Origin of the sequence: Yinghuangia seranimata, assembly GCF_029953285.1 — a bacterium.
In the GTDB taxonomy this organism is placed as follows: Bacteria; Actinomycetota; Actinomycetes; order Streptomycetales; family Streptomycetaceae; genus Yinghuangia; species Yinghuangia seranimata.
Window position 1 is genome coordinate 57,672 of sequence record NZ_JASAOI010000038.1, and the last position, 115,343, is coordinate 173,014.

Annotated in this window: 101 protein-coding genes, 5 tRNA genes and 2 pseudogenes (2 of these 108 cut by a window edge); 38 read left to right on the forward strand and 70 right to left on the reverse strand. The window is 72.1% G+C overall.

What is annotated here, in order from left to right:
- The 7 genes from QI554_RS24150 to fabF form a co-directional block, all read left to right on the forward strand.
- Window positions 1–56 carry the final stretch of an ABC transporter ATP-binding protein gene (locus QI554_RS24150; RefSeq protein ID WP_281472310.1) on the forward strand. The gene continues 784 nt to the left of window position 1, outside the view, so only the last 56 of its 840 coding nucleotides appear in the window; its start codon lies beyond the left edge, outside the window; the stop codon is at window positions 54–56.
- Window positions 40–1,065 carry an adenosylcobinamide amidohydrolase gene (locus tag QI554_RS24155; protein WP_425528041.1) on the forward strand — a complete coding sequence of 342 codons (1,026 nt, stop codon included), beginning with the start codon at window positions 40–42 and terminating at the stop codon, window positions 1,063–1,065. The genes QI554_RS24150 and QI554_RS24155 overlap by 17 nt, the downstream gene beginning before the upstream one ends.
- A complete protein-coding gene (locus QI554_RS24160; RefSeq protein ID WP_281472311.1) occupies window positions 1,062–2,249 on the forward strand; it encodes a PucR family transcriptional regulator in 1,188 nt (395 codons plus the stop codon). Before QI554_RS24155 ends, QI554_RS24160 begins: the two co-directional genes overlap by 4 nt.
- 101 nt (window positions 2,250–2,350) lie before the next feature.
- A complete protein-coding gene (locus tag QI554_RS24165) occupies window positions 2,351–3,289 on the forward strand; it encodes an ACP S-malonyltransferase (protein WP_281472312.1) in 939 nt (312 codons plus the stop codon).
- Between the two features lie 43 nt (window positions 3,290–3,332).
- Window positions 3,333–4,343, forward strand: coding sequence for a beta-ketoacyl-ACP synthase III (locus QI554_RS24170; protein ID WP_281472313.1), 1,011 nt, complete (start codon window positions 3,333–3,335; stop codon window positions 4,341–4,343).
- A 57-nt stretch (window positions 4,344–4,400) separates the two neighbouring features.
- Window positions 4,401–4,646, forward strand: coding sequence for an acyl carrier protein (locus QI554_RS24175; protein WP_281472314.1), 246 nt, complete (start codon window positions 4,401–4,403; stop codon window positions 4,644–4,646).
- 147 nt (window positions 4,647–4,793) lie between these two features.
- Window positions 4,794–6,092 (forward strand): beta-ketoacyl-ACP synthase II, encoded by a 1,299-nt coding sequence (gene fabF, locus QI554_RS24180; RefSeq protein ID WP_281472315.1) that lies wholly within the window; start codon window positions 4,794–4,796, stop codon window positions 6,090–6,092.
- A 136-nt stretch (window positions 6,093–6,228) separates the two neighbouring features.
- Here the strand turns inward: fabF and QI554_RS24185 are convergent, their stop codons facing one another.
- Window positions 6,229–6,723 carry a DUF3145 domain-containing protein gene (locus QI554_RS24185; RefSeq protein ID WP_281472316.1) on the reverse strand — a complete coding sequence of 165 codons (495 nt, stop codon included), beginning with the start codon at window positions 6,721–6,723 and terminating at the stop codon, window positions 6,229–6,231.
- A gap of 515 nt (window positions 6,724–7,238) precedes the next feature.
- Between QI554_RS24185 and QI554_RS24190 the strand changes: the two genes are divergently transcribed.
- A complete protein-coding gene (locus tag QI554_RS24190; RefSeq protein ID WP_281472317.1) occupies window positions 7,239–8,267 on the forward strand; it encodes an SGNH/GDSL hydrolase family protein in 1,029 nt (342 codons plus the stop codon).
- A gap of 251 nt (window positions 8,268–8,518) precedes the next feature.
- On the opposite strand, the gene QI554_RS24195 is transcribed toward QI554_RS24190, so the two are convergent.
- Window positions 8,519–8,592 (reverse strand) — tRNA-Ile (locus QI554_RS24195).
- A 223-nt stretch (window positions 8,593–8,815) separates the two neighbouring features.
- Window positions 8,816–8,888: transfer RNA gene (locus QI554_RS24200), tRNA-Asn, on the reverse strand.
- A 265-nt stretch (window positions 8,889–9,153) separates the two neighbouring features.
- Between QI554_RS24200 and QI554_RS24205 the strand changes: the two genes are divergently transcribed.
- A complete protein-coding gene (locus tag QI554_RS24205; RefSeq protein WP_281472318.1) occupies window positions 9,154–9,465 on the forward strand; it encodes a YtxH domain-containing protein in 312 nt (103 codons plus the stop codon).
- A gap of 36 nt (window positions 9,466–9,501) precedes the next feature.
- Here the strand turns inward: QI554_RS24205 and QI554_RS24210 are convergent, their stop codons facing one another.
- From QI554_RS24210 to QI554_RS24220, 3 genes are all read right to left on the reverse strand, one after another.
- Window positions 9,502–10,971 (reverse strand): FGGY family carbohydrate kinase, encoded by a 1,470-nt coding sequence (locus QI554_RS24210; protein WP_281472319.1) that lies wholly within the window; start codon window positions 10,969–10,971, stop codon window positions 9,502–9,504.
- Window positions 10,972–11,065: 94 nt separating this feature from the next.
- Window positions 11,066–12,259, reverse strand: a complete 1,194-nt coding sequence (locus QI554_RS24215; protein ID WP_281472320.1) for an RNA polymerase sigma factor — start codon at window positions 12,257–12,259, stop codon at window positions 11,066–11,068.
- Between the two features lie 128 nt (window positions 12,260–12,387).
- Window positions 12,388–13,107 (reverse strand): TetR/AcrR family transcriptional regulator, encoded by a 720-nt coding sequence (locus QI554_RS24220; protein WP_281472321.1) that lies wholly within the window; start codon window positions 13,105–13,107, stop codon window positions 12,388–12,390.
- A 113-nt stretch (window positions 13,108–13,220) separates the two neighbouring features.
- On the opposite strand from QI554_RS24220, the gene QI554_RS24225 reads away from it, so the two are divergent.
- Window positions 13,221–13,880, forward strand: coding sequence for an NADPH-dependent FMN reductase (locus QI554_RS24225; RefSeq protein ID WP_281472322.1), 660 nt, complete (start codon window positions 13,221–13,223; stop codon window positions 13,878–13,880).
- Between the two features lie 144 nt (window positions 13,881–14,024).
- Window positions 14,025–15,596 carry a DHA2 family efflux MFS transporter permease subunit gene (locus tag QI554_RS24230; RefSeq protein ID WP_281472323.1) on the forward strand — a complete coding sequence of 524 codons (1,572 nt, stop codon included), beginning with the start codon at window positions 14,025–14,027 and terminating at the stop codon, window positions 15,594–15,596.
- 79 nt (window positions 15,597–15,675) lie between these two features.
- Here the strand turns inward: QI554_RS24230 and dnaG are convergent, their stop codons facing one another.
- Entirely contained in the window at window positions 15,676–17,601 is a 1,926-nt protein-coding gene (gene dnaG / locus QI554_RS24235) for a DNA primase (protein WP_281472324.1), read from the reverse strand.
- 112 nt (window positions 17,602–17,713) lie between these two features.
- On the opposite strand from dnaG, the gene QI554_RS24240 reads away from it, so the two are divergent.
- On the forward strand, window positions 17,714–18,487 hold the full coding sequence (locus QI554_RS24240; RefSeq protein WP_281472325.1) for a hypothetical protein: 774 nt from the start codon (window positions 17,714–17,716) through the stop codon (window positions 18,485–18,487).
- Here QI554_RS24240 and QI554_RS24245 read toward each other — a convergent pair.
- The 25 genes from QI554_RS24245 to QI554_RS24365 all read right to left on the reverse strand — a co-directional run bounded on the left by QI554_RS24245 (window position 18,478) and on the right by QI554_RS24365 (window position 44,607).
- Complete coding sequence (locus QI554_RS24245; protein WP_281472326.1) at window positions 18,478–18,921, reverse strand: GNAT family N-acetyltransferase; 444 nt, start codon at window positions 18,919–18,921, stop codon at window positions 18,478–18,480. The genes QI554_RS24240 and QI554_RS24245 overlap by 10 nt on opposite strands.
- Window positions 18,922–18,989: 68 nt before the next feature.
- Window positions 18,990–20,267, reverse strand: a complete 1,278-nt coding sequence (locus QI554_RS24250; protein ID WP_281472327.1) for a deoxyguanosinetriphosphate triphosphohydrolase — start codon at window positions 20,265–20,267, stop codon at window positions 18,990–18,992.
- A 61-nt stretch (window positions 20,268–20,328) separates the two neighbouring features.
- Window positions 20,329–21,141: a YdcF family protein gene (locus QI554_RS24255; RefSeq protein WP_281472328.1), complete on the reverse strand. Its 813-nt coding sequence runs from the start codon at window positions 21,139–21,141 to the stop codon at window positions 20,329–20,331.
- Between the two features lie 100 nt (window positions 21,142–21,241).
- Complete coding sequence (gene whiG / locus QI554_RS24260; protein WP_281472329.1) at window positions 21,242–22,084, reverse strand: RNA polymerase sigma factor WhiG; 843 nt, start codon at window positions 22,082–22,084, stop codon at window positions 21,242–21,244.
- Window positions 22,059–23,075 carry a tyrosine recombinase XerC gene (locus QI554_RS24265; protein ID WP_281472330.1) on the reverse strand — a complete coding sequence of 339 codons (1,017 nt, stop codon included), beginning with the start codon at window positions 23,073–23,075 and terminating at the stop codon, window positions 22,059–22,061. Before QI554_RS24265 ends, whiG begins: the two co-directional genes overlap by 26 nt.
- Before the next feature lie 46 nt (window positions 23,076–23,121).
- Window positions 23,122–24,345, reverse strand: a complete 1,224-nt coding sequence (dprA, locus tag QI554_RS24270) for a DNA-processing protein DprA (protein WP_281472331.1) — start codon at window positions 24,343–24,345, stop codon at window positions 23,122–23,124.
- A gap of 309 nt (window positions 24,346–24,654) precedes the next feature.
- Window positions 24,655–26,361, reverse strand: a complete 1,707-nt coding sequence (locus QI554_RS24275; protein ID WP_281472332.1) for a YifB family Mg chelatase-like AAA ATPase — start codon at window positions 26,359–26,361, stop codon at window positions 24,655–24,657.
- A 1-nt stretch (window position 26,362) separates the two neighbouring features.
- Entirely contained in the window at window positions 26,363–26,788 is a 426-nt protein-coding gene (locus QI554_RS24280) for a YraN family protein (RefSeq protein ID WP_281472333.1), read from the reverse strand.
- Between the two features lie 225 nt (window positions 26,789–27,013).
- Complete coding sequence (locus tag QI554_RS24285; protein ID WP_281472506.1) at window positions 27,014–27,340, reverse strand: DUF2469 domain-containing protein; 327 nt, start codon at window positions 27,338–27,340, stop codon at window positions 27,014–27,016.
- Window positions 27,341–27,429: 89 nt separating this feature from the next.
- On the reverse strand, window positions 27,430–28,035 hold the full coding sequence (locus tag QI554_RS24290; RefSeq protein ID WP_281472334.1) for an NUDIX hydrolase: 606 nt from the start codon (window positions 28,033–28,035) through the stop codon (window positions 27,430–27,432).
- Window positions 28,036–28,129: 94 nt separating this feature from the next.
- Entirely contained in the window at window positions 28,130–29,209 is a 1,080-nt protein-coding gene (lepB, locus tag QI554_RS24295; protein WP_281472335.1) for a signal peptidase I, read from the reverse strand.
- Between the two features lie 110 nt (window positions 29,210–29,319).
- A complete protein-coding gene (lepB, locus tag QI554_RS24300; protein ID WP_281472336.1) occupies window positions 29,320–30,333 on the reverse strand; it encodes a signal peptidase I in 1,014 nt (337 codons plus the stop codon).
- 118 nt (window positions 30,334–30,451) lie between these two features.
- A complete protein-coding gene (gene lepB, locus QI554_RS43415; protein WP_425528044.1) occupies window positions 30,452–31,354 on the reverse strand; it encodes a signal peptidase I in 903 nt (300 codons plus the stop codon).
- A 428-nt stretch (window positions 31,355–31,782) separates the two neighbouring features.
- Window positions 31,783–32,151 carry a 50S ribosomal protein L19 gene (gene rplS, locus QI554_RS24310; RefSeq protein WP_281472337.1) on the reverse strand — a complete coding sequence of 123 codons (369 nt, stop codon included), beginning with the start codon at window positions 32,149–32,151 and terminating at the stop codon, window positions 31,783–31,785.
- A gap of 165 nt (window positions 32,152–32,316) precedes the next feature.
- Window positions 32,317–33,126, reverse strand: coding sequence for a tRNA (guanosine(37)-N1)-methyltransferase TrmD (gene trmD / locus QI554_RS24315; RefSeq protein WP_281472338.1), 810 nt, complete (start codon window positions 33,124–33,126; stop codon window positions 32,317–32,319).
- Window positions 33,123–33,728: a ribosome maturation factor RimM gene (gene rimM / locus QI554_RS24320; RefSeq protein WP_281472339.1), complete on the reverse strand. Its 606-nt coding sequence runs from the start codon at window positions 33,726–33,728 to the stop codon at window positions 33,123–33,125. Before rimM ends, trmD begins: the two co-directional genes overlap by 4 nt.
- Before the next feature lie 108 nt (window positions 33,729–33,836).
- Window positions 33,837–34,076 carry an RNA-binding protein gene (locus tag QI554_RS24325; RefSeq protein ID WP_235052715.1) on the reverse strand — a complete coding sequence of 80 codons (240 nt, stop codon included), beginning with the start codon at window positions 34,074–34,076 and terminating at the stop codon, window positions 33,837–33,839.
- 2 nt (window positions 34,077–34,078) lie between these two features.
- Entirely contained in the window at window positions 34,079–34,549 is a 471-nt protein-coding gene (gene rpsP / locus QI554_RS24330) for a 30S ribosomal protein S16 (protein WP_281472340.1), read from the reverse strand.
- Between the two features lie 274 nt (window positions 34,550–34,823).
- On the reverse strand, window positions 34,824–36,236 hold the full coding sequence (proS, locus tag QI554_RS24335) for a proline--tRNA ligase (RefSeq protein WP_281472341.1): 1,413 nt from the start codon (window positions 36,234–36,236) through the stop codon (window positions 34,824–34,826).
- Window positions 36,237–36,280: 44 nt separating this feature from the next.
- Complete coding sequence (locus tag QI554_RS24340; protein WP_281472342.1) at window positions 36,281–38,041, reverse strand: alkyl sulfatase dimerization domain-containing protein; 1,761 nt, start codon at window positions 38,039–38,041, stop codon at window positions 36,281–36,283.
- Between the two features lie 89 nt (window positions 38,042–38,130).
- A complete protein-coding gene (locus tag QI554_RS24345; protein ID WP_281472343.1) occupies window positions 38,131–38,676 on the reverse strand; it encodes a GNAT family N-acetyltransferase in 546 nt (181 codons plus the stop codon).
- 113 nt (window positions 38,677–38,789) lie between these two features.
- Window positions 38,790–40,328: a signal recognition particle protein gene (gene ffh / locus QI554_RS24350; RefSeq protein WP_281472344.1), complete on the reverse strand. Its 1,539-nt coding sequence runs from the start codon at window positions 40,326–40,328 to the stop codon at window positions 38,790–38,792.
- Between the two features lie 75 nt (window positions 40,329–40,403).
- Entirely contained in the window at window positions 40,404–42,803 is a 2,400-nt protein-coding gene (locus QI554_RS24355; protein WP_281472345.1) for a [protein-PII] uridylyltransferase, read from the reverse strand.
- A gap of 119 nt (window positions 42,804–42,922) precedes the next feature.
- Window positions 42,923–43,261, reverse strand: a complete 339-nt coding sequence (locus QI554_RS24360) for a P-II family nitrogen regulator (protein ID WP_281472346.1) — start codon at window positions 43,259–43,261, stop codon at window positions 42,923–42,925.
- Window positions 43,258–44,607, reverse strand: a complete 1,350-nt coding sequence (locus QI554_RS24365; RefSeq protein ID WP_281472347.1) for an ammonium transporter — start codon at window positions 44,605–44,607, stop codon at window positions 43,258–43,260. Before QI554_RS24365 ends, QI554_RS24360 begins: the two co-directional genes overlap by 4 nt.
- A gap of 574 nt (window positions 44,608–45,181) precedes the next feature.
- On the opposite strand from QI554_RS24365, the gene QI554_RS24370 reads away from it, so the two are divergent.
- From QI554_RS24370 to QI554_RS24410, 9 genes are all read left to right on the forward strand, one after another.
- Window positions 45,182–46,150: an ABC transporter permease gene (locus QI554_RS24370; protein WP_281472348.1), complete on the forward strand. Its 969-nt coding sequence runs from the start codon at window positions 45,182–45,184 to the stop codon at window positions 46,148–46,150.
- A complete protein-coding gene (locus tag QI554_RS24375; protein ID WP_281472349.1) occupies window positions 46,147–47,061 on the forward strand; it encodes an ABC transporter permease in 915 nt (304 codons plus the stop codon). Before QI554_RS24370 ends, QI554_RS24375 begins: the two co-directional genes overlap by 4 nt.
- A gap of 39 nt (window positions 47,062–47,100) precedes the next feature.
- Window positions 47,101–48,426, forward strand: coding sequence for an ABC transporter ATP-binding protein (locus QI554_RS24380; protein ID WP_281472350.1), 1,326 nt, complete (start codon window positions 47,101–47,103; stop codon window positions 48,424–48,426).
- On the forward strand, window positions 48,423–49,490 hold the full coding sequence (locus tag QI554_RS24385) for an ABC transporter ATP-binding protein (protein WP_281472351.1): 1,068 nt from the start codon (window positions 48,423–48,425) through the stop codon (window positions 49,488–49,490). The genes QI554_RS24380 and QI554_RS24385 overlap by 4 nt, the downstream gene beginning before the upstream one ends.
- Before the next feature lie 238 nt (window positions 49,491–49,728).
- A complete protein-coding gene (locus QI554_RS24390) occupies window positions 49,729–51,294 on the forward strand; it encodes an ABC transporter substrate-binding protein (protein WP_281472352.1) in 1,566 nt (521 codons plus the stop codon).
- Window positions 51,295–51,638: 344 nt separating this feature from the next.
- On the forward strand, window positions 51,639–53,267 hold the full coding sequence (locus QI554_RS24395) for an ABC transporter substrate-binding protein (protein ID WP_281472353.1): 1,629 nt from the start codon (window positions 51,639–51,641) through the stop codon (window positions 53,265–53,267).
- A gap of 404 nt (window positions 53,268–53,671) precedes the next feature.
- A complete protein-coding gene (locus tag QI554_RS24400) occupies window positions 53,672–55,123 on the forward strand; it encodes an ABC transporter substrate-binding protein (protein ID WP_281472354.1) in 1,452 nt (483 codons plus the stop codon).
- A 265-nt stretch (window positions 55,124–55,388) separates the two neighbouring features.
- Window positions 55,389–56,999 carry an ABC transporter substrate-binding protein gene (locus QI554_RS24405; RefSeq protein WP_281472355.1) on the forward strand — a complete coding sequence of 537 codons (1,611 nt, stop codon included), beginning with the start codon at window positions 55,389–55,391 and terminating at the stop codon, window positions 56,997–56,999.
- A 213-nt stretch (window positions 57,000–57,212) separates the two neighbouring features.
- Window positions 57,213–58,889, forward strand: coding sequence for an ABC transporter substrate-binding protein (locus tag QI554_RS24410; RefSeq protein WP_281472356.1), 1,677 nt, complete (start codon window positions 57,213–57,215; stop codon window positions 58,887–58,889).
- A gap of 75 nt (window positions 58,890–58,964) precedes the next feature.
- Here the strand turns inward: QI554_RS24410 and QI554_RS24415 are convergent, their stop codons facing one another.
- Window positions 58,965–60,401: an NsdA family TPR-like regulatory protein gene (locus QI554_RS24415; protein ID WP_281472508.1), complete on the reverse strand. Its 1,437-nt coding sequence runs from the start codon at window positions 60,399–60,401 to the stop codon at window positions 58,965–58,967.
- Between the two features lie 340 nt (window positions 60,402–60,741).
- Here QI554_RS24415 and QI554_RS24420 point away from each other — a divergent pair, with 340 nt between their 5' ends.
- Window positions 60,742–61,410, forward strand: a complete 669-nt coding sequence (locus QI554_RS24420; protein ID WP_281472357.1) for a bifunctional DNA primase/polymerase — start codon at window positions 60,742–60,744, stop codon at window positions 61,408–61,410.
- Between the two features lie 109 nt (window positions 61,411–61,519).
- Here the strand turns inward: QI554_RS24420 and ftsY are convergent, their stop codons facing one another.
- The gene (gene ftsY / locus QI554_RS24425) at window positions 61,520–62,713 is read right to left on the reverse strand and encodes a signal recognition particle-docking protein FtsY (RefSeq protein ID WP_281472358.1); all 1,194 of its coding nucleotides are present in this window, start codon (window positions 62,711–62,713) and stop codon (window positions 61,520–61,522) included.
- Between the two features lie 194 nt (window positions 62,714–62,907).
- On the opposite strand from ftsY, the gene QI554_RS24430 reads away from it, so the two are divergent.
- Complete coding sequence (locus QI554_RS24430) at window positions 62,908–63,900, forward strand: LLM class flavin-dependent oxidoreductase (protein ID WP_281472359.1); 993 nt, start codon at window positions 62,908–62,910, stop codon at window positions 63,898–63,900.
- Window positions 63,901–64,004: 104 nt separating this feature from the next.
- Here QI554_RS24430 and smc read toward each other — a convergent pair whose 3' ends face one another.
- Window positions 64,005–67,754 (reverse strand): chromosome segregation protein SMC, encoded by a 3,750-nt coding sequence (smc, locus tag QI554_RS24435; RefSeq protein ID WP_281472360.1) that lies wholly within the window; start codon window positions 67,752–67,754, stop codon window positions 64,005–64,007.
- Between the two features lie 246 nt (window positions 67,755–68,000).
- A complete protein-coding gene (locus QI554_RS24440) occupies window positions 68,001–68,195 on the reverse strand; it encodes a hypothetical protein (RefSeq protein WP_281472361.1) in 195 nt (64 codons plus the stop codon).
- Between the two features lie 714 nt (window positions 68,196–68,909).
- On the opposite strand from QI554_RS24440, the gene QI554_RS24445 reads away from it, so the two are divergent.
- A complete protein-coding gene (locus QI554_RS24445) occupies window positions 68,910–69,572 on the forward strand; it encodes a CAP domain-containing protein (protein WP_281472362.1) in 663 nt (220 codons plus the stop codon).
- 54 nt (window positions 69,573–69,626) lie between these two features.
- Here the strand turns inward: QI554_RS24445 and QI554_RS24450 are convergent, their stop codons facing one another.
- The 8 genes from QI554_RS24450 to rsmD all read right to left on the reverse strand — a co-directional run bounded on the left by QI554_RS24450 (window position 69,627) and on the right by rsmD (window position 74,929).
- On the reverse strand, window positions 69,627–70,184 hold the full coding sequence (locus QI554_RS24450; protein WP_281472363.1) for a GNAT family N-acetyltransferase: 558 nt from the start codon (window positions 70,182–70,184) through the stop codon (window positions 69,627–69,629).
- Between the two features lie 38 nt (window positions 70,185–70,222).
- Window positions 70,223–71,095, reverse strand: coding sequence for a bifunctional DNA-formamidopyrimidine glycosylase/DNA-(apurinic or apyrimidinic site) lyase (mutM, locus tag QI554_RS24455; protein WP_281472364.1), 873 nt, complete (start codon window positions 71,093–71,095; stop codon window positions 70,223–70,225).
- A gap of 3 nt (window positions 71,096–71,098) precedes the next feature.
- Entirely contained in the window at window positions 71,099–71,851 is a 753-nt protein-coding gene (gene rnc / locus QI554_RS24460; RefSeq protein ID WP_343230815.1) for a ribonuclease III, read from the reverse strand.
- Window positions 71,852–71,871: 20 nt separating this feature from the next.
- Entirely contained in the window at window positions 71,872–72,045 is a 174-nt protein-coding gene (gene rpmF / locus QI554_RS24465; protein ID WP_281472365.1) for a 50S ribosomal protein L32, read from the reverse strand.
- Between the two features lie 2 nt (window positions 72,046–72,047).
- Window positions 72,048–72,563 (reverse strand): YceD family protein, encoded by a 516-nt coding sequence (locus QI554_RS24470; protein WP_281472510.1) that lies wholly within the window; start codon window positions 72,561–72,563, stop codon window positions 72,048–72,050.
- 277 nt (window positions 72,564–72,840) lie between these two features.
- A complete protein-coding gene (locus tag QI554_RS24475) occupies window positions 72,841–73,737 on the reverse strand; it encodes an ATP synthase subunit B family protein (RefSeq protein ID WP_281472366.1) in 897 nt (298 codons plus the stop codon).
- A gap of 61 nt (window positions 73,738–73,798) precedes the next feature.
- Window positions 73,799–74,281: a pantetheine-phosphate adenylyltransferase gene (gene coaD / locus QI554_RS24480; RefSeq protein WP_281472367.1), complete on the reverse strand. Its 483-nt coding sequence runs from the start codon at window positions 74,279–74,281 to the stop codon at window positions 73,799–73,801.
- Between the two features lie 78 nt (window positions 74,282–74,359).
- Window positions 74,360–74,929, reverse strand: coding sequence for a 16S rRNA (guanine(966)-N(2))-methyltransferase RsmD (gene rsmD / locus QI554_RS24485; protein WP_281472368.1), 570 nt, complete (start codon window positions 74,927–74,929; stop codon window positions 74,360–74,362).
- A gap of 137 nt (window positions 74,930–75,066) precedes the next feature.
- Between rsmD and QI554_RS24490 the strand changes: the two genes are divergently transcribed.
- Together QI554_RS24490 and QI554_RS24495 are read left to right on the forward strand one after the other, a co-directional pair.
- Window positions 75,067–75,489: an SRPBCC family protein gene (locus QI554_RS24490; RefSeq protein ID WP_281472369.1), complete on the forward strand. Its 423-nt coding sequence runs from the start codon at window positions 75,067–75,069 to the stop codon at window positions 75,487–75,489.
- A complete protein-coding gene (locus tag QI554_RS24495) occupies window positions 75,489–75,941 on the forward strand; it encodes a MarR family winged helix-turn-helix transcriptional regulator (RefSeq protein WP_281472370.1) in 453 nt (150 codons plus the stop codon). The genes QI554_RS24490 and QI554_RS24495 overlap by 1 nt, the downstream gene beginning before the upstream one ends.
- A gap of 77 nt (window positions 75,942–76,018) precedes the next feature.
- On the opposite strand, the gene recG is transcribed toward QI554_RS24495, so the two are convergent.
- Together recG and QI554_RS24505 are read right to left on the reverse strand one after the other, a co-directional pair.
- Entirely contained in the window at window positions 76,019–78,286 is a 2,268-nt protein-coding gene (gene recG, locus QI554_RS24500) for an ATP-dependent DNA helicase RecG (RefSeq protein ID WP_281472371.1), read from the reverse strand.
- Between the two features lie 73 nt (window positions 78,287–78,359).
- Window positions 78,360–80,048, reverse strand: a complete 1,689-nt coding sequence (locus QI554_RS24505) for a DAK2 domain-containing protein (protein WP_425528042.1) — start codon at window positions 80,046–80,048, stop codon at window positions 78,360–78,362.
- Window positions 80,049–80,324: 276 nt separating this feature from the next.
- On the opposite strand from QI554_RS24505, the gene rpmB reads away from it, so the two are divergent.
- Window positions 80,325–80,510, forward strand: a complete 186-nt coding sequence (gene rpmB, locus QI554_RS24510) for a 50S ribosomal protein L28 (RefSeq protein ID WP_231778291.1) — start codon at window positions 80,325–80,327, stop codon at window positions 80,508–80,510.
- 137 nt (window positions 80,511–80,647) lie between these two features.
- Here rpmB and thiD read toward each other — a convergent pair whose 3' ends face one another.
- Window positions 80,648–81,442 (reverse strand): bifunctional hydroxymethylpyrimidine kinase/phosphomethylpyrimidine kinase, encoded by a 795-nt coding sequence (gene thiD / locus QI554_RS24515; protein WP_281472373.1) that lies wholly within the window; start codon window positions 81,440–81,442, stop codon window positions 80,648–80,650.
- A 59-nt stretch (window positions 81,443–81,501) separates the two neighbouring features.
- On the reverse strand, window positions 81,502–82,449 hold the full coding sequence (locus QI554_RS24520; RefSeq protein WP_281472375.1) for a thiamine-phosphate kinase: 948 nt from the start codon (window positions 82,447–82,449) through the stop codon (window positions 81,502–81,504).
- Window positions 82,450–82,769: 320 nt separating this feature from the next.
- Between QI554_RS24520 and QI554_RS24525 the strand changes: the two genes are divergently transcribed.
- On the forward strand, window positions 82,770–83,006 hold the full coding sequence (locus tag QI554_RS24525; protein ID WP_281472513.1) for an Lrp/AsnC family transcriptional regulator: 237 nt from the start codon (window positions 82,770–82,772) through the stop codon (window positions 83,004–83,006).
- Window positions 83,007–83,057: 51 nt separating this feature from the next.
- Entirely contained in the window at window positions 83,058–83,702 is a 645-nt protein-coding gene (locus QI554_RS24530; protein ID WP_281472376.1) for a DUF3515 family protein, read from the forward strand.
- 51 nt (window positions 83,703–83,753) lie between these two features.
- Here the strand turns inward: QI554_RS24530 and QI554_RS24535 are convergent, their stop codons facing one another.
- The 3 genes from QI554_RS24535 to QI554_RS24545 all read right to left on the reverse strand — a co-directional run bounded on the left by QI554_RS24535 (window position 83,754) and on the right by QI554_RS24545 (window position 87,078).
- The gene (locus QI554_RS24535; protein ID WP_281472377.1) at window positions 83,754–84,896 is read right to left on the reverse strand and encodes a D-alanine--D-alanine ligase family protein; all 1,143 of its coding nucleotides are present in this window, start codon (window positions 84,894–84,896) and stop codon (window positions 83,754–83,756) included.
- 362 nt (window positions 84,897–85,258) lie between these two features.
- Window positions 85,259–86,269, reverse strand: coding sequence for an NAD(P)H-dependent glycerol-3-phosphate dehydrogenase (locus QI554_RS24540; protein WP_281472379.1), 1,011 nt, complete (start codon window positions 86,267–86,269; stop codon window positions 85,259–85,261).
- Window positions 86,266–87,078, reverse strand: a complete 813-nt coding sequence (locus tag QI554_RS24545) for a lysophospholipid acyltransferase family protein (RefSeq protein WP_281472381.1) — start codon at window positions 87,076–87,078, stop codon at window positions 86,266–86,268. Before QI554_RS24545 ends, QI554_RS24540 begins: the two co-directional genes overlap by 4 nt.
- 290 nt (window positions 87,079–87,368) lie before the next feature.
- On the opposite strand from QI554_RS24545, the gene cofC reads away from it, so the two are divergent.
- Together cofC and QI554_RS24555 are read left to right on the forward strand one after the other, a co-directional pair.
- Window positions 87,369–88,052, forward strand: coding sequence for a 2-phospho-L-lactate guanylyltransferase (cofC, locus tag QI554_RS24550; protein WP_425528043.1), 684 nt, complete (start codon window positions 87,369–87,371; stop codon window positions 88,050–88,052).
- 14 nt (window positions 88,053–88,066) lie between these two features.
- Window positions 88,067–88,300, forward strand: a complete 234-nt coding sequence (locus QI554_RS24555) for a cold-shock protein (RefSeq protein ID WP_281472384.1) — start codon at window positions 88,067–88,069, stop codon at window positions 88,298–88,300.
- A gap of 973 nt (window positions 88,301–89,273) precedes the next feature.
- Here the strand turns inward: QI554_RS24555 and QI554_RS24560 are convergent.
- The 4 genes from QI554_RS24560 to leuC form a co-directional block, all read right to left on the reverse strand.
- The gene (locus tag QI554_RS24560) at window positions 89,274–89,867 is read right to left on the reverse strand and encodes an HU family DNA-binding protein (protein WP_281472386.1); all 594 of its coding nucleotides are present in this window, start codon (window positions 89,865–89,867) and stop codon (window positions 89,274–89,276) included.
- Between the two features lie 78 nt (window positions 89,868–89,945).
- Window positions 89,946–90,263, reverse strand: coding sequence for an SCO5555 family protein (locus QI554_RS24565; RefSeq protein WP_281472388.1), 318 nt, complete (start codon window positions 90,261–90,263; stop codon window positions 89,946–89,948).
- Window positions 90,264–90,413: 150 nt separating this feature from the next.
- Window positions 90,414–91,019, reverse strand: a complete 606-nt coding sequence (leuD, locus tag QI554_RS24570) for a 3-isopropylmalate dehydratase small subunit (RefSeq protein WP_281472389.1) — start codon at window positions 91,017–91,019, stop codon at window positions 90,414–90,416.
- 5 nt (window positions 91,020–91,024) lie between these two features.
- Window positions 91,025–92,449, reverse strand: coding sequence for a 3-isopropylmalate dehydratase large subunit (leuC, locus tag QI554_RS24575; protein WP_281472390.1), 1,425 nt, complete (start codon window positions 92,447–92,449; stop codon window positions 91,025–91,027).
- A 166-nt stretch (window positions 92,450–92,615) separates the two neighbouring features.
- Here leuC and QI554_RS24580 point away from each other — a divergent pair, with 166 nt between their 5' ends.
- The gene (locus QI554_RS24580) at window positions 92,616–93,341 is read left to right on the forward strand and encodes an IclR family transcriptional regulator (RefSeq protein WP_231778302.1); all 726 of its coding nucleotides are present in this window, start codon (window positions 92,616–92,618) and stop codon (window positions 93,339–93,341) included.
- A gap of 156 nt (window positions 93,342–93,497) precedes the next feature.
- Here the strand turns inward: QI554_RS24580 and QI554_RS24585 are convergent, their stop codons facing one another.
- The 5 genes and pseudogenes from QI554_RS24585 to QI554_RS24605 form a co-directional block, all read right to left on the reverse strand.
- Complete coding sequence (locus QI554_RS24585) at window positions 93,498–94,016, reverse strand: hypothetical protein (protein ID WP_281472391.1); 519 nt, start codon at window positions 94,014–94,016, stop codon at window positions 93,498–93,500.
- Between the two features lie 329 nt (window positions 94,017–94,345).
- Window positions 94,346–94,936 (reverse strand): annotated as a pseudogene (locus QI554_RS24590) (GTP-binding protein); the annotation flags it as partial.
- Window positions 94,917–95,243: pseudogene (locus QI554_RS24595) on the reverse strand (DUF742 domain-containing protein); the annotation flags it as partial. The pseudogenes QI554_RS24595 and QI554_RS24590, both read right to left, overlap by 20 nt.
- A gap of 44 nt (window positions 95,244–95,287) precedes the next feature.
- Window positions 95,288–95,710, reverse strand: coding sequence for a roadblock/LC7 domain-containing protein (locus QI554_RS24600; protein ID WP_281472392.1), 423 nt, complete (start codon window positions 95,708–95,710; stop codon window positions 95,288–95,290).
- Window positions 95,707–99,588, reverse strand: coding sequence for a sensor histidine kinase (locus QI554_RS24605; protein WP_281472394.1), 3,882 nt, complete (start codon window positions 99,586–99,588; stop codon window positions 95,707–95,709). The genes QI554_RS24600 and QI554_RS24605 overlap by 4 nt, the downstream gene beginning before the upstream one ends.
- A gap of 555 nt (window positions 99,589–100,143) precedes the next feature.
- Here QI554_RS24605 and QI554_RS24610 point away from each other — a divergent pair.
- The 6 genes from QI554_RS24610 (at window position 100,144) to QI554_RS24635 (ending at window position 103,163) form a co-directional block, all read left to right on the forward strand.
- Window positions 100,144–100,305, forward strand: coding sequence for a hypothetical protein (locus QI554_RS24610; RefSeq protein ID WP_281472396.1), 162 nt, complete (start codon window positions 100,144–100,146; stop codon window positions 100,303–100,305).
- 96 nt (window positions 100,306–100,401) lie between these two features.
- Window positions 100,402–101,184 (forward strand): fumarylacetoacetate hydrolase family protein, encoded by a 783-nt coding sequence (locus QI554_RS24615; RefSeq protein ID WP_281472398.1) that lies wholly within the window; start codon window positions 100,402–100,404, stop codon window positions 101,182–101,184.
- Window positions 101,177–102,676, forward strand: a complete 1,500-nt coding sequence (gene gltX, locus QI554_RS24620; protein ID WP_281472400.1) for a glutamate--tRNA ligase — start codon at window positions 101,177–101,179, stop codon at window positions 102,674–102,676. Before QI554_RS24615 ends, gltX begins: the two co-directional genes overlap by 8 nt.
- A gap of 160 nt (window positions 102,677–102,836) precedes the next feature.
- Window positions 102,837–102,908 (forward strand) — tRNA-Gln (locus tag QI554_RS24625).
- 64 nt (window positions 102,909–102,972) lie between these two features.
- Window positions 102,973–103,045 (forward strand) — tRNA-Glu (locus QI554_RS24630).
- A 45-nt stretch (window positions 103,046–103,090) separates the two neighbouring features.
- A tRNA-Glu gene (locus QI554_RS24635) sits at window positions 103,091–103,163 on the forward strand.
- 207 nt (window positions 103,164–103,370) lie between these two features.
- Here the strand turns inward: QI554_RS24635 and cimA are convergent.
- From cimA to QI554_RS24685, 10 genes are all read right to left on the reverse strand, one after another.
- Entirely contained in the window at window positions 103,371–104,966 is a 1,596-nt protein-coding gene (gene cimA / locus QI554_RS24640) for a citramalate synthase (RefSeq protein ID WP_281472402.1), read from the reverse strand.
- A 335-nt stretch (window positions 104,967–105,301) separates the two neighbouring features.
- Complete coding sequence (locus tag QI554_RS24645) at window positions 105,302–106,402, reverse strand: branched-chain amino acid aminotransferase (RefSeq protein WP_281472405.1); 1,101 nt, start codon at window positions 106,400–106,402, stop codon at window positions 105,302–105,304.
- 272 nt (window positions 106,403–106,674) lie between these two features.
- Window positions 106,675–107,736, reverse strand: a complete 1,062-nt coding sequence (locus QI554_RS24650) for a 3-isopropylmalate dehydrogenase (protein ID WP_281472406.1) — start codon at window positions 107,734–107,736, stop codon at window positions 106,675–106,677.
- Window positions 107,737–108,239: 503 nt separating this feature from the next.
- Entirely contained in the window at window positions 108,240–109,829 is a 1,590-nt protein-coding gene (gene serA / locus QI554_RS24655) for a phosphoglycerate dehydrogenase (RefSeq protein WP_281472407.1), read from the reverse strand.
- A 190-nt stretch (window positions 109,830–110,019) separates the two neighbouring features.
- A complete protein-coding gene (locus QI554_RS24660; RefSeq protein WP_281472408.1) occupies window positions 110,020–110,418 on the reverse strand; it encodes a hypothetical protein in 399 nt (132 codons plus the stop codon).
- A 55-nt stretch (window positions 110,419–110,473) separates the two neighbouring features.
- Window positions 110,474–111,304 carry a hypothetical protein gene (locus QI554_RS24665; RefSeq protein ID WP_281472410.1) on the reverse strand — a complete coding sequence of 277 codons (831 nt, stop codon included), beginning with the start codon at window positions 111,302–111,304 and terminating at the stop codon, window positions 110,474–110,476.
- A gap of 66 nt (window positions 111,305–111,370) precedes the next feature.
- The gene (locus QI554_RS24670; protein WP_281472412.1) at window positions 111,371–112,624 is read right to left on the reverse strand and encodes a PP2C family protein-serine/threonine phosphatase; all 1,254 of its coding nucleotides are present in this window, start codon (window positions 112,622–112,624) and stop codon (window positions 111,371–111,373) included.
- A gap of 317 nt (window positions 112,625–112,941) precedes the next feature.
- Window positions 112,942–113,442: a hypothetical protein gene (locus QI554_RS24675; RefSeq protein ID WP_281472413.1), complete on the reverse strand. Its 501-nt coding sequence runs from the start codon at window positions 113,440–113,442 to the stop codon at window positions 112,942–112,944.
- Between the two features lie 20 nt (window positions 113,443–113,462).
- A complete protein-coding gene (locus QI554_RS24680; protein ID WP_281472414.1) occupies window positions 113,463–114,062 on the reverse strand; it encodes a hypothetical protein in 600 nt (199 codons plus the stop codon).
- Window positions 114,059–115,343, reverse strand: partial view of an alpha/beta hydrolase gene (locus QI554_RS24685; RefSeq protein ID WP_281472415.1) — the 3' portion only. Its footprint extends 413 nt past the window's final position; only the last 1,285 of its 1,698 coding nucleotides appear in the window; the start codon falls outside the window, past its right edge; the stop codon is at window positions 114,059–114,061. The genes QI554_RS24680 and QI554_RS24685 overlap by 4 nt, the downstream gene beginning before the upstream one ends.

The following is a 115,343-nucleotide window of genomic DNA, read 5'->3' on the forward strand; positions in this document are numbered from 1 at the left end:
CGGAACAGGCGGAGGTACCGACGGGAGGGTCGGCCCGCCATGACGCAGACGCCTGACAGCGCAGGCAACGCGCCCGGCGCTGCCGCGAGCGCGGCGGCGGCCGTCGAGTACGCCGATCCGGGCCCGGCCGATCACCGGCGCTCAGGCCCCCTCGACGGAACGGGACCGGCGCCAGGCGCGATCACTCACGACGGCGGGGCGGTCGCACCCGCGGCGGAGGCGAGCGCCGCGCCGACGCGTGCCAGAGGGCGGCACGCGCGGCTCCCCGCACCGGGCAACGCCGACACGGGCGTGCTTGGTGCGGGAATCGCGGGCGAGGCGTTGTCAGGCTCTCCCGATCCGTCCGCCGTGCTCGGGCCTGCCGTCATCGCGCACGAAGGCTGGCCGGCGCTCGTGTGGCGGCTCGGGGGTGGGTGGCGGGCGTTGTCGAGCGCGATCCTCGGCGGGGGCCTCGCGGCGCCCGAGTGGGTGCTCAACGCGCAGGTCAGGCCGGGGTATTCGCGCATGGACCCTGTGGCGCACCTCCATGAGATCGCCGCGCCGCTGGGGCTGGCGGAGCGGCCGGGCGTCGGCATGATGACGGCCGCGCTGGTCGAGGCGTACACGGAGGGGCACGACGGCGGCGTGTCGGCGTGGGTGACGACCGGCATCGGCGTCCCGACGTGGGCGGCGGCTCCCGTCGGGACCGAGCACGGCGACACGCCGACTCAGGCTGTTCCGTCGGGCGCGGTCTCTGCGTATCCGGCTCCGGGGACCATCAACATCCTCGTCGCGGTGCCCGCGCCGTTGGGCGACGCGGCGCTTGTCAATGCGGTCGCGACCGCTACGGAGGCCAAGGTCCAGGCGTTGTTCGAGGCCGGGTACGCGTGTACCGGGACGCCGTCCGATGCCGTCTGTGTGCTGGCTCGTGAGCCTCGGCCGGGCGAGGCCGTCGAGCTGTTCGGGGGGCCTCGGTCGGTGTGGGGTGCGCGGTTGGCCAGGGCGGTCCATACGGCGGTTGTCGCGGGGGCGCGCGACGACCGGGTGCGACGGTCGGCGCGGGAGGGGTCATCATGGTCCCCGTGACCCCCCGATCTTCCGGTTCCGACGCCGCCAAGCGGGCCGCCACCGTCCGCAGGCTCGAGAAGTCCGCCGGAACCCTCGCCGGCGCGGCCGCGACCCGGATGGACGAGACGCTTCCGTGGTACCGCAACATGCCCGCCGACAACCGGTCGTGGATCGGCCTGGTCGCACAGGCCGGCATCGCCGCGTTCACGGAGTGGTTCCGGCACCCCGAGGCCCCGTACGCGGTCAGCGCCGACGTCTTCGGCACCGCGCCGCGCGAGCTGACCCGGGCGATCACGCTGCCGCAGACCGTGGAGCTGGTGCGCGTCACCATCGAGGTGGTCGAGGCCCGCATCGACGAGCTGGCCGTGCCCGGGTACGCGCAGGTGCTGCGCGAGGCGTTGCTGCTGTACTCGCGGGAGATCGCGTTCGCGACCGCGCAGGTGTACGCGCACGCGGCGGAGGCCCGCGGCGCGTGGGACGCCCGTCTGGAGGCGCTGGTCGTGCACTCGCTGCTGCGCGGCGAGGCCGACGAGGGCATCCTGTCGCGCGCCGCCGCGCTGGGCTGGGGCTCGCCGGAGTCCGTCATGGTCGTGGTCGGCAACGCGCCGGACGCGGACACGCAGGCGGTCGTCGACAGCATCCACCGCGCGAGCCGGCACGCCCGCCTGAACGTGCTGACCGGCGTGCAGGGCGACCGCCTGGTCGTGATCCTCGGCGGCGCGGAGGACCCGCTCAAGGCGACGCGTTCGCTCATCGGCCAGTTCGGCCCGGGCCCCGTCGTGGTGGGCCCGAGCGTGCCGGATCTGCTGGCCGCTGTGGGATCCGCACAGTCGGCGACGGCGGGCCACCGGGCGTGCGCGGCATGGCCGGACGCCCCACGACCCGTACTGGCGGACGATCTTCTGCCGGAACGGGCACTCGCGGGCGACGACGAGGCGCGCAGGCAGTTGGTGGAGGAGATCTACATACCGCTGCACGCGGCGGGTTCCGCGCTGCTGGAGACGCTCTCGGTGTACCTGGAGCAGGCGTCGTCGCTCGAGGGAGCCGCGCGGATGCTCTTCGTGCACCCGAACACGGTCCGCTACCGGCTGCGACGTGTCATGGACGTGACCGGTCTGGTGCCCACCGAGGCGCGGTCCGCGTTCACGCTCCAGGTGTCGCTGATCCTGGGCCGGCTGGCCACGGCGGACGGGGCGTTGTAGCGCGATAATCGTCCGCTTGTAGGAATCCCACAAAGTCAACATCTGATCTTCGTCCACGCCGATACGGGGTCTACAACCCCTTCTAGCGAGAGGGTTGATCCGTGCTCGTTATCGTCGCGCCCGGACAGGGTGCCCAGACCCCCGGTTTCCTCACGCCCTGGCTTGAGCTGCCGGGTGTCGCCGACCGCTTGACCTGGTGGTCGGCCGTCACCGGCCTCGACCTCGTCCACTACGGCACCGAGGCCGACGCGGAGACGATCCGCGACACCGCGATCGCCCAGCCGCTGCTGGTCGCCGCGGGCCTGGTGGCGGCGCTCGAGCTGTTCCCGCACCCGTCCGACGCGTACCGCGTCGTGGGCGGCGCGGCGGGCCACAGCGTCGGTGAGCTGACCGCCGCCGCGGGCACCGGGGTCATCACCGCCGAGTCGGCGATGGTGCTGGTGCGCGAGCGCGGCAAGGCCATGGCGGCCGCGGCCGCCGTGACCGAGACCGGCATGTCCGCGGTGCTCGGCGGCGACGCCGACGCGGTCGTCGCCAAGATCACCGAGCACGGCCTCACCCCGGCGAACATGAACGGCGCCGGCCAGATCGTCGCCGCGGGCACGCTGCCGCAGCTGGAGGCGTTCGCCGCCGACCCGCCGGAGAAGGCACGCGTAAGGCCGCTCGCGGTGGCCGGCGCGTTCCACACGCACCACATGGCACCCGCCGTCGACCGGCTCGGCGAGCTGGTCCGCGGCGTGACCGTGCGCGACCCGCGCACGCCCTACATCTCGAACACCGACGGCGCCGTGCTGCGCGACGGCCGCGAGATCGTGAAGCGCCTGGTCAGCCAGGTCTCCAACCCGGTCCGCTGGGACCTGTGCATGGAGACCATGCGCGAGCTGGGCGTCACCGCGATCATCGAGGTCCCGCCGGCCGGCACGCTGACCGGGCTCGCCAAGCGCGCGCTGCCCGGCGTCGAGACGCTCGCCCTCAAGACACCGGACGACCTGGACGCCGCGCGCGCCCTGGTCGAGAAGCACGGCCAGGAATCGGTGTGATCCGCGTGACCAACCCCACCACCATCGCCCGGGAGGACCTCGCGTGACCGCCACCATCCGTCCCGCCGTCGGTGCACCGCACGCCCGTATCTGGGGTGTCGGCGGCTACCGTCCGGTTCGGGTCGTTCCGAACTCCGAGCTGATCGACCGCATCGACTCGTCCGACGAGTGGATCCAGTCCCGCTCCGGCATCAAGACGCGCCGTTGGGCGAACGACGAGGAGACCGTCGCCGAGATGTCGATCGCGGCGGCCGGCAAGGCCCTCGCGCACGCGGGCGTCTCGGCCGACCAGGTCGGCTGCGTCATCGTCTCCACGGTCACGCACCTCAAGCAGACCCCCGCGATCGCCACCGAGATCGCCTACCGGCTCGGCGCCGGCGGCGGCCGCGCGGCGGCGTTCGACGTGTCGGCCGCGTGCGCCGGGTTCTGCTACGGCCTGACCCTCGCCAACGACATGGTGCGCGGCGGCAGCGCCGAGTACGTGCTCGTCATCGGCGTCGAGCGGCTCTCCGACCTCACCAACCTGGACGACCGTTCGACGGCGTTCATCTTCGGCGACGGCGCGGGCGCCGTGGTCGTCGGCCCGTCCGACGTCCCCGGCATCGGCCCGGTCGTGTGGGGCTCGGACGGCGCCAACTCCGGCACCATCACGCAGACCGAGTCGTGGGAGTCGCTCCGCGAGGACCGCGAGGCCGTCTTCCCGACGCTGCGCATGGAGGGCCAGACGGTCTTCCGCTGGGCGGTCTGGGAGATGGCCAAGGTGTGCCAGCAGGCCCTGGACGCCGCGGGCGTGCAGGCGGCCGAGCTGGACGCCTTCATCCCGCACCAGGCCAACATGCGCATCACCGACGCGATGATCAAGGCCCTCAAGCTGCCCGCCGAGGTGCCCGTCGCGCGCGACATCGCCGAGACCGGCAACACCTCCGCGGCGTCCATTCCGCTCGCCATGGAGCGCATGCTCGAGAGCGGCGAGGCACGCAGCGGCGGGACCGCCCTGGTCATGGGCTTCGGGGCCGGTCTCGTGTACGCCGGCCAGGTCATTACGCTTCCCTAGTCGTTCTTCACGTCCCGTTTCACCACACCCGCAGTACGAGCATTCAGAAGGAGCACCATGGCAAGCCAGGAGGAGATCCTCGAGGGTCTCGCGAACATCGTCAACGAGATCGCGGGCACCGACGTCGAGGACGTCCAGCTGGACAAGTCCTTCACCGAGGACCTGGACATCGACTCGCTCTCCATGGTCGAGGTCGTCGTCGCTGCCGAAGAGCAGTTCGACGTCAAGATCCCGGACGACGACGTCAAGGGTCTCCGCACCGTCGGCGACGCTGTCGACTACATCCTCAAGGCACAGGGCTGACACGCCCGGTCGGGCCCCGGCACCCCGGGGCCCGACCGCCTTTCGGCCCCGCTTTCCCCCCGGGGTCCGGCGACCGCCGCCACCGCGGCCCAGCCGCCGACAACGAGAACCACCATTCGTTCCAATCTTCGTGGGAGTGATCTTCCAGTGAGCCCGACCAAGCGCACCGAGACCCCGCGCACCGTGGTCGTCACCGGTCTGGGCGCGACCACGCCGGTCGGCGGCGACGTCGCCTCGACCTGGTCCGCGCTGCTCGCCGGCAAGTCCGGCATCCGCACGCTGACCGAGGACTGGGCTCAGGAGATCCCCGTCCAGTTCGCCGGCCGGGTCGCCGTCGAACCGCTCGAGGTGATGCCGAAGGTCGAGGCCCGCAAGCTCGACCGCTCCGGCCAGTTCGCGATGATCGCGGCCCGCGAGGCCTGGCGCGACGCCGGCTTCGCCGACAAGAACCTGCCCGCCGAGGACGGCACCGGCGTCACCGTCGACCCGCTCCGGCTGGGCGTCGCGATCGCGTCCGGCATCGGCGGCGTCACCACGCTCCTCGACGCGTGGGACATCTTCAAGGAGAAGGGCCCGCGCCGCGTCGGCCCGCTCACCGTGCCGATGCTCATGCCGAACAGCCCGTCCGCGAACGTGGGCATCGAGCTGGGCGCCCGCGCCGGCGTGCACACTCCCGTCAGCGCCTGCGCCTCCGGCGCGGAGGGCGTCGCGTACGGGCTCGAGATGATCCGCTCGGGCCGCGCCGACGTCGTGCTCTGCGGCGGCACCGAGGCCGCGATCCACCCGCTGCCCATGGCGGCGTTCGCCAACATGATGGCGATGTCCAAGCGCAACGACGAGCCGCAGCGCGCCTCGCGCCCCTACGACAAGGCCCGCGACGGCTTCGTCATGGGCGAGGGCGCCGGCTGCCTGGTCCTGGAGAGCGCCGAGCACGCCGCGGCCCGCGGTGCGCGCGTGTACGCCGAGGTCGCCGGGGCCGGCATGACCTCGGACGGCCACCACATCGCGCAGCCCGAGCCGACCGGCCGGGACATCGCGCGCGCGATGGCGCTGGCCATCGAGGACGCGGGCGCCACCCCCGAGCAGATCGTCCACGTCAACGCGCACGGCACCTCGACCCCCGCGGGCGACATCACCGAGCTGAAGGCCATCCGCGCCGTGCTCGGCGAGCCCGCCGCGGACAAGGTGTGCGTCACCTCCACCAAGTCGATGACCGGCCACCTGCTGGGCGGCACGGGCGCGGTGGAGTCGGTCGCGACGGTGCTCGCGGTCTACCACCGCATGGCGCCGCCCACGATCAACGTGGACGACCCGGACGACGAGGTCTGCGTGGACATCGTCCGCAACGACGCGCGTCCGCTGCCCGAGGGCCAGATCGTCGCGCTGAACGACTCGTTCGGCTTCGGCGGCCACAACGTGGTCGTCGCCTTCCGCAGCGTGGGCTGACGCAGCCCGCGGCAGCGGACAGTGCGCACGCGCCTTTGAGAGGCGCGAAGGCACACGGAGACACGGGAAAGGGCCGCCCCTTCGGGGGCGGCCCTTCTCGTTTCAGCTATCTCGGCGTCTTCGCCCGCGAGGGCGGTCACACCACCTGGTGCAGCCACCGGACGGGCGCGCCCTCGCCGGCGTACCGGAAGGGCTCCAGCTCGTCGTCCCACGGCTTGCCGAGCAGCTTCTCGATCTCGTGCTGCAGGTCGACCTCGCCGCGCGCGGCGCGGCCGAGCACGGCGCGCAGCCGGTCCTCGGGGATGAGGATGTCGCCGTGCGCCCCCGTGACCGCGTGGAAGATGCCGAGGTCGGGGGTGTTGCTGTAGCGCTCGCCCTCGGCGCCCGGGGACGGCTCCTCGGTGACCTCGAAGCGCAGCAGGTGCCATCCGCGCAGCGCGGACGCCAGCTTCGCGGCGGTGCCCGGCTGGCCGTGCCAGGACATTTCGGCACGCAGCATCCCCGGAGCGGCCGGTTGGCGGACCCAGTCCAGGCTCAGGCGCGCGCCAAGAACGCCCTGTGCGGCCCACTCGACGTGGGGGCACAGCGCGCGCGGCGCGGAGTGCACGTACAAGACTCCACGTGTCGTCACTGGGACCTCCAGGCTAAGGACGAGGTTCGCCTTCCCCAGCGGCCTCGGTTCCTGCCTTGGTCACCCAAGCGACGGCGGGTGCCGTCGTGCGTCGTCTTCTGCTGTCGCCCTGCTCCTCCGACTGGCCGCCGGACCGATCGTCCGTATGGCCGGGTGTGCTCCTACGAGCGGTTTGCGCCATTCATTGTGCCTCACGCTTCACGGAAGCACCACGCGAAACAATCACTCTCCGTATGCGCAGTAAGGGATGCACCGGATCTGGGCCTTCTAAACGTCACTCACAGTCTCGGAAGTGTGAGCCACTGCACTCACCCTGCCCCGTGTCCGGCGGCCGCACCCCTACGCGCCCCCGCATTCACTCGAAGGGATGACATACCGTCATAAGCGGCTCCGTACCGCAACACCCCCCTGGACGAAGCCACTTCGAGAGTAGGGGGCGCGGCGCGACGGCGCAGGAGGTATAGGCAGGCATTGTGGCGGTCAATCCGCCCGGGGCGGAGACGAAAGGGGAGATCGTGGGCAAGGGGCGGGACGGCGCCGGGCGTTCGCGGCGCGGGATGGGCGGGGCGGCGGCGTTAGCCGCGGCGCTGGTGGCGGTCGCGGGGTGCACGTCGGACTCGGGGACGGGGCCCCGGGCGGTGTCCCAGGCGGCCGCCCAGGAGCAGAACCAGGCGGCGGGGCCCGTGGGGCAGCCGTCCGCGGGCGCGGCCGCGAACGGCGCGGTGCCGGGCGCGCGTCCGACGTCCCGCGCCCCGGCGGGAACGTCGGCGCCGGCGCCGGCGGGCCAACCGTCGGCGAAGCCCACGGGGCCGTTCCCGAAGCCGCACTCGATGGCGGCGCTGGGCGACTCCATCACCCGCGGCTTCGACGCCTGCACGATGCCGCTCAAGGACTGCCCGGAGAAGTCCTGGGCGACCGGCGGCGACGTCGACAGCCAGGCCAAGCGCCTCGGGCTGCCCTCGTCGGCCGTGTTCAACGACGCGCGCACCGGGGCGCGGATGACCGACCTCGCCGACCAGGCCCGCGCCGCGGTCGGGCAGCGCGTCGAGTACGTCACGGTCCTGCTCGGCGCGAACGACGCGTGCCGCGACGACGAGACGACGATGACGTCCGTCTTCGACTACGAGCGGCAGCTGCGGGCCGGGCTGCAGATCCTGCGGGACGGCCTGCCGGGCGTGCACGTGATGGTCGTGAGCGTCCCGGACGTGGGGCGGCTGTGGGAGGTCGCGCACGGCGAGCAGATGGCCCGCCTGGTGTGGTCCGCGGGCGTGTGCCGGTCGATGCTGGCGGACCCCGAGTCCGGCAAGCCGGACGTGATCGCGCGGCGGCAGCGGGTCCGGGACCGGGTGACGGCGTACAACGACGTGCTGCGCCGGGTGTGCGGCGAGTGGACCGGCCAGTGCAAGTACGACGGCGGGGTCCTCAACGCGCACAAGTTCGGCAAGAACGACCTGAGCCGCTGGGACTGGTTCCACCCGAGCGGACAGGGCCAGAACGTGATAGCCGATCTGACGACCCGGGCCGGCTTCCGTTGGCAGGAATAACCGGTGAACAACCGGCACCGGTCCGGAGACGATCATCCCGGATCGAACGCCACCCCAACGCCATAGGCCCGAACGAGTGAAACGCGGCCGATCGAAGCGGACAGGGTTGCTAAGCTCGCGGGCGAAGCGCGACAGTAGCCGGGCAAACACAATCCGTGATCACAGTCGCGCAAAGCACCGCCGCTGGCTTCGGCCGGGCGAGCGGTGCTGGGGAAACGCGTGCCCGCGGGCACGCGACTCGGCTGTGCGAGTAGGGCGGGTGGGACTCGAACCCACGACCGAGGGATTATGAGTCCCTTGCTCTAACCGGCTGAGCTACCGCCCCGTGCCGACCGTCACCGGTATCGGCCCCGGCAGCATAGCCGTTGATCCCCCCGTGGTGCTCGGCGGGATTCCCGTAGCGGGCTTTCCGGCTGCTTTCACGGGTGTTCGCCTGTCCCCCGCAGGTGTGAACATGCCGTCGCCGGGCTCCACACGGGCCGGAAAGACAGGAAGCCCCGCGGCCTTGGGGCCACAGGGCTTGTCGTACTTCCGGTGCTTCAGGGGAGCTCCCCCGACTGGACTCGAACCAGTAACCTGCCGGTTAACAGCCGGCTGCTCTGCCAATTGAGCTACAGGGGATTGCGCTGACCGCTCCGGCTTCGCCTCGGCGCTCGCTGCGTGGAATACATTAGCGCACTCCGAGGGGTGCCTCGTACCGGGTTTGCCGGGCATGATCGCCGGGGCGGTCGGCGGGGCGTCCCGGTCCCCGGCCGCGGCCCTGGCAGACTCACCGACGACCCCGGATCCCCGCAGCCCCGCGCCGCGCCCGGCGGCGGTTGTCCCGCCACCCGGGCGGGTAGTCGTGGCCTACGACACGGGACCGCACCTCACGGAGGGACTCCCCATGGGCACCCGCATCACCTTCGTCGCCGGCCTCGCGGTCGGCTACGTGCTCGGCGCCAAGGCGGGCCGGGACCGGTACGAGCAGCTCCGCAAGGCCGGCCGCAGCTTCGTCGAGAGCGCGCCGGTGCAGAGCGCCGGGCACGCCGCCGCGGGCTTCGGCCGCGACGCGGGCGGCAAGGCCGTCCAGAAGATCGGCGAGCACCTGCCCGAGCGGGTCGGCCGGCACCTGCCGGAGAAGTTCGGCGGCCAGCACAGCCACAACGGCCACAACGGCGCCAGCGCGGCGAACGGGCGGTACGACGAGGGGCTGTGACCCCCCGCCCGCGAGGCGGCGGCGCGGCCGCGCGGGTCAGCCGCGGCGGTGCCGCCCCGTGGTGCCGCCGCTGTCCGGCCGGGGCGCGGCCTCCGGGTGCAGGCGGTCGCGGACCTCGGCGTACTGCTCGCGGACCGCTGTGCCGACCGCCGCGTCCTCGTCGGCGGCCTCGACGAACGGCGCGGTCGGGCGCGGCCAGGCCGGCACGTCCGGCTTGCCGGACAGCGCCCACGCCGCCTGCCGGGCCACCCCGAGCGCGGCGGCGCGGGCCGCCTCCGCCGGGTCGGGCACCGCGACCGGCACCCCGAACAGCATCGGCGCGACCGCGCGCACGGCCGCCGAGCGTGCGCCGACGCCGACGAGGAAGACCCGCTCGACCGCGACGCCGCTGCCGCGCAGCACGTCCAGCGCGTCGGCGAGCCCGCACGCCATGCCCTCCACGGACGCGCGCGCGAACGCCTCGGGCGTCATGCTCTCCCGGTGCAGCCCCGTCAGCGTGCCCGCGGCGTGCGGCAGATGCGGCACCCGCTCGCCGTCGAGGTACGGCAGCATCACCAGCCCGCACGCGCCCGGCGTCGAGCGCATCGCCAGTTCGTCGAACCCGGCGGTGTCGACGCCCAGCATCGCCGCGGTCCCGCGCAGCACCCGCACCGCGTTGAGGGTGCGGACCACCGGCATCGCGCGCCCCGTCGCGTCGGCCAGGCACGCCACGGCCGGGTCGGAAGTCATGCCGTCGTGCACGGCGAACGCCGCGCCGGACGCGCCCACCGCCACCACCACGTCGCCGTGGCCCACCCCGAGCCCGAACGCGAGGGCGGCCTCCGCCCCGGCTCCGGCCGCGATGAGGAGGTTCTCGGGGCTGCGCCCGGCGGCCTCGCCCGGCGCGACGAGGCGCGGCAGCCGTACCGCACGACCAAACGCCTGCTCGGCGAGGTCCTCGCGCCACGCGCCCGTCGTGGGCGACCAGTAGCCGGTCGTCGACGCGTCCGAGCGGTCGGTGGTCAACTCGGCGGGGCAGCCCAGAAGTTGCCAGGTCAGCCAGTCGTGCGGCAGGGCCGCGGCGACGACCCGCTCGGCCTCGTCGGGCTCGAACCGGGTGAGCCTGCGCAGGTGCGAGACCGCCGTCGCCGCGGTGGGCACCGAGCCGGTCGCCGCCAGCCACTCGTGCGGGCCGCCGAGTTCGTCGACGAGTTCGGCGGCCGCGCCCGACGCGCTGATGTCGTCGTGCGCCAGCGGCGGCGCGACCACGACGCCGTTCGCGTCGAGGGCTATCAGCCCGTGCCCCTGCGCCGTGACGCCGATCGCCTCGACGCCGTCGAGCGTCCCGCCGCCGGCCGCCTCTCCGAACGCCCGCAGCCACGACACCGGATCGCCGTGCGCGCCGTCCGCGAAACGCACCACCGTCTGCCGCAACACGTCGCCGGTGTCACCGTCGCACACGACGATCCGGGCGGCCCGGTGCGAGCAGTGGACCCCGGCGACGAGACGACCGCGCATGCTGACCATGGCCGCAGTGTAGGAGCACGCGCCGGGCGCATGGCGGCCCGTGCCGCGCGAAGCGTCGCGACGGCGGAGCTCGGGCCGCCGCGACGCCTGGTGGTCACGTGTCGAGGTAGCCGCGGAGCTGGTCGGCGTAGGAACGGTCGCGCAGTTTGGACAGTGTGCGGGACTCGATCTGCCGTATGCGCTCGCGCGTGACGCCGAAGCGACGGCCGATCTCCTCCAGGGTGTGCGGCTGGCCGTCGGCCAGGCCGTAACGGAGTCGGACGACGGACTTCTCGCGGTCGCCGAGCGTGGAGAGCACCGCTTCGAGGTGCTCGCGGAGCATCAGGTAGGCGGCGGACTCGGCCGGGGACATGGCGTCGGCGTCCTCGACGATGTCGCCGAGCAGCACCTCGTCCTCGCCGACCGGGGTGTGCAGCGAGACCGGGTCCTGCGCGAGCCGCAGGATGTCGACGACGCGGGCGGGATCGAGGTCGAGGACGGCGGCCAGGTCCTCGGGGGTCGGCTCCTCGCCGCGCTCCTGGAGCAGTCGGCGCTGCACGCGGACGACGCGGTTGATGAGCTCGACGACGTGCACCGGGACGCGGATGGTGCGGGCCTGGTCGGCGAGCGCGCGGCTCATCGCCTGGCGGATCCACCACGTCGCGTACGTCGAGAACTTGTAGCCGCGGGTGTAGTCGAACTTCTCGACGGCGCGGATGAGTCCGAGGTTGCCCTCCTGGACGAGGTCGAGCAGGCTCAGGCCGCGGCCGATGTACCGCTTGGCGACCGACACCACCAGGCGCAGGTTGGACTCGATGAGGCGGCGCTTGGCGGCGCGGCCGTCCGCGACGAGGCGTTCGAGGTCGGCGCGCATCCCGGGGTCGAGGGAGTCGGGGGCGCGCGCGAGCTTCTCCTCGGCGAACAGCCCGGCCTCGACGCAGCGGGCGAGCTCGACCTCGTCGACGGCGGTGAGCAGCGGGATCCTGCCGATCTCACGCAGGTACTGGCGCAGGAGGTCGGCCGACGGGCTGTGGGAGTCGTCGAGCGGGTCGGGGGGATCCGGGGTGTCGGGGGCGTCGGGGGCGTCGGGGGTGTCGGCGTCCGAGGTGTCGTCGGTGTCCGCGCCGTCGGCCGGATCGGGTGCCGTATCCGTAGGGTCGGGCGCCGCGACGGTCCGCGGAGGGGGCGGCGGGTCGGGGACGTCCGACATCGTCTCGGGAGCCGTGGCCGGGTCGGGTGCGTCCGTCCCCGCATCCGGCGGAGGCGGCCGGCCGGGCGCCTCCGCACGCCGGGTGGTGTGCTGCTGCACGCTCACCAGTCTGGGGCACAGAGCACCGGTAAGCCGAGAGTACGAACCGTGCCGAGATGACGAAATTGTCCGTGTGGGACGGGAGATGGGACGGGAGACGGCCCGCGGGGGCCGGGTTCGGGCGCCGGTCAGCCGCCGACGCGGGCCGCGACGCCGTCGAGCACGCAGTCCAGACCGAACTCGAACCGCCACTCGTGGTCGTCCTTGCGCCGGGCCTTGGACACGTAGCGCTGGTAGGCCGGGTAGTTCCCGGTGCCCATCATCCAGTTCATCGCCGGGCCGTACGCGTCGCGCAAGTCGTCGCCGCCGGACCAGTTCTGGCGCTTCATCAGCTCGCGCTGCGCGACCTCGGCGGCGACCGCGCCGCGCACGTACGACGTGACGGCGTGGTGCACGGCCATCGCGGTGTCGACGTCGAGTCCGAGGCCCTCGAGCGTGGCCAGGTCGCGTTCGATCGCGGCGACGACGTTCGGGGTGATGACGACCACCTGGCGCGCGGCGAGTTCGCCGAGCCAGGGGTGGCGCAGCGCGATCTCGCGCGCCTGGCGGGCGTGGGCGCGCATGGCGTCGCGCCAGTCCGCGGGCGCGGTGGCGGGCGCTGAGCGTTCCGCGAACGCGGCGTCGATCATCAGCTCGAACAGCTCGTCCTTGCTGGTGACGTACCGGTAGAGCGCCATCGTCGTGACGCCGAGGTAGCCGGCGAGCTTGCGCATCGAGACGGCGTCCAGGCCCTCGCTGTCGGCCATCTCCAGGGCGGCCGCGGCGATCGCGGCGTGGGTGAGTGTCGTGCGCGGGGCCTTGGCCGGGCGGGCGAGCCGCTCCCACATGGACTCCTGGTCGTCTGCCATGACCGCTCCTCCGCTCGGTGATGCGTACACCGTATCAGTGGCTGTACAGCGTACACAGCTGTGTGTACGGTGTACGCGAACGATAACGGTGTACACAGAACCGGGAGACCGCCATGCCTGCCACCACCACCCCTGCCACAGCCGCGTCCGTCGCCGCCGACGCCGCTGCTTTCGACGCGTCCGACGCCGCCGAAGCCCCCGTCAAGCTCGCCGTCGTCGTCGGCAGCACCCGCGGCGGCCGGTTCGGCCCCACCGTCGCCGCCTGGTTCGCCGGACACGCCGCACGGCACGGCGGCTTCGACGTCGACGTGGTCGACCTCGTCGACACCCCGCTTCCCGCCGCGATGCCGGGCTTCGACGGGCCGTCGGCCGACGACGCCGCGCTGCTCGCCGAGGTGTCCCCGCGGCTGGCCGCCGCGGACGCGTTCGTCGTCGTCACGCCCGAGTACAACCACAGCTTCCCTGCCGCCCTGAAGCACCTCATCGACCTGCACTTCACCGAATGGCAGGCCAAGCCGGTCGGGTTCGTCGCGTACGGCGGCATGGCCGCCGGGCTGCGCGCCGTCGAGCAGCTGCGGCAGGTCTTCGCCGAACTGCACGCCGTCACCGTGCGGGACACCGTGAGCTTCCACGGCGCGGCCGGCGCCTTCGACGGCCCGGACCCGCGCGACCCCGCGGGCTGCTCCGCCGCCGCGACGACGATGCTCGACCAACTGCAGTGGTGGGCCCGCGCGCTGCGCACCGCCAAGGCCGCGCAGCCGTACGGCTCGTGACGCGGCCCGGACACGGACTCCGACACGGATTCGGACTCGGACTCGGACTCAGGGGGACTTCTGATGCGCTTTCCGACGACGGCCCGCGCCGCCAGGCCGGGCGGACCGGGTGAAGCGGGTGGACCGGGTGGACCGGGTGATGGTGTGGTCGGCGCTCCGTCCGACATGGCGGTGGACACCGCCCGCGGCGCCGCACGGACCGACGCACCGGCCGACGCAGCGGACGGCGTCCTGCCGGGTGACGTCGGCGCGCAGGCCGCCGCCCGGGAGGTCACCGCGGCAGCAAGCCCACCAGGGCCCGCCGGCTCCCCGGGTTCCCCGGGTTCTCCCGACAACGCGCCGCTGAGCCGCGAACTCCTGCTCACCGCGCTGGTCGTGGTCCTCGGCTCGGCGATGGCGGGCCTCGACACCACCGCCGTCACCGTCTCCCTCGACCGGCTGTCCCAGGACTTCGGGACACCGCTCACCACCGTGCAGTGGGTGGCCACGGGCTACACGCTCGCCCTCGCCGCGGTCATCCCGGTGACCGCGTGGGCGATCGCGCGGTTCGGCACGCGCCGCGTGTACGCGGCGTCCGTCGGCCTGTTCCTGGCCGGGTCGGTGCTCGCCGGCCTGGCCTGGTCGGTCGAGTCGCTCATCGTGTTCCGCGTCGTCCAGGGGCTCGGCGGCGGCATGATCATGCCGACCGGCATGACGATCCTCGGCCGCCGCGCGGGCGAGCGCACGCCGCGCGTCATGGCGATCGTCGGCATCCCGATGCAGCTCGCGCCGATGTCCGGGCCGCTGCTCGGCGGCTGGCTCGTCGACGCGGCGTCCTGGCGCTGGATCTTCTACCTCAACCTGCCGCTCGGCATAGCGGCCCTGGTGGTCGCCGCGCGCGTCCTCGGGCGGGACGAACCGGGGCCGTACCAACCACTGGACCGCGTCGGGCTGGTGCTCCTGTCCCCCGGCCTGGCCGCGCTCGTCTACGGGCTGACCACCGGCGCGCACCGCGGCGACTTCACGGCGCCCGGCGCGGCCGTGCCCGCCGCCACGGGACTGCTGCTCGTCGCGGCGTTCGTCGCACACGCGTTGAACCACGACGCGCCGCTCATCGACCTACGGCTGCTGCGCCGCCGCGCGGTCGGCGCGGCCGCCGCGGCACTGGCGTTGTTCATCAGCGCGTTCTTCGGGGTGATGCTGCTCGCGCCGCTGTACTTCCAGACCGTGCGCGGCGAGTCGGCGGCCGCGACCGGTGCGCTGCTGCTGCCGTCGGGGCTCGGCGCGATGGTGACGATGCCCGTCGGGGCGCGGCTGCTCGGCCGGTTCGGGCCGCGGAACATCGTTCTCACCGGGCTGGGACTGTCCGCTGCCGGACTGACGGGCTTCGCGGCGCAGATCGGCGCGCACCCGTCCTACCCGGGGCTCTGCGCGGCCCTCTTCGTGAGCGGGGCCGGCATGGGCATGACGATGATGCCGACCATGTCGTCGGCCATGTCCGTGCTGGAACTGTCCGAAGTGCCGGTCGCGAGCACCCTGCTCAACATCGTGCAGCAGGTCGGCGCGGCGGCGGGAACGGCGTTCATGTCCCTGGTGCTCAGCTCCGCGCTGGCCGAGCGCGACCCTGCGGACGCGGCCGGCGCCTTCCAGCACAGCTACGTGTGGGGCGTCGCTTTGCTGGCGGCGGCCTTCCTGCCGGCGGCGCTGCTGTCGCGGGCGCCGCTCGGACGGCGCTGAACGCCTCCGCGTCCGCGCCTGCGTCAGCGCGTCAGCGCGTCAGCGCGTCAGCGCGTCAGCGCGTCAGCGCGTCAGCGCGTCACAACGCTCCGGCGCCGCCGTCGATCAGGGAACGCCGGTACTTCTCCAGGTCGAACAGCTCCTGGAAGGTCGCCGCGTACTCCTCGGCGGCGTGCGCCGGATCGAGGCGCTGCAACCGCGACTTCACGTCCGCGATGCGGCGGTCGGCGGAGAACGTGCGCAGGCGGACCAGGCACTCGCCGCCGTACAGCTCGTCCGGGTTGCCCGGTGTGCGTACCGACTCGACGGCCAGCTCCGTGACCAGGCCGCGCACCCCGTCGTCGGCGGCGCTCTCCCGCACCGCGCGGATCCAGTCGCCGTGCACCGCGGGGCCGTTCACCCCGCCCGCGTCGGTGATCGCGGTGCGGACCGCGGCGTACGGCGGCACCGTGAACTCGTCCGGCCCGAAGCTGTCGAACACCCGCGCCACCAGCGCCGGGAACTGCAACGCCAGCTTCAGCACCTCGCGCTGCACCATCTGGCGCGGGTCGCGCGGATCCGGCCGGAACGCGTCCCGTGTCGGCGCCGCCGGATTCCCGCCCGGCGCGCCGTGCGGGCGCTGCTGCTCCGGGCCGGAGGCACCGGCCGCCCCGCCGCGGGCCCCCCGCTCACGCTTCCAGCGCGCGAGCTGTCCCACCCGGCCGACGACGAACCGCTCGTCCAGGAAGCCCAGCCACGAGTCGAGCCGCACCGCGTACGTGTGGCGCAGCGCCTGGTCCTTGATGTCCGCCACGATCGGCGCCGCCGCGTCCAGCGCCGCGACCCGGCCCTCCGCGGTCGTCAGGTCATGGCCCTCGATCCGACTGCGGATCGCGAACTCGAACAACGGCACCCGGGAGTCCACCAGATCCCGCACCGCCTGGTCGCCGCGCGCCTGCCGCAGGTCGCACGGGTCCATGCCGTTGGGCTCGACCGCGACGAACGTCCGCGTGACGAACCGCTGGTCCTCCTCGAACGCCCGCAACGCGGCCTTCTGGCCCGCGGCGTCACCGTCGAACGTGTAGATGACCTCGCCGCGGAACTCGCCGCTGTCCATCAGCAGGCGGCGCAGGATCTTGATGTGGTCCTCGCCGAACGCCGTGCCGCACGTCGCGATCGCGCCGGTCACGCCCGCCAGATGGCACGCCATCACGTCGGTATAGCCCTCGACGACCACGGCCCGGCCGCTGCGGGCGATGTCCTTCTTCGCGAGGTCCAGGCCGTACAGCACCTGGGACTTGCGGTAGATCGGGGTCTCGGGCGTGTTCAGGTACTTGGGCCCGTTGTCGTCCTCGCGCAACCGCCGCGCGCCGAACCCGATCACCTCGCCGCCGATGTCGCGGATCGGCCACATCAACCGCCCCCGGAACCGGTCCATCGGACCCCGTCGGCCCTCACTCGCCAGGCCGCTGGTCAGCAGCTCCTCGGCGGTGAAGCCCCGACCGCGCAGGAACCGCACCAGGTGCTCCCACCCGGCCGGGGCGTACCCGATCCCGAAGTGCTCCGCGTCGGCCTGCGTGAACCCGCGGTCCGCCAGGAACTGGCGCGCGACCATCGCCTCGGCCGACCCGAGCTGCTCGGTGTAGAACGCGGCCGCGACCTTGTGCGCCTCGACGAGCCGGGTCCGCTGGCCCTGCTGGCGGCCGGGCGTGTAGCCGCCCTCCTCATACCGCAGCTCGATGTTGTACTGCGCGGCGAGCCGCTCGACCGTCTCGGAGAACGTGAGGTGCTCGACCTTCTGCACGAAGTCGAGAACGTCGCCGCCCTCCTGGCAGCCGAAGCAGTGGTAGAAACCCTTCGCCGGGGAGACGTTGAACGACGGGGACTTCTCGTCGTGGAACGGGCACAGGCCCTTGAGGTTGCCCCCGCCGGCGTTGCGGAGCTGGAGGTGCTCCCCGACCACGTCCTCGATGCGGGCCGCCTCGCGGACCCGCTTCACATCGTCGTCCCGAATCCGGCCCGCCATGCGGTCGAGTTTACGTGGCCGGACCGACGCCGAAGGAGGACGGGCCCGGGGCCGGTGGTAGCGTCGCGATCTTCGCCCGGCGACGGTCAGGCGGAGTCATCGTGGAGCCGATATGGCCTACTCCCCCTCGCCCGAGCTGACGGCGGCCGTTGCCGAGGTCGAGCGCGTCTTCGCCGGTGCGCCTGTGGACGTCCGGCGCCCCGGCGGGTTCCCGTTCCGGTTCGACGAGGCCGATCTGGAGCTGCTGAGCACGCCCGACGCCGCGCTGCCGAGCAACCTCGCCGAGTCGGCGGCGGCCTCGTGGTGGTACTGGGACGACCGGTTGCCAGACGTCATCCGGCGCGTCCTGCCCGACGTCGCGCGGATGCTCCCGCACGACAAGCTCTTCTACCCGGCCCGGATGTTCCGCGGCGTCGCCCACGCCGTTTGGCAGCAGTGGCCCGAGGACGAGGCCGCGGCGGTGCTCCGACTCCTCGACGCGTGGTGGGCAGACACTTTGCGCAGGCCGTTCCGGGACGTCGAGGTGGCGGATGTGCTGGACGCCTGCGCGGTCGCCACCGGCTCGTTCGGCCGGTGGCTCGACGCCTGGGACCGGGAGCGGACCTGGGCGGCGGACCTGCACCTCGCGAGCGTCGCCCTGTGCTGGACTCACGAGTCGACGATCGACCTCGACGCCTGCTGGGCGGACGGCCGGGAGGAGCTCGACCGGTGGCTCGCGGGGGCGGCGCGGGAGCGGATGGCGGGCGTCGGGGCTCATCCGCAGTTGGTGTGGCGGCTCGGGCTGTACGCACTGCCGGAGGCCGAGCGGGGCAGCGACGCGGTGTCCGCGCTGTACTCGGAGCTGCCGTACCTCGACGAGTGGGGTGGGAGGTGGGGTCAGGCCTGAGTCTGGACGTCCACCGTGAACACGTAGTGCGGGATCTTCGTGTCGGCGGTCAGGAACTCGTCGCCGCGGGCCGTGAAGCCGAGGCGCTCGTAGAAGTTGCGGGCCGAGGTGCGGCCGTTGCACCAGGCCAGGGTGCCGCCCTCCTTGGCGCACTCGGCGAGGGCCGCCGTCAGGAGGTCCGCGCCGAGGCCCTTGCCACGGAGGGCTTCGACGGTGCCCATGCCGCGGAAGCGGTACGCGGGGCGGCCGTCGTAGTCCTCCGGGAAGAACGTCACGCAGCTGACGACCGTGTCGGTGTCGTCGTACATCGCCATGTGGAAGCAGCCCGGGACGGCGTCCGTCGGGTACTCGGCGGCCTCGCGCGGCCAGCCCGGGCGCAGGACGTCCCAACGCAGCTGGAAGATCTCGGACAGGTCGACACGTTCGATGCGCAAGGCGGTCTCCGGCGGAGGTACTGGACGGTGTGCCGTGATCATCTTTTCAGCACGGTGTCCCGGGCCGGTCACCGGTCGAGGGCGCGGTGCAGGATCACGGCGGCGTCGTCGGTGAGCGACGCGACCTGGTCCACGACGACGCGGAGGCGGGCGGCGTCGGTGTCGGCGGCGAGGTAGTCGGGGCGCAGCGCGGGGTCGAGGGCGTCGGGGGCGCCGGCGGCCAGCATGGCCACGAGGTCGGTGACGATCGCGCGCTGCCGGGTCCGGAGGTCCTCGAGGTCGGCGCGGCCCATGACGTAGTGCGCGGTGAGGGCCTTGAGGACGGCGCATTCGAGGCGTGCGGCGCGGGGCACCAGGAGGTCGGCGGCGTAGCGGACGCCCGGGGTCGGGCCGAAGAAGGCGGCGGTCTCCCGTTCGGCGGCCAGGCACAGGCGGCCGATGAGCCCGCTGGTGGTGTTCTTGAGGCGGGCCTGGGCGCGGCGTGACGCGTCGAAGCCCTTGGGCCAGAACTCGGTGGCGAGGAGGCGGTCGAGGGCCTCGCCGAGTTCGCCCTCGGGGGCGAGGGCGTAGCGGTCGGCGGCGAGGGCCAGGACGGCGGCCCGTTCGCCGGGGGCGCCGAGCCGGTCGAGGTCGATACGGCCCGAGTACACGGCGTCCTCGAAGTCGTGGACGCTGTAGGCGACGTCGTCGGACCAGTCCATGACCTGGGCTTCGAGGCTGCGGCGGCCTTCGGGGGCGTCGCGGCGCACCCACGCGAAAACCTCCAGGTCCTCCTCGTACACGCCGTAGGTGCGCACGCCTTCGTGGCGCGGCCACGGGTACTTCAGCACCGCGTCGAGGCCTGCGCGGGTGAGGTTGAGGCCGACGCTGCGGCCGGCCAGGGGGCCGGTCTCGGCGAACGTCTTGGGCTCGAGGCGGGACAGCAGGCGCAGGCTCTGCGCGTTGCCCTCGAAGCCGCCGCACGGCTGCGCGGCCCGGTCGAGGGCGAGTTCGCCGTTGTGGCCGAACGGCGGGTGGCCGAGGTCGTGCGCGAGGCAGGCGGCCTCGACCAGGTCGGGGTCGCAGCCGAGCGCCTGGCCGAGCTCGCGGCCGATCTGGCCGCACTCGAGCGAGTGGGTGAGCCGGGTGCGCGGCACCTGGCGGCCGTCGGGCGGGCTCTCGCCGGGCTCGACGACCTGGGTCTTCCCGGCGAGCCGGCGCAGCGCGGCGGAGTGCAGGACGCGCGCGCGGTCGCGTTCGAAGGCGGTGCGCCCGACCCGTTTCCCGGTCTCGGGCACCCAGCGCTCACGGTCGGCATCGTCGTACGCCGCCTGGGCGTGGGCGGGCATCCTTATCCGGTCGGCCATGCCTCCACAGTAGGGAGCGGGGCGGACATCCCGGGGCAGACCACGCCGTAGGCGGGCGCGGTCAGACGACGCCGTAGCCGAAGCCGGAGCTGCGGCGGAAGATCCACCAGTGCAGGTACGCGGCGGTCTCGCGGGCGACGTACTTGGCCTGGGTGCTGCGGGAGGCCACCGCGGGGCCCTCGCGGACCGGGGAGGTCGAGGCGTTCAGGCCGGCGGCGCGGGCGATGGAGCGGGAACGCAGGGCGTGCCACGGGTCGGTGACGATGACGGTGCTGTGCCAGTGGTTGCGACGCATGACGGCGGCGACGGCGCGGACGCTCTGCAGCGTGTCGCGGCCTTCCGGGACGGAGAGCACGTTGGCGTCGGCGACCTCGCGGCCGACCAGCCAGCGTTTGCCGGTGCCGGCCTCGGTGAACCGGTCGCCGGGCTGGTTGCCGCCGACGGTGATGATGCGCGGCGCGACGCCGTCGAGGTAGAGGTCGAGGGCGTGTTCGAGGCGGGCGAGCAGTACGGGCGACGGGCGGCCGTCGTACTGGCTCGCGCCGAGGACGAGGATCGCGTCCACGGTGGGTCGCGCGTCGTGCCGGGCGACCCACCACACGCGGCCGGCCGTGGTGAGGACGACGCCGAGTGCGGCGCACAGCGTCCAGAACGCGATCCGGCGGGCGCGGCGCAGCAGCACGCGGCCGCGCGACCGGGGCTTCGGCGGGGCGGTGTTCGGGCGCTGCGCCGGGTCGCCGCCACGGGGCGAGCGGCGGGCGGCGACCGGGTCGGCGGGGGTGCCCGACCTGCCGCGCCGGTGCCAGCGGGTGGCGCGCCGTGCCCGCGCCGCGGCGTGCCGGGGGCCGGGGAGGCGGTGGTCGGTGCGCTGCATCGTCGAACACCCTATGCCCTCAAAGTGACCGAATCACAACGCTGTGTGATGATCTACCCGGCGATGTGACTCTGGGTAGGCACTCTCCCCGGCCGCGGACTCACCGTATGTCGGCGAGTTTTCCGCGGAGTTGCAGCACGGCCTTGGTGTGGATCTGGCAGGTGCGGCTCTCGGTGACGCCGAGCACGTGCCCGATCTCGGAGAGCGTGAGGCCCTCGAAGTAGTACAGCGTGACGACCGTTTTCTCGCGCTCGGGGAGCGCGTTGACGGCGCGCGCGAGCAAGTGCCGCATCTCGCGGGCCTCGGCGACCTCGACGGGGTCGTCGGCGGTGGTGTCCTCCAGCGTGTCGACGAGGCTGAGCCGGTCGCCCGTCTCCGATCCGGCGTGCAGCAGTTCGTCGAGGGCCATGACGTTGACGAGGGACAACTGGCTGAAGATCGCGTGCAGATCGTCCAGCGCGATGCCCATCTCGGCGGCGACCTCGGTGTCGGTGGGGGTGCGGGTGAGCCGGCCCTCGAGCGTCGCGTACGCCTGTTCGACGTTGCGCGCCTTCTGCCGCACCGAGCGCGGGATCCAGTCCAGCGCCCGCAGTTCGTCGATGATCGCGCCGCGGATGCGGCTGATCGCGTACGTCTCGAACTTGATGGCCCGGTCGAGGTCGAACTTCTCGATCGCGTCGATGAGCCCGAAGATCCCGTACGACACGAAGTCGGCCTGGTCGACGTTCGCGGGCAGGCCGACGCCGACGCGGCCCGCGACGTACTTCACCAGCGGTGAGTAGTGCAGGATGAGGCGCTCCCGCAGCCGAGGGTCCCCGGACAGCTTGAACTCGCGCCAGAGGGCGTCCAGCGCGCGGTTCGGGTCACCACCGCGCGCTCCGGCCGCTGCGGGCTCGGACACGGTCGTGGTGGTGCCGTCACGCCCTGGGATGTGCTTGGGCATACGTGGCCTTGAGTCGTTCCACCGAAACGTGCGTATAGATCTGCGTGGTCGCGAGCGTAGCGTGACCGAGCAGTTCCTGAACGCTACGAAGGTCCGCGCCTCCTTCGATCAGGTGGGTCGCGGCGGTGTGCCGCAACCCGTGCGGGCCGAGATCGGGCGCGCCCGGGACCTCGGCGAGGCGCGCGTGGACGAGTGCGCGCACCGCCCGTTGGTCGAGCCTGCGCCCGCGCACGCCGAGCCACAGCGCGGCACCGCTGCGCTCCCCGCGCAGAGCCGGACGGCCCTTGTCCAGCCAGGCCTCGACGGCCCGCACCGCGGGCAGGCCGAGCGGGACCGTGCGCTCCTTTCCGCCTTTGCCGAGGACGCGTATCACGCGTCGTTCCAGGTCGAGGTCGTCGATGTCGAGGCCGACCAGTTCGCCGACCCGCACGCCCGTGGCGTACAGGACTTCGAGCAGCGCGCGATCGCGCAGCCCGACGGGCGTGTCGGAATCGGGGGCGGGCGTGGGTTCTTCGGCGGCGGTCCCGGCCGGTGCGTCACCCGTGGGGGTGGCCGGACGGTCGGGCGTGTCGCCGGACGGTCCTTCGACCAGGGCCCGCGCCTGGTCCTGGCGCAGCACCGCGGGCAGCGTGCGGTGTGCCTTCGGGGTGGCCAGCAGCGCACCCGCGTCGGCCTCGACGACGCCGTTCGCGACCAGCCAGCGGGTGAACGCCCGTGCGGCGGCGGCCCGCCGCGCCACCGTCGTCCGCGCGCTGCCGGTGCTGGTCAGCCGGGCGAGCCAACTGCGAAGGACGCCAAGGTCGATGCCGCGCGGCGAGGTCACGCCCATGCGGCGGGCATGCTCCAGCAGCGCCGCGACGTCCCCCGCGTACGCCCGCACGGAATGCGCGGACAACCCCCTTTCGGCACGAAGATGCCGGGTGAAGCGCTCAGCGGCGTCGGCCAGTTCGGCGGGCAGTGCGGCGGTGCCAGGACGGTCAGGGAGCGTCATCCCCTAACGGTGATCAGTCGGCCGCGCCCGGTCAAGCACCGCCACGTCACGTGGGCGCGGCCCGTGCACGCACCTGCGCGGGGCCCGCACGCCCGAGCGCGCCGGAGGCCCGGACGGCCTCGCCGTCCTCCGGCGGGAGCGGCGGGGCGGACGCGCGGCGCCAGGACCGTGCGGCACCCGCATCGGACTCCGGTTCGACGAGGCCCAGTTCGCGGAGCGCCGCGAGATGCGCCGCCACCGGGCCCGGACCGACGCCTGCGGCCCGCGCGATGTGCGGCTCGCTGGCGGACCGCCCCGGCGGCACCGCCTCCAGCACCCGCATCGCCTCGGCGTCGAGCCGGTCCCACAACCGCGCCGGGCCGACGGGCGGCGGCGCGAGGTCGACACCGATGCGGCCCACGCACTCGACCACCTCCGCGGCGCCGGTGACCAGCACCGTCTCCTCGTCGCGCAGCAGTTGGTGCACGCCGGCCGACTGCGGCGCGGTCACCGGGCCCGGAACACCTATCACCACCCGGCCCAGGCGCTGGGCGCGCCGCGCGGTGACCAGGGCGCCGCTGCGGACGGCCGCCTCCACCACGACCGTGCCGCGGGTCAACGCGGCGATGACGCGGTTGCGTTCGACGAACCGCACCCGGCTCGGCGGACACCCCGGCGGTAGTTCGCTGACCACCGTGCCGACCTCCGCGATCCGGGCCAGCAACCGGTCATGGCCGCGCGGATAGGCGACGTCGATCCCGCAGGCGAGCACCGCGACGGTCGGACCGCCGCCGGCCAACGCCCCGCGGTGCGCGGCCCCGTCAATGCCGTACGCCCCGCCGGACACCACCGTCCAGCGCGCCTCCGCGAGCCCGACCGCCAGCTCCCCGGTGACGTAGTCGCCGTAGTCGGTACTGGCGCGCGACCCGACGACCGCGACGGACTCCAACGCCGCCAACCGCGCGGGCCGCGGCCCGCGCTCCCACAGCCCGATCGGCCGCGCGTCCCCCAAATCGTCGAGCTGCGTGGGCCAGTGCCGGTCGCCGGGAACGACGAACCGCCCACCGAGCCGAGCAACGGTCGCCAGATCATCCGCCGCCGCGGGCCCACCCAACCGCACCCGGTACCCAGCGGGATCCCGCCGCCGGAACTCCGTCGGCAACGGCCCGTCTGACTGCAACACCCGCAACACCTCCTGCGGCCCATGCACCCGCACGGCAGCCCCGAGCGCCGTGTCGCCGGGCTCCCCCAACCGCACGAGCGCAGCCCGCGCGACGTGTTCGTCATCCATGACGGCTCCTCCAACAAAGGTCGAGAACAATCCCGCCGAGCCCCCCAACGGTGAACTGGCGGGCGAGCGGGGCGGACCGACAGCCAAACGGCCCGACGAGCGGACGGGCCGACGGGCGAGCGGACGGACAGCCGGATAGAGGCACGAGCAAGCGGCCTAGCCCGCACATCGGTCCGGCGAACGATCAGTCCTGCAAACGGACGACGCGTGCCGCGCGAGCCGATGCCGCGACCGCCGCACGGCGGCGCACCCGTTCCTCGTCGCACGCGGATGGGGGCGGGTGCACGGCACGGGTCTCGCGGTGCGGCCTCATGGCAGTTCCTCGTCGTCGTACTCGTAGCGGTCGCGGCGTTCTCGGTCGGTGTCGAGGGTGGCCAGTTGGGCCAGGGCGGTTTCGGTGGCGTCCGGGACGTGCTTGCGGGAGAGGCCGATGGTGGTGTCGGCGCCTCGGCGGACGCCGGTGCGGAATTCGAGGGCGGCGTCGACGTCGGCGAGGGCTGGGCGGTCGTGGCCGCGGAGGTCGGCGATGGTCCAGGCGACGCGGAGGACGCGGTCGAGGCCTCGGGCGGTGAGGATGCCGCGTTCGAGGTCGCGGGCGGCCGAGGCGAGGGCGTCCGGGTCGGTGGACCAGCGGGTGCGGAGTTCGCGGCCGGGGACTTCGGCGTTCATCGTCCACGGGGTGTCGGCGTAGCGGGCGTGGGCGCGGGCGCGGGCCTCGTGGACGCGGGCGGCGACCACATCGGTGGACTCGCCGGTGCCGGCGGGTTCCAGGAGTTCGGCGCGGGAGACCGGGTCGACGGTGACGCGGACGTCGATCCGGTCCAGGAGCGGGCCGGAGAGCCGGGCCAGGTACTTCGCGCGCATGACGGGTGAGCACGTGCAGTCCATGCCCTTGCCGGCGAACCGCCCGCACGGGCACGGGTTGGCCGCCAGCACGAGGAGGAACCGCGCCGGGAAGCGCAGCGTGCCCGCGCTGCGGGCGACGGTCACCGTGCCGCCCTCCAGCGGCTGCCGCAGCGCGTCCAGCGCGCGGGTGCTGAACTCCGGAGCCTCGTCCAGAAAGAGCACGCCGTGGTGGGCCAGGGAGACGGCTCCCGGGCGGGGCAGGCCGTTGCCGCCGCCGACGAGGCTCGGCATGGTCGCGGAGTGGTGGGGCGCGCAGAACGGGGGTGCGGTGACCAGCGGCTGGTCGGGCGGCAGGGTGCCGGCCACCGAGTGGACGGCGCTGACCTCCAGGGCGGCTGCGGGCTCCAGGGGTGGGAGGAGGCCCGGGAGGCGCTCGGCGAGCATGGTCTTGCCTGCGCCGGGTGGGCCGAGGAGGTACAAGTGGTGGCCGCCGGCCGCGCACACCTCGAGGGCGCGCCGGGCGCGGGCCTGGCCGGCGATCTCGGCGAGGTCGGGCCCAGCTGCGCCGGGGACGCCGGGGCCGCTGACCAGCATCGGCCCGACGGTCTCGGGGTCGGGGCCGTAGGCCTCGTCGCCGCCCGGCTCGTCGGGCTCCGGGAGGCCGCGGAGCACGGCGAACAGGTGCCGCAGCGAGCGGACGCCCAGCACCGTGATGTCCGGCACCAGGCGGGCCTCGACGGCGACCGACTCCGGCACCACGACCCGGCGGCAGCCCGCCGCGGCGGCGGCCATCACGGACGGCAGGATGCCCCGCACGGGGCGCACCCGGCCGTCGAGCCCGACCTCGCCGACCATGATCAGTTCGGCCAGGCGCTCGGGGTCGAGCGCGCCGTTGGCCGCGACGACCGCGCACGCGACGGCGAGGTCGAAGCCGCTGCCGCTCTTGGGCACGGTGGCCGGCGACAGCCCGACGGTGATGCGCCGGGGCGGCCACTCCTCGCCGCTGTTGACCAGGGCGGCGCGGACCCGGTCGCGCGACTCGCTGACCGACCTGTCCGGCAGGCCGACCAGGTTGAACACCGCCAGGCCGGGCTCGATGTCGGCCTGGACCTCGATCACCACGCCGTCGACGCCGAGCAGGGTGACCGAGCGGGTGCGGGCGAACGCCATGTCAGCACGCCCCCTTCACGTGCTCGACCCGGGCAGCCCCGCGCGGGGCCCGCACCACCGCGATCAGGTCGACGCGCACCTCGCAGCCCGGCCGCACGAGGGCCGGGTGGGCGGCGATCCAGCGCTGGGCGAGGGCACGCAGCCGGGCGGCCTTCTCCACCCCGATCGCGGCGCACGGGTGCTCGAAGCCCGGCGCCGAGCGGGTCTTGACCTCGCATACGGCCAGCACCGTGCCGTCGAGCGCCACGAGGTCGAGCTCACCGGCGGCGCACCGCCAGTTGCGGTCGAGGACCACCATCCCGGCCTCGACCAGCCTGCGCTCGGCGACCCGCTCGCCGTAGCGCCCCAGGGCGGCGTTCCGCGCCGCGGAGCCGCGTGTGGGGGTTCCGGCCCCATTCCGTCCGTCGCCGTCCCCGTTCCCGGACATTCGACCACCTCCGCCCCCGACAATGCGGGGCGGAGGCGCCGGGGCGCAGATTCAAGATCAACAACCTGTGGACGGCCACAACCTGTGGACGGCGGTTCACCCGCTCGGCGCAGCCGCCACCGCCCCCGCCGCGGCGCACACGCCGGAAACGGCCGACCGCGGCGTCCGCATCAGCGGGCGCCGCGGTCGGATACAGCCGTTCGCGCTGGTTCGCGCTCGTTCTCGCTACGTCCCGAAGCCGTCGTTACCGGACGGCATCTCCAGGTCGCTCTTGGTCAGCTCCTCCACGTTGACGTCCTTGAACGTCAATACGCGGACATTCTTGACAAACCGGGCGGGACGATACATGTCCCAGACCCACGCGTCCGCCATGGCGAGCTCGAAGAACACCTCGCCGTCGGCCGAGCGCACATGCAGCTCGTACTGGTTCGTGAGATAGAAGCGCCGCTCCGTCTCGATGACGTACTTGAAGAGGCCGACGACATCGCGGTACTCGCGGTAGAGCTGAAGCTCCATCTCGGTCTCGTACTTTTCGAGATCCTCCGCACTCATGCGCGCCCCTCGCTCCTGCGCTTCGCTGTCGTTTCCCATTGTGTACCGGCGTGCTCCCCCGCACGGCACCACCGGCCGAGCCCGACGACTCAGTTCCACCACTCGAACGGCTCGTCCACCAGTTCGCCCGCCAGAAACACGGGCAGCAGCTCCGGCAGCCGGCCCGGATAGAAGTTCATCGAGCTCGCGACGATCTCCTCCAGGGTCCACCACCGAGCCCCGTCGTACTCGTCGACCTCCTCCTGCGTCCACCCGCTCGTGTTGAGGGCGGGCGCCTCGGCGTCGATCCGCGCCGCGACCACGTACTCGTGCTGCACCCGCCGGTACTCCCCGCGGGTCCACGTCGAGCTGCGCCGCCACAAGGGCGGCCCGACGTCGGCCGGGTCCAGGGTCAGCCCGGTCTCCTCGGCGATCTCGCGGACCGCCGCGTCGACATACGTCTCGCCCGGGTCGAGCCCGCCGCCCGGCAGGTCCCACCACTCCGACGGTGTGCTCGAGGACACGTTGTTGTGGAACAGCAGGATCCGGTCCGACGCGTCCCGCAGGACCACCCGTACGGCCTTCCTGACCAGGTCCACGCGCAGGTCGGCCGGATAGTCCGGCACCGGGTGCGGCAGCGGCTCCGGCCACGGGCTCGCGGGCGCCCCGGGGACGGCGGATCCCGCGGACGGCGGGACGGCGGCGTTCGATGTCATCTGCCGATTGTGCCCGCCGCGCGCGACGAAGGCCGGAATTCGCACACCCGTGCGAATTCCGGCCTCCGCGGTCACCTCACCCGACGCCCCCGTGTCACACGGGAGGCGCCCCCGTCGTCGCGTCCCCGCGCCGCGGGTCCAACAGCCGCCTGCGCCACAGCACCAGCGGCACGGCGCCCGCCATACCGAGTGCCATCGGCGCCATCGACAAACCCTTCTGGTCGAACGTGTCCGGCACGCCCAGCCAGTGGATCCGGTCCAGCGGCCAGATCACCGTGAACGCGCGCCCGATCACCTGGTCCTGGTCGACGGTGCCGTCGAACGGCTCGCCGAGCTTCTGGTGCGCACGCGAGTCACGCGAGTTGCTGCGGTTGTCACCCATCACCCACAGGCGCCCCGGCGGCACCTTCACCATGAACGGCTCGTCCGACGGCGCGACGCCGGGCTTGAGGTAGGGCTCGTCCAGCGGCACGTTGTTGACCGTGATCCGACCCTGCTGGTCGCAGCACACCACCGTGTCGCCGCCGACCCCGATCACCCGCTTGATCAGGTCCTTCTCGTCCGCCGACGGCATCAGCCCGACGAACGACAGCGCCTTCTGCATGCCGCGCACGAAGCCGTTGCTCGACTCCTCCGGCGCGCCCTCCAGCCAGCCGCCCGGGTCGTGGAAGACGACGACCTCGCCGCGCTCGGGCTCGGAGCCGAACCACGGCGTCAGCTTGTCGACGAGCACGCGGTCGCCGACCTTGATGGTGTCCTCCATCGACTCCGACGGAATCGAGAACGCCTGGACGAGGAACGTCTTGATGATCAGCGCAAGCACCAGCGCGATGCCGAGGAGGAGCGGCAGCTCCTTCCAGAACGACCCCTTCTTGGCGGGCCGCTGCGTGCGGTCGCCGCCGGAGCCGTCGGCCTCGTCAGCGTCGTCGCCCGCACCGCCCGCGGCGGGGCCTGCGCCCGGAGCCGTGCCGGAGTCCGCGTCAGGAGCGTTCCCGGGGTGCGGTACGGACGGCCCGCCGGCCCCCTCCTGGGGCCCGGCACTTCCGGCGGCCGACGCGCCACCGCCCGACGCGGCCGCGGGGCCCGGCTCGGGCAGCTCCTGCGGCTGCTCGGGCCGACGGCCCTGCTCGTCGTCTCCACCTGCGGACCGTGCTCCGACCACGACTTCCCCCACGGCGCCTCCTCGTACCTGTGACCACGGCATCCGGCACTCCGGCGCGCTGTCATCCGTCCATCGTCATGCGTTGACTGTCGGCACGCACGGTGACTCGCCGCGCGATCGCGTCACGTGCCGGGGCGGCGCGCCTGGAACTCCCGGTCCCGCGGGCGCGAGCGTACACGCCGCCGGACGAGGATCACCGGAACGGCACCCGCCAACCCCATAACGACCGGATCGGGCGGGAGAACCGCAATCGCAGTGCCAGGATTGGTAAATTTCCCGGCACCCTCGAACGTGCTGGGCACCGGCAGGCCCCGCCAGCGGCTGATCGGCCACGCCACGGTGAACGCCCGCCCGACGACGTCGTCCTCCGAGATCGTGCCCTGCCCCGGCCGGTCCTGGTGCGCCCGCGAGTCGGACGAGTCGCCGCGGTGGTCGCCCATCACCCACAGTCGCCCCGGCGGCACCTTGACCGAGAACTGCTGGTTCGACGGCGCGTCACCCGGATAGATGTACGGCTCGTCGAGCGGCACCCCGTTGACGGTGATCCGGCCGGACGCGTCGCAGCACGCCACCGTGTCGCCGCCGACCCCGATGACCCGCTTGATGAGGTCCTGCTCGTCGTCGGACGGCAGCAGCCCCACGAACACCATCGCCTGCTTGAGCTGCTTGACCCCCGGCGGCGGGTCGGTCTTCTGCTTGTGCCCGAGCCACCCGCCCGGGTCGCGGAACACGACGACCTCGCCGCGCTCCGGCTTGGACCCGAACCAGGGCGTGAACTTGTCGACCAGCACGCGGTCGCCGATCCCGATGGTCTCCTGCATCGAACCCGAGGGGATGAAGAACGCCTGGACGAAGAACGTCTTGATGACGAGCGCGAGCACGACCGCCACCACGACCAGCATCGGGATCTCGCGCAGCAGCGACACCGGCTTGTCCTTGCGCCGCCAGCCGCGCTTGGTGCCGGTCCGCCCGCGCGCCGCCGCACGCCCGCCCGACTCCGGGGCCGACGCGTCCGACCCGTCCGCGGCGTCGCCGACGGGCTTGGCGTCCGGGTCGACGGCGCGAAGCTGCGCGGTGGCGTCCATGTCGACGGGATCGGCCGAGCCTGGCCGCGCGGCCGGGTCGACCGGGCCCATGGGTCCGACCGCACCGCCGTCGGCGTCGTTCCCGACGGACGCGGGTGTGTCCGGGGCCACGGGCGTCGTCGGCCGCGCGCGTCCCCCGGGGATCCTCGACTCGCGCGGCTTGCCGCGCTTACCCACGGCGTTGGCCCGCCGGCTGTCCGCCGTCCTGCCGGTCGATGCCCGGCTGCGAGAACGTGGAGGGCCGGTCGACGCCGCCCATGCGGCTCACCGGCCAGATGATCCAGTCGACCCGTCCGATGACGTGGTCCTCGGGCACGAAACCGCCGCCCGGCTGTCCCATGTGCTCGCGCGAGTCCGCGGAGTTGCCGCGGTGGTCCCCCATCACCCACAGCTCGCCGCGCGGCACGACGACGTCGAACTTGATCTTCGAGGGCGCGTCCCCCGGATACAGGTAGTCCGACTCCTCGAGCGCCACCCCGTTGACGGTGATGCGCCCCTGTGTGTCGCAGCACACCACGTGGTCCCCCCCGATGCCGATCACCCGCTTGACGAAATCGGTCTCGTCCGAGTTCCCGAACCCGAACATCGAACCGATCCCCTCGAGCGCGCGGCCGACGGGATTGGACGCGTGGCCGCCGTCTCCGCCGAAGGTGAAGACGTCGGTGCCGTCGAACACCACGACGTCCCCGCGCTGCGGATGGTCGCCGAAGCCGTACGCCAGTTTGTTCACCAGCACGCGGTCGCCGATCTCGAGGGTGTTCTCCATGGAACCACTCGGGATGACGAACGGCTGGGCCACGTACATGTGCAGGACCACGACGACGAGCAGCCCGAACGCCAGCATCAGCGGCAGTTCGAGCCAGGCGGGCATCCGCCTGCGGCGCCCGGACGGCGCGGCGTCCTCGTCGGCGTCGTCGTCCTCGTCGGCGTCGACCTCGGCTTCGGCCGCAGGCGCGGCGTCCTCGTCGGCGTCGGTCTTGGCGCGAGTCCCGGGGCCGGCGTCCGCGGGGGCGTCCTTGAGGGCAACGCCGGTCGCGGCACCCGGCCGCTCAGCGACCTTGACCAGCGACACCTTCTCGTCCGCCGACTCCGCCTCCGAAACAGCCTCCGCAACGACGACCGCCGAAGCGGGCGCCGGGGCAGACGTCTTGGCGGGTGCCGGGGCAGACACCCGGGCCGGCGCCGCGGTGACCACCGGGGCAGGCGCCGGCGTGACCACCGGGGCGGACGCCTTGCCCGCGGCGGTCGGCCGTCGCGCGACCTCCGCCCGGGGCTTGACCAGGCTCACCACCGGGGCGTCCCCGTTGCGGGCATGCGTCGGCCGCGGCTCCGTGCCCTCGTTCTTCGAGGTGCCGGCGGAGTCCTCCGTGGAGGTCTCCGCCGTGGAGCCGCGGCCGGTGTCCGGTTCGGCGGGTGCCGGGGTCTCCCCCGTCTCGACCGTGCTCGCTGCGTCGTCCATCGCGGACGAGCCTAGTGGGCCGGTCTACCCGCTTACGCGGTTCAGACCGTGGTGCGGCCGGAAGCGTCGCGCTTCTCCTTGATCTTCGCGGCCTTGCCGCGCAGGTCGCGCATGTAGTACAGCTTCGCGCGGCGGACGTCGCCGCGGGTGACGATCTCGATCTTCTCGATCACCGGGGTGTGCACCGGGAACGTGCGCTCGACACCGACGTTGTAGCTGACCTTGCGGACCGTGAAGGTCTCGCGGACGCCCGAGCCCTGACGGCGCAGGACGAAGCCCTGGAAGACCTGGACGCGGGACTTGTTGCCCTCGATGACGCGGACGTGCACCTTGAGGGTGTCACCGGCGCGGAAGGCCGGGATGTCGTCGCGCAGGGAGGCGGCGTCGAGGCCGTCGATGATGTTGGCCATGGCTGGCGTCGCTTTCTCGCAGGTGCCACAGGTCACCCACGGCATGTCGTGGTGTCTACGTGAAAAGGGCCGCAGACCTTCGCGGTGGCACTCCCCCTGTGGCAGGGGCACCTCCGGCACGCGGTGAACGCGTAGGGCCGGATCAGGTCGTACGACAACAGCTACTCAGTCTGCCACAGGGGTGCCGTCGGGTGAAAACCGGCCGTCCCGCTCGCTCCAGCCGAGCTCGGCGAGGGTCTTCCGGTCGTGCTTGTCGACGTCCCCGGCGGCGAGGCGTTCCAGCAGGTCGGGGCGGTGCGCGGCGGTCCTGCGGAGGGCCTCGTCGCGGCGCCAGCGGGCGATCGCGCCGTGGTTGCCCGACAGCAGGACGGGCGGCACCGCGCGCCCGCGCCACTCGGCGGGCTTGGTGTACACGGGGCCTTCGAGCAGGTTGGCCATGGCGCCGGGCGCGAACGAGTCGTCGCGCACGGACTCGGCGTTGCCGAGCACGCCGGGCAGCAGCCGCGCGACGGCCTCGACCATCACGAGCACGGCGACCTCGCCGCCGGCGAGCACGTAGTCGCCGATGGAGACCTCGTCGACGCGCATGCGGGTCGCGGCGTCGTCGATGACCCGCCGGTCGATGCCCTCGTAGCGCGCGGGGGCGAAGACCAGCCAGGGCTCGTCCGCCAGTTCGACGGCCAGCTCCTGCGTGAACGGCCGACCGGACGGCGTCGGGACGATCAGCCGCGGCACCGCGTCGCCGCCGACCGGCGCGACCTCCTCCAGCGCGGCCGCCCACGGCTCGGGCTTCATGACCATGCCGGGGCCGCCGCCGTACGGCGTGTCGTCGACCGTGCGGTGCACGTCGTGGGCCTGGTCGCGCAGCTGGTGCAGCCGCACGTCCAGCAGCCCCTTGGCACGCGCCTTGCCGACCAGCGAGACGTCCAGCGGGGCGAGGTACTCGGGGAAGATCGTGACGACGTCGATCCTCACGACGCCGACTCCCCCGCGCCGCCCTCGGAGCCCTCGTCGCCCTCGGCCTCATCGCCGCCCTCGGCGTCGCGGGACGACGCGACCTCCGCCTCGTCCGGCTCGATCAGCCCGGGCGGCGGCGTGATGACCACGCGCTGCTCGTCGAGGTCGATCTCGGGCACGATCTCCTCGACGAACGGCACCATCACCTCGCGCCCGTCCGGGCGCTTCACGATGAGCAGGTCCTGCGACGGCAGGTGGGCGATCTCGTGGACCTCGCCGATCGCAGTGCCGTCCTCCAGGAAGACGTCCAGGCCGATCAGCTGATGGTCGTAGAACTCCTCGGGGTCGTCCGGGAGTTCGGTCGGGTCGACCTCGGCGATCAGCAGCACGTTCCGCAGCGCCTCGGCGCCGTTGCGGTCGGCGACGCCCTCGAAGCTCAGCAGCAGCCGCCCGCTGTGCACCTTGCCCGCGGAGATCGTCAGCGGACCCGCGGACGGCGGGTCGGTGGCCAGCACCGCGCCGGGCGCGAGCCGCAGCTCGGGCTCGTCGGTGCGGACCTCGACGCTGACCTGCCCGCGGATGCCGTGCGCCCGACCGATCCGGGCGACCACCAACTGCACTGCTCTACTCCTCAGCCGGACCCCGGAGGGTCGAACAAAAAAGGGGCGGCCTTCCACATCGGATGGACAGATGTGGAAGGCCGCCCCAAAGCGCTTGCGCGCGAGGACTCAGCGCACCTGGTCGACGTCGACGAGGTCGACGCGGACGCCGCGCCCGCCCAGGGCGGTCACGACGGTGCGGAGCGCACGCGCGGTGCGGCCGCCACGGCCGATGACCTTGCCCAGGTCGTCCGGGTGGACGCGCACCTCGAGGATGCGGCCGCGGCGCAGGTTGCGCGCCCGGACCTTGACGTCGTCCGGGTTCTCGACGATTCCCTTGACCAGGTGTTCAAGGGCCTCTTCGAGCATGGTCAGCCCTCGCTCGGCGCAGACTCGGCGGCCTCGGCCTCAGCAGCGGGAGCCTCGGTCTCGGCGGCGGCCTCGACCTTCTTCTCCTTCTTCTGCTTCGGCGTGGTGGCGCCGTCCTTCGGCTCGTCCGCGGCTTCCTTGGCGGCGGCCTCGAACACGGCCTTCTTGTCGGCCTTGGCCGCGGCGACCTTGAGGGTGCCCTCGGCCGGGGCCGGCAGACCCTTGTGCTTCTGCCAGTCGCCGGTGAGCTTGAGGAGGACCTCGACCTGCTCGGTCGGCTGCGCGCCGACACCGAGCCAGTACTGCGCCCGCTCGGAGTTGACCTCGATGCGCGAGGGGTTCTCCATCGGGTGGTAGATACCGATCTCCTCGATCGCGCGACCGTCACGCTTGGTGCGGGCGTCGGCGACGACGATGCGGTAGTGCGGGCTGCGGATCTTGCCCAGGCGCTTCAGGCGAATCTTGACTGCCACGGGAGTGGTGTCTCCTGCATCTTGACGTGGGTGAGCGACCGCGTCGTCACGTGGGGACATGCGATCGGTCGGTCAGTGGACACGAAGTCATGCGGAGAGAGGGTCCGACGATGCTCCGGGTACTCAGCAGGCCATTCTGCCAGACGCGGGCCGCGGATCCCAATCGCCCGGGATCCAGGGCCCGCGTCCGCACGCTGACCTGCGTAAAACGCGCTGAACGCGGAAACGCAGAAAAGCAGAAAAGCAGAAAACACAGAACCGCGAAACCCGTGCCTCAGTAGGCGCGGGCCACGATCGCGATGTTGCCCGGCTGGTCGTCCGCCTCCGGGACGCCGCCGTCGGCGGTGACCAGGCAGCGCACCGACACGCCCTGCTCGGCGAGCTTGGCCTCGCCCTCGGGCCCGAGGTCCGCCCACGGGATCCGGCCCCACCCGGTGGCGGCGGCCTCGACGGCCTCGCCGATCGAGGTGACGTCGACGGTACGCGCGGCGCGGCGCTCCGCCGTCTGCGCGAGCAGCAGCGCCTGGTCCTCCTCGAGGACCGCGGTGACGGTCTCGACGACGGTGTCCAGCTGCACGGGGCTCTTGCCGCCCGCGATGCGGCGGGCCAGCATCGCGGTGCCGCCCTCGAGGTCGCGCGGCCCGATCTCGAGCCGGACCGGCACGCCCTTGAGCTCCCAGTCGACCGCGCGGCGGCCGAACGGGGTGTCGGTCTTGTCGTCGACGACGACGCGGACGCCGGCCGCCTTGAGCCGGTCGCCGAGCGCGCGCACGGCCTCGACCACGGCGTCGTCGCCCTTGATCGCCATGACGACGGCCTGCACCGGCGCGAGGCGCGGCGGAACGCGCAGGCCGTTGTCGTCGCCGTGGCTCATGATCAGGCCGCCGACCATGCGCGTGCTGACGCCCCACGAGGTCTGCCACACGTACTCGCGCTCGCCGCTGTCGGCGAGGTAGAGCGTGTTGAAGGCCTTGGCGAAGTTCTGGCCGAGCTCGTGCGAGGTGCCCATCTGGAGCGCCTTGCCGTCGCCCATCATGCCCTCGAGGGTGAGGGTGTTGATCGCTCCGGCGAACCGCTCGCGGGCGGTCTTGCGGCCGAGCACGACGTCGATGCCGAGCACGTTGCGCATGAAGTCGCCGTAGACCTCGCGGTGGATGCGCGACGCGTAGTCGCGGGCGTCCTCGTACGAGATGTGCGCGGTGTGGCCTTCCTGCCACAGGAACTCGGTGGTGCGCAGGAAGACGCGCGGGCGCATCTCCCAGCGGACGACGTTCGCCCACTGGTTGATGAGCAGCGGCAGGTCGCGGTACGACTGCACCCACTTCGAGAAGTACTCGTTGATGATCGTCTCGGAGGTGGGGCGGACCACGACGGGCTCTTCGAGCTGCTTGCCGCCGCCGTGCGTGACGACCGCGAGCTCGGGGCTGAAGCCCTCGACGTGCTCGGCCTCGCGGGTCAGGTAGTTCTCGGGGATGAACATCGGGAAGTACGCGTTCTGCGCTCCCGCGTCCTTGATCCGGGCGTCGACCTCGGACTGCATCCGCTCCCACAGCGAGTAGCCGTACGGTCGGATGACCATGGTGCCGCGCACCGGCCCGTTGTCCGCCAGCTCGGCCTTGCCGATGAGGTCCTGGTACCAGCGCGGGAAGTCGTCCGCCTGCGGGGTGAGGATGGGAGCCTTTGCCATGACGCCACATGGTACGGGCTCCCGACCCTCCTCCCGAACGGGCTTCACCTCAAGGTGAGCTCCGTCGGCTTCTCGGGCTTGATCGGATCGAACAGGTCGAGCAGTGCGGCCGCGGCCGCCTCGTCCCCGCGCACCGCGGCGGCGCCTCCGCGGGCGAACGCGGTACGCAGGTCGGCCGTGCCGAGGTGCAGTTCCTCGAGTGCGAAGCGGGTGATCTCGACGACGAGGTCGGCCTCGGCGGGGATCTCCGTGAGGAACCGGGCGACGCCGCGCCTGACGTGCAGCGCGACCTCCTCGGTGCCGTAGTGCTCGCCGCCGGTGACGCGCAGGCCGAGGATCCGGTCGACGTCGCCGCTGTCCTCGGCGCGCAGCCGGGTGGTGAACAGCTCGACGAGCCACGCGGCGCGGATGCGGGCGACGAGGTCGCGCGGCGCGAAGATCTGCGCGAAGTTGATGAACGGCAGGATCGGCTGGATCTTCTCCTCCAGCTCGTTCGCCGAACTCAGGTACCAGTTACGCCAGTTGATATTCATGTGCGCGTAGCCGAGGCGGCGGAAGCAGGCCGCCTTGAGCTGCCGGGCGTCCGTGTCGTCGCGGTCGGTGCGGGTGAGGTGGGTGGCGAGCTCGGCGGCCCACTGGAACTCGCCGGCGTCGTACGCCTCCCGGGCCGCGCCGAGCACCCGCTCGCGCCCGCCCATGAGCGCGACGGTGCGCCGCGCCGCCTCCGCGCGCGGCAACGGGTCCAGGTCGACGGGGTCGCCGCCGAACCAGCCGAGGTAGCCGAAGAAGATCTGCCGCACGGTGTGCTTGACGGTGCCGTAGTACTCGCGCGCGTAGGGCTTGAACTCCGCCAGGTGCGCGGGCAGTTCGACGGCCTCGGCGAGCTCGTCCGGGGTCAGGCCCTGGTTCATCAGGCGCACGGTCTGGTCGTGGATGTACTGGATGCAGTCGCGTTCGACGCCCAGCACCTCCTCGACGGCGTCGGCGCCGGACACCGGCTGCCCGTGGCTGGGCACGAGGTGGTCGGCGCGGCAGGCGCGCAGCGCGTCGATGCTGCGCACCCACTGCATGGGGTCGCGGTAGCGGCAGCCGCGCAGCGTGTGGATGTTGGGCAGCGTCGGGCCCTGGATGGTGTCGCCGCACAGGACGACGCCGCTGTCGGGCAGGTGCACGCTGATCGCGTCGTCGGTCTCGCCGGGGTTGTGGAACATCCGGAGCCGCACGCCCGCGACGGTGACCTCGAGTTCGTCGTCGACGAGGTGGGTCGGCATGACGAACGACGGCTGGCCGACGCCGGCGTGCGGCCCGACCGCGTCGTTGCCGCCGCGGGTGTCCTCGGGGCCGAGCAGGTTGCCGAGCGAGTACACCGAGCGCAGGCCCATGATGTGCAGCGCGGGTCCCGACTGGTCGGTGAGGCTGTCGAGGAAGGTGCGGTGCGCGTACACCGCGACGCGGCCGGCGGCGGCGTCCTCGGCGGACACCCAGTGGCCGACGCCGTTGACGTGGTCGGGGTGGTGGTGGGTGACGACGACCGCGCGCACGGGCGCGGCGGGGTCCTTGAGGTGCGGGCGCAGCTCGGCCTCGATCGTGGCGGCCAGGTCGACGCCGCTGCCGGTGTCGACGACGACCAGGCCCTCGGGGCCCTCCACGACGATCGCGTTCGCGGACGACCAGCCGACCGCGACGTGCACGTGGTCCGCGACGGTGTAGACCCGCTTGTCGAAGTGCGCGGTGTGCGCCGCGAGCTCGGGGTGGATGCAGGGCTCCACCAGGTACGGGCCCACCGGGCTGTGCGACTCGCTCACGACGTGCTCCCCTTCCGGTCCTCCGAAACCCCGGAAGCTTGTCACGGGCAAGCAATCCGGGGAAGGGGCGCGGTCGGGGGCGCCGGGTCTCAGCCGAGGCCCGGCCACTCCTCCGCGGTCATCGCGAACCGCTCGTGGTCGCGCCACGCGCCGTTGATGTGCAGGAAGCGCGGCGAGAAGCCTTCGTGCCGGAAGCCGAGCCGCTTGGCCAGCGCGATCGACCGCTCGTTGCCCGGCTGGATGTTGACCTCCAGGCGGTGCAGTTCGAGGCCGCCGCGCGACGCCGGGGCGAACGCGCGGTCGACGACCAGGTGCAGGGCCTCGGTCATCCGGCCGGTGCCCGCGTACGGCAGGTAGGCGTCGTAACCGAGCGAGGCGTTGCGCCACCGGCCGCGCACGATGTTGGCCACCGTGACCTTGCCGGCCAGCGCGTCGTCCTCCAGGTCGACGACGAGGAACGTCCGCATGCCGGGGCCCTGAGCGGCCAGCATCTCCTGGAACCCCTCCGGGTCGGCCGGGTTCCACACGGTGATGTGGTCGAGGGAGCGCAGGACGGCCTCGCGGTACGCCGCGGCGTCGTCGTCGCGCACGGGCCGGACCCCGACCCGGTATCCCGGCCGGGTGAACGCGCTCATCCCCGCGTCCGCAGGGCCGACGGAGACTTCGAGCTGCCAGACGACATGAAGAACGGAGTATCCCCGCACGCACGGTCGCGGGGCCAAAGGTGAAGTGCCATCGCTCGCCGAGGCTACTTGAGGTAGTCCTCGAATCCCTTCGGAAGCTCGAACTTCGACGGGTCTGTGTCGTCGCCCGGCAGCTGGAACGCCCCGGCCGCGCGCTCCTCGCGCCGCTGCGCCGCCGCCAGCTCGTCCTGCTTGCGCTTCATCGGGTTGCCCGACTGGCGCTTGCCCTTGGCCTGCTTGGGCGCCTTCTTCTGCTTGCCGCCGCCCATGCCCGGCATCCCCGGCATGCCCGGGAAGCCGCCGCGGGCCATCGAGGTCATCATCTTGCGGGCCTCGAAGAACCGCTCGATCAGGTTGTTGACCTCGGTGACGGTGCAGCCGGAGCCCTTCGCGATGCGCGCACGCCGCGAACCGTTGATGATCTTCGGGTCGTCGCGCTCGCCCGGGGTCATCGACTTGATGATCGCCGCGACGCGGTCCAGGTCACGGTCGTCGATGTTGTCGATCTGCTCCTTCATCTGCCCCATGCCGGGCAGCATGCCGAGAAGCTTGGAGATCGACCCCATCTTCTTGACCTGCTCCATCTGCTGGAGGAAGTCCTCCAGAGTGAAGTCCTTGCCGCCCTTCTGGATCTTCTCGGCGGCCTTGAGCGCGACCTCGGCGTCGTACTTCTGCTCGGCCATCTCGATGAGGCTGAGCATGTCGCCCATGCCGAGGATGCGCGACGCCATGCGGTCCGGGTGGAACGCGTCGAAGTCGTCGAGCTTCTCGCCGTTGGAGGCGAACATGATCTGGCGGCCGGTGACCTGCGCGACCGAGAGCGCGGCACCGCCGCGCGCGTCGCCGTCAAGCTTGGAGAGCACGACGCCGTCGAAGCCGACGCCGTCGAGGAAGGCCTGCGCGGTCGTGACCGCGTCCTGGCCGATCATCGCGTCGACGACGAAGAGGATCTCGTCGGGCGACACCGCGTCGCGGATGTCCGCGGCCTGCTGCATCATCTCGGCGTCGATGCCGAGGCGGCCGGCGGTGTCGACGATGACCACGTCGTACTGCTTGGTGCGGGCGAACTCGATCGAGTCGCGGGCGACCTTGACCGGGTCGCCGACGCCGTTGCCGGGCTCGGGCGCGTAGACCGCGACGCCCGCGCGCTCGGCGACCACGCTGAGCTGGTTGACCGCGTTGGGGCGCTGCAGGTCGCAGGCCACCAGGAGCGGCGAGTGCTTCTGCGACTTGAGCCACTTCGCGAGCTTGCCCGCGAGGGTGGTCTTACCGGCGCCCTGGAGGCCCGCGAGCATGATCACGGTCGGCGGGTTCTTGGCGAACCGCAGCCGCCGGGTCTCGCCGCCGAGGATCTTGACGAGCTCCTCGTTGACGATCTTGACGATCTGCTGCGCCGGGTTCAGCGCCTGCGACACCTCGGCGCCGCGCGCCCGCTCCTTGATCTGCGCGACGAACTCGCGGACCACCGGCAGCGCGACGTCGGCCTCGAGCAGGGCGACCCGGATCTCGCGCGCGGTCGCGTCGATGTCGGCCTCGGAGAGCCGGCCCTTGCCACGGAGGTTCTTGAAGGTCGCTGCGAGGCGGTCGGAAAGAGTGTCGAACACGTCGGCAGTGGTCCTTCGTCACGAGTGATGGGGGTGCGAACCGTCCCAGCCTACCCGGGGTCGGTACGTGGCGGTTCAGCCCAGCGCCTTCTCCAACGACTTGGCGAGCCGCCGCGCGGTCTCCGGTTCCAGCGGCAGGCCGGACCCGTCCACCACGTAGAAGGCGTCCACGGCGTCGGCGCCGTGCGTGCTCACCCGGGCCTGGCGCACGCTGACCTGCGCCTCGGCGAGCGCCGTGCCGATGCGGTGCAGCAGCCCCGGGCCGTCGTGCGCGCGGACCTCCAGGACGGTGGCGGTCTCCGACGCGCCGCTCACCACCTCCACGCGCGGGGGCGCGGGGGTGGTACCGCGACGCGGCGCGTACGCCGCCTCACGCCGGGCGAGCTTGCCCGCGACGTCGAGGCCGCCGTTGAGCGCGCGGCGCACGTCCTCGCGCAGCGCGGCGGGGTCGGGCAGCGAGCCGAACTCGGTCTCGACCGTCCACACCGTGATGCCCGTGCCGTCGACGGTGTCCGCGACGGCCGAGCGCACGGTCAGCCGGTGCAGCGCGAGGACGCCGGCGGCCAGCGCCATCAGGCCGACCCGGTCGGGGGCCGCGACGGTGACCTCGGCGCCGTACGACAGCGGCTCCATGGTCACCGCGAAACCGCCCTCGGCGTGCCCGTCCAGGCGCAGCAGTGCGGTGTCGATCGGCGGTGCCGCCGTGGCTGGGCGCCCGGCGAGGACGAGCGACGCGCGCGCGACCAGGTCGCGGCACAGCGCGTCGCGGAACGCGCTCCATGCGGCGGGCCCCGTCGCTGCGGCGTCCGCCTCGGTGAGGGCGTGCAGGAGGTGCAGGGTCTCGACCGAGCCGACGGCCTCGGCGAAGGACGAGACGGTCACGGGGTCGTCGAGGTCGCGGCGGGTCGCGGTGTCGACGAGCAGCAGGTGGTGCCGGACGAGCGTGCCGATGACGTCGACGTCGTCCTTCGGGAAGCCCATGCGCGCGGCGGCCTCGCGCGCGATGACCTCGCCGCTGAGGCTGTGGTCGCCGGGCCAGCCCTTGCCGACGTCGTGCAGCAGGGCCGCGACGAGCAGCAGGTCGGGCCGGGACACGCGGCGGGTGAGCGCGGCGGCCTGCACGGCCGTCTCGACCAGGTGGCGGTCGACGGTGAACCGGTGGACGGCGTTGCGCTGCGGGCGGCAGCGGACCCGCTCCCAGTCGGGCAGCAGCCGGGTGATCAGCCGCCGGGACTCGAGGGCCTCCCACACCGGCAGGGCGCTGCGGCCGGCGCCGAGCAGCGCGACGAACGACTCGCGGACGGCGGGCGGCCACGGCTCGGGCAGCGCCGGGCAGTCGGCCGCGAGCCGGTCGACGGCGTGCCGGGACAGCGGCAGCCCGGCCTGCGCGGCCGCGGCGGCTGCGCGCAGCAGCAGTCCCGGGTCGCGGGCGGGCTGGGCGCTGTGCGCGAGGACGGCCTCGCCGCCCTGTTCGACGACGCCCTCGGCGAGCGGACGGCGCTCGGGCCCGGCCCCGCGCCCCCCGTTGCGCCCGCGCAGGATCCGGCGCACGGTTCCGCCGCGCGCCTCCAGGACCCGGTTGACCTCGCGCCACGTGACGTCGGACGCGTACGCGAGCGAGCGCGCCGCCTCGGAGACGCGGCGCAGCAGCGTGTCGGCGTCGAGCAGCCCGAGGGCGCGCGCGACCGGGTCCTGCTCCTGGAGCAGCAGCCGGTCGGCGGACCGGCCGGTGGTCAGGTGCAGCGCGTCGCGGACGTCGAGGAGGGTCGCGCGGGCGGCGTCCACCTCCTCGTGCGGGGCGTCGGCGACCCAGGACGCCGCGACGGCGCGCAGCGCGGCGGCGTCGCGCAGTCCGCCGCGCGCCTCCTTGAGGTCGGGTTCGAGCAGGAACGCGAGTTCGCCGTGCTGCTCGTGCCGCTCCCGCCCGGAGGCGCACAGCTCGGGCAGCCGTTTGGCGGCGCCGGTGCGCCACGCGGTGAGCGCGGCGGTGCGGACCTGGGCGGTGAGCGCGTCGTCGCCGGCGATGTGCCGGGCGTCGAGCAGGCCGAGGTGGACGCGCAGGTCGTCGGCGGCGGCGCGGCGGGCCTCGTCGGGGGTGCGGACGGCGTGGTCGAGCGGGGTGCCGGCGTCCCACACGGGGTACCAGACGGCGTCGGCGAGGGCCGCGATGTCGCGGTGGCCGTCGTGCAGCAGGAGGACGTCGAGGTCGCTGCCCGGGGACAGCTCGCGGCGGCCGTAGCCGCCGACCGCGACGAGCGCCACGCCCGCCTGTCGCCCCTCACCGCCCGTGTTCGAGAGCGCGTCGCGCACACCGCCCTTTGTGTCGCCCCCCGCCTCGGACAGCAGGTCGGTGAGCCAGCGGTCCGCGAGCGCCGCGAGCGCGCGTCTCCGCTCGTGGCCGCCCTGGCCGGTGTCGCCGAGGAGTTCCTCGCGGCCTCGGGTGTAGCGGTCGGTGGCGGGGCTCGGACTCGCCACGGCGGCCTCCTGGGGGTGCGGAGCGGGTTCCTGGCTCAGGGCGGGTGCGCCGCAAGCCCGCCCGCCTGGTGGCGGTGCGGGCTCGCGGCTGGTGTCCTGCGGTGGTGCGGGCCGAGGCGTCAGAGCGCTTCGGGCCCACGCTCCCCGGTACGGACCCGGACGACACTCTCGACCGGGACGACCCAGGCCTTGCCGTCACCGATCTTGCCGGTGCGGGCGGCCTTGACGATCACCTCGAGGAGCTCCTCGGCGTCGTCGTCGTCCGCGACGACCTCGACGCGGACCTTGGGGACGAGGTCGACCTGGTACTCGGCGCCCCGGTAGACCTCGGTGTGGCCGCGCTGCCGGCCGTAACCGCTGGCCTCGGTGACGGTCAGGCCGTGCACGCCGTAGGCCTGCAGCGCGTTCTTGACGTCGTCGAGCCGGTGCGGCTTGATCACCGCGGTGATGAGCTTCACGCGTCCACCTTCGTTTCCGTCGCGGCCGGGGAGGCGGGGGCGGCGGTGGCGACGCCGGCACCCGCCGGGCGGAGCGAGCCGCCCATGGTGGCGAAGTCGTACGCCGTCTCGGCGTGCTCGACCTGGTCGACGCCGGTGACCTCGTCGTCCTCGGAGACCCGGAAGCCCATGACCTTGTCGATCACGAAGCCGAGGGCGAAGGCGACCACGAACGAGTAGACCAGGACGATGCCGGCACCCGCGGCCTGGCGGCCGAGCTGGGTGACGCCGCCGCCGTAGAACAGACCCGCCTCGGCGCCGTTGGTGTAGACGGTGCCGACCATCTCCTTCGTGGCGAAGAGGCCGATGAGGAGCGTGCCGACGATGCCGCCGACCAGGTGGACGCCGACGACGTCGAGCGAGTCGTCGAAGCCGAGCTTGTACTTCAGGCTGATCGCCAGGGCGCAGACGGCACCGGCGATGAGGCCGATCGCCAGCGAGCCGAGCGGGCTCACGGACGCACAGGCCGGGGTGATCGCGACGAGGCCGGCGACCGCGCCGGACGCCGCGCCCAGCGTGGTGAAGTGGCCGTCGCGGATCTTCTCGACGACGAGCCAGCCGATGACGGCGGCGGCGGTGGCGGCCTGCGTGTTGATGAAGACCATCGAGCCGGCGCCGTTGGCGGCCAGCGCGGAGCCGGCGTTGAAGCCGAACCAGCCGAACCACAGGAGGCCGGCGCCGAGCATCACGAACGGCACGTTGTGCGGACGCATCGGGTCCTTGCGCCAGGCGACGCGCTTGCCGAGCACGAGGGCGAGGGCGAGGGCCGCGGCACCCGCGTTGATGTGCACCGCGGTACCGCCCGCGAAGTCCATGACGTGCAGCTTCGCGTTGATGTAGCCGTTCGGCGAGAACACCCAGTGCGCGACGGGGAAGTACACGATCGTCGACCACACGGCGACAAAGAGCGTCCACGCGGTGAACTTGGCGCGGTCGGCGATGGCGCCGCTGATGAGCGCGGGCGTGATGATCGCGAACATGAGCTGGAACGCGACCACGGCGATGGTGGGCACCCCGGTGGTGAGGTACTGCCCGTCCATCATCGAGATGTCGTGCAGCGCCCACTGCTTGAAGCCGCCCCAGACGGAGCTGCCGTCGGGGGCGTCGTTGGCGTTGCCGAACGCGACCGACCAGCCGTACAACACCCACAGCACGGTCACGACCGCGATGCAGATGAAGTTCATCATGAGCATGTTCAGGACGCTCTTGGCCCGCACCATGCCGCCGTAGAAGAACGCCAGGCCCGGCGTCATCAACAGCACCAGTGCAGAGCTCACGAGTACGAAGGCGGTGTTACCCGTGTCCATACTCTGCCTCTCTTCTCCGGGGCCCCGGCCGACCTCCGGGGCTCATGGGAAGAACCTTCGAGGCGTGAAGTTTCACGGCGTGTCGCGCCGTGTTTCACACAGGTGACGGTTGCCGCACGAGTGTTTCGGCGGCGTGAACGGCCGCGCACGCCCGCGCCGGGAGGCCCGCCGCGGGGCGGCGCGGCGGTTTCCGGCCAGGGGGCGTACGCCGCCGGCGGCCCACCCGGCAGTACTCCACCGTATGGTCCGCGCCCGCCCCGAAGCGGACCCGCGAACACCGGATCGGCACAGGTCAGACGCGGATACGAACGGCCCGAGAAACGCAGACCGGACAGTTGGCAAAGCCTGGGGGGCACGGTGAGACGGATCACTCGAATGCATTGACATTGATCGCGCTCACTGCCGTAATTAATCACCGCGCTTAACTGACGGCCCGTCATGGCACGTGTCACCAGCCGGAATACGTCCGCCACGCGCACCCGCTCCATCCTGTTCGAATCTGTCCCGTTTACGACAGGCGACGGGTCAGCAGACCAGTCAGCCGACCAGACCTGCGAGAGGGGGTGACGCCGTCGTGTGGCGCCTGCTCGGTCGCAAGGTCCTCCATCTGATACCGGTGTTGTTCCTGGTCACGCTCGCCACCACCGCGATGCCGGACATGCTGAAACTCGGCGATTCGTCCGCGACTCCGGTGGCGCCGAAGATCACCATGGATATGAAGCCCGAGGACATCAAGAAGCTCGAACACGAGTACGGCTACGACAAGCCGCTCCTCGAGCGCTACGGGACCTGGGTCAAGGACGCGGTCACCGGTGACTTCGGCACCTCGATGGCCACGGACCAGCCGGTGATCGACGGCATCAAGGAGCGTTACCCCGTCACCCTCGAACTCGCCCTCGCCGCACTGATCATCGCGCTCGGTGTCGCGGTGCCGCTGGGCGTGTGGGCGGCGGCGAAAGCCGGCCGAATACCCGACAAGGTGCTCGGCGGCGTGTCGTCCGGACTCCTCGCGGTACCGCCGTTCGTCAGCGCGATCCTCCTGGTCTACCTCTTCTCGGTGCCCGGCGTGATCTCACCGGTGTTCCCGAACCTGAGCACCGACCTCGGCACCGCGAACTTCATCGACGGGCTCGAGTACCTGTGGCTGCCGGCCATCGTGCTCGCCCTCGCGGAAATCCCGCAGTTCCAGCGGCTGCTGCGGAGCGACATGCTCGGCACACTGCAGGAGGACTACATCCTCACGGCGCGTTCGAAGGGTCTTTCCGCGCCGTACGTGCTCTTCCGCCACGCGCTGCGGCCCTCGTCGTTCTCGCTGATCACGATTTCCGGCCTTACGCTCGGCCGGCTGATCGGCGGCACGGTGATCGTCGAGTTCTACTTCGGCATCCCGGGCCTGGGCCAGAGCATCGTCAACGCGATCAACGCGAAGGACATCCCGACCGTGCAGGGCACGGTCGTGGTCATCGCCGTCGGCTATGTGGTGCTCAACGCCCTGGTCGACATCGGATACATGCTGATCGACCCGAGAGTGAGGGCGCGATGAGCCTCACCCAGACCGAGAACAGCCTGGGGCTCACGGAATCCGGCGTCGAGACGCCGGGCGAGGCCGCCGCCGAGATCAAGGGCAAGCGCAAGAAGGCCGGACTGCTGTGGTGGTTCGCCTGCGCGTGGCTCGGGATCATCGTGCTGATGGTGGTGTTCGCCGACCTGCTGCCGAACCCGTACGACCAACCGGTCCCGGACGCGAGCGCGCACGAGTCGCCGTTCTCGTCGTGGCCGGAGTTCCTCGGCACCGACTACCTCGGCCGCAGCACGCTGTCCCGCATCGCGGCCGGCGCGCGCACCTCCGTGACCGTGGCGACCATCCCGGTCGCGTCGGGCATCCTCATCGGCGGCCTGCTCGGCCTGGTGTCCGCGTACTTCCGCGGCACCACCGAGGCGGTCATCGACATCTTCGCGGACGCGCTGCTCGCGTTCCCGCCGCTGCTGCTCCTGCTGATGATGTCGTCGGTGCTGTACCCGCCGAGCGTCTGGACGATCACCCTCGGGCTCGCGATCCTGACGGTCCCCGGCTTCTACCGCCTCACCAAGGCCAACGCCATCGCGCAGTCGAAACGCGAGTACGTGGTGGTCGCCAAGGCGATGGGCGCGCGGCCCGGCCGGATCATGTTCAAGGAGCTCATGCCGAACACGGTGGCCACGATCCTGTCGTACGCCGTGATCGTGATGGCCGTGATGATCGTCGCCGAGGGCTCGCTGTCCTTCCTCGGCGTCGGCGTCCCGGACCCCGAGCCCAGCTGGGGCGGCATGGTCTACAAGGAGAAGGACAACCTGGAGGACTACCCCGGCCAGGTGTTCGTGCCCTGTGCCGTGCTGTTCCTGACGGTCTTCTCGCTGAACGTGATCGGCGACCGGCTGCGCTCGAAGTTCGACGTCCGCGACTCGAACCTCTAAGTCCGACAACCTCAAGTCTCGACAGACGGGACCGCACTGATGGACCGGAACAAAGACGCCTCGGCGTCGGACGTCCCGCTCCTTGAGGTCGAGGACCTCAAGGTTCACCTGAACACACCGCGCGGCACGCTCAAGGCGGTCGACGGCGTCTCCTTCCGTATCGGGAACGGCCAGACGCTCGGCCTCGTGGGCGAGTCCGGCTCCGGCAAGTCGATGCTCGTCCGCTCGCTCATGGGCATCAGCCCTTCGATCGCGAAGATCAGCGGCAGCGTCAAGCTGAGCGGCGCCGAACTGGTCGGCATCCCGCGCAAGCAGGCGCGCGCCGTCTGGGGCAACCGCGTCGCGATGGTCTTCCAGGACCCGATGACGTCGCTGAACCCGGTGGTCCGCATCGACCGGCAGCTGACCGAGTCGATGCGCGAGCACCTGGACATGTCGCGCGCCGACGCCCGGACCCGCGCCGTCGACCTGCTCAAGCTGGTCGGCATCCCGGAGCCGGAGAAGCGCGCGAAGCAGTACCCGCACCAGCTGTCCGGCGGCATGCGCCAGCGCGTCACCATCGCCATGGCGCTGGCCTGCGACCCGGACCTGCTGATCGCGGACGAGGCGACCACCGCGCTCGACGTGACGGTGCAGCGCCAGATCCTCGACCTGCTCCAGGAGATCCAGGCCGACCGCGGCATGGGCATGATCCTGGTGAGCCACGACCTGGGCGTGGTGGCCGGCCGCACCGACGAGATCGCGGTCATGTATGCCGGCCGCATGGTCGAACACTCCCCCACGCAGGACCTGTTCGCGCACCGCAGGCACCGGTACACCGAGGCGCTGCTCGCCGCGGTGCCGCGCCTGGACGTGCCGAAGGACCAGCGGCCCCGGCCGATCCCGGGCAGCCCGCCGGACCTGGTCACCTTCAAGGGCGGCTGCGCGTTCGCGGCCCGCTGTACGGCCGCGGACGACGTGTGCCGCACCGAACGCCCGGTGATGACCGCCAACGGCAACCCGCGGCACCTGTCCGCGTGCCACCACCCGGTGGCCGTCGGCGGGGAGACCGAGGCCGCCGAAGTCGAGGGGGCCGTCAAGACCGCCGAGGTCGAGGAGGCCGTCAAGGCCGCCGAGGCCGAGGACACCGAGGCGACCGACGTGTCCGAGGCGCCTGAGACGTCCGAGGCCGCCGACTCGACCGCCGAGGTCGAGGAGGCCGAGGAGGCCGCCGAAGTCGAGGAGGCCGACGCGCCGGAACCGGTCGAGACGTCCGAGACGTCCGAGGCCGCCGAAGCGGGCGACGCCGCGGACGAGGCCGACGACGAGGCCGAGGCCGAGGCCGAGGACGCGAAGCCCAGCCTGAGCAAGGAGGTTCCGGCATGACCGCCGAGACCAGCCCCGAGACCGGTGAGCCGACCGGCTCGGCGACCGGCACCGCCACCGCCGGTGACACGGCCGTGTCCGACGACGTGCTGCTCAGCGTCAACGACCTGGTGCAGCGGTTCCGGGTGCCGGGCGGTGTGGTCAACGCGGTCGCGGGCGTGAGCGTCGAGCTCAAGCGCGGCAGGACGCTCGGCCTGGTCGGCGAGTCGGGCTGCGGCAAGTCCACGCTGGCGCGCGCGATCCTGCAGCTGACCACGCCGACCTCGGGCTCGGTGGTGTTCGACGGGCAGGACCTGACCAAGCTGTCCAAGGACGGCCTGCGCACCATGCGCCGGCGCATCCAGATGGTGTTCCAGGATCCGATCTCGGCGCTCAACCCGCGCCGCAAGATCAAGGACATCGTCGCCGAGGGCCTGGTCATCTCCGGCACGCCGACCGCTGAGATCGGGCCGCGGGTCGCGGACATGCTGCGCAAGGTGGGCCTGGACCCGGACTTCGTGTCCGAGCGCCGCCCGCACCAGTTCTCCGGCGGCCAGTGCCAGCGGATCGCGATCGCGCGCGCCATGGTGGTCAACCCGGACCTGCTGATCTGCGACGAGCCGGTCGCGTCGCTGGACGTGTCGGTGCAGGCGCAGGTGCTCGACCTGCTGGACGAGATGAAGGGGTCCACCGGCGTCTCGATGATCTTCGTGGCGCACGACCTCGCGGTGGTCCGGAACATCAGCGACGAGGTCGCGGTGATGTACCTGGGCACGATCTGCGAGACGGGCGACACCGCGGCGATCTACGACTCGCCCGCGCACCCCTATACACGCGCGCTGCTGGACGCGGTCCCCGCGCCCGACCCGGGCGCGTCGCACTCGGGGCCCGCGCTCAAGGGCGAGATCCCCTCGCCGATGCGGCCGCCGAGCGGCTGCCGGTTCCGCACGCGCTGCCCGCTGGCCACCGACCGGTGCGCCGAGGAGGTCCCGCAGCTGCGCGAAGTGGCGCCGGGGCACCGGGTGGCGTGCCACTTCCCGCTCGTCGGCGACGACGTGCCGAAGGAGGCCGCCGCCGCCGGCTGACGGGGCGTCATCGCCCATACCGGACAGGGCCCTTGGGGCCCGCACAGGGTTCGATCGCCGGGCCGCGGAGCAGTGTGCTCCGCGGTCCGGCGTCGCACGTTCCACGCCAGAACCCGACTTCTCCAACGATTCGGGACGCAATGCCGCACTACCGCTCTGTAACACCGTTATAGTGAGGAACCCTCAAGCAGTGGCACTCGCACGGCCTACGCTCCGACCCGCGTCATCCCGCCGCACGTTGTCCGCCCGGCTCCGAAAACCGCTCGTCGTCGTCGCCGCGGCCACCGCGCTGCTGGCCGCCGGCTGCGCGTCCGACGACTCCGGCAAGCCGTTCGCCGCGGACACCCCCAAGCCCGGCGGGAGCATGACGATCCTGCTGCCCGGCGAGGCACGCGGCCTCGACCCGTTCTCCGCGAGCTACATCAACGTCACCGACGGAAACCGCATGGCGGCGCTGTACGACATGCTCGTGTGGACCGACCCCACGACCGGCTCGGTCCAGCCGCAGATCGCCTCGAACCTCGCCCCCGTCGACAACACCTCCAAGGTGTGGATGCTGACGCTGCGCGACGGCGTCAACTTCTCGGACGGCGAGCCGTACGACGCCGCCGCGGTCAAGACGAACTGGGACCGGCACGCCGACCCCGCTGCGCAATCGGTTCAGCGGGCCTCCGCGGCCGGCCTGTCGACACGTGTCGTGGACAAGCTGCGCCTGGAGATCACCCTCCCCCAGCCCAACGCGAACTTCGACCGCATGGTGGCGCGCAGCCTCTCGTTCATCGCGTCGCCGAAGTCGATCGCGAGCGGCAAGATGTCCGAGGCGCCGATCGGCGCGGGGCCGTTCGTGCTCAAGCCCGGCAACTGGGTCAAGAACAGCACGCTCACCCTCGACCGCAACCCCGACTACTGGAAGAAGGGCGCACCCTACCTGGACCGGCTGGTCTTCAAGGTCGACCCCGACCCGGTGCACTCGGTCGGCGCCGTCGACCGCGGCGAGGCGGACGCCACCACGGTCGTCGACCCGCTCGCCGCCGACGCGGCCAAGCGCGCGGGCCTGGGCACCGAGCCGCTCTCCCTCTCGGGCGGCCAGATGCTCTCGTTCAACACCGCCAAGGGCCCGTTCGCGACCGTCGAGGCGCGGCACGCGGTGGCGTACGCGCTGAGCGGCGAGGCGATCAACCAGCAGGTCTTCCAGGGCACCGGCACCGTCGCGCGCGGCATCTTCTCCTCCAACAGCCCGCTGGCGAACATCCAGTTGACCGCGCCGGACAACAACCCGGCCGAGGCCGCCCGGCTGTTCGACAAGCTGACCGCGAACGGCAGCAAGCCGCTCAACGCCACGCTGATGATCCCGAACGTCCCCGCCTCGGTGAAGATCGCGCAGTACGTGCAGGCGACGCTCAACACCTACCGCGGCGTCAAGGTCAACGTCGAGATCCTCGACCTGCCGACCTTCATCTTCCGCTCCAACATCGACCGCCGGTTCGACGTCAAGATCGACCAGGTGTGGCTCGACGACCCGGAGCCCGGCCTGTTCGGCTTCCTCCAGGGCGACAACCCGGCCAACTGCTGCTTCTACAACAACCCGCAGGTCAACGACGCACTCATGAAGGCCCGTACGACGACGGACACTTCGCAGCGCCGCGAGGCCTACACGCAGGTCCAGGTCGCGCTCAACACCGACATGCCCGTATGGGTCTACCAGGAGGCCGTGGCGCTGGGTGTCTACGCGCCGAGAATCACGGGCGTGCAGCTGTTCAACGACGGGGTGTTCCTCGTCGACCGCATCGGTATGCGCAAGTGAACCCGGGACGGCTGCGGGACCTGTCCCCCTCCCCGCGATGGACCCGCTCCGCGTAAGGCAGTAGAAAGGGGCAGCCTGCGGTCCACGAGAAGGCCGGGCGAACCGCGTTTCCCGCGCGGTTCGCCCGGCCTGCCCGTTCCCGCGAGCGCGGCGCCGGCACTCCCGGCACCGCGGTACGGCCTTCCTCCGGCCGTACCGACACGAAGTACGCATGGCACAGAACCACGCACCACCCGGCACCGGGCGGCCGGTCCTCCCCCGAAGGAACACCGCCCGCGTGCCGGCCCCGCGCACCACCGCCGCCCGCTGCAACGGACGGCCCGTCAGGTGAAGGTTGGCCCGCAGTGAGTCGTATTTCCCGCGCTACCCGAATACCCCGGTCGCCGCGGCGGAACACCGCGTTCCGGCGCGGCCGGCTGGTCGCATCCGCTGTCGCACTGGGCATCCTGATCTCCGGGTGCGGCAGCTCGGACAGTGCTCCGCCCAGTCCCGCGGGCACCCCCCGCAAGGGCGGATCGCTCACCCTGACCCTGCCCGGCGAGGCCGCGAGCTTCGACCCGGCGCAGACGTCGTTCGTCAACGTCGCGGACGGCAGCCGCATGTCGGCCGTCTACGACTCCCTGGTGTGGACCGACCCGACCACCGGCGCGGTCCAGCCGAAGATCGCCGAGAGCCTGGCCCCCGAGGACCCGCAGGCGTCCAAGTGGCTGCTGCGGATCCGGCCCAACGTGAAGTTCAGCGACGACACGCCGTACGACGCGGCGGCCGTGAAGGCGAACTGGGACCGGCACGCCGACATGGCGGTCGCCTCCTTCCAGGCCCCCGCCGCTTTCGGTATCGCGAAAACCGAGGTGGACGCGGCCAATCCGCTGGTCCTGCACATCACGCTGAAGGCGCCCAACGCGAACTTCGACCGCAGTGTCGCGCGCAATCTGTCCTTCAACGTGTCACCGACCGCAATGAAGGCGGATCCTGGAGCCATCCGCCTCAAGCCCGTCGGTGCGGGTCCCTTCATCCTCAAGGAGTGGATCCCGAACGAGCGCCAGGTCTTCGTTCGTAACCCGAACTACTGGCAGAAGGACAAGGGGCTGCCCTACCTCGACCAGCTCATCATCCGGGTCGACATCGACGTCAAACGCGGCGTCGAATCGCTCGGCAAGGAATCCGACATCAGCATGACCGTCGACCCGAAGAACATCGCGCTCGCCCGCAGCAAGGGGCTGGGCGTCGAGGAACTGAAGCTCAACGGCGGCGCGATGATCCTGTTCAACACCCAGAGCGGGCCGTTCTCGGACGTCAAGGCGCGCCGCGCGGTGGCACTCGCTCTCAACAGCGCCGAGATCAACGACAAGTTCTACGACGGCACGGGGACCCCGGCCAAGGGCATCTTCAGCTCGTCGTCGCCGCTCGCCAACATCCAGCTCACGGCGCCGGAGAACGATCCGGCCGAGGCGGCGAAACTGTTCGACGAGGTGACCAAGAACGGCACCAAGCCGCTCGAGTTCACCTATATCGCTCCGTCGGCGCCCACCACCGTGGACGTCGCTCGGTTCATACAGCAGAAGCTCAGCGCCTACCGAGGCGTGACCATGAAGATCCAGCAGGTCGACATCCCGACCTACATCCGCACCGTACGCGCGCGTTCCAGCGCGTGGAGCGCAGCCGTCGGCCAGCAGTGGATCGACGATCCGGAGCCCGGCATCTACGACATGCTGCACTCCACCAGCTTCGCCAACTCGTCGGCTCTGGCGGACCCGGAGATCGACGCGGCGCTCGAGGACGCCCGCAGGTCGACCGACACCGAACGGCGACGCGACGCGTACACGCGGCTTCAGGTCCAGCTGAACAAGCAACTGCCGTTCTGGGTGTACCAGGAGGCCACCGCGGCCGCCGTGTACACCGGCAAGGTGACCGGTCTCCAACTGTTCAACGACGGACTGATCCTGTGGGACCGGATCGGACTGCACCGCTAGCGCACCCATGCGCCGCCCCGGGCCGAACCCGGCCGCGGGCGGCGCCCGAGTCCGACACCTGACCGACGGCAGTGCCGCGGGGCTCCCGGCCCGTTCCCGGGCCCCGCACACGCACCACCGCACTTCGAGCACTTCCTGCACAGCACGACCGCGCCCCGCGCACCCGGCTCACCGCCGGGAGCGCGGGGCGCGGCCCGCCTATCCGCAGAGAGTCCACGACAGGTGGAGGTAGACCGTCCGTGATTCGGCACGACCGTAGATGGGGGACCCGCAGGCGCGTCCTGCGGAGAGCACGGATCGGCTGCGTCGCGGCCGTACTCGTCCTGCTCGCCGGCTGTTCCCAGGGCGGCGACAAGACCGCACCGGATCCGAAGGGCACGCCCCGCAAGGGGGGCTCCCTGACGATGGTGCTGCCCGGCGACTCACGCGGGCTGGACCCGTACACCGCGAGCGCCAACAACGTCGCCGACGGCAGCAGGCTGTCGGCGCTGTACGACGTCCTGCTGTGGACCGACCCGACGACCGGCGGCGTGCAGCCGCAGCTGGCCGAGTCACTCAGCCCCGAGGGCGTGGACACCTCCTCGTGGGTGCTGACGCTCCGTCCGGGGGTCCGCTTCACCGACGGCGCGGAGCTCAACGCGGAGGCCGTCAAACGGGCCTGGGAGGCCCATCTCAAGCCGCAGCTGCGCTCGATCAGCGCGGTGCTCGTCACGACGCTCAAGCTGACCGTCGTGGACAACCTGCGGCTGCGCATCAAGCTGCCGGCGCCCAACGCGAACTTCGACCGCGCGGTCACCCGCAACCTGAACTTCATCCCGTCGCCGCGCACGCTCGAGACGGACCAGTCGATCGCCGCGTCGGCGAAGGCGCCGGTCGGCGCCGGACCGTTCAAGCTGCGCGAGTGGGTGCCCGGCCAGCGGATGACGTTCGACCGCAACCCGGACTACTGGCAGAAGGACCGCCCCTACCTGGACTCGGTGACGTTCGTCGTCAACCCGGACACGGCGCAGGCCGCGAAGACCATCGACGCCGGCAAGGCCGACATCACCGTCAGCACCGACATGCTGCTGATCAACGAGGCGCGGCAGCGCGGCCTCGCGGTCGGCGACATCCCGCTCAACGGCGGCCTGATGATCGCGTTCAACATGCGCAAGAACCGCGCGTTCGCCAATCCGGACCTGCGCCGCGCGGTCGTGCTGTCACTGAGCACCGACGCCATCGACAAGCGGTTCTACGCGGGCGCGGGCGCGCCGGCGAAAGGCATCTTCGGCTCGTCGTCGCCGCTCGCCAACATCCAGCTCTCCGCGCCGCAGAACGAGCCGGAGACCGCCGCGACGCTGTTCGCCTCGCTCACCGACAACGGCCGCAAGCCGATCGACATCACCTACGTCATCCCGCGCAGCCCCAAGGCCGAGGCGATCGCGCAGTACATCAAGGAGACCGTGGAGAAGGCCTCGAACGGCGGGGTGCGGTGGAAGATCGAGAGCGAGGACATCCCGAACTTCATCAAGCGCACGTCGGGCGAGGCGAACTTCGACGCGTCGGTGTACCAGATCTGGGCCGAGGACCCGGAGCCGACGATCTACCAGTTCCTGCACTCCAAGGGCGGCTACAGCAACATCACCGGCTACAACAACGCGGACGTCGACGCGGCGCTGGACTCGGCGCGGCAGGCCACCAGCCAGTCGGCCCGCAGCGAGGCGTACACACGCCTGCAGGTCGAGGTCAACCGGGACCTGCCGTACTTCGTGTACCAGGAGGCGGTCGCGGCATACCTCTGCGCACCGCGTCTGACGGGCGTTCAGCTGTTCAACGACGGGGTGCTGCTGTTCGACCGGATCGGTCTACGCGCGTGAGCCGACCGGGGTGAATCAGGCCGGGCCCGCCGACCGGCGGAGGAGTCGGCGGGCCCAGCTACACACCGTTGCCGTCGCTCGATGGGACATCCAAATCTGACGATGTAACAGATCTGCGTCGCGACGTGCCTTCCACGCGGTCGCCGCCTACGGTTGCCCCCACAGCTCCACCGGTTCACCGGCACAACCTGTTCGCCAGTACAGCTCCACCGTCCCACCAGCAAGCGCACGCACTTTGCACAGTCGCCTGGAGGAGGCAAGAACGGTGTCAGCACAACGTACAAAGGTTCGACCCGGGATCGGCGCGCTCGCCGGTCGCCGTGGCGCGGCGGTCGCGGGCCTCCTGGCCCTCGGCCTGGCCGTGACCGCCTGCGGGGGCGGGTCCAAGAACGACAAGAAGGGCGGCGGCGCGCCGACCGGGCCGGCCAAGTCCGGCGGCACCATCACGATGCTCGCGGTGCAGGACTCCGCATCGCTGGACCCGTTCCGCACGTCGTACGTGGCGGTGGCGGACGAGCCCCGGATGGCCGCGCTGTACGACCCGATGTTCTACATCGACCCCAAGACCCACAAGGTCACCCCGCACCTCGGCGAGTCGCTCACCACTGCCGACAACGGCACGACCTGGACGCTCAAGCTCAAGCAGGGCGTCCAGTTCAGCGACGGCACGCCGTTCGACGCGGCCGCGGTCAAGGCCAACTACGACGCCCACCTGAACCCGGCGACCAAGTCCGTGCACCTGGGCACCGTGGCGACCTTCAAGACCGAGGTCACCGATCCGCTGACACTGACGCTCACTCCGCAGGGCGCGCCCAACCCCAACCTGGACCGGGCGATCGCGACCGAGCTGACCTACATCGAGGCCCCCTCGGCACTCGCCAAGGGCCCCGACGAGTACGGCTCGCACCCGGTCGGCGCGGGCCCGTTCATGCTGAAGAACTGGGTGCGCGGCAACGCGCAGGAGTTCGTGAAGAACCCCAACTACTGGCAGAAGGACAAGGGTCTGCCGAAGCTGGACGGCTTCACGATCAAGAACGTGCCGGACATCAAGCAGCAGTACAACAGCGTCAAGTCCGGCACCGCCGACCTGTTCGTCAGCTCGGACCAGAACCTGCTCAACCAGGCGGCCAAGGAACTGCACGTCAACGAGTTCAAGACCGACGGCGGCCAGATGGTGCAGTTCAACCTGGCCAAGCCGCCGTTCAACGACCCGCGGGCGCGCCGCGCGATAGCCCTCGCGCTGGACCCGGCGGACATCCCGAAGACCCTGAACAACGGCTACATACCGGCCAAGGGCTTCTTCAACCAGTCGGGCCCGTTCGCCGACCCGGCGGTGACCCAGCCGGCGCAGAACAAGGCCGAGGCGCAGTCGCTGTTCGACCAGCTCGCCGCCGAGGGCAAGAAGGTCGACTTCAAGTACCTGGTGCCGCAGAACCCGTCGTCCGTCGCGGTCGCCGAGTGGATGCAGAGCCAGCTCAAGTCCTTCAACAACGTGTCGATGTCGATCGACTCGGTGGAGATCGGCCAGTACATCGTGAAGTACGCGATCCAGCGCGACTTCCAGGCGATGCTGTTCCAGCAGTGGGTCGTCGACCCCGAGCCCGTGGTCTTCGGGGCGCTCTTCTCCAAGAGCTTCCTGAACTTCATCGGCTGGAACAACCCGCAGGCCGACGCGGCGCTCGCGGCCGGGCGGGCGAGCACCGACCCGGCGGTGCGCAAGCAGGCGTACTCGGACCTGCAGAAGGCGCTGGTCTCCGACCTGCCGATCTGGGTGTACGCCGAGTCGTCGAACGGCCCGATCTACAACGACAAGGTGACCGGCGTCGAGCAGTACAACGCCGGGGTGTTCTTCATGGACCGGATCGGCAAGAAGTAGCGCTTCCCGGACGGCAGCTGAGCTGACTGCTCGTCACATCTGGTGAACCCGCGGCGCCCCTCCGTTCAAACGGAGGGGCGCCGTCGTATGTCCGGAAAGCGACCAGGAAACTTGACTCTGTAACAGATCGGCTTCGGAAGCGTGCATGTTCCGCCAACTGCTCCTACGGTGTGCCCCAGTGCCAAGATCAGTGATCGGCGGAGGTGGCAAGGCGTGTCAGCACGACGCAAGGCGCACGACAGCACGACGCACGACAGCACGACAGGTACGACCGAACTTCGTACGGAGGGCGCGATATCCCGCGGGAGCGGGCTCGCCCGGCTCCGCTCGCGCGGCGTGGTCGTCGCCGGCATAGCGGCCCTCGCCCTGACCGCCACCGCGTGCGGCGGCGACAAGGACAAGAAGAAGGACGCGAGCGCCTCGGGCGCCCCGGCCGCGGGCAAGTCCGGCGGCAAGGTGACCATGCTCGCGGTCCAGGACTCCAAGAGCCTGGACCCGTTCCGGACCTCGTACGTGGCGGTGGCGGACGAGCCCCGGATGGCGGCGCTGTACGACCCGATGTTCTACATCGACGCGAAGAGCGGCAAGGTCGTGCCCTTCCTGGCCGACTCGCTCACCTCCGCCGACAACGGCGCGACCTGGACGCTCAAGCTCAAGCAGGGCGTGCAGTTCAGCGACGGCACGCCGTTCGACGCCGCGGCCGTCAAGCTCAACTGGGAGACGCACGCCAAGCCGGAGACGCAGTCGCTGCACCGCGCGTACGCCGCGGAGCTCGGCATCGAGGTCGTCGACCCGCTGACCCTCAAGGTCACGCCGCCGCGCATGCCGAACCCGAACTTCGACAAGACGGTCGCGCAGCACCTCTCGTACATCGAGGCACCCTCGGCCATCAACAAGGGCCTCGACGCCGCGGGCACCGCCCCGGTCGGCGCCGGCCCGTTCATGCTGAAGAGCTGGACGCGCGGCAGCGCCCAGGAGTTCGTGAAGAACCCGAACTACTGGCAGAAGGACAAGGGCCTGCCCAAGCTGGACGGCCTGACCATCAAGAACGTCCCGGACCTGACGCAGCAGCTCAACTCGGTCAAGTCCGGCTCCGCCGACATCTTCATGAGCTCGGACCCGAAGGCGCTGTCCGAGGGCAAGAAGGCCGTCCAGGCCCAGGTGCAGGAGGACCTCGGCGGCCAGCTGCTCGGCTTCAACATGGCCAAGGCGCCGTTCGACGACCAGCGCGCCCGCCGTGCGATCGCGCTCGCGCTCGACCCGAACGACATCCCGAAGACCCTCGACAACGGGTACGTCCCGGCGAAGAGCTTCTTCAACACCTCGTCGGCGTTCTTCGACCCGCAGTACGTGCAGCCGGCGCCGAACAAGGACGAGGCGCAGTCGCTGTTCAACGCGCTCGCCGCGGAGGGCAAGAAGGTCGACTTCACGCTGCTGGTGCCGAAGAACCCGGCCGCCGACAAGGTCGCCGAGCTCTTCAAGAGCCGCCTGGAGGCGTTCCAGAACGTCTCGGTGAAGATCGACTCGATCGAGATCGGCCAGTACATCGTCAAGTACGCGATCCAGAAGGACTTCCAGGGCATCCTGTTCCAGCAGTGGCTGCTCGACCCCGAGCCGGAGATGTTCAACACCTTCATCTCGCCGAGCCCGCTGAACTACTTCGCCTGGAAGAACCCGAAGGCCGACGCCGCGCTGCTGGCCGGCCGCACCAGCACCGACCCCGAGGCGCGCAAGAAGGCGTACTCGGACCTGCAGAAGGAGATGGCCGAGGACCTGCCGGTGTGGGCGTACGCCCAGTCGCAGGTCGGCCCGATCTACAGCAAGAAGGTGACCGGCGTCGAGATGTACGGCACCGGCAACATCTTCCTGGACCGGCTCGCGCTGTCGTAGCCGCCGCCCGCTGAACCGACGGCCCCCCTCCGCGCGGAGGGGGGCCGTCGCGCGTTCCGGCGCCTCCCGGCCCGCTCAGGGCAGCGGGAAGGCGGCCTCCGGCAGTTCCCCGAGCAGCCGTTCCGCCAGTCGGCGCACGGCCGGCAGCTCGCCGAACAGGTCGACCGCGCTCTTGACGGTGCGCCGCAGCCGGGTCGTCAGCCGGTCCGAGCGCACCCGCGACGCGAGGTCCAGCGCCCCGTGCACGGCCTCGCACGCCGCCTCGGGCTCGCGCTCCAGCACATGGACCGACGCGAGCCCGATGCGGCTGAGCGCGAGCGAACGCTGGTACTCGGTCGCGTGCTCGAACAGCGCGACCGCCTTGGCCAGCGGTCCGCGCGCCCGGTCGGGCGCGCCCGCGCCACGGTACGCCAGGTCGCGGTACGCGTGTCCGGCCTCGGCGTTGAACTCGGCGGTGCCGAAGTAGCGGATCCAGTCCGGCTCCTCGCTGTCCGCCGCGTCCGCGGTGAGCTGCTCGGCGAGGGACATCGAGCGGCGGCACTTGTCGGCCTGGCCGAGTCCGGCGTGCGCGCGGCCCTCGACGGCGTACAGCATCGCCTGGGTGCGCGGGCCGGCGCTGTCGCGGGAGCCGTACTGCGCGAGGTGGATCAGCTCCAGCGCGTCGGACGGCCGGTCCAGGTGGATCATCTGACGGCTCATCACCCCCAGCACGTTGGCGCCCAGCGGCCGGTCGCCGGCCTCCTTGGCGGCGTGCAGCGCGAGCACGAAGTACTTCTGCGCGCCGGGCTGCATGCCGACGTCGTACGACATCCACCCGGCCAGCAGCGCCAGTTCCGCGGTGAGCCGGAACAGCCGCTCGCGCACCAGCGTCGGATAGGTGTCGTGCAGCAGGTCGGTGACCTCCTGGAGCTGCCCCACCACCGCCTTGCGGCGCAGGCCTCCCCCGCACTGCATGTCCCAGCCCCGGAACATCCGGACGGTCGCGTCGAGTTGGTCGAGCTCACCGGCGCCGATCCGGCCTTTGGCGGGCGCCGCGCGCGGCGGGGACACGGGCGTCGGCGTGGGGGCCAGCCAGCGCTGCATGGGCTCGACGAGCGCGGGCCCGGCGGACAGCGCCAGCGACGCGCCCAGGAAGCCGCGCCGGCCCAGCATGAGGTCGCTGCGGGAGAACTCGCCGAGCAGGTCGACCACCGACTCGGGGGCCCACGGCAGGTCGACACCGGACCCGGTGAACAGCGCGCCCGGCTCCCGGAAGCCGAGGTCCTCGACGGCGACGACGCAGCCGAACTGCTCGCTGAACAGCTCGGAGATGATGCGCGGTATCGGGTCGCGCGGCTGCTCCCCGTCCAGCCACCGGCGCACCCGCGAGGTGTCGGTGCTGACGTGCAGCGCGCCCAGCCGGCGCGCGCGGCGGTTCACCTGGCGGGCGAACTCGCCCTTGGACCACCCGGTGCGCTCGAACCACGAGGCGAGCCGCTCGTTGGGCTGCTTTCCGCCGGGGAGCCGGGGCAGCGTGGTGAAGGCGGGCAGGGCGGCGTCGTAGCGCACGCCAGGCTGCCGGGTGGTGTCGGCCGCGGGGTGGATGACGGACGGGCGTTCGGCCTGTTCTTCGGCTTCGGTTTGTGCGACTGTCACCGCATTCTCCCCCTGTGCCCTCCACAGCGTCCGATGCGGACGGTGCGCAATGTCCCGTATGCCGAAAGTAGGCCGCACGCCGCCGCCTCGGGGTGGGAACGGCAAAACGCCAGTGTTCGCCACCCCTCGCGCCAGGGTCTCGCCCCCGGTCTTTCGCGGTTGACTTGAGCGATCCGCCGGAACCGTAACCAAACGTGACGGGAGCCGTTGGGAGGTCATGGACATCATGCTCGGATCGCGCCGACGCACCCGGACTGCCCTCTGGCAGGCGGTGTCGGAGTACGTCGAGCAGCGGCGGTGGCCCGTCACCCAGGGGACCTACCTGGTGCGGGACGGCCGCGGCACCCGCTGCTCCTGTGGCCGGAGCGGGTGCGCCGCCCCCGGTATGCACCCGTCGGACCCGCAGTGGTCCGCGCACGCGACCAGCACCCCCGCCGCCGCGCGCTACCTCTGGTCGCAGTGGCCCGACAGCGCGGTCGTCCTGCCCACCGGGCACGCTTTCGACGCGATCAGCGTGCCGCTCGCGGCCGGACAGCGCGCTCTGGTCCGGCTCGAACGCATGGGCACCCCGCTCGGCCCGGTGCTCGCCACCCCCAACGGCCGGCTGTTCTTCCTCGTCGCACCCGGCGCGGCCGGCGAACTCCCGCACCTGCTCTACCAGATGGGGTGGGACGACGCGGAGCTCGACCTGCGCTGCCACGGCGAGGGCGACTACATCTTCGCGCCGCCCTCCCCGCTGGGCGTGCTCGGCGCCGCGGAGTGGATCCGCCCGCCGGAGGGCGACGAGCCGGTGCTGCCCGAGGCGCGGCTGCTGCTGGGCACGCTGGCGTACGCGTGCCACCGCAACAGCGCCCGTTCGGGCAGCGGGATGTGGCTGGCGTCCTGACGCCCCGCCCGGCCTGAGGTCGGGCGATTCATCCGACGCACGCGGCAACGACGAAGGCCGGGCGGGAACCGTGTGGTTCCGCACCCGGCCTTCGGTGGTTCGGAGGCGGTCAGTCGCCGATCAGCGCGTCCACGAACGCGCTCGGCTCGAACGGCGCGAGGTCGTCCGGGCCCTCGCCGAGCCCGATGAGCTTGACCGGCACGCCGAGCTCGCGCTGCACCGCCACGACGATGCCGCCCTTGGCGGTGCCGTCCAGCTTGGTGAGCACGATGCCGGTGATGTTCACGACCTCGGCGAACACGCGGGCCTGCACCAGGCCGTTCTGGCCGGTGGTGGCGTCCAGGACGAGCAGCACCTCGTCGACCGGGCCGTGCTTCTCGACGACCCGCTTGACCTTGCCGAGCTCGTCCATGAGGCCGGTCTTGGTGTGCAGCCGGCCGGCGGTGTCGATCAGCACGGTGTCGACGCCCTCGGCGATGCCCTCCTTGACGGCGTCGAACGCGACGCTCGCCGGGTCGCCGCCCTCGGGGCCGCGCACGGTGCGCGCGCCGACGCGCTCGCCCCACGTCTGCAGCTGGTCGGCGGCGGCGGCGCGGAAGGTGTCCGCGGCGCCGAGCACGACGCTGTGGCCGTCGGCGACCAGGACACGCGCGAGCTTGCCGGTGGTGGTGGTCTTGCCGGTGCCGTTGACGCCGACCACCATCAGCACGCCGGGGCTGCCGTCGGCGGCCTTGGTGGTGGTGAGCGACCGGTCGTACTCGGTGCCGACCAGGGCGAGCAGCTCCTCGTGGAGCAGCGCGCGCAGGTCGGCGGGGGTCCGGGTGCCGAGCACCTTGACGCGGGTGCGCAGCCGCTCGACGAGCTCCTGGGTGGGCTGCACGCCGACGTCGGCGGTCAGCAGCGTGTCCTCGATCTCCTCCCAGGTGTCCTCGTCGAGGTGCTCGCGCGCGAGCAGCGCGAGCAGGCCCTTGCCGAGCGTGGTCTGGGAGCGGGCGAGGCGCGCGCGCAGCCGGACGAGGCGGCCGGCGGTCGGCTCGGGCACCTCGAGGGGCGGCAGCGTCTCGGGGACGGTCTCGGGGACCGCCGGCGCTTCGGGCGCCTCGACGGTCTCCGGCAGGTCGAGTGTGTCGACGGTGCGGCTGGGCGCTTCGGGGAGCGGCTGCGCGTCCTCGCCGACACTCGGCTCGACGGGCGTGCGGGTCGGGGGCGGCGTTACGGAGCGGCGGCGCGAGCCGACCACAAAGTAGCCGGCCAGGCCGATCGCCACGACCGCGATGACGACGACAAGGATCAGAGTCTCCATAGGAGCTCCAGTGTCCCAGACGTGCGGGACGCGAACCGAACGGCACACGTCCGTCGACCCCGGAATCACGTTCTGTCAAGCGTTGATTCCTGACGGCACGTCAGATAGCTTGCCGTGGCCAAGCATGCGCCCATGTCGCCGGTGGCGGGCCCGCCCCCTGGTTCGACGGGTCGATCGGAAGGTGTGCAGCCCCCATGGCAGTGACGAACCTGCGGTTCAACCAGGTGACGCCCGGACTCGACCGGGCCGACGTCGCGTCGCGCTACCAGGCCACCATCGAGATGGCCAGGTTCGCGGACAAGAACGGCTTCGACATGGTCACCCTGGAGGAGCACCACGGTGCGGAGAACGGGTGGAGCCCGTCGCCGCTGAGCACCGCGGGCGCGATCTTCGGCGCGACCGAGCGCATCGGCGTCATCATCTCGGCGCTGCTGGCTCCGCTGTACGACCCGATCCGGCTCGCGGAGGACATCGCCGTCCTCGACAACATCAGCGGCGGCCGGCTCTCGATCGTCGCGGGCCTGGGCTACCGGCCCGAGGAGTACGCGGGGATCGGCAAGGACTGGAAGCGCCGCGGCAAGATCCAGGACGAGGTCCTGGACACGCTGCTCAAGGCGTGGACCGGCGAGCCGTTCGAGTACAACGGCGAGACCGTCCGCGTCACGCCGCGCCCGTTCACCGACCCGCACCCGATGGTCATGGTCGGCGGCACCGCCAAGGCGTCGGTGCGCCGCGCGGTCCGCTTCAGGCTGCCGTTCTTCGCGGCCGCGCCGCTGCCGGAGCTCGAGCAGTACTACTACGAGCTGGCGGCCGAGGAAGGCTTCGAGGGCGGCTTCGCCATGCTGCCGCCGGCCACCACGAAGATGATCTACTGCACCGAGGACCCCGACAAGGCGTGGGCGGAGTACGGCAAGTACTTCCTCCACGAGGCGGAGACCTACGCCGGGTGGCAGACCCCGGACATCGAGTCGGTCATGGAGTCCTCCGCGCACAGCGTCGACGCGCTGCGCGAAGAGGGCATATACGCGTGCCTCACGCCCGACGAGTGCGTCACGCTCGCCAAGAGCGCCGGCCTGACCGACGCGCTGATCCTGCACCCGCTGTGCGGCGGCCTGCCGATCGACGCCGGCTGGGCGAGCCTCCAGCTGTTCAGCGACAAGGTCATGCCGCACAACAAGCCCGAGTGACGGCGACCGTATAGGTAGAGACACAGAGGCACAGAGACACAGAGAAGAGGGCGGCCCCGGAGTCCGGAGCCGCCCTCTTCGTGTGTCTACGCCCGACCGGCCGCTCAGACCCGCTCGGGCTCCTGGACCTCGGCCGGTGCGGCGTCGCCCTCGACGCGGCCCGCCGCGATGTCGGCCTGGAGCGCCGCGGCGGCCCGGGCCGCGCGGGCCTCGTCCGCGGCGGCCTCCTCGGCCCGCGCCGCCTCGCGCGCCTGCTTGGCCTCCTCGGCGTCCTTCGGCAGCCGCTGGCTGATCACCGTGGTCACACCGTCGCCGCGCATCGAGACGCCGTACAGCGCGTCGGCGACCTCCATCGTGCGCTTCTGGTGGGTGATCACAATCAGCTGCGAGCTCTCCCGCAGCTCGGCGAAGATCCGGATCAGCCGTTGCAGGTTCGTGTCGTCGAGCGCGGCCTCGACCTCGTCCATGACGTAGAACGGACTGGGCCGCGCCTTGAAGATCGCCACCAGAAGCGCCACCGCGGTCAGCGACCGCTCGCCGCCGGACAGCAGCGACAGCCGCTTGACCTTCTTGCCCGGCGGCCGCGCCTCGACCTCGACGCCCGTGCTCAGCATGTCGTCGGGGTCGGTCAGGATCAGCCGCCCCTCACCGCCCGGGAACAGCCGCGAGAACACGCCCTCGAACTCGCGCGCGGTGTCGTGGTACGCCGAGGTGAAGACCTGCTCGACCCGCTCGTCGACCTCCTTGACCACGGTCAGCAGGTCGCGCCGGGTGTTCTTGAGGTCCTCCAGCTGCTCGGTCAGGAAGTTGTGCCGCTCCTCCAGCGCCGCGAACTCCTCGAGCGCCAGCGGGTTGATCTTGCCGAGCTGCACGTACGCCTTCTCGGCCGCGGCCAGCCGCTTCTCCTGCTCGGCACGCACATAGGGACGCGGCTGCGCCTCCTTCGACTCCGGGTCGCGCACCTCCCCCTCGGCCGGCGGCGACGGCGGGACGAGCTGGTCGGGCCCGTACTCCTCGACGAGGCCGGCCGCGTCCATGCCGTGCTCCTCGAGCGACTTGGCCTCCAACTGCTCGACCCGCAGCCGCTTCTCGGTACGCAGCATCTCGTCGCGGTGCACCGAGTCGGTCAGCTTCTCCAACTCCGACGCGAGCTCCCGCACCCGGGTGCGCTCCCGCGCGAGCTCCGCCTCGCGCGCGGCACGCGCCCGCTCGGCGGCCGTCCGCTCGGCCTCGGCCCGCGCCAGTGACGCCTCGACGTAGCGCAGCAGCGTCTGCGTACCGGCCAGCACGGCGCCGGCCACCCGCGCCTCGACCGCCATCCGCTCACGCCGCTCGGCCGCCCGCGCCCGCGTCTCGCGCTCCATCCGCGCCCCGCGGTCGAGCGAATCCGCGCGCCCGGACAGCGCCTTGACCTGCTCCTCGTGGGTGCGCAGCGACAGCCGCGCCTCCATCTCCGCCTGCCGCGCCACGGTCGACTCGTGCGCGAGCCGGTCGCGCGTCGCCGAGTCCGGCTCCTCCTCGTCGGGCGCCTCCTCGGCGACCTCCAGGCGGGCCGACAACTCCTCGTACGCGAGCTGGTCCTGCTCCTTGGCGGCCTCCGCCTTCGCGACCGCCCCGGCCAGGCGCTCCGCCTCGCCGACCGCGGCGCGCGCCTGCCCGCCCAGTCGCCCGAGCTCCTTCGCGGCCGCCGACCGGGCCTTCTCCACCTCGCGCCGCTCGGCCGTCAACTGCTCGACGGCGGCGGCCGCGTCCTTGCGCCCGGCGGTCGCGTCGGCGAGCGCGGTCTTGGTCTCGGTGCAGCGCACGGTCAGCGTGTCGAGCCGTGCGACCGCCTCGTCGACCGCGGCCTGCACCTCCAGCAGGCTCGCCCCCGACGCCGAGCCGCCGTGCGCGAAGTCCGCGCCCACCAGGTCGCCGTCGCGCGTGACGGCACGCACCTCGGGGAGCGACGCGACGAGTTCGCCCGCGGCCGCCAGGTCGTCGACGACGGCGACCCGGGCCAGCAGCCGGTGCACGGCGTCGCGCACCGGTTCGGGGGCCGACACCAGCCGTACCGCGTACACCGCCGTCGCCGGCAGCGACGGCCAGTGCGCCGGATCCGCGTCGTCCCGGCCGGAGTCGGCCGCACCGCCGCCGACGAGCAGGCCCGCGCGGCCCGCGTCGTCCTTGCGCAGCAGCCGCAGCGCGTCCACGGCCGTGTTCACGCCGGACACCGCCACGGCGTCCGAGGCCGCGCCCAGCGCCGCCGCGACCGCCTTCTCCGCGCCGTGCTCGACGGTCACCAGCGCCGCGACGGTCCCGAGCACGCCCGACAGCCGGTCGCCCGCCGCGAGCAGCGCGCCCGCGCCGTCCTTGCGGCTCAGGCCGATCTCCAGGGCCTCCTTGCGGGCGGTGACGGCGGCGCGCTCGCGCTCCGCCTCCTTCTCCGCGTCCCGCGCCTCGGCGAGCGCCTCCTCGGCCTCCGCGAGCCGCTCGCGCGCGGCCTCCAGGCGCTGTTCGACGTCGCCGCCGCCGTCCGCGTCGTCCTCGCCGCCGCCGACCTCGGCCTGCAACGCGTCGAACTCCGCCTGCGCGGCGGCCGCCCGGGCCTGTGCGCCGGTCAGCGACTCGGTGAGCCGGCCGATCTCGGCGTCCGCGCCGGCCACCCGGCTGCGCGCCGCGTTGACCTGTCCGGCGAGCCTGGCCAGCCCTTCGCGGCGGTCCGCGATCGCCCGCGCGGCGGCCTTGAGGCGCTTCTCCTCCTCGGCGAGTTCGCGCTCCAGCTCGGACCGGCGCTCGGCGGTCTCGGCGAGCTGGACCATCGCCTCTTCGAGCGCCTCCTTGAGCTCGGCCTCCTGCTCGCGGATGCGGGCCGCCTCGCGCTCCATCTCCTCCGGGTCGCGGCCGCGCCGCTCCTCGGGCTGCTGCCCGGTCGCGTGCCGGACCCGCTGCTGCGCCAACCCCGCCGTACCACGGACGCGTTCGGCCAGGGAGGACAGTTCGTACCAGGTCTCCTGGGCGCGGGCCAGGCGCGGCGTCAGCGCCCGGACCTCGGCCTCCAGCGTCGCCTCACGGGCCTGCACCTCGCCCAGTTCGCGCTCGGCGGCGGTGCGGCGCTCGCGCAGCGCGGCCTCGTCGGCGATCTCCTCTTCGAGGTTCCTGCGCAGCGTCACCAGGTCGTCCGCGAGCAGCCGCAGCCGCGCGTCGCGCAGGTCCGCCTGGATCGCCGCGGCCCGCCGCGCCACCTGTGCCTGGCGGCCGAGCGGCTTGAGCTGGCGGCGCAGTTCGTTGGTCAGGTCGGCGACGCGGGTCAGGTTGGCCTGCATCGCGTCCAGCTTGCGCAGCGCCTTCTCTTTGCGCTTGCGGTGCTTGAGGACGCCGGCCGCCTCCTCGATGAACGCGCGGCGTCCCATCGGGTCGGCCTGGAGCACCGAGTCGAGCTGCCCCTGCCCGACGATGACGTGCATCTCGCGGCCGATGCCGGAGTCGGACAGCAGCTCCTGGATGTCGAGCAGACGACAGGTATTGCCGTTGATCGCATATTCGGAGCCGCCGTTGCGGAACATCGTCCGCGTGATGGTGACTTCGGTGTAGTCGATCGGCAGTGCGCCGTCGGTGTTGTCGATCGTCAGGCTGACCTCGGCGCGGCCCAGCGGGGGGCGCCCCGAGGTGCCGGCGAAGATGACGTCCTCCATCTTGCCGCCGCGCAGCGACTTGGCGCCCTGCTCGCCCATGACCCAGGACAACGCGTCGACGACGTTCGACTTGCCCGAGCCGTTGGGCCCCACGACACACGTGATGCCCGGCTCGAACTTCAGCGTCGTCGCGGAGGCGAAGGACTTGAACCCGCGGAGAGTGAGGCTCTTGAGGTGCACCCGCCGCAGCGTACCCGCCCATCTCTACGCGCAAGTCGCAGATCCGCGACCGAACGGCGTGTCGGTCGGGGTGTGACATGGGATATGACGGGGTATCACGTCAGCACGACGGTCGGCCGCGAGCCGACCTGCAGTCATAACCGGTTGGGGGCGCGGACGCGGGGGACGGAACAGCGAAACGAGGGGGAACGAGGGGGGAACGACAAAGGGACGCCGAAGGCGTCCCTGGTAGTTATCGGATCGAACTCATGCCCGAGAGAGCACGGGCTCGACCTGAGCTACGTCGAAGCGGTCGTCCGCGGCGGCGTAAAGCGCGTCGTTCTCCGCCTGGACTCGGATGAGCTCCGTCTCCAGGTCACGGACGCGCTGCTGAAGCCGTCGCATCTCGGAGACCAGCCGGGGGTCGGGGCCGCCGACGTAACCGAGAAGCGCCTTCGCCATTAGAGGGTCCTCCACGCTGAGTGACCGACCGGCATCTGCGGGTCGAAATTACGCACCCGGCCACGTGGCTCCTGATAGGGTGCGCGGGCTTCCAGCGTCGCACCAAAAGCGCAGCAGGTCAATATGATCACGGCGCGATAACTGAACCGTCACCCGGTCGGCGGCATGTTCACGCGGACGGGACGGCTCTCGTCTGGCTGTACGAGATCATCAATTCTCTTGGCAGTCAAGAACATATTCGAGACCCGCCAACCGTGCAGCAGACTTTTTCGGATCGAGATGTCGATCTTGAAGTCGCGCCCCCAGCGTACCGCACGTCACTCCACTTTCCTTGATCCACTCGGATCGCCCTGGCCACGGGCCGCACACCGGTTTCACGCGGTGGCGGACGCCGATCGCGCGGCGTCCCGGAGTCGTGGCCGGAACTCCTCGCCGGTGCTCTAGAGTCGCTCCGCAAGCTCACCCGAACGGGTGAGCGCGCCACCCGTCCGGCGCGTCGCGCCGGGGTGCCGAGGACGAGGCGAAGGGGAGTCCGTGGCCCGGCACAGCCGTCCTTCCGCAGCACCGTCCCCGCGCCGAAACGCGGGCGGCCACCGACGCCGCGACCCTGGGCGTCGACGCGCGCGGACGGCCGCGGCCGTCCTCTGCGTTCTCCTCGGCGCGGCCGGAGTCTCGCTCGCCACAGGGCAGTTCGACGGCGACAGCAAAGCCCCGGTGCACGTCGGCGCCGCGGCACTCCCGAAGGACCCGGGCACCGCCTCCGGCGCGACGGGCTCCCCCGGCACGCAGGCCGACCGCGGCCTCCCCGGCGCCGCGGGCGGCGGGCCCGGCGCGGGCGTCCGCGTCACCCCGGTCACGGCCGGCCCCACCACCGCGCCCGCGACCGCCTCCCCCTCGACGGCACCGCCGACCACCGCCGCGCCGAGCCCCACCCTGACGACGGCCGCACCGACCACGACGCGCGCGACCACCCCGGCGCCGACGCCGACCGGGACCACCGCCGCGGCGTACGAGGACCAGGTCCTGGCACTGGTGAACACCCAGCGCGGCGCGGCGGGCTGCGCCCCGCTGACCGCCGACCCGGCGCTCCGGGACCTCGCCCGCGCCCACAGCGACGACATGGCCGACCGCGACTACTTCGCCCACGACACCCCGGACGGCAAGACTCCGTGGAACCGCGCCGCAGCGGTGGGCATCGACTACCTGGGCGCCGAGAACATCGCGCGCGGGCAGGCGACCCCCGCGGCGGTGATGGACGCGTGGATGAACAGCCCGGGCCACCGCGCGAACATCCTCGACTGCGGCCTGCACAAGCTCGGTGTCGGCGTGCGCACGGGAACCGGCGGCCCCTGGTGGACCCAGGACTTCGGCCGCTGACCGACGTTCCGCGGGCCCGACGGACGCGCTGAGCGGCTTTGCGGCCTGCCCGCGTCAGCGCGGAGCGAGGCGTATGTGGCGGTGGCCGTCGAGCGGGAACTCCGGCGGGAGGGCGGGCAGGACCTCGTCGAAGACGTAGCCGGCCTTTTCGGCGACGCGGCACGACGCCGTGTTGTCGATCTGGTGCAGCAAGTCCAGCGCCTCAAGGTCGAACTCGGCGAACGCCCAGGCGGTCAGCGCCTCCACGGCGCGCGGAGCGACGCCTCGCCCGCGGGAGTGCCCGGCCGTCCAGTAACCGACCTCGCCCATCGAACCGCGCGTCGCGACGTTCTTCACCACGACGTTGGCGACCAGCCGCGGCCCGGCGGGTCCGTCGTCCGGCTCGAAGACCGCGAGGCTGTAGCGGTTTCCGGAGTCCCAGCCGCGCCATTGCACGTCGAGCCAGCGCAGCGCGTCCTCGTCGGTCTCCGGCACATGCCTCAGGGTCGTGCGCAGCACCGGGTCGCGGTAGGCCTCGATGAGCGCGGGCGCGTCCTCGCGGCGCCACGCGCGCAGCGTCAGTTCCGGCAGTTCCGCGGTCGCGGGGACGGTCAGGCTCGCGGTGGCGGTCATCGGACGATCGTACGTGCGGGTCGGCCCTGCCGGGCGGGTCAGCGCCGGCGGGGCCTCGGGACCGGCTGGCACTTGGGGCAGAAGTACGAGCTGCGATTCATGAACGACATCCGCCGGATCGGCGTGCCGCAGCGCCGGCACGGCTCGGCCTCGCGGCCGTAGGCGTCCAACGAGCGGGAGAAGTAGCCGCTTTCACCGTTCACGTTGACGTACAGGCTGTCGAACGACGTGCCGCCGGCCGCCAGCGCGTCGGTCATGACGTCGCGTGCGGAGGCGAGCAGCAGCGCGGTCTGCGGCTTGGTCATCGTGGCCGTCGAGCGCGCGCCGTGCAGCCTGGAGCGCCACAGCGCCTCGTCGGCGTAGATGTTCCCGATGCCGCTGACCAGCGACTGGTCGAGCAGCGCGCGCTTGAGCTCGGAGTCGCGGCGGCGCAGCGCGGTGTGGAACGCGGTGTCGTCGAACGCCGGGTCGAGGACGTCGCGGGCGATGTGCGCGATGGACGGCGGGAGCGCGGCGCCGCCGCGTTCGACCGCGAGTCCGCCGAAGGTGCGCTGGTCGACGAACCACAGCTCGCGGCCGCCGTCGGTGAACGAGAAGCGCACGTGGAGGTGCTTCTCGCGGGGTGTGTCGGGGTCGTTGACCAGGAGCTGGCCGCTCATGCCGAGGTGGGCGAGCAGCGCGTCCTCGGGCTCGGCGGCGCCGGGGGCGGTCAGCGGGAGCCACAGGTACTTGCCGCGGCGCAGGGCGCCAGCGACCGTCACACCGGACAGCGCGGCGGTGAAGTCCGCGGCGCCCGCCGTGTGACGGCGGACGGCGCGCGGATGCGACACCTCGACGGCCGCGACGGTGCGGCCGACGACCCAGCGTTCCAGGCCGCGCCGGACGACCTCGACCTCGGGCAGTTCGGGCACGGCTCAGCCGGCCTTGGACGCCTCGGCCGACGAGCCGTTCGCCGCGGGCGAGGTCCCGTCGCCGTACTGCGCGCGGATCGCGCGCCAGGCGCTCTCGGCGGCCTGCTGTTCGGCTTCCTTCTTGCTGCGCCCGACACCGGTGCCGTAGTCGACACCGCCGACCCGGGCCAGCGCGGTGAAGGTCTTCTCGTGGTCGGGTCCGGTCTCGGAGACCACGTATTCGGGCACGCCGATGCCGGTGGCGGCGGTCAGCTCCTGGAGGCTGGTCTTCCAGTCCAGGCCCGCGCCGAGGCCCGCGGAGGCCTCGATGAGCGGGTCGAACAGCCTGTGCACCAGCTCGGAGGCGGCGTCCAGTCCCTGGTCGAGGTAGACCGCGCCGATGATCGCCTCGAGGGTGTCCGCGAGGATCGACGACTTGTCGCGTCCTCCGGTGCCCTGCTCGCCGCGCCCGAGACGGATGAACTTCCCGAGCTCGAGCTTGCGGCCGACGCCCGCGAGGGCGCGCGAGTTGACCACCGCGGCACGCAGCTTCGCGAGCTGCCCTTCGGGCAGCTCGGGGTGCGCACGGTAGAGGGTGTCGGTGACGACGAGCCCCAACACCGAGTCGCCGAGGAACTCCAGGCGCTCGTTCGTGGGGAGGCCACCGTGCTCATACGCGTACGAGCGATGTGTGAGTGCGCGTTCCAGAAGGGCGGCGTCGACTGTCCAGCCGAGCCGCCCTTCCAGATCCGCGAACTTCGCAAGCGAGTCCGTCACAGAGAGGACCTACCCGGCAATCAGACCTCGAGGACCTGGCGGCGGTTGTAGGTGCCGCAGGTCGGGCAGGCGATGTGGGCCAGCTTCGGCTGACGGCAGCTCTCGCAGGTCACCAGGTTGGGGGCGACGGCCTTCCACTGGCTGCGGCGGTGGCGGGTGTTGCTGCGCGACATCTTCCGCTTCGGAACAGCCACGGCTACTTCTCCTGGTTCTCATCGGCGCGAGAGGCGCCGTTGTCGTCGGCTTCGGCGGTCGATCCACCGAAGAGGCCCTGCAACGCCGACCACCTGGGGTCGGCCGTCTCATGGGTGTGACCGGGGTCCTCGTCGAGCAGCGCCCCGCATTCGAGGCACAGCCCGCCGCAGTCCTCGCGGCACACCGGCGAGAGCGGGAGTGCGAGCACCACCGCGTCACGCAGCACCGGCTCGAGGTCGAACAAGTCGCCCACCAGCCGGGGGGCGTCCTCCTCGGCGTCCTCGTCCGGGTAGACGTACAGCTCCTGGAACTCGACCGTGAGCTCGCGCTCAGCAAGCGGTTCCAGGCACCGGACGCACTCACCGGCCAACGGCACCGTGGCGACGCCGGAGACCAGCACCCCGTCCATGACCGCCTCGAGCCTGAGTCCAAGCTCCAGCGGCGCACCTTCGGGGACGCCGATCACCTCGATCTTCATGTCCGCCGGCGCCGGCACGTCCAGCGACACCTTGCGCATGGACCCAGGCCGACGGCCCAGCTCGCGTGTGTCCACGACGAGCGGGTTGCGGTGGTCCAAGCGTTCCAGGGTGTCCTGCCTCAATGCGGTGCCACCCCCCACGAGCGGTGGGAGGTTGCGGCGGTCATGAATGCCGGCCCCGGGGTCGCCTTTGCGGGCATCCCGAACAGGGCCGGTCCACAAGACTATCGCAAGTGGTGGCCAGGCCCCCAAATGGGGGCCCGCCCACCGTACTGACCTGCGACGATCGTTTCCGGCCCGGGTCGGACAGCCGGGGTCAGCCGCCCTGGCGGCCGTCCTGCTGGAACTGCCGGACGTCGATCAGGCTGGTGTCGAAGAAGCTGGTCTCGTCCAGCGCCGCGTCGTAGCGCTGCTGGACGTGGCCGCCCTGCTGCGGGACGCCGGTCTGGCCGCCCGGGTAGGCCGGCTGCTGGTACTGCGGGACCTCGTAGCCGCCCGACTCGTAGGTCGGCTGCTCGTAGCCGGACTGCGCGGCCGGGTACGAGCCGGTGTCGTAGTAGCCGCCCTGCTGCGGCGCGGCGGCCGCGGGCTGGTAGGCGGGCTGCTCGGGGTAGCCGCTCTGCTGCGCGGGCACGGCGGCGGCGTGGCCGAGGAACGGGGCGTTCTCGTCGGCGTCGAGCGCGGCGGCGAGGCTGCCGACCTGGTGCGAGCCGGTGCCGCCCTCCGCCTCGTCCTGCGCCTTCAGGTACTCGCCGAGGTCGTCGATCGCCTTGCGGCCGCGCATCTTGTCGCGGCCGCGGCCGACCGCGGACAGCGTCTTGGTGAGCACGACCTCGAAGTTCGCGAGCTTCTGGTCGACGTAGTCGTCGGCCTCGCCGCGGATCCGCTCGGCCTCGAGGCGCGCGGCGGTGAGGATGCGCTCGGCCTCGGCGTAGGCCTCGCGGGCCACGTCGGTCTCGGCGATCAGCGCGCCGCGCTGTTCCTGGGCGCCCGCGAGGACGCGCTCGGCTTCGCGGCGGCTCTCCTCGACGACGGCGTCGCGGTCGCTGATGATCTTCCGCGCCTGGGCCATCTCGTCGGGCAGGAGGCCCTTGACCTCTTCCAGGCGGGCGATGACCTCGGCCCGGTTGACGACGCACGAGGCCGACATCGGCATCGAACGGGCGTTCTCGACCAGAGCGATGAGCTCGTCGAGCTTGGGCTGCACGTCCACGGGCGTTGCTCTCTCTCCTGGTGCCGGGGGCCGACACCACAGCGTACGAGCAGAAAGCGCGCTACTTGTCGGCCAACCGTTCGGTCAGCCGCTGGAGCACGGGCTCCGGCAGGTATCCGGACACGTCGCCGCCGTAGGTCGCGACCTCTTTGATGAGGCTCGACGACAGGAAGCTGTACAGCGGATTGGTGGCCACGAACAGCGTCTCGACCTCGGTGAGGCCGTAGTTCATCTGGGCCATCTGCAGCTCGTAGTCGAAGTCGGTGACCGCGCGCAGGCCCTTGATGATGGCCGGGATGCCGCGGCGCCGGCAGAAGTCGACGAGCAGGCCCTCGAAGGCCTCGACCTTCACATTGCCGTAGTGCGCGGTGACTTCCTCGATCATCTCGACGCGCTCTTCGACCGCGAAGAGGCCCGACCGCTTGTTGCGGTTGAAGCCGATCGCCACATAGACCTCGTCGTACAGGGTCGACGCCCGGCCGATGATGTCCAGGTGCCCGTTGGTCACCGGGTCGAACGACCCGGGGCAGACGACTCGACGCACGGGTTCTTCCCCTCGATCGCGGTCCAAAGGCACTGCTCGCGCGACTGTTTTCCCGGTCTTCTCTCCGGTCAGCGGCAGCTAGGCGCGCGCGGCGCGACCGTACCAGAGCGTGGCTTCGCCGTATTTGCGGGACCGGATCTCCTCGAATCCGGGAGGCCAGGCGAACGTCCCGCCGCGGGTGGCGCGCTCGGCGGCGACGATCGCTTCGGAGGCCAGCCAGCCGCCCTCCCTGAGCGCGGTCAGCAGCGTCGCGACGTCGGCGTCCGGCAGGGCGTACGGCGGGTCCAGGAAGACGATGTCGTACGGCTCGGCGGGCGGCGCCTCGGCCGGCAGCCGCTCGGCCCGCACCGCACGCAGCTCGGCGCCGGGCAGCGCGACCGCCTTGATGTTGGCGCGCACCGTCTTGCCGGCCACCGCGTCCGACTCGACCAGGAGCGTGTGCGCGGCGCCTCGCGACAGCGCTTCCAGGCCGACGGCGCCCGAGCCCGCGTACAGGTCGAGGACGCGCGCGCCGTGGAAGGTGCGGCGCAGGGACACCAGTGTGGAGAAGAGCCCCTCCCGCGCGCGGTCGGAGGTCGGGCGGGTGCCGTCGCCCGGGGGGACGGCGAGGCGGCGGCCTCCGGCGGCGCCGCCGATCACACGGGTCATCGGGCGGCCCCGCCCTGCTGGTGCTTCATGCGGACAACGCTACCGGCGCGCCCTTCGGGCACACCGCTTGACCGATAGTCTGCGCGCAGATAATCTGTACGCAGGCAATCGGGCACGACAACGCAAGGGAGACCGCCATGTGGGAGTACCAGCACGCCGTCGAGACCACCGCCTCCGCCTCCGCGATCTGGAAGCTGTGGGCCGACGTGGACGGCTGGAGCACCTGGAACGCGGACGTCGAGAAGATCGACCTGCGCGGGCCGTTCGCCGAGGGCTCCGAGTTCACGATGTACATGCCGGGGCAGGACCCGGTGACGCTGACCCTCGGCAGCTGCGTCGAGAACGAGCACTTCGTCGACCGCGCCGAGATCGAGGGCCTCGTCCTCACCACCACGCACCGCATAGCGCAGGGCGGGGATGGCAAGGTTCAGGTCGTCTACCACATGACGATCGACGGCCCCGGCGCCGACGAGGTCGGCGCGGAGATCGGCCCGGCCATCACCGGCGACTGGCCCGAGACGGTCGCCGCCCTCATCGCCCGGGCGGAGGAGCGCGACTGATGGCACTCGAACCGGGCGACAGCCCCGGACTCCTGCTGTGGCATGCCACGCTGCGCTGGCAGCGCGGCATCGCCGCGGCCCTCGCCCCGCTCGGCCTCACCCACGTGCAGTTCGTGCTGCTCGCCTGCACGTGGTGGCTCAACGAGCAGGGCGGACACCCGAACCAGCAGGCCGTCGCGCGGCAGGCGGGCACCGACGTGAAGATGACGTCGCAGGTGCTGCGCACGCTGACCGACAAGGGCCTGATCGAACGCGAGGTCGACCCCGCCGACACCCGCGCCAAGCGGCTGCGGGTGACCGCCGCGGGGGCCGCCCTGGCCCCGCGCGCGATCGAGGCCGTCGAGGCGGTCGACACGGCGTTCTTCGGCGGCGTACCCCGCGCCGACGTGCTGGCGGTGCTGCGGCCGCTGGCGAACCCGGAGGACATCGAGGACGGCCGTACGGCGGGCTGAACTCCGGCGTACCGCGAAAACAGCGGGCGCGGGCCGGTGGAGGCGGTCGGGGGCCCGCCGACCCGGCCCTCCGCCGTTCAGCCCTTGTCCAGGTACTCCGCCCGGTCCTCGTCCAGCAGGCTCCCCAACGCCGTGCGCAGTTCCGGGTGTTCGGCGAGCTCCGGGTCGCGGGCCACGATGGCGTTCGCCTCGTCGCGGGCGGCCACGATCACGTCCTCGTCGCGGACGACCGCCAGCATCCTGAGCGACGAGCGGCTGCCGGACTGGGCGTCGCCCAGGACGTCGCCCTCCCGGCGCTGCTCAAGGTCGATCCGGGACAGCTCGAAGCCGTCCAGCGTCGCGGCGACCGCGTCGAGGCGTTCGCGCGCGGCGGTCGCCGCGGGCATGTCCGAGACCAGCAGGCACAGGCCGGGCGCCGAGCCGCGGCCGACGCGGCCGCGCAGCTGGTGGAGCTGCGAGACGCCGAACCGCTCGGCGTCCATGATGACCATCACGGTGGCGTTGGGGACGTTCACGCCGACCTCGATGACCGTGGTCGCGACCAGGACGTCGACCTCGCCCGCCGTGAACCGGCGCATGATGTCGTCCTTGGCGTCGGGCGCCATGCGGCCGTGCAGGATCCCGATCCGCAGCCCCTTGAGCGGCCCGCCCTCCAGCCCCGCCGCGACGTCCAGCACGGCGAGCGGCGGCCGCTTGTCGGCGCCGCCCTCCGCGTCCGCGCCCATGTCGTCCGGGTCGTCGAGGTACGCCTCGGGCGGCAGGTCGTCGTCGACCGGGGCCTTCTTCCCCTTGGCCTTCTTCTTCGCCTTGGGGTCGTCCTCCTCGTCGCCGATGCGCGGGCACACCACATACGCCTGGTGCCCCTTGCCGACCTCCTCGCGCAGCCGCTCCCACGCCCGGTCGAGGAAGTTCGGCTTCTCCCGCGCCGGCACCACGTGCGTCGCGATCGGCGAGCGCCCGGAGGGGAGTTGGTCGAGCACCGAGGTCTCCAGGTCACCGAAGACCGTCATCGCCACCGTGCGCGGGATCGGCGTCGCCGTCATCACCAGCAGGTGCGGCGGCCGCTCCGACTTGCCCCGCAACGCGTCGCGCTGCTCGACCCCGAACCGGTGCTGCTCGTCCACCACGACCAGGCCTAGGTCGTGGAACTTGACCTTGTCCTCGATCAGCGCGTGTGTCCCGATGACGATGCCCGCCTCGCCCGTCACCAGGTCCAACAGCGCCGCCCGCCGCGCCGGCACCCCCATCGACCCGGTCAGCAGCGTCACCTTCGTCCCGACGTCGGACCCCCCGAGCATCCCGGGCCCCTCGGCCAGCGGCCCGAGCATCTCCACGATCGACCGGTGGTGCTGCTGCGCCAGCACCTCGGTAGGCGCCAACATGGCCGCCTGCCCCGCAGCGTCCACGACCGTCAGCATCGCCCGCAGCGCGATGAGCGTCTTTCCCGAGCCGACCTCGCCCTGGAGGAGGCGGTGCATGGGGTGTTCGGCCGCGAGGTCGGCGGCGATCTCGGCGCCCACGGAGACCTGGCCCTCGGTGAGGGTGAACGGGAGGCGGGCGTCGAAGGCGTCGAGGATGCCGTCGGGCCGGGCGGAGCGGGGGACGGCGGTCTGGGAGCGGGCGGCGAGGCGGCGTTGGGCGAGGGCGATCTGGAGGACGAAGGCCTCGTCCCACTTGAGCCGGTCCTTCGCGGCCGTCACCTCGCCCCACGAGGTGGGCTTGTGGATCCACTCCAGGGCCTGGCGCAGGCCGGGCATGCCGCGCCGCTCCAGGAGTTCCGGGGGCAGCGGGTCGGCGAGCTCGCCGAGCGTGTCGAGGGCCACGCGCACGCACTGCGCGATCTTCCAGGACGGCATCGCGGCGGCCGCCGGGTAGACCGGGATGAGGGCGCCCGCGAACATCGCGGCGAGGCTGCCGCCCTCGTCGTCGTCGCCGTCCGCGTCCATCAACTGGTAGTCGGGTTGGTTCAGTTGCAGTTCGTCGCGGAACCGCGCGACCTTCCCCGCGAACAGCCCGCGCAGCCCCGGGCGCAGCTCCCGTTCGCGCCACGCCTGGTTGAAGAACGTCAGCTTGAGGTTGCCGCGCCCGTCGGTGACCACGACCTCCAGCAGGTTGCCGCGCCGGTTGCGGAACTGCCGGTTGGTGACCTTGGCGATCTCCGCCATGACGGTGATGTGCTCGTCGACCTCGAGGCGGGACAGGTCGGTGAGCCGGCCGCGCTCGGCGTACCGCCGCGGGTAGTGGCGCAGCAGGTCGCCCAGCGTGGTCAGGCCGAGGGACTTGCCGAGCACCTTCGCGGTCCGGTCCCCGACCAGTTTGGCCAGCGGTTCATCGAGGCGGGACATGGCGGCGGTGGTTCTCCCTGGCGGGCCGACGGCGGTGTGGCCCGACGTTACCCGGCCGCGGGGACAGCCCGGGTCATTCGACGCCGATCAGCAGCGGGTAGATCGACTGGCCGCCGTCGTAGACGACCGCGTCGACCTCGGGCCTGCCGTAGCGCATGCCGCCCACCAGCGCGTCCGCGATGCCCTCGGCGAGCGCCGCGCCGGTCACCAGGGTGACCAGCTCGCCGCCGCCCGCGAGCATGCGGTCGAGCACGATGCGGCCGGTCTCCGCCAGGTCCTGGCCGATGACCGCGATGTCGCCGTCGATGATGCCGAGGACGTCGCCGGCCTGGCACACGCCGGCCATCGTCCAGGCCTCGCGCGTGGCGGTGGTCAGCGCGCCGTAGCGGGTCGCGCCGGCCGCCGACGTCATGCCGACCACGTCCTGGTCGAAGCGCCGCCCGGGCTCGTGGACGGCGAGCGCCGCGATGCCTTGAACGGCGGCCTTGGTCGGCACCACCTGGACGCGGACGCCGTACGCCTGCGCCTGCTCCCCCGCGACACCCGCGACCGCGTGCCCGTCGGGGTCGTTCGGCAGCAGGACGACCTCGCGCGCGCCGGTGTCCCGGATCGCGTCGACGAGCGCACCCGTCGACGGGCTGCGCCCCGGCCCGGCCTCGACGACGTGTGCGCCGGCCTCGGTGAACAGCGCGGCCAGGCCGTCGCCCTGCACGACCGCGACGATCGCCCGGCGTACCGCCGCGGGCGCGTGCTCGCGCTCGCGCTCCCGCGCGGCCGCCGCACCCGTCAGGTCGAGGTGGGTGATGCGGATGCGGTGCGGCCGCCCGGCCTCGACGCCCGCTTCGACCGCGGCGCCGGCGTCGTCGACGTGCACGTGGACGTTCCACAGCCCCTCGCCGCCGACCACCACGAGCGAGTCGCCCAGCGCGTCGAGCCGCTCGCGCAGCGCCGGGACCGCCTCGTCGGGCGCGTCGAGCAGGTAGATCACCTCGAACGCGGGCGCGCGCGGGCCGTCGTCGCACGGCTCCTCGTCGGGCTCGGGGCGCAGCGGCACCGGCACGTGGGTGCGCGGCACGGCCGCGGGGCGTTCGCCGGTGACCACCGCGACCAGCGCGTCCAGGAGCACGCACAGGCCGCGGCCGCCGGCGTCGACGACTCCGGCGCGGCGCAGCACGTCCAGCTGCTCGGGGGTGCGGGCGAGTGCCTCGCGGGCCGCCGAGGCGGCGTTGCGCACGACCGCCGTCACTTCGTCGGGGGACGCGTCGCAGCCGTCGGCGGCGGCGCGGACGACGGTCAGCATGGTGCCCTCGACCGGCCGCGCGACAGCGACGTACGCCGCCTCGGTCGCGCGGCGCAGCGCCCGCCGCAGCACCGGCCCGCTCGGCCGCGGGCGCCGGGCCTCGGCGGCCTCGCGGTACTCGAGCTCGATCTGGTCGGCCATGCCGCGCAGCAGTTGGCTGAGGATGACGCCGGAGTTGCCGCGCGCGCCCATGAGCGCGCCGTGCGCGAGGGCCCGGATGGTCTCGGGCAGCGTGGGCTCGCCGGTCCCGTCGCCGTTGGCGTCGGCTTCGCGCGCGAACAGCGCCTCGACCTCGGCGGTGCCGGACTCCAGCGTGAGGAACAGGTTCGTGCCGGTGTCGCCGTCGGGCACGGGATAGACGTTGAGCGCGTCGATCTCCTCGCGGGCGCGGCCGAGCTGCTGAAGCCCGGTCCGGCACCAGCGGCGCACCGCCGGAGCGTCGAGCTCTCCCAGCACGCCCACCTCGTCCTCCTTGCCCGCCACGCCCGCCGTTGCGCGGCCTGTGCAGAGTATCCGGCCGGGCGTGCGGCGGTGACCTGGTGAGAAAGAGCGGCCCCCGCGAGGCGCATCGGACGGATGCGCTACGCTGATGGAGAAGCGTGACGAGTCGGGCGGTTTTCCATGCGCACCGCGCGATTGGCATCCATCCCCGCTCGTCGGTTACTCTTCCTCGGTTGCCTGGCACCTGCCGGCACGTGAACGTACGCGCAATCCTTATTCGTCTTTGGAGTGTCTCCCGTGGCTGCCAACTGCGACGTCTGCGGCAAGGGGCCGGGTTTCGGCAACAACATCTCGCACTCGCACCGCCGCACCCGCCGTCGCTGGAACCCGAACATCCAGACGGTTCGCACGGTGCAGGGCGGCACGCCGAAGCGCCTGAACGCCTGCACCTCGTGCATCAAGGCCGGCAAGGTCACCCGCTGACCCCAGCCTTCCCCAGCTTCTGAACAGCCGGGCCACCTCACGGTGGCCCGGCTGTTCGCCGTTCCGGGCCCGGGCCGCGACGCGGCACCGGGCCCGTGCCTGTGTGCGGCACGGACCCGGTGGGTGCTCAGGGACGGTCAGCCGCGGAAGCGCCAGCCGTGGTCGACGGGGCCGATGCCCGCGCCGAGCGGGAAGCCCTCGCGGATCGCGCCGGTGATGTACTCCTTCGCGGCGCCCACCGCGCGCGGCACGTCGCGGCCGAGCGCCAGGTACGAGGCGATGGCGCTGGCGAGCGTGCACCCGGTGCCGTGCGTGTGCCGGTTGTCGTAGCGCTCGCTGCGGAACCAGTACTCGCGCGAGCCGTCGAACAGCAGGTCGGCGGCCTCACCCTCCAGGTGGCCGCCCTTGACCAGCACCCACTCGGGGCCGAAGGCGAGCAGCGCCTCGGCGGCCTTGCGCATGTCGGACGGCTCGCGGACCTCGAGCCCGGTCAGCTGGCGGGCCTCGAACAGGTTCGGGGTGACCACCGTCGCGGTCGGCAGCAGCTTCCCGCGCACCGCGTCGAGGGCCTCCTCGGCGAGCAGCGGGTCGCCGTGCTTGGACACCGACACGGGGTCGACGACGACCGGTGCGGGCAGCCCGGCGAGCAATTCGGCGACCGTCTCCACGAGCACGGGCGAGGCCAGCATGCCGGTCTTGACGGCCTGCACGCCGATGTCGTCGACGACGCTGCGGAACTGCGCGCGGACGGCCTCCGGCGGCAGCTCCCAGTAGCCCTGGACGCCGAGCGAGTTCTGCGCGGTGACCGCCGCGATGACGCTCATGCCGTGTACGCCGAGGGCGAGCATGGTCTTCAGGTCGGCCTGGATTCCGGCGCCGCCGCCGGAGTCGGAACCGGCGATCGTCAGCACGCGGGCGGGGGTCTGCACCATGGTTGTCAGCTTATCGACCGGCTTGTGGACGCCGACCGGTGCCGTGTCCGGCACGCCGCTCAACCGCCGAAGTGGTCCCATCCCCCGGCGCCCGACCACTCCTCGCCGTCGACCGTCACGCCGTCGCCCGCCACGACCCGCCCGATGACCCGCCAGCGGGCACTGAGCGCGGTCCCCGCCGGGAACGTCGCGACGAGCGCGTGGTCCTCGCCGCCGGTCAGCACCCACGAGAGCGGGTCGGCGCCGAGCGCCCGCGCCACGTCGCGCATCTGCGCCGGGACGTCGAGCAGGTCGCTGATCAGGTCGACCCGCACGCCGGACGCGCGGGACAGGTGGCCGAGGTCGGCGATCAGGCCGTCGCTGACGTCCAGCATCGCGGTCGCGCCGAGCCGGGCCGCGGCCGGACCCGCGTCGTACGGCGGCTCCGGACGGCGGTGCGCCTCGACGAACGCGCGCGGATTGCGGTGCCCGTGACTGAGGATCGCCAGGCCCGCCGCAGACCAGCCGAGCCAGCCCGCGACCGCCACGACGTCGCCCACCCGGGCGCCCGCGCGCGTCACCGGCGCGCGGCCCTCCAGGTCGCCGAGCGCGGTGATCGACACCATGACGGACGCGCCGCGCACGACGTCGCCGCCGGCCACGCCCGCCTCCACGACGGCGCACTCGTCGCGCAGCCCGTCGTACAGCTCCAGCGCCCACGCGACCGGCAGCTCGGCCGGCCCGACCAGGCCGATGAGCAGCGCGGTCGGCACCGCGCCCATCGCGGCCACGTCGGCGAGGTTCTGCGCGGCGGCCTTGCGGCCCACGTCGTACGCCGTCGACCAGTCGCGCCGGAAGTGCCGCCCCTCGACCAGCAGGTCCGTCGTCGCCACCACCCGGCCGTCGGGCGCCGCGATCACGGCCGCGTCGTCGCCCGGGCCCAGCGGCACATGACGGCCGGTCGGGACGCGCTCGGTCAGCGCGCCGATCAGCCCGAACTCGCCGAGGTCGCCCAGCGTGCCGCTCATGCGCGTGCCTCGCCGCGCTCGCCCGCCGCGTCCCGCCCGGCACCCCGCCCGGTGGTCCGTGTGCTCCGCTCGTTCACGACCGGCCCCCCGCCGCCGCACCCAAGCCCGGCATATCCGTCCCGTTCTGTCGTGGTTCCTGACGTATTCCCCGGATCGGAAGACCCGAGGCCCCGCCGGTCACCTGTTGGTCGCCCGCGTCGGTGCGGTCGACAATGGTTGCATCCGCCCGCGCCGGACCGCGCGGTACGGTGTGCGACGCAGTACGTGGCTTGGCTGGTTTGGTGAAGGTTCCCTCAATCCTGGCGCGCCGGGAGGCCGTGGTGGTACAGGCATACATCCTGATCCAGACCGAGGTCGGACGGGCCGAGTCGGTGGCCCGCGAGATCGCGGGGCTGCCCGGCATCACGGCGGCGGAGGACGTCACCGGCCCGTACGACGTGATCGTGCGCGCCGAGGCCACCGACGTCGACGAACTCGGCCGACTCGTGGTCGCGCAGGTGCAGCGCGTCTCGGGCATCACGCGCACCCTGACCTGTCCCGTGGTGCACCTGGCCTGACGACCGCCCCCGGACCCGGCCGCGCGCGGCGGGCTCCGTAGGATCGGGCCCGTGACCGCGACCACGCCCGCCCCAGCGCCGCCCGCTCCGGGACCGTCGGGAACGACGTCCAGGCGCCGTCGGGCGCTCGTGCGGTACGGGCTGCCGGGCGCGGCACTCGCCGCCGCGGGCCTGCTCACCGCGTACCTGGTCGGACGCGGGGGCGACGACACCGTCCACATCGCCGTGCCGCAGCCGCCGCCCGGCCGGATCGGCGAGGTGTGCCACGAGCTGTACGCGAAGCTGCCCGCCGACGTGCTCGGCGGGAAGCGGCGCGACAGCGCGCCGGTCTCCGAACTGACCGCGGCCTGGGGCAGTCCCGCGGTGGTGCTGCGCTGCGGCGTCCCCAAGCCGGTGTCGCTGCGACCGAGCGACCCGCGGTACGACCCGTCGCAGAACTCCGTCGGCGTGAACGGCGTGAGGTGGGTCTTCACCACCGAGGGGCCGGGCAAGGCGCTGCAGTTCACGACGCTGAACCGCGAGGTGAACGTCGAGGTCGTGGTGCCGCCGGCATACGGGCAGGCGCCCGGCGTGCTCACCGCGTTCGCCGAGCCGATCAAGGCCACCGTGGTCAACCTCATGCCGGGCGACGACGCGCCGGCCCCCGAGGCCGGCGAACCGGTCGAGGGTCCGACGGCTTCGCCGGGCTCGGGATAGCGACCACGTCGACGGTCGGCGCGCCCGGCGCGGTCCGCACGGTCGGTGCGGTCAGCGCAGCAGGGAGTTGGGCCGGTCCAGCGCCGCACGGATCAGCCGGTCGACGAGCTGCGGGTACTCGACGCCGGTCGCCTTCCACATCTGCGGGTACATCGACACCGGCGTGAACCCCGGCATCGTGTTGACCTCGTTGATGACCCAGCCGCCGTCCTCGAGCAGGAAGAAGTCGACGCGCGCCAGGCCTTCGCAGCTCATCGCCTCGAACGCGGCCACGGCCAGCTCCCGCACCTCGGCCATCTGCTCGGCGGTCAGGTCGGCGGGCACGTCGGTCTCGGTGACGTCGTCGAGGTACTTGGCCTCGAAGTCGTAGAACTCGTGGTCGCCGCGCACCCGGATCTCCGCGGGGACGCTCGCCTCGGGGCCGTCCGGCCCGTCCAGCACACCGCACTCGATCTCGCGGCCGCGCAGCATGCCCTCGACGATGACCTTCGGGTCGTGCTTGCGCGCGGTCTCGACGGCCTCGTCGAACGCGTCCATCTCGTGCACCTTGGTGATGCCCATGCTGGAACCGGCGCGCGCCGGCTTCACGAACACCGGGAAGCCCAGCTCCGCGACGGACGCGCGCACCGCCGCCGGGTCGCGCTCCCAGTCGCGCGGACGGATGGTCACGTACGGGCCGACCGGCAGGCCGAACCCGACGAACACCCGCTTCATGTACTCCTTGTCCATGCTGACCGCGCTGGCCAGCACGCCCGAGCCGACGTACGGGACGCCCGCGAGCTCGAGCAGGCCCTGCAGCGTGCCGTCCTCGCCGTACGGGCCGTGCAGCAGCGGGAAGACCACGTCGACGCTGCCGAGCACGTCGGTGACCGCGCCGGTCTCCAGCACCGCGATGTCGCGCTGCGTCGGGTCCGCGGCCAGCACCACCGAGCCGGTGGGCGCGGCGATGTCCGTGACGTCGGGGAGCTTGCCGGACGCGCCGATCGCCAGGCGCTCCGCGGCGTCCGCCACGACGGCCCAGCGGCCGTCCTGCGTGATGCCGAGCGGCAGCACGTCGTACTGCTCGCGGTCGATCGCGGACAGCACGCTGCCCGCCGTGACGCACGAGATCGCGTGTTCGGAGCTGCGGCCGCCGAACACGACGGCGACGCGCGGCCTTACGGACGACTGGGGGGTGGCGATCTGCTCGGTCATCGAACTCGGGTCGCGACGCCAATCGGCTGCGCGCCCCTCGCTCCTCTCGCATTGCTCGAAAACGGCCACCACTCGCGTGAGCGTGCCGGTACTCTGGGTGATGTTCGGAGGCGCGAGTCGCCGGACCTTCCGCCGGGCCGGCGGTCGCGGCCTGTGGAGCCGGTGTAAGTCACGGCACCTTCCGAGGTGTCTGCGGTCGGCTGCGAAGCAGGAAGGCCTCGGGTGACCGAGAGCGAGCCCGTCGCAGACCTGGTGGGGTCGAGGTCAAGGTGTCCAAAACCCTAGCCGCGATAACCAAGCGGCGCTGGTAGGCACTCAAGCGGCCCCGTGGTCCGTGGCGGACACGCGGGGCCGCTGCGTTGCTAATTCGTCCCGTAGCGCTCCGGCTTGGCGGAGCGCGACATGAGCTCCTTCAGGGCCAGCTGCGGCGACTTGCCGTCGTGCACCATGGCCACGACCGTGTCGACGATCGGCATCTCGACGCCGTGCCGGCGGGCGAGCTCCTGGACCGCGACGCACGACTTGACGCCCTCGGTGGTCTGCCGCGCGGCGGCGGTGGCCTCCTCGACGGTCATGCCGCGGCCGAGGTTCGCGCCGAAGGTGTGGTTGCGCGACAGTGTCGACGAGCACGTCGCCACCAGGTCGCCGAGGCCCGCGAGTCCGGCGAACGTGTGCAGGTCGGCGCCCATCGCCGCGCCGAGCCGCATCGTCTCCGCGAGGCCGCGGGTGATCAGCGACGCCTTGGCGTTGTCGCCGAGCCGCATGCCGTCGGCGGCGCCCGCGGCCAGGCCGATCACGTTCTTGACCGTGCCGCCGAGCTCGCAGCCGACCACGTCCGCGTTCGTGTACGGGCGGAAGTACGGGGTCATGCACGCCGCCTGGAGCCGGCGCGCGACGTCCTCGTCCGCGCACGCCACGACGCTCGCGGCCGGCAGCCGGTGGGCGATCTCCTTGGCCAGGTTGGGCCCGCTGACCACCGCGACCCGGTCCTCGCCGACCCCGGCGACCTCGCGGATCACCTCGCTCATCCGCTTCGCGGTGCCGAGTTCGATGCCCTTCATGAGGCTCACCAGCACCGCGTCGGGCGACAGCACGGGCGCCCACGCGGCCAGGTTCTCGCGCACCGTCTGGGACGGGATGCCCAGCACCACGAAGTCGGCGCCCTCGGCGGCCTTCGCGGCGTCGAGCGTCGCCGTGACCGGCTCGGGCAGGTGCACGCCCGGAAGGTAGTCGGGGTTCTCGTGCCGGGAGTTGATCGCGTCGACGATCTCGGAGCGGCGGCCCCACAGCGTCACGTCGCACCCGGCGTCGGCCAGGATCATCGCGAACGCGGTGCCCCACGAGCCGGTGCCGAAGACCGCGCAGCGCGTCATGCGGCGCCGTCCTCGGCGGCGGGCTTGGGGTCGTCCTTCGGGTCGGACTTCGCCTCGGCGGCGGGCGCGGCGTCGTCCGCGGCAGCGGCCTCGGCGGCCGCCTTGGCCTTCGACTTGCGGCGCTGCTCGCGCGTCGGGGCCGGCTCGTCGCGCAGCTTCGCGAGCAGCTCGGTCACCGCGTCCATGATCTTGTCGGTCGCGCCGCGCAGCACCTCTGCGGTCATCTCGCGGCCGCGGAACTCCTCGAGGTCGACCGGCGGTCCGGCCAGCACGCGCATGGTCTTGCGCGGGAACAGCCGCAGCTTCTTGCCGTACGGCGCAAGCATGTCCTGGGCGCCCCACTGTGCGACCGGGATGACGGGGGCGCCGGTGGTCAGCGCGATGCGCGCCGCGCCGGTCTTGCCCTGCATCGGCCAGAGCGCCTTGTCGCGGGTGATCGTGCCCTCGGGGTACACGGCCACGCAGTCGCCCTTGTTCACGGCGTCCACGGCCGCGCGGAAGGCCAGCGCGGCGTCCGCCGAGTCGCGGTACACCGGGATCTGGCCGGCGCCCTTGATGATCCGGCCGACCACGGGGATCTTGAACAGCGACGACTTGGCCAGGAAGTGCGCCTCGCGACCCGACTCGTACTGGAAGTGCGCGTACGTGAGGGGGTCGACGTAACTGATGTGGTTGACCGCCGTGATGAAGCCGCCCTCCGCGGGAATGTGCTCCATCCCGCGCCAGTCGCGCTTCGTGAAAAGCAGCAGCAGGGGTTTGACCACCACGACCACGACGCGGTACCAGAAGCCGATCCTTCTGCGGGCCATCAGTTGCGAGCCTCCTGAGTCGTGTCGCGTCGTGTCGATCCTCACACCACCGGCGCCCTGGCTGACCGGGTGCCGATTATGTACAAGGGAACACCATGGCGTGATCTCACCAGGCGATACCCCCGGGCCCCGGTCGACCCCCGTAGTTTCCCGTGAGAGTCGTCGCGATGTCGAGAAAGGTCCTCATCCACCGGAACGGCGGACAACCGAGGATAGGGAACGCCGCGCCGGAAAGGGACGGCACGGGACCGGCAACAGCGGGAACCGGCACAACGGAGGTGGACCGGCCGATGCGAGGAACGCGGGTGGGCGCCGGACCTGACGCGTGGCGGCTGGTCGTGCCCGTCAAACCCCTCACCGCGGCCAAGAGCCGGCTGGCGCCCGCGACGGGCGCGTACCGGGGCGGGCTGGCCCTCGCGTTCGCCGTCGACACCGTGCGCGCCGCGCTGTCGTGCCGGCGCGTCGCGGGAGTGCTCGTGGTGACCGACGACCCCGTCGTCGCCGAGCAGGTCCGCGCCGAGGGCGCCGAGACCGTCGCGGACGTCCAGGGGCAGGACGGCCGCGGGCGGCCGGGAGGGCTGAACGCGGCCCTCGAGCACGGTGCCGGCCTCGCGGGCCTGTGGTGGCCCGGCGCGGGCGTCGCGGCGCTGTCGGCGGACCTGCCCGCGCTGCGGCCCGAGGAGTTGGACCGCGTGCTCGGCGAAGCGGGCCGCCGGCCGCGGGCGTTCCTGGCCGACGCGGCGGGTGTCGGCACCACCCTGCTGGCCGCGTGGCCGGGGACCGTGCTGGCACCGGCCTTCGAGGGCGCGTCCCGTGCCCGGCACCGGCGTTCGGGCGCGCACGAACTCGTCCTCGACGACGTCGACTCGGTCCGCCGCGACGTCGACACCGGCGCGGACCTCGCGCGGGCCGTGGAGTTGGGTGTGGGGCCGCGCACCGCCGCGCTGCTGCCGCTGCTGTCCGCGGGGTGTTGAGTAGGCTCGACGGCATGCAGGGAACCGTGCACACCTTCGACCCGCGCACCGGCGCGGGCACCGTCCTCCTCGACGACGGCAGCGCGCTCCCGTTCCCGGCGGAGGCGTTCGCCGCGTCGGGGCTGCGGCTGCTGCGGCCCGGGCAGCGGGTGCGGCTGAAGGTCGAGGGCGAAGGCCCCGACCGTGCCGCCGTGTTCCTGACGATCGCGACGCTGTCCGACCCGTTCGTCGCGCCTCGCAGGCGCTGAACACGCCGGCGTCGGGCCGGTTGCCGCCGGCCCCTGGCGAACCCGCGCCACCCACACGGCCCAACGCGTTCCGCGCCGAGGCCCTCAAACGGCCGTAGGGCGCCTGAACGGCCCTGCGGGGACTCCGACACCGGGACGACCTCCGCGGGCCCGCCACAGCCCCACAGAGGCGCTTTTCGGGGCATGCGCGGAGACGTTGCGGAATCTCGAATTCCGGAAGCGCCCGGACGGGGACACGGCACGCACCCGCTGACGGTCTCGAATCCGCCCGGCCCCAGCGGGGTTGGCGGACTTCCGACGGCCTCGACCACCCCACGGGACCCGCTGCGCCACACCCGTCCTGCCCGTGACACGCGGGCCAGTTCCGCCTCCGCGTCCGCGAAAGCCCCTGCCCGGACGGCGATCCACGCGCGCCCCCGCAACCCGTTCGGCCGAACTCCCCTACCGTCCAAGGCCTACGGGCCGCCGACGGACGACCCGTTCGGCCGAACGCTCTGATGCGGCACCCGCGCGCACCACCGCGACGAAGAAGCGAACTCCCGCTGTCCGGCGCCTGCGCCGGTGAGCCGGAGCCCGACCCCTCCCCGCCACCGAAAGCCCTCGCGCGGCGCGGGACCCACCCCGTTCGGCCGAACCACCCCCGCACAGCCGCCGCAGTCGGCGCCCCACGCGTGCCGGACGCCTGTCCCCCAGGCCAGTTCCGCCCCCGCGGCCCGCAAACCCCGCCCCACAGAGGCGATCGGCCTCCGCACGGCACCTCGTCGTGCCGAACTCCCGTCGCGGACAGGGGGTCATACGCGTGACGCCCACCGTCCCGCAGACGCGCGACGGGCCGGACCCCATGGGAAGGGGGGTCCGGCCCGTCGCGTTGCCTGGCCGGGGTCCGCCGTGCTCGGGACCCTCGCCGGGTTCCCCGGGGGCGGTACCTGGTTCAGGACCTTGGGACCAGGTTCCGTCCGGGGGTTGCGCGGTACTACTTGGCGGCGCGCTTCGTCGCCTTCTTGGCCGTGGTCTTCGCCGCGGTCTTCTTCGCCGTGGCCTTGACCGCGGTCTTCTTCGCGGCGGTCTTCTTCGCGACCGTCGCCTTCTTGGCGGCCGGCTTCGCGGCGGCGGCCGTCTTGCGCGTGGCGGCCGGCTTCGCGGCGGCGGCCGTCTTGCGCGTGGTCGCGGCCTTGCGGGTCGCGGTGGCGCGGGCGGTCGTCGCCTTCTTCGCCGCGGTCTTCTTGGCGGCGGTGCCGGGACGCGGCGTCGGGCTGGCCTTGGCCGCCGCGCTGCCGCTCTTCGGCATCTTCTTGGTGCCGGCGGTCAGGTCCTTGAAGCCCTGGCCCGGGCGGAAGCGCGGGATCGCGGTCTTCTTGACCCGGACGCGCTCGCCGGTCTGCGGGTTGCGCGCGTAACGGGCGGCACGCTCGACCTTCTCGAACGAACCGAAGCCCGTGATGGACACACGGTCTCCGCCCGCGACCGCGCGGATGATGGCGTCGAGCACGGCGTCGACCGCGTCCGCGGCGGCCGTACGGCCACCCAGTCGGTCCTGGACCGCCTCGACAAGCTGAGCCTTGTTCACGTCTTCCCCTTCGAAAACCGATGCCGTATCAGATAGTCCGGCATTGGGCACGCTAAGCGCCCAATTGTGCTGAAGCAATTACCGAACGGACGAATCACCCTTGTGTCGCAACGGATTACAGACCTCGGCGGTGTCCGCGGCTCGCGCGGGATCCTGGTCGAGCTCGTCCATGAGCTTCGTCAGACGCCGTGCGGCGTCCGCCAGATCATGCTTTGCGGCATCGGTGACGACGAGGAGGCGGCGAACCAGCGCCACTTTCGCGCCGTCCGGTATGTCGAGCTTACGCACCCGCGCATGCGCCTCCTTCAACCGGGTGGCGAGTTCGGCGTAAAGCCCGACTTCGTCGGGGCTGTCGGGTTGCCCTGCTTGCTTCACACCGTGATTGTGACAGCTCATCCGACAATGGGCCTGTTGAGCCGGATCGGGGGAACCGGCTTGCCCCGTCCGGGAAAACGCCGAAGCGGCGGAGTGCGTGTGCACTCCGCCGCTTCCACAAGCCGGTTGGCGCTCTTCCGGGTTGGCCTCCGGATGGCCGAAATCCGTTTGTCAGACGGTCTGCGTACGGGGCAGCCAAGCGGGCCTGGTCTGCTCGAACGCCGTCACGTCGGCCTCGTGACGCAGGGTCAGCCCGATGTCGTCCAGACCCTCCAGGAGCCGCCAGCGCGTGTAGTCGTCGATCTCGAAGTCGGCGGTCACCGCGGCGTCTCCCGAGCCCGCCCGGACCTGACGCTCGACGAGGTCGACGGTGATCTCGACGGCCGGGTCGGCCTCGGTCAGCGCCCAAAGCCGGTCGACCGTCTCCTGCGGCAGGACGACCGTCAGCAGGCCGCCCTTCAGCGAGTTGCCGCGGAAGATGTCGGCGAAGCGCGACGAGATGACGGTCTTGAAGCCGTAGTTCTGGAGCGCCCACACGGCGTGCTCGCGGGACGAGCCGGTGCCGAAGTCGGGGCCGGCGACCAGGACCGAGGCCCCCTGCCGCGCGGGCTCGTTGAACACGAAGCCGGGGTCCTTGCGCCAGGCCTCGAACAGCCCGTCCTCGAACCCGGTCTTGGTGACCTTCTTGAGCCAGTGCGCGGGGATGATCTGGTCGGTGTCGACGTTGCTGCGACGCAGCGGGATCGCCGTACCGGTGTGCGTGGTGAACGGTTCCATGGCGATCAGACTCCAGCCGGGACGGGCACGTCGGTCAGGTCGGACGGGGCGGCCAGGTGGCCCAGGACCGCCGTGGCGGCGGCGACCTGCGGGGAGACCAGGTGCGTACGGCCGCCCTTGCCCTGCCGTCCTTCGAAGTTGCGGTTCGACGTGGACGCGCTGCGCTCACCGGGCGCCAGCTGGTCCGGGTTCATGCCCAGGCACATCGAGCAGCCCGCGTAACGCCATTCGGCGCCGGCCTCGGTGAACACCTTGTCCAGGCCCTCGCTGACGGCCTCCAGGGAGACCCGCACGGAGCCGGGGACGACCAGCATCCGCACGCCGTCGGCGATCTTGCGGCCGCGCAGGATGTCGGCGACCGCGCGCAGGTCCTCCATGCGGCCGTTCGTGCACGAGCCGATGAAGACCGTGTCGACCTTGATGTCGCGCAGCGGCTGGCCGGCGGTCAGGCCCATGTACTCCAGGGCCTTCTCGGCGGCGCTGCGCTCCGACGGGTCGCCGTAGGACGCCGGGTCCGGCACGGACGCCGACAGCGGCGCGCCCTGGCCGGGGTTGGTGCCCCAGGTGACGAACGGCGTGAGCTCGGACGCCTCGATGACGACCTCGTGGTCGAACACCGCGTCGTCGTCCGTGCGCAGCGACGTCCAGTACTCGACAGCGCTGTCCCAGTCGGCGCCCTCGGGCGCGTGGTCGCGGCCCTTCAGGTAGGCGAAGGTCGTCTGGTCCGGCGCGATCATGCCGGCGCGGGCGCCCGCCTCGATCGACATGTTGCAGACGGTCATCCGGCCCTCCATCGAGAGGTTCCGGACGGCCTCGCCGCGGTACTCGATGACATAGCCCTGGCCGCCGCCGGTGCCGATCTTGGCGATGACCGCCAGGATCAGGTCCTTGGCCGTGACCCCGGCGGGCAGTTCACCGTTGACCGTGACGGCCATGGTCTTGAACGGCGCCATCGGCAGCGTCTGCGTGGCCAGGACGTGCTCGACCTGGCTGGTGCCGATGCCGAACGCCAGCGCGCCGAACGCGCCGTGCGTGGAGGTGTGGCTGTCGCCGCACACGACGGTCATGCCGGGCTGGGTCAGGCCCAGCTGCGGGCCGACGACGTGCACGACGCCCTGCTCGACGTCGCCGAGCGAGTGGATGCGGACCCCGAACTCGGCGGCGTTGCGCCGCAACGTCTCCAGCTGCACACGGGACACCGGGTCGGCGATGGGCTTGTCGATGTCAAGGGTGGGGGTGTTGTGGTCCTCGGTCGCGATCGTGAGATCGGTCCGGCGGACCGGGCGCCCGGCCTGGCGCAGGCCGTCGAAGGCCTGCGGGCTGGTCACCTCGTGCAGCAGGTGCAGGTCGATGTAGAGCAGGTCGGGCTCACCTTCAGCACGACGCACGACGTGTGCGTCCCAGACCTTCTCCGCGAGTGTCCGTCCCATCGCTGTCCCTCCGGTCGGCGTCTTTGCCGACTTTTGCGTGTCGTGTTTCCGCGGCCCATCGCGCTGCCCACCCGCAGCGGGGAAATGCCCCGGTACTTCGAAGAGTGCCACGCAGGTCGCCTCAAACGGACTTGCGTCTCGTCATTCGAGACGGCAATATCGAAGCATGGACAACTCTAGCGGAGTCGGCGTGCTCGACAAGGCCGCTGTCGTGCTGGCCGCGCTCGAAGCGGGGCCAGCGACGCTGGCGGGGCTCGTCGCCACGACCGGACTGGCCCGACCCACCGCCCACCGCCTCGCGGTGGCCCTGGAACACCACCGTCTCGTCGCCCGGGACATGCAGGGGCGCTTCGTCCTCGGACCGCGCCTCGCGGAGCTCGCCGCCGCGGCGGGCGAGGACCGGCTGCTCGCCGCCGCACACCCCGTACTCGCGCACCTGCGGGACGTCACCGGGGAGAGCGCGCAGCTCTACCGGCGACAGGGGGACATGCGCGTCTGCGTGGCCGCCGCCGAGCGGCTCTCCGGCCTGCGGGACACCGTCCCGGTCGGCAGCACGCTGCCGATGAAGGCCGGCTCGGCCGCGCAGTGCCTGCTGGCGTGGGAGGAGCCGGAGCGTCTGCACCGAGGCCTCCAGGGTGCCCGCTTCACGGCGACGACGCTGTCCGGCGTGCGCCGGCGCGGCTGGGCCCAGAGCATCGGCGAGCGCGAGCCGGGCGTCGCGTCGGTCTCGGCCGCCGTCCGCGGCCCGAGCAACCGCGTTGTGGCCGCCGTGTCGGTCTCCGGGCCGATCGAGCGCCTGACCCGCCACCCGGGCCGGCTCCACGCCCAGGCCGTCATGGAGGCCGCCGCGAAGCTCTCCGACGCGCTGCGCAAGGCCCAGGTCGACGTCTGACCCGCCTCCGACGCTCGACGGCGTTCCCGGTCCAACCCCTGACGACCGGATGCACCGACGGGCGTGACGGATGCGGCGGCCCCAGCGCGACCTACAAAACACGTAACCCATCCGGACCGTGGTCACGGATGGGTTACGTAGTGGTCAAACGATCAATCAACTGCCTGGGCGGAAGGTCTTCCAGCCGTCGCCCCACGCGTCGTCGGCGGGGCCTCCGTCGGTGCCCATCGGGGGGTGCCCGGCGGCCGGCGAGATCTTCTTCGGAGGCCGCGGGGCCGAGGGCCTGCGGGCCGCGGGAATGGACGTCGCGGCGGACTTGCGCGGGGTCGTCTCGGCCGGCGCCGCCGGCTTGTTCGGCATCGCGGTGGAGACCTGCGCGGTGGCCAGCGGACTGGGCGCCGTCATCGGGTTCGGAGGCAGCGGCGGAAGCGGCGGTTCCGCTCCGGTACGGGCTTGTTCGAGGCCCTGCACGAAGCTTTCGAGGCGGTTGCGGACGTCCTGGGGATCGCGTGAGACGCCGAGCATCTGCGCCGCGATCGCACCCGGAACGGCGTCGACGGCCGCCCCCGGCACCAGGTTGGCCTGCGGCATCCGCATCGGCAGTCCCGTGCGCGTCGTGCCGTCGACCACCGGCTCACGCGCGGCCTGCGCTGCGCGCCAGCTGTTGTCGTCCACCGAACCCCCATCTCGGTCCGTGCTGCCCGGCCTGCGGCCCAAGATCAGTCGCATATCGATTGGGCAACGGAATCTGTAACCCGCACAGTAGCAACGCCGAGGTCCGTATGGGGGTTCCGGGGTCCGCGTTACCCGACCTTGTCACCAAGCTGTGAAACTTTTTCCGTGTCAAAGTACGGAGGCGGCACGGACGCGGCGCGGACGCGGTGGGCAACTGCCCGCGGGGCAGGCGCGCTTCCCGAAAAGGGACGGAAACGCAGAATCGGGCGGCCCCCCCCAGGGGCGCCCGCTTGCGCGGGGTTGCGGCCGCCGACGCCGCGCCGCTCCAAGCGCAGGCGCGCCATCAGCGCGTGCTCGACGAGCGTGATGAGCGTCGACTTGGCCGACTCACGCCGCCGCGCGTCGCAGCTGACGATCGGCGTCTCGGGGCCGATCTGCAGCGCCTCGCGGACGTCGTCCGCGTGGTGCGTCTGCACACCGTCCCAGCAGTTGAGGGCGATGATGAACGGCAGCCCGCTGTTCTCGAAGTAGTCGATCGCGGGGAAGCAGTCCGCCAGACGGCGGGTGTCCACGATCACGACCGCGCCGATCGCGCCGCGCACCAGGTCGTCCCACATGAACCAGAACCGGTGCTGTCCGGGCGTGCCGAACAGGTAGAGGATCAGGTCCTCGTCCAGCGTGATACGGCCGAAGTCCATCGCGACGGTGGTCGTCGCCTTGTCGGGCGTCGACGCGATGTCGTCGATCCCCTGGCTCGCGGAGGTCATGACGGCCTCCGTGCGCAGCGGGGCGATCTCGGAGACCGCGCCGACGAGCGTCGTCTTGCCCACGCCGAACCCGCCCGCGACGACGATCTTCGCGGAGGTCGTCGAGGACCGCGGCGCCGGGACGCCGCCCGGGCTAGAGCTTGCGAAGTCCACTGAGCACCCTTTCGAGCAGCGTCACGTCCGGCTGCCCCTGGTCGTTCCCGGGCTGATGGATGACCACGAGTCCGGCCTCGGCGAGGTCCGCGACAAGTACGCGGGCCACGCCGAGGGGGATGGCGATCAGGGCCGAAATCTCGGCGACCGACTTGACCTGCCGGCACAGTTCGCAGATGCGCTGGTGCTCGGGCAACAGGCCAGGCGGGTTCGCCACCTGGGGCGTGGTCGTGACCAGCGCCTCCAGCGCGAGCTGGTAGCGCGGCCGGGTACGGCCGCCCGTCATGGCGTACGGGCGCACCAGGGTCTCGTGGAACTCCTGGTCCCCGTGATCGGACATCTCCGGATGGGTCATCGCGGCAGCGATCCCTGGAGTTCGGCGCGCAGCGCCGGGGTCAGGACAGTGCCCGCCCGGTCGACCAGCAGCGCCATCTCGTAGCCGATGAGGCCGATGTCGCACTCCGGAGAGGCGAGTACGGCCAGCGACGACCCGTCGGAGATCGACATGATGAACAGGAAGCCCCGTTCCATCTCGACGACCGTCTGCGTGACGTGCCCGCCCTCGAAGATGCGGGACGCACCCTGGGTCAGGCTCGTCAGGCCGGATGCCACGGCGGCGAGCTGGTCGGCTCGGTCCCGTGGGAAGCCCTCGGACAGGGCGAGCAGCAGGCCGTCCGCGGAGACCACGACCGTGTGCGACACCCCGGGGGTGTTGTCCACGAAGTTCGTGATCAGCCAGTTCAGGTTCTGCGCGGCCTGGCTCAACTCAGTCATGCCTGCTCCTGGTTGTTCTCGTCACGAGGCTGCGGGGCCATTCCCCCGGCCCCGGCAGTGCGACCCTGCTGAATGCCTCGGCGGAAGTTGGTCAGTCGTCCCCGGACCTCGTCGGGGTTGCGCGACAGACCGGACGGGTTCTGCGGCGGCGTGGCCGACTGGACGCCGGGGGTGCCCCGCGTGATCAGCGGCGGCGCGGCCGGTGTGTCGCCCGGACGGGCGTGGCCTCCGTCGGCCACACCGCCGGGGACCAGGTTGGCGCGCGGCACGCGGCGCGGCAGACCCGCGCCGGTGGTGCCGCTCGAAGCCGGCTCGCGCGCGGCCTCGGCGGCCCGCCAGCCCTCGTCACCGGCCGAGTACCAGCCGGATCCGGGCTGCTCCACGGCCGGGCGACCCGGCTGCGGGGCGGGCTGTGCCTGGTGCGTCGGGGCGGCCGACTGCTGCTCGACGGGAGCGGCGTGCGAGGCCTGGCGCGTCGGCAGGGTGCCGGGCGCCTCGGCCTGGGCCGCCGGGCCCGCGTGCGAGCGGCGCGGCAGCGCCTGCTCCGAAGTGCGGGGCGGAAGCGGCGGGTTCGTGGCCGCCGGCGTCCGCCGGTCGAGCGGCTGCGCCGCGGGCTGTCCGAACGACTGCCCGTTGTCCTGCGGACGGATCGGCTCGGCCGAGTCCGACTCGTCGACGTCGCCCTCGAGTTCGCCGCGGCTGCGCACCTGGGCGGCGCGCATGCGGCCACCGCGGCCGGTACGCCGGTGGAACCAGTCCGACTCGAGCGTCTCGAAGATCGGCGAACGCTCGTCGTCGACCACCATCGGCAGCGCCGAGGTGGAGTCGAGCGCGTCGACCGGTTCGGCCTGCGGGAGTTCGGGCAGTGCCGGGCGGGACTGCGGCAGCGCCTGCGGGGCCTGCTGCTGCGGGGCCTGCTGCTGCGGAACCTGCTGCGGCTGCTGGCCGGGGGCGCCGGCCTGGTCGCGGAACAGGGCACGCGGCTCGCCGGCCTGCGGGCGGCGGTCCGGGAGGCCCGGCTGCCGAACGGCCGGCAGCGCGTCGCCCGCGGGGGGCTGCCCCTGGCCGCGGACGCCGTTCTCCTGCGGGTCGAGCCGGCGCTGCGGGGCCTCGTAGGCGGGCACCTGCTGCGGCGGCGCGACCGGCGCGAGGCCGTCGAACTCCGGCGCCGACCATGCGGCCGCGCGCTGCTGGCCGGTCTGGCCGGGCTGACCCGGCTGGCCGAACTGACCGGTCTGGCCGGGCTGTTCGGCGGCGGGGAAGGCACCGGTGTCCTGACCGCCGCGGCGCGGCAGTCCGGCACCGCGGTCGTTGCCGCTGTGCTCGGCCGGCTCGTGGTCGAAGCCCGGCTGCTGGTACGGCGACTCGTACTCGGGACGGCCGTACGCGGTGGGTCGACCGAACTCGCCGGTCGCCGGCTGCTGCTGCCCGTACTGCGGCCGCTCGAAGGCGGACTGCTGCGGGAGTTGCACCGGCTGCTGCTGCGTCTGGTCGACCGGACCGAACGGCGACGCGAACTGCGCGGTGTCACTGGCCGGACGGGCGTCCTGGACGGTCGGCTGCTGCGCGACCGGCGCGAACGGGTTGTCCGTGTCGGCCGGCGCGAACGGCGTTCCGGGGAACGGCGTGTCGTGCGTCGTCGGGCCTTCGGAGAAGGCCGAGGCGGGCTCGTAGGCGGACTGCTGTCCGGTCTGCGGGCCGCCGTTCTGCGTCGTGTCGGCCGCCGCGGCGAGCCCACCGAGCGCGTGCGATCCGGTCTGCGGGCCGGCGGCGCCGCCGCGCTGCGGAAGCAGCCGGGGCGGCTCGTGGCGGCCGGCGTCGGGGCCGGGGCGCTGCGGTCCGGCCGCGGAGGCCGGGAGTGCCGGGATCTCCTGCGACGAGGTGAGCGCGTCGGGCTCCCAGCCCTTCTCGACCGCGGGGCGGCCGGTGCCCTTGTCCCAGTTGCCGCCGGGGCGGTCGCCCTGGATGAGCTCGATCGGGAGCATGACCAGCGCGGTCGTGCCGCCGCCGTCGCCCGGGCGGAGCTGGACGCGGATGCCGTGCCGGGTCGACAGACGGCCGACCACGAAGAGGCCCATGCGCCGGGATATGGAGACGTCCACCACGGGCGGCCGGGCGAGGCGCTGGTTGGCGTCCGCCAGGTCGTCACCGGTGAGGCCGATGCCGTTGTCGTGGATCTCGATCAGCGCGCGGCCGTCCGGGAGGATGTGGCCGGTCACGCGGACCTTGGTGTGCGGGCTGGAGAACGTCGTCGAGTTCTCGAGCAGCTCGGCGAGGAGGTGGACGAGGTCGTTGACCGCGCGGCCGGCGATGTCGGTGGTCGGCAGGGCGCCGAGCTCGACGCGCTCGTACTGCTCCACCTCGGACGCCGCGGCGCGGAGGACGTCGACCAGCGGGACCGGGCGGGTCCAGCGGCGGCCGGGCTCTTCACCCGCGAGAACCAGGAGGTTCTCACCGTTGCGGCGCATACGGGTCGCGAGGTGGTCGAGCTTGAACAGGTTCGCCAGCTGGTCCGGGTCGGCCTCGCGGTTCTCCAGGTCGGAGATCAGCGCGAGCTGACGCTGGATCAGGCTCTGGCTGCGGCGCGACAGGTTGACGAACATCGAGTTGACGTTGCCACGCAGCAGGGCCTGTTCGGCCGCGAGGCGGACCGCCTCGGCGTGGACGGCGTCGAACGCGCGGGCCACCTGGCCGACCTCGTCGCGGGAGAGCACCGCGATGGGCTCGACGTTCAGGTCGACGTCGCCGGGTTCGGACTCGGAGAGGCGGCGGACCGTCTCGGGCAGCCGCTGCTCCGCGATCTCGAGCGCGCTGCGGCGCAGCGTGTTGAGCGAGCGGACCAGCGAACGCGCCACGATGACACCGAGGATGATCGTGAACAGCAGCGCCGCGACGACCAGGATGGTGTTGACGAGCGCTTCGCGGCGGGCGTCGTCGCGCAGCTGGTCGGCGGTCTTGAGGAGCTCGTCGCCCATCCGGGTCTCGAGCTTCATGAGCGCGGTGACCTTGGCGGTCGACAGGTCGCGGAAGCCGTCCTGGGTGAAGCCCTCGGCGGAGCCGATGCCCTGCTTGCCGCCGGACATCGTCTTCTGCGCGGCGACGAGGAGGTTCGTGACGGCGCTGGCCTTGCCCTGGACGGCGGCCGCGTCGTACAGCTTGCGGACCTCGTCGGGCGCGACGCTCTTGAACTTGCGGATGGCCTCGTCGTCACCGGAGATGAGCTGGCGCAGACCCTCGGGCGCGTCGGCGAACGGGCTGTCCGGCTTGGCGCCGTACGCCAGGCCGATCGCGCGCTCCGCCGAGGCGTAGGCCTTGACCTCGCCGAGCAGGCCCAGCGCGCGGGCGCCCTGGATCAGGTCGGGGTCGCGGGTGATCTCCGGCGCCTGCTGGTTGATCGACAGCAGCGCCAGGATGATCTTCTGGTACTCCTGCACCGTCACGAACGGGAGGTTGTTGTTGTACGCGGAGCGGCGCACGTTCGTGAGGTTCTGCATCTGCGCTTCGATCGTCTTCACGGTCGCCTGGATCAGCGGCAGGCTGTCGAGATCCATCTTGGCGACCGCGGCACGGAAGCGCTCGTACTGGGTGGTCGTGCCCTTGTACAGGTTCTGGATGTCGGCGTTGGCGTCGACGGTGCCGTGGTCCCCGGCGAGGACCGACGCGGACTGGTCGCGCTCCTCCTCGAGGAAGGCCACCAGCGTCGTCGACTGGTTGATGACCTCGCCGGCCTTCTGCACGACGTCCATCTCACGCGTCTTGTCGACGGAGGACTGGATGCGCAGTCCACCGAGCAACGCCGCGACGATGACCGGCAGCAGCAGCAGCGCTGTGATGCGCGTGCGGATGCGCCAGTTCTTGATGGAGAAAAGCAGCTTCAACCGCGAAGGAGCCACGGGGGCTCGACTGGCGGTGAGTTCCTGGGGTGGGCGCATGTCTGCGGGCCCGACAGCGGCCGGGGCTTCCGCGGAGTCCTGCTGCCTCTTCCGACGTCCCTGCACTAGCTTCGCAACCTCTTGTGACCAGTCGATGACCCGCCGGATCGGCGAGGCTTACGTGCGGAGATCCCGGACGGGACCGCGCTTGGGAACCACCCCCGTGGTCGCACGCATTTCAGCACAGCCCAGGGGCCGCAACAAGATAGCGGGGTCGTGAAAAGTCCGGACAACGGTGAACTGGACGAGACAATCCCTTTGTCCGAATTGGCACCACTATTACCGGCTCTATTCGGACAAATAGACCCAGGTTTGGCTCGAATCCGGAGAGGTCAAAATCACAGGTTCACCTGGGAACTCGGCAACTCTACGCAATTGATCGCCTACACACAGTGCGGCTTCGTTCCCACCCGGACCCCGATTGATGTAACCAACAGTAACCTTGATATTCAAGGGCGTCCGCAGAACACCGATATTCCGAAGGGGCGGGACGATTCCGTCATGGGCCTGAGCACGCACCGCACGAACACCGCGAACCCGCGCCGCACGCAGCTCGACGTCGCCCCGATCCCCGCGCAGCGCACCGAGCCGGACGTCGCGGAGCTCCGCACCGGCCCCACCGCCAACCCGCGCCGCACCAACCTGGTCGACGACGAGGTCTGAGCCACGCGCGCACCGGGCCGGTACCCCCGGTGGGGACAGCCCGCGGGATAGCCTGGGGGCGTCCCATCGGCCCCGACAGACCCGAGGTTCCGGCCTGTGCGCATCGTCAGGTTCTCCACCGGCGACTCCTATTCGTTCGGCGCGGTGGGCAGCACCCGCGAGCAACCCGGCGAACTGGTGGTCGCCGAGCTCGACGGGCACCCCTACGGCGGCATCTCGCTGACCGGCCGGACCCACCCGCTGGCCGACGTCCAGCTGCTCTCCCCCGTGCTGCCGAGCAAGGTCGTGGCGATCGGCAAGAACTACGCCGACCACGCCGCCGAGATGGGCGGCGAGGTGCCCGAGGTCCCGATCGTGTTCCTCAAGCCGTCGACCGCCGTCATCGGCCCCGACGCGCCGGTCGTTTACCCGGACATCTCGAACGAGCTGTCGTACGAGGCCGAACTCGCCGTCGTCATCGGCCGGCTGTGCCGCGACGTCCCGCCGGAGCGGGTCCCCGAGGTGGTCTTCGGCTACACCTGCGCCAACGACGTGACCGCCCGCGACCTGCAGCGCACCGAGGGCCAGTGGGCGCGCGCCAAGGGCTTCGACACGTCGTGCCCGCTCGGCCCGTGGGTCGAGACCGAGCTCGACCCCGCCGACCTCGCCGTCACCTGCACGGTCAACGGCGAACTGCGGCAGAACGGCCGCACCTCCCAGATGGTCCGCAGCATCACCGACATCGTGGTCCACGTGACCGCCGCGATGACGCTGCTCCCCGGTGACGTGATCCTCACCGGGACCCCCGCGGGCGTCGGCCCGCTCCAGGTGGGCGACGAGGTCGCCGTCACCGTTGAAGGCATCGGAACTCTCACCAACAGGGTGATCAAGCGTGGCTAGCGAGCCCCAGGGCGCCGACGTGCGCGTCCGTTTCTGTCCCTCCCCGACCGGCAACCCGCACGTGGGCCTGGTCCGCACCGCCCTGTTCAACTGGGCGTTCGCGCGGCACAACGGCGGCACGTTCGTGTTCCGTATCGAGGACACCGACGCCGCCCGCGACTCGGAGGAGTCGTACGAGCAGCTGCTCGACGCCCTCAAGTGGCTCGGGTTCACCTGGGACGAGGGCCCCGAGGTCGGCGGCCCGCACGCGCCCTACCGCCAGTCGCAGCGCATGGACGTCTACGCGGACGTCGCCAAGCGCCTGCACGAGGCCGGGCACGCGTACGAGTGCTTCTGCACCACCGAGGAGCTCGAGGAGCGCCGCGAGGCCGCCCGCGCGGCCGGCAAGCCGTCCGGCTACGACGGCCACTGCCGCGACCTGGGCGCCGAGCAGGTCGCCGCCTACCGCTCCGAGGGCCGCGACGCGATCCTGCGCTTCCGCATGCCCGACCGCACCATCACGTTCACCGACCTGGTGCGCGGCGAACTGACCTTCGAGCCCGAGCACGTGCCCGACTACGGCATCGTGCGCGCGAACGGCAAGCCGCTGTACACGCTCGTCAACCCGGTCGACGACGCGCTGATGGAGATCACCCACGTGCTGCGCGGCGAGGACCTGCTGTCCTCCACGCCGCGGCAGATCGCGCTGTACGAGGCGCTCGCCGACATCGGCGTGGGCAACGGCACCACGCCGCGCTTCGGCCACCTGCCGTACGTCATGGGCGAGGGCAACAAGAAGCTCTCCAAGCGCGACCCGCAGTCCTCGCTGAACCTCTACCGCGAGCGCGGGTTCATCCCCGAAGGCCTGCTCAACTACCTGTCGCTGCTGGGCTGGTCGCTGGCGGCGGACCGCGACTACTTCTCGGTCGAGGAGATGGTCGCGGCGTTCGACATCAAGGACGTCAACGCCAACCCGGCGCGCTTCGACCTCAAGAAGTGCGAAGCGGTCAACGCCGACCACGTGCGCGCGCTCGCGCCCGAGGACTTCCGCGACCGCCTGGTGCCGTTCCTGCAGAAGGCCGGGCTGCTGCCGGACGAGCCGACCGCCGCGCAGCTGGAGCTGCTCGGCAAGGCCGCCCCGCTGACGCAGGAGCGCATGGTCGTGCTCGGCGAGGTGGTCGGCATGCTCGGCTTCCTGTTCGTCGCGCCGGAGGACTTCACGCGCGACGAGGCGGACGCCGCCAAGGTGCTGACCGCGGACGCGGCGCCGGTCCTGGAGGCGTCCATCGGCGCGCTGGAGACCGCCGAGTGGGCCACCGACCCGATCCAGGCGGTGCTGCGCGAGGCGCTCGTGGACGGCCTCGGCATCAAGCCGAAGAACGCGTTCACCCCGCTGCGCGTCGCGGTCACCGGCCGACGCGTGTCGCCGCCGCTGTTCGAGTCGATGGAGCTGCTGGGCCGCGACGAGACGCTCGCCCGGCTGCGCTCGGCGCTGGACGTCGCGCGCGGTTGAGCCCGGTTCGTACCGGGTGTGCACGGCCCTCTCGGGGCGGTGCGCACCCGGGCCCGGAACCCGTTTTGGTCAGGCCCGCCTGATCGGGTAAAGTTCTACTCGTTCCGCCCCGCAGGGGAGCGGGACAAGCCAGCAAGATCCCTTAATCGGGGTCGAGCATTGGGGTATGGGGTAATTGGCAGCCCGACTGGTTCTGGCCCAGTTAGTCTAGGTTCGAGTCCTGGTACCCCAGCTGTGTCACCGCAAGGACGACACGGCTGAACGACCACCGCCAAGTGGTCGACAGTTTTGAGTTTGGCCCCGTTGTGTAGCGGCCTAGCACGCCGCCCTCTCAAGGCGGTAGCGCGGGTTCGAATCCCGTCGGGGCTACTCAGAACTCTTCAGCAGGAACCATCCCTTCGGGGATGCGGCTAGGGCCCCGTTGTGTAGCGGCCTAGCACGCCGCCCTCTCAAGGCGGTAGCGCGGGTTCGAATCCCGTCGGGGCTACTCCTTCGAATCCCTCACCATCGCGGTGGGGGATTTCGTGTTTCCGGGCTCCGGACGACGGCAACGGCCGTGGGGGGGGGGGGGGGGGGGGGGCGGGGCCCCCCCCGCCCCGCGGGGCGGGGCGGGCCGCGGGGGGCGGCCCGCCGGCCCGGGGCGGGGCGCGCCCGGCGGCGCCGCCGCCCCCCCCCACGGCCGTTTCACGGGCTCTCAGGCGTCGGTGCCCGGCGTCAGGCCGGCCTTCAGGAGTCCGTACGTGTACGCGTCCTCCAGGGCCGCCCACGAGGCCCCGATGACGTTCTCGGCGACACCGACCGTGCTCCACTCGGTCTTGCCGTCGGTGGTCTCCACGAGCACGCGCGTGATGGCGTCCGTGCCGTGCCGGCCTTCGAGGAGCCGCACCTTGTAGTCGACCAGCTCGAACGAGGCCAGCTCGGGGAAGATCCGCTCCAGCGCGGTGCGCAGCGCGCGGTCGAGCGCGTTGACGGGGCCGTTGCCCTCGCCGGTCGCGACGATGCGCTCGCCCTTGGCGTGCAGCTTCACCGTCGCCTCGTTGACCTGCTCCCCTCCCCCGCGCAGTTCGCTGATCGCGCGCCACGACTCGAGCGTGAAGAACCGCTCGCGGCGGCCCGCGACCTCGTCGCGCAGCAGGAGTTCGAAGGACGCGTCGGCGGCCTCGTATGTGTAGCCGTTCGCCTCACGGGACTTCACCTCGTCGACCACGCGGCCGACCAGGTCGCGGTCGCCCGACAGGTCGTAACCGAGCTCCTTGCCCTTGAGCTCGATGGACGCTCGGCCGGCCATGTCGGAGACCAGCATGCGCATGTCGTTGCCGACCAGCGCCGGGTCGATGTGCTGGTACAGGTCCGGGTCGACCTTGATGGCCGACGCGTGCAGGCCGGCCTTGTGCGCGAACGCGGAGATCCCGACGTACGGAAGGTGCGTCGACGGCGCGAGGTTGACCACCTCGGCGATCGCGTGCGAGACGCGCGTCATGTCGCGCAGCTTGCCCTCGGGCAGCACCTGCATGCCCTTCTTGAGCTCCAGCGCCGCCACGACCGGGAACAGGTTGGCGTTGCCGACCCGTTCGCCGTAGCCGTTCGCGGTGCACTGGACGTGCGTGGCGCCGCCCTCGACCGCCGCGAGCGAGTTCGCGACCGCGCAGCCGGTGTCGTCCTGGGCGTGGATGCCGAGCCGCGCGCCGGTCTCCGCCTTGACCCGGGCGACCGTCCACTGCACCTGGCTGGGCAGCATGCCGCCGTTGGTGTCGCACAGCACGACGACGTCGGCGCCGGCCTCGTGCGCGGTGCGGACCACGGAGGTCGCGTACTCGGGGTTGGCCTTGAAGCCGTCGAAGAAGTGCTCGCAGTCGACGAACACCCGGCGGCCCTGCGCGCGCAGGTGCGTGACGGTGTCGCGGACCATCGCGAGGTTCTCGTCGAGCGTCGTGCGGAGCGCGAGCTCGACGTGCCGGTCGTGCGACTTGGCGACGAGGCACACCACCGGCGCCTCGGAGTCGAGCAGCGCCTGCACCTGCGGGTCCTCGGCGGCCGTGGTGCCGGCCTTGCGCGTGGCGCCGAACGCGACGAGCTTCGCGTGCTTCAGGTCCAGCTCGGTGCGTGCTCGCCGGAAGAACTCGGTGTCGCGTGGAACCGCGCCCGGCCAGCCGCCCTCGATGAAGCCCACGCCGAACTCGTCCAGATACCGCGCGATGGTGAGCTTGTCCGCCACCGTGAGGTTGATGCCCTCACGCTGCGAGCCGTCGCGCAGGGTGGTGTCGAAGACGTGGAAGCTGTCGTCGGTCATGGCCGGTCTCCTGATACTTCAGGGTAAGGGTGCAGAAGGTGGGTGTGTGGCGGGCCCGCACGCGTGGTCCTGGCCGAGGGGTGTTGGGCCAAAACAAAAGACCCCTCGCGGTCGCGAGAGGTCTGCGTGCGGGCGGTGGGCTGAAGAACGCTGCCCCTTGTAGGGGGTCAACCCGTTGCCGGCACGCCGCGGCTAATAATGAGCCACTGCTGCATGCTCGGAAGTCTGCCACATGATTCGCCGGCTGGTACGCCGGTCTCACCATTCGGGCGTACCCCGGCCGGGTGAAGCTTCCGCCCCACCCGGCCGTGACGGGAACGCCCGGGCGCCCCGGCTCAGACGATCTTGTGCTGCCAGCCGTGCGTGTCGTCGGCCTTGCCGGTCTGGATGTCCAGCAGCGCCTTGCGCAGCTCGAGCGTGATCGGGCCCGCGCCGCCGTCGCCGACGGTCCACGCGGCGTCCGTCGACTTGACCGAGCCGACCGGCGTGATGACCGCGGCGGTGCCGCACGCGAAGACCTCGGTGATGGTGCCGTCGGCGTTGCCCTGCTGCCAGTCCTCGACGGAGATCTTCCCCTCCTCGACGGCGTAGCCGCGGTCGGCGGCGAGCTGGAGGAGCGAGTCACGGGTGATGCCGGGGAGCAGCGAACCGGTGAGGGACGGCGTGACGATCGTGGCGTCCTTGCCGCTGCCCTTCACGAAGTACAGGTTCATGCCGCCCATCTCCTCGATCCAGCGGCGCTCGTTGGCGTCCAGCCAGACCACCTGGTCGCAGCCCTGCTCGGCGGCCTGCGCCTGGGCGACCAGGGAGGCGGCGTAGTTGCCGGCGCACTTGGCGGCGCCCGTGCCGCCGGGCGCGGCGCGCACGTACTCCTTCGACAGCCACACCGAGACCGGCTTCACGCCGCCCGAGAAGTAGGCGCCGGCCGGCGAGGCGATGACCATGAACAGGAACTCGTTCGACGGGCGCACGCCCAGGCCGACCTCGGTCGCGAACATGAAGGGGCGCAGGTAGAGGCTCTGCTCCTCCTCGCCGGGGACCCACGCCTGGTCCTGGCGCACCAGGGCGTCGACGGCCTCGACGAACAGGTCCTCGGGCAGCTCGGGCATCGACAGGCGGCGGGCCGAGGCCTGGAAGCGGGCGGCGTTCGCCTGCGGGCGGAACGTCGAGATCGACCCGTCGGGCTGGCGGTAGGCCTTGAGGCCCTCGAAGATCGACTGACCGTAGTGCAGCGTCATGTTGGCCGGGTCGAGGTCGAGCGACGCGTACGGGGTCAGCTGCGCGTCGTACCAGCCGCGGCCCTCGCTCCAGCGGATCGTCACCATGTGCTCGGTGAACACCCGGCCGAAGCCCGGGTTGGTCATGCGAGCGGCGCGCTCGGCATCCGACAGCGGGTGCGCGGTCGGCTTGAGGTCGATGGTCAGCGAGCTACCCATGGCGAAATTGACCTTCACCCTTCCGAGGGACAATGAGTGACTTAAGGCGAGATGGCGCCCCCGCACTTGCTAGCGTCCCACGAGTCCGGTCACCAACGAAACGGGGGCCGGGCAAGCACCACCCACCCCTGGGCCGGGGGCCCCCGCGTAGCGGGGTAAGCGCCTGTGGAGCGCAGGTAAGACCGGGTCCGCCCGGCTCAGCGCGGCGAAGCAGGAACCCGTCTCAAGTCTGACCGTGTGTCACGGGAGGGCAGGGAGGAAATCGCCCGTCGTCAGACGGACGAGGAGGTCAATCGCTTGGCGATGTCGTCGCCGATCTCGCTGGTCGAGCGGGTCCCCAGGGATACCCGCTCGGCCAGGTCGGCGTCGACCGCGGCCTCGACGGCGCGCGCGGCCTCGACGTGGCCCAGGTGTTCGAGGAGCATGGCCACCGAAAGGACCGTGGCGGTCGGGTCGGCCTTGCCCTGGCCCGCGATGTCGGGCGCGGAGCCGTGCACCGGCTCGAACATCGACGGGAACTCCCCCGACGGGTTGATGTTGCCGCTCGCGGCCAGGCCGATGCCGCCCGCGATGGCCGCCGCGAGGTCGGTGATGATGTCGCCGAACAGGTTGTCGGTGACGATCACGTCGAAGCGCTCGGGCTGGGTGACCATGAAGATGGTCGCCGCGTCCACGTGCAGGTAGTCGGTGGTGACCTCGGGGAACTCGGCCGCGACCTGGTTGAAGATCCGGGTCCACAGGTGGCCGGCGAACACCAGCACGTTGTTCTTGTGCACCAGGGTCAGCTTCTTGCGCGGGCGCGCCTGGGCGCGCGCGAACGCGTCGCGCACCACGCGCTCGATGCCGAACGCGGTGTTCACGCTGACCTCGGTGGCCACCTCGTGCTCGGTGCCCGCGCGCAGCGTGCCGCCGTTGCCCGTGTACGGGCCCTCGGTGCCCTCACGCACCACGACGAAGTCGATCTGCGCGTCGGCGCCCAGCGGCGACACGACGCCCGGGCCCAGCTTGGCCGGCCGCAGGTTGACGTGGTGGTCGAACGCGAAACGCAGCTTCAGCAGCAGACCGCGCTCCAGCACGCCGGACGGCACCGACGGGTCGCCGATGGCGCCGAGCAGGATCGCGTCGTGCCCGCGCAGCTCCTCGAGGACGCTGTCCGGCAGGGTCTCGCCGGTGCGGTGGTAGAGGCGGGCGCCGAGGTCGTACTCGGTGGTCTCGAGCGCGACGTCGGCCGGAAGCGCGGCGGCGAGCACCTTGAGGCCCTCGGCGACGACCTCCTGGCCGATCCCGTCTCCGGGAACCACGGCGAGGCGGATGCTGCTGGCAGTACGTGACATGGCTCGGACCTTACTCCCGGTCCCAGGTTTCGACATGCGGAGTCCGGATGCTGGACGATCCGCGGGGCCGTTCCCGGGGCCGCTGCCGACGGTCGGATCAGGGGTTCTGGTGGCCGGTGTCGCCGCCGTTGTCGCGGCGGTCCAGCGCGCGCTGCAGCGCGGCGGCGGCGTTCTTGCGGGTGGTCTCGTCCATGGGGCACCTCACGAGGGCGTGGCGGGGGCGGGACGACACGGCCCAGGGCGGATTCACCGGGGTGACGCATCGTGCGGCGCGGACGGGCCTCGTGGGCGCACTGTCCTCGAAGATCCCACCGAAACCGGGATTTTCGGCGTGGTAGGACGTTCTAGTAGTTCAACCGTAAGCGACAGAGTGGGCCGCTGTCCGCAATTTACTCGGAGTTCCTACTATCCGAGACGCCCGGTACTCCGACGGAGTCGGATGAACACACGAACGGCCCCGGAGGCGATGCCTCCGGGGCCGTTCGGCCGACGTGCGTCGGGGGTCAGTCGACCAGGTTCACCGGGCGCACGATGTCCGCGCCGATCTCGGCGCCGATCTCGGCGAGCACCGGCTGCGGGATGGTCGAGTCGACGGTCAGCGCGACCAGCGCGTCGCCGCCCTTGGCGTTGCGGCTCACCTGCATGCCGGCGATGTTGACGCCCGCGTCGCCGAGCAGCCGGCCGATGACGCCGACCACGCCCGGGCGGTCGCCGTAGCGCAGGAACACCATGTGCTCGGTGAGCTGCAGGTCGACGTCGAAGCCGTGCACCTCGACGATCTTCTCGATGCGCTTCGGGCCGGCCAGCGTGCCGGAGACCGAGATCGCCGTGCCGTCCGCGAGCGTGCCGCGCACCGTCACGAGGTTGCGGTGGTCGGGGCTCTCGGAGCTGGTCGTCAGGCTCACCTCGACGCCGCGCTCCTGCGCGAGCAGCGGGGCGTTGACGTAGGACACGGACTCCTCGACGACGTCGGAGAACACGCCCTTGAGCGCCGCCAGTTCCAGCACCTTGACGTCGTGCTGGGTGATCTCGCCGCGCACCTCGACGTCGAGGCGCTGCGCGACACCGCCGGCCAGCGAGGTGAAGATGCGGCCGAGCTTCTCGGCGAGCGGCAGGCCCGGGCGCACGTCCGGGGCGATCTCGCCGCCCTGCACGTTGACCGCGTCCGGCACGAGCTCGCCGGCCAGCGCGAGGCGCACCGACTTGGCGACCGCGATACCGGCCTTCTCCTGCGCCTCGTCGGTGCTCGCGCCCAGGTGCGGGGTCGCCACGACGTTGTCGAACTCGAACAGCGGGCTGTCCGTGCACGGCTCCTTGACGAACACGTCCAGGCCCGCGCCCGCGACCCGGCCCTCCTTGAGGGCGGCGGCCAGCGCGGCCTCGTCGATGATGCCGCCGCGCGCGGCGTTGACGATGCGCACCGTCGGCTTGACCTTGTGCAGCGCCTCGTCGCCGATGAGACCGATGGTCTCCGGGGTCTTCGGCAGGTGGATGGTGAGGAAGTCCGACTGCTCCAGGACCTCGTCCAGGCTCAGCATGCGGACGCCCACCTGCGCGGCGCGGGCCGGCTGCACGTAGGGGTCGTACGCGATCACGTTCATGCCGAACGCCGACATGCGCTGCGCGACCAGCACGCCGATGCGGCCGAAGCCGACCACGCCGAGGGTCTTCTCGGCCAGCTCGACGCCGGTGTACTTGTTCCGCTTCCACTCGCCGTTCTTCAGCGCGGCGTTGGCCGGCGGGATGTTGCGCGCGACCGAGATGAGCAGGCCGCAGGCCAGCTCGGCGGCGGTCACGATGTTCGAGGTCGGCGCGTTGACGACCATCACGCCGGCCTTGGTGGCGGCGGGGACGTCGACGTTGTCGAGACCGACGCCGGCGCGCGCGATGACCTTCAGGCGCGACGCGGCGGCGATCGCCTCGGCGTCCACCTTGGTCGCGCTGCGCACCAGGATCGCGTCGACGTCGGCGATCGCGGGCAGCAGCTCGGCGCGGTTCGCGCCGTCGCAGTGCCGGATCTCGAAGTCGGGACCGAGCGCGTCGACCGTGGCCGGCGACAGTTCTTCAGCGATGAGGACGACGGGCTTGCTCACTGCGATCCTTTGCTTTCTACGTCGGCAGCGATGACGGCGCCCCCCTTGCGCAGGCCTGCGCGAGGGGCGGGTGGGTCTGACGCGCGGTCGAGTCTAGTGCGGCCGCCGCGTTGTCCACGCCGTCGTCCGGGGAGTGGACGCGGGATCTCCCCGAGCCCGCCCGGACCCGGTCAGCGCCGGTCGGTGCCGGTCAGGAGCGGTCGCCGCCCGACACGAACCAGCCGACCGTCACCCGGCGGCGCCCGCCGCGGTCCGCTATCACGACCTCGCCGGACGGGCCGGGCAGCGCCAAGGTGCCGCCGTACGGCAGCGGTCGGCGCTCGCCGTTGTCCACGAACACCTCGGCCACCGGGGCGTCCTGCGAGCCGCGGATCCACGTCACCTGCCACGCCCCGCTGTCGTCGCAGCGGAACTCCAGGTGGGTACGGGACACGAAGAGCCAGTCGGCGGGGGTCACCAGATGGCACCTGGACGCGTCGCGGCCGACCGCGAGGGTCGCCCCGGGGCGGCTGGGCGAGCTGGCCATCAGCATCGCGACGGTCGCCGCGTCGTCCGCCCCCGACGTCGAGGCCATGTTCAGATCGAGCACCGGTTCTTCCCTCCGAAAAACCTCTGATGTTCCCCCGGCGGTCCTTGCCCGCCCCTTACACGCCGGGTGTGCGGCGTGGCGGCTGCCCGCCGCACGGGCACGGTCCGCGCCCGGCTATGCCGTGGGTCACGGCGGTCTGTGCGATGAGGTCCCAGCCGCCGTGCACGTGCCGCACGGTGTCCAGGTAGTTCGGCCCGAGCAGTTCGTTGAGCTCGGGGCACAGACCCGAACTGTAGAACTCGCGGCGCAGTTTCGTCTTGCACCGCTCGACGGTCGCCGGCGACAGGTGCAGCAGCGAGCACAGCTCGCGGGTCGACTTGGCGCGCTTGACCTGGCGGCCGTGGATCCAGTCGCACGACATGGCGGTCAGCACCTCGATCTCGGTGTCCGACAGCCGGTTCTGCAGCACGAACGGCGCGACGTCCTGGGTCTCGGGCACGTTGTCGCCCTGCCCCGGGTGGTCGTCGGCCTGCTGCGGAAGCGACAGCCGCCACTCGACGATGACGCGGCGCCGGCGTGCGAGATCGCTGATGACGATGCGGCCGGCCCGCCGACCGCCGAGCGGCAGGGTCGCGCCGTACGGCACCGGCTCGGACACGCCCTCGCGGTCGATCTGCACGAGGGCGACCGGACGCGTGTGCGAGCCCTGCAGCCACTCGACGCTCCACCGGCGCTCGTCGGTGAAGGTGAACTCCAGGTGCACGCGCGAGACGAAGCGCCAGTCCTTGGGGGTGGCCAGCGCGCAGCGCGACGGATCGCGGCCCACGCCGAGCCGCTGCCCCGGCTCGCTGGGCATCTTCACCGTGCGCGACCGGGGCAGTTCCTGGTCGCGCAGGTCAGCGTCGTCCGACGTCGCCGCGGTGAGGATCAGTTCGAGCATCGCCATCCGTCCGGTATTCGGGCCCCTTGTGGGGGCGCCTCGTGCACCATGGTCGCGGTCCGACCGTACGGCCTACCCGTCGCCCTGGGAATCCTCGGGTCCGTCCTGGCCGCGGCGCGGTAGCGCGGCGGCCGACACGGCGACCGGCAGGGCCTCGCATTCGATCACCACGGCGGTCGCGTCGTCGTCTCCGCTCTGCACCGCGGTGACGGTGAGCGTGGTCGCGGCGTGGAACGGGTCTCCGTGGATGAGGTCGGCCACGGTCTCGTCGGGAAGGTGGCCGACGCCGTCCGTGGCGAGCACCACCCGGTCGCCCGGGTGGAGTTCGATGCGCTGCAGCTCGGGGTCGGGCTGCTGCGAACCGCCCAGCGGGGTTGAGGTGAGCAGCCACGGCCGGCCGATCTCCGCGGCGTTGCCCTGTTCGGTGAGCCGGAACGCGGCACCGCCGCGCACCAGCCAGCACACGCTGTCGCCGCAGCCGGCCAGGTGCAGTCGGCCGTCCTGGATGACGGCGGCGACCACGGTGGTGCGCATGCCCTCGTAGGTCTGGCCCTGGCCGTGCCGGCGGACCGCGAGGTCGGCGACCGCGATCGCGGCGCGCAGCCGGTCGCTCCAGCCCGCGGACAGGTCGGCGGCGGCCAGGTCGGCGACCAGCGTGCGGCACGCGACGTCCGCCGCGTACCAGCCGGACGGGTGGCCGCCGAGGCCGTCGGCGACGACGAAGACGCTGCCGGTCGCGGCATACCTGTCGTCGTTGTCGCGTGCGGTCAACTCCGGGCCGAGGCCCAGGCGTTCGCGACGCGCGGCACGACGCCGGCCGGGGTGCGAGGCGGCCGACCAGGCCGACGCCTGCACTTCGACGTCGGCGCCGGCGGCGCGCAGGTCTTCTTCACGGCGGCGCGCGACACTGTCGGTACGCGAGGTGACTTCCACATCTCCCTCGGGCTCTGCTGTTGCGGGTGGGACGGCGACCGGGCCGGGTGGCGGCGGTACGGCGGGCGGTGCGGGCGGCCCGGGTTCGGGCAGCGCGCGGATGGACGGCACGGTCGTTTCGGCGGGGTGCGGCGCGGGGCGGCCGGGCGGGCCCGACTCGCGCGCGTGCGCGGCGTCCCGCGCGGGCGGCCCGACGGGCGGCGGCGCCAGGTCGTCGAAGTCCAGGTACAGGTCGGCGAACATGTCGTCGCCGCCCCCGGAGTCGGCGGCGCGCGCCGCGGGGGCGGGTGCCGAGGCGGGTGTCGGCGCGGACGCGCGGTCGGCCCGCAACTCGTCCTGCCGCAGGGTCCGTTCGAATCCGTCGGGGGCACGCTCGCTGGGACTGCCGGCCACGCGTCCTCCCCCACTGCCGATGTTCGGGAGCGCGCCACGCGATCCCCCTCCGTGACCGGGCACGGCCCCCTCCCGGCGGATGGAGTCCCCTCTGCCCCTCATCTGCCTCACGCTCCACGAGGTCGGTCCGGAACGGTGTCCTGGTGCGCCGGTAGAAACGATCCCACCAGCATCGCGCCTGCGGGCGCCCCGTGGCACGGGTCCACCCCTGCGAGTTCGATTGTTCCGTACCGGAGCCCCGAGCGGTGAGGTGATCTCGGACGCGCCATTCGAACCAGTGAAGGCCTCGCGTACGGACGTCGGTTCGAACGTGGACGCTAGCCGAGGATGCCGCGGATGTCGGGGCCCGGGCCGGCGGCCGGCGGCGCCGGCGGGGGCGCCTGCGGCGGGGCCGGCGGTTCGGGCTCGGGGTCGTCGGGGACGGCGAACGGCGGGGTGTTGACCAGGATCGCGATCGCCGTCGGCGGCGTGGTGGAGTTCACCGCCAGTTCGTACTCGGTGTCCGGTTCGGCGCAGACGAGGGCGGCGGTGCCGGTGTCCTCGCGGGTGGTGAACCGGGTGATGGACCAGCCCTGGTCCGCGCACGCGTCGCGGAGGCGGGTGATCAGAGCGATGTGCGCGGCGACGGGGACGTCCATCGCCTGCGCCCCGGCGGTGTAGGCGTAGACGTGCGCGTCGTAGGTGCCGTCCCCGCGCAGGGCGGGCGCGCCTTCGATGCCGCGCCAGGTCGGTACGGCGCCGGGGCCGAACACCTCGGCGACGAAGTCGACGTAGGGGCGGGCCGTCTCGGCGACCTCGGACTTGCTCATGGTGCGCATGCGGTGCCTCTCCCCCGGTCTCAGAGCTTTTCGCGGTAGCACGCCGGCGCCGCGATGACCTCGACCTGGATCCTGCCCTGGTCGGGGCCGCTGGTGAACTGCTGGGCCTGCGCGAAGATCCGGCGGTCGTCCTTCTCTTCGGTGCCGTGGCGGGCGGCGAGTTCGTACGGCGCGTCCTGCCGCCCGTTCGGCATCCACTTCCAGTCGTACAGGTCGTGGTAGACGGTGTACCCCGCTTTGGCGAGGTTGTCGCCCAGTCCCGCGAGCAGGTCGTCGTATTCGGCCCGGGTCAGCTTCCGCAGGGCGAAGCCGACCTCGGTGCGGGACGTGCGGTTGTTGGTGTCGCTGCCGCTGGACGCCTTGCAGTAGTCCGTCTTCAGCACGGGCTCGGTCTTCTGCGTGGAGGTGTTCTCCCGCGTGTCGAGGTGCAGGCCGAGCGCGGTCGCGCGCTCGGCCCCGACGGCCTGCGTGGCCTGGGCGGTCGCCTCGTCGACGATCTGTTGGACGGTGCGCTTGCGCAGGTCCTTGACGTCGTCGTCCTGCGGGTCCAGCGAGCACGCGGACAGCGCGGCGAGCACCGTGGCGAGGACCACGGCGCCCGCGCGGGCTCGCAGGGTCAATGCGGTCCTCCGCGTCCGGCCGGGCTCTGCCGGTCGAGGTCGACGTTGTCGTACTGGCCGACGACGACATCGGCCTGGTTGCGGAGCGAGTCGCTCTCGGGGTCCCAGTAGTTGCTGTGGCCCTCGGTGTCGGCGTGCATCACGTTCGCGCCGTAGTCCTCGTCCTGCGGCGCGGCGCCGAGCTGGTACACGTTGCTGCCGACGATGTCGCCGGCCTCCGGGAACCGCGGGACGGGGTCCTGGCCCGCGGCCTCGACCCAGACGTGTCCGGCGCCGACCCCGAGGTCGGCGGCGTGCTGTGTGCGCATACCGGGCGAGCCGGCGGAGACGATGTCGTCGACGTCCAGGTGCTGGGAGTGGGCGGCCTCGCCGACCGCCGACGAGCCGTAGCTGTGGCCGATGACGGTCATGTGGCCGCGGTCGCCCTCGTGCGTGGTGCGCAATCCGTCGACGAAGTGGTCGAGGGGGACGGCGGCTTCCTGGGCTCGGTCGGCCTTGGCGACGCTCAGGTTCATCCCCTCTTGGGGCCACTCGGGCGCGTTGTAGCCGAGCCAGTCGATGACCGCGACGTCGTTCTGCTCGGGCGTCTGCATGTCGGAGGCGAACTGGAGGCGGCGGATGCGGTCGATCTCTCCGCCCACGCCCTTGAGTTCGGCGGTGGTGCCGGGAACCAGGATGGCGGTGTGCTTGGCCGTGTCCGGATTGCCCACGGCCACCGCGTACTTGCCCTCGCCCGCGGTGTCGATGGCGATCACATAGAGCGGCTTGCTGTTGGGCGTGGAGGCGTGTTCGTCGATGCGCTTCTGGAGTTCCGTGAGACCGGCGAGGTTCTTCTTCTCCTGCTCGCTCAACTGGTCTTTGCGGGACTCGAGTTCGGCGATCTTGGTGGTCACCGTGATCTTGTTGGCCTCGTCCCGGTCGACGACCGGAAGACCGTCCAACGCGCCGATCCTGTCGGGGAACGCCGCGATGTAGCTCTCCTTGTCGTTGGCGCTCAGGCTCGCCCACCACGCCGCGTTGGCCTTCGGGTCGCCGCCCGCTTTGGGGATCGCCGACTCGTCGGGCCCGCCCTGCAGCCCGATGGCGGCCTTCGTGTCGGCGGTGATCGCGGCGAGCTGCGCGGCGTCCGTGCCGGACAGTCCGTTGCGTGCGACCTCGGTGATCTTCCGCAGCAGCGCGGCTACTTGCTGGTCCGAGTCGGACGCCTTGCGCAGCGCGTCGCCGATCCGGTCGCTGAAGCCCTGCGCCTTGTCGCGCTGCCGGCCCTCTGCGTCGGACGCG

Coding starts and splice junctions, on each gene's coding strand:
- QI554_RS24380 (WP_281472350.1), top strand. CDS start 47,101: ATGGACCGGAACAAAGACGCCTCGGCGTCGGACGTCCCGCTCCTTGAG.
- QI554_RS24205 (WP_281472318.1), top strand. CDS start 9,154: ATGGGCACCCGCATCACCTTCGTCGCCGGCCTCGCGGTCGGCTACGTG.
- QI554_RS24520 (WP_281472375.1), bottom strand. CDS start 82,449: ATGAGCGGCACGCTGGGCGACCTCGGCGAGTTCGGGCTGATCGGCGCG.
- QI554_RS24545 (WP_281472381.1), bottom strand. CDS start 87,078: ATGGCCCGCAGAAGGATCGGCTTCTGGTACCGCGTCGTGGTCGTGGTG.
- QI554_RS24645 (WP_281472405.1), bottom strand. CDS start 106,402: ATGGGTAGCTCGCTGACCATCGACCTCAAGCCGACCGCGCACCCGCTG.
- thiD (WP_281472373.1), bottom strand. CDS start 81,442: ATGGTGCAGACCCCCGCCCGCGTGCTGACGATCGCCGGTTCCGACTCC.
- QI554_RS24210 (WP_281472319.1), bottom strand. CDS start 10,971: ATGGTCAGCATGCGCGGTCGTCTCGTCGCCGGGGTCCACTGCTCGCAC.
- QI554_RS24365 (WP_281472347.1), bottom strand. CDS start 44,607: ATGGACACGGGTAACACCGCCTTCGTACTCGTGAGCTCTGCACTGGTG.
- QI554_RS24555 (WP_281472384.1), top strand. CDS start 88,067: ATGCAGGGAACCGTGCACACCTTCGACCCGCGCACCGGCGCGGGCACC.
- QI554_RS24345 (WP_281472343.1), bottom strand. CDS start 38,676: ATGAGCGCGTTCACCCGGCCGGGATACCGGGTCGGGGTCCGGCCCGTG.
- QI554_RS24430 (WP_281472359.1), top strand. CDS start 62,908: ATGGCAGTGACGAACCTGCGGTTCAACCAGGTGACGCCCGGACTCGAC.
- whiG (WP_281472329.1), bottom strand. CDS start 22,084: ATGCCCAAGCACATCCCAGGGCGTGACGGCACCACCACGACCGTGTCC.
- lepB (WP_281472336.1), bottom strand. CDS start 30,333: ATGGGCCCGGTCGACCCGGCCGCGCGGCCAGGCTCGGCCGATCCCGTC.
- QI554_RS24495 (WP_281472370.1), top strand. CDS start 75,489: ATGGCACTCGAACCGGGCGACAGCCCCGGACTCCTGCTGTGGCATGCC.
- QI554_RS24665 (WP_281472410.1), bottom strand. CDS start 111,304: ATGGCGATGCTCGAACTGATCCTCACCGCGGCGACGTCGGACGACGCT.
- QI554_RS24535 (WP_281472377.1), bottom strand. CDS start 84,896: ATGACCGAGCAGATCGCCACCCCCCAGTCGTCCGTAAGGCCGCGCGTC.
- QI554_RS24490 (WP_281472369.1), top strand. CDS start 75,067: ATGTGGGAGTACCAGCACGCCGTCGAGACCACCGCCTCCGCCTCCGCG.
- cimA (WP_281472402.1), bottom strand. CDS start 104,966: ATGACCGACGACAGCTTCCACGTCTTCGACACCACCCTGCGCGACGGC.
- QI554_RS24470 (WP_281472510.1), bottom strand. CDS start 72,563: ATGCGCAAGGTGTCGCTGGACGTGCCGGCGCCGGCGGACATGAAGATC.
- proS (WP_281472341.1), bottom strand. CDS start 36,236: ATGGCAAAGGCTCCCATCCTCACCCCGCAGGCGGACGACTTCCCGCGC.
- QI554_RS24580 (WP_231778302.1), top strand. CDS start 92,616: ATGGACAACTCTAGCGGAGTCGGCGTGCTCGACAAGGCCGCTGTCGTG.
- QI554_RS24420 (WP_281472357.1), top strand. CDS start 60,742: ATGGACATCATGCTCGGATCGCGCCGACGCACCCGGACTGCCCTCTGG.
- QI554_RS24650 (WP_281472406.1), bottom strand. CDS start 107,736: ATGTCACGTACTGCCAGCAGCATCCGCCTCGCCGTGGTTCCCGGAGAC.
- QI554_RS24175 (WP_281472314.1), top strand. CDS start 4,401: ATGGCAAGCCAGGAGGAGATCCTCGAGGGTCTCGCGAACATCGTCAAC.
- QI554_RS24540 (WP_281472379.1), bottom strand. CDS start 86,269: ATGACGCGCTGCGCGGTCTTCGGCACCGGCTCGTGGGGCACCGCGTTC.
- leuD (WP_281472389.1), bottom strand. CDS start 91,019: ATGGAACCGTTCACCACGCACACCGGTACGGCGATCCCGCTGCGTCGC.
- QI554_RS24450 (WP_281472363.1), bottom strand. CDS start 70,184: ATGACCGCCACCGCGAGCCTGACCGTCCCCGCGACCGCGGAACTGCCG.
- QI554_RS24400 (WP_281472354.1), top strand. CDS start 53,672: ATGGTGCTGCCCGGCGACTCACGCGGGCTGGACCCGTACACCGCGAGC.
- QI554_RS24250 (WP_281472327.1), bottom strand. CDS start 20,267: ATGGCCGACCGGATAAGGATGCCCGCCCACGCCCAGGCGGCGTACGAC.
- QI554_RS24325 (WP_235052715.1), bottom strand. CDS start 34,076: ATGCTCGAAGAGGCCCTTGAACACCTGGTCAAGGGAATCGTCGAGAAC.
- QI554_RS24610 (WP_281472396.1), top strand. CDS start 100,144: ATGGGCCTGAGCACGCACCGCACGAACACCGCGAACCCGCGCCGCACG.
- dprA (WP_281472331.1), bottom strand. CDS start 24,345: ATGGATGACGAACACGTCGCGCGGGCTGCGCTCGTGCGGTTGGGGGAG.
- QI554_RS24285 (WP_281472506.1), bottom strand. CDS start 27,340: ATGAGTGCGGAGGATCTCGAAAAGTACGAGACCGAGATGGAGCTTCAG.
- recG (WP_281472371.1), bottom strand. CDS start 78,286: ATGTCCCGCCTCGATGAACCGCTGGCCAAACTGGTCGGGGACCGGACC.
- rsmD (WP_281472368.1), bottom strand. CDS start 74,929: ATGACCCGTGTGATCGGCGGCGCCGCCGGAGGCCGCCGCCTCGCCGTC.
- dnaG (WP_281472324.1), bottom strand. CDS start 17,601: ATGGCGGGCCGGATTCGGGACGACGATGTGAAGCGGGTCCGCGAGGCG.
- QI554_RS24240 (WP_281472325.1), top strand. CDS start 17,714: ATGGCCTACTCCCCCTCGCCCGAGCTGACGGCGGCCGTTGCCGAGGTC.
- QI554_RS24290 (WP_281472334.1), bottom strand. CDS start 28,035: ATGACATCGAACGCCGCCGTCCCGCCGTCCGCGGGATCCGCCGTCCCC.
- QI554_RS24385 (WP_281472351.1), top strand. CDS start 48,423: ATGACCGCCGAGACCAGCCCCGAGACCGGTGAGCCGACCGGCTCGGCG.
- QI554_RS24275 (WP_281472332.1), bottom strand. CDS start 26,361: ATGGCGTTCGCCCGCACCCGCTCGGTCACCCTGCTCGGCGTCGACGGC.
- cofC (WP_425528043.1), top strand. CDS start 87,369: ATGCGAGGAACGCGGGTGGGCGCCGGACCTGACGCGTGGCGGCTGGTC.
- leuC (WP_281472390.1), bottom strand. CDS start 92,449: ATGGGACGGACACTCGCGGAGAAGGTCTGGGACGCACACGTCGTGCGT.
- rplS (WP_281472337.1), bottom strand. CDS start 32,151: ATGGCCAACATCATCGACGGCCTCGACGCCGCCTCCCTGCGCGACGAC.
- ftsY (WP_281472358.1), bottom strand. CDS start 62,713: ATGGAGACTCTGATCCTTGTCGTCGTCATCGCGGTCGTGGCGATCGGC.
- QI554_RS24675 (WP_281472413.1), bottom strand. CDS start 113,442: ATGCGCACCATGAGCAAGTCCGAGGTCGCCGAGACGGCCCGCCCCTAC.
- QI554_RS24220 (WP_281472321.1), bottom strand. CDS start 13,107: ATGGCAGACGACCAGGAGTCCATGTGGGAGCGGCTCGCCCGCCCGGCC.
- QI554_RS24155 (WP_425528041.1), top strand. CDS start 40: ATGACGCAGACGCCTGACAGCGCAGGCAACGCGCCCGGCGCTGCCGCG.
- QI554_RS24280 (WP_281472333.1), bottom strand. CDS start 26,788: ATGTCCGGGAACGGGGACGGCGACGGACGGAATGGGGCCGGAACCCCC.
- QI554_RS24600 (WP_281472392.1), bottom strand. CDS start 95,710: ATGACTGAGTTGAGCCAGGCCGCGCAGAACCTGAACTGGCTGATCACG.
- QI554_RS24440 (WP_281472361.1), bottom strand. CDS start 68,195: ATGGCGAAGGCGCTTCTCGGTTACGTCGGCGGCCCCGACCCCCGGCTG.
- QI554_RS24375 (WP_281472349.1), top strand. CDS start 46,147: ATGAGCCTCACCCAGACCGAGAACAGCCTGGGGCTCACGGAATCCGGC.
- QI554_RS24565 (WP_281472388.1), bottom strand. CDS start 90,263: ATGAGCTGTCACAATCACGGTGTGAAGCAAGCAGGGCAACCCGACAGC.
- QI554_RS24255 (WP_281472328.1), bottom strand. CDS start 21,141: ATGCAGCGCACCGACCACCGCCTCCCCGGCCCCCGGCACGCCGCGGCG.
- QI554_RS24225 (WP_281472322.1), top strand. CDS start 13,221: ATGCCTGCCACCACCACCCCTGCCACAGCCGCGTCCGTCGCCGCCGAC.
- QI554_RS24265 (WP_281472330.1), bottom strand. CDS start 23,075: ATGACGCTCCCTGACCGTCCTGGCACCGCCGCACTGCCCGCCGAACTG.